This window comes from Actinorectispora metalli (genome assembly GCF_056323685.1).
In genome coordinates, this window is the sequence record NZ_JBREYE010000001.1 from 4,078,815 (window position 1) to 4,194,157 (window position 115,343).

The window sequence follows — 115,343 nt, forward strand, 5'->3', positions numbered from 1 at the left end:
CGCGGGCATAAGCCCGCGCCGACCACCGGTCAGAGCCGTCCGGCAAGCAGGTTCCCGGCCGCCGCCGGGTCTTCGCTGAAGTAGAAGTCGATCACTGCGTCGATCTCCTCCTCGCGCGAGAGGAACCCGTCGCCGTCGGTGTCCATCGCCCGGAACGCCTCGGTGGCCTCCTCTTCGGAGATGTTCATCAGCGCCGTGTACCAACGCAGGTGCTCACCGAGGTCGACACGGCCGTCGTCGTCGGCGTCCGCGATGTCCATCAGCGCCTCCGCGTACGGCTGGTACCGCTCACGGAAGGTGTCCCGGTCGGTGAGCATGTGCTCGGCGAACGAGGAGACGTACTCCTCGGGATCGATGCGCCCGTCCCGGTCGGTGTCCGCGATGTCGGACAACGTGTCCCACACCCCCAGCACCACCTCACGCAGTCTCGCCAGCTTGGGTGAGTCCTCGGCGAGGTCGAAGGCCGCGGCGACCCGCCGCAGTGTCGCCTCGAAGTCGCTCTTTTCGATGAAGCCGTTTCCGTTGGTGTCGTAGGTGCCGAACCGCCGCCGGAGCTTTCGCTCGATAAATGCCGATACCGCCATGATTCGACCCAACCGGACACGTTCCGAAGCGGTCAATCGGCCGCGTGCGCGAGCATCCTTTCGTGCGAACTTCCTTTGCGGAAGTAGGCCAAGGCGATCCCGGCGGTCACGCCGAGCACGCAGCCCGCCAACAGCAGGCTCGCCTTGAACGTGCCCGTCACGTCGGTGAGGTAGCCGGTCAGGTACAGCCCGACCAGCCCGCTGAGGTTGCCCGCCGCCGCGAGGAACCCGATGGCCGCGGCCAGCGTCCTGCCCCGGAACAACTGCGCCGGGATCTGCCAGGCCGGGGGCACCGCGCAGAACGCGCCCACCGCCGCCACGATCACGCCCACCGCGACCGACACGGGCGACTCGGCCACGTACAGCCAGGCCAGGCCCGCCGCGGCGACCAGCAGCGGGCCGCAGGTGTGCCGGAGGCGTTCCTGCCTGCGGTCCGAACGCCGCGACCACCACAGCATCGACGCCGACGCCAGCGCGTACGGCACCGCCACCAGCAGCCCGACCTCCACCAACGACAGGTCAGGACCAAGTCGCCGCACGAACTGCGGCAGGTAGAACGACAGGGTGTACACCCCGTAGGCGATGCCGAACAGCAGCCCCGACAGCACCAGGACGCGCACGGACAGCAGCGCCCGCGTCAGGCTCACCGGCCGCTCCGGTTCCGGCTCGCTCACCCGTGCCGTCAGCCAGTCCCGTTCCGCGGGGGTGAGCCAGGAGGCCTTCGCCGGGCGGTCGGTCAACAGGAAGAGCACCGCGATCCCGACCAGGATCGTCGGGATACCCTCCAGCAGGAACATGCTGCGCCAGCTTGCGATCCCGAACCACTCGCCGCCGTACTGGAGGATCACCGTGGAGATCGGCGCCCCGATCACCTGCGACAGCGGGACCGCGAAGTAGAACAACGCCATCGCCTTCGCGCGGGTCTCCGCGGGGAACCAGTACGTCAGGTACAGCACGATGCCGGGGAACAGGCCCGCCTCGGCGATGCCCAGCAGCACCCGCACCAGGTAGAAGCCGTAGACGTCGTCGATGGACGCCGTCGCCGCCGACACCGCGCCCCAGGTGATCATGATGCGCGCGATCCAGATCCGCGCGCCCACCCGATGCAGGATCAGGTTGCTCGGCACCTCGAACAGGCAGTACCCGACGAAGAACAGGCCCGCGCCGAGACCGTAGGCGGCGGTGCTCAGGCCGAGGTCGGCGTTCATGGTCAGCGCCGCGTAGCCGATGTTGACCCGGTCCAGGAAGTGCAGGAAGAAGATCAGCACCAGCAGCGGGATGATCCGGCGCGCCACCTTCCGCAGCGCCGCATCGGGGCGGACCGCCAGGTCAGTGCTCACGGCAGCGCACAAGCAGGATCATGTCCCCGTCCTGCACGATCTCGTCGCGTTGGTTGCGGATCTCGATGTGCCGGGTGAGGACGCCCCGGCTCGGGTCGGAGGTGGACAGCCGCTTGTCGGTGATCGTCATATGCGCCCGCAGCACGTCTCCCGGCACGACCGCTGTGCGGAACCGCCACTTCTCCACCCCGAGCAGCGCGATGCTGGTCTCGGCGTGGATTCCGGTCTCCTCGATCAGCCCCGCGCCGAGGCTCAGACCCAGCAGGCCGTGCGCGATGATCTGCCCGAACGGCATGGTCGCGGCGAACTCGGGATCGGTGTGCAACGGGTTGCGGTCGCGGGTGAGGTCGGCGAACCGCTGGATCTGCTCCGCGGTCACCTCGTGCGTTCCGCTGTCGAATGAGCTGCCGACCTCGAACTGCTCGAAGAAGTACCCCGTCACCGCGTTCCCCTCATGGTCAGGATGTGGCTGTCACCGCGTCGGAGCAGAACTGCCTGATCCGCTCCGTGAGCTCGCCCGCGGCGCCCCGCAGCGCGGAGGACTCCAGGTCGCGGTCGACCTGGCGCAGGCTGAGCACGATCATCCTCAGCCTATGCGAGGGGTCCACGTCGAAAACCGGCTCGATGCTCCGCATGGCGCCGTCCAGCTCGTTGTTGCGCAGATGGGCCCGTGCCGTATCGATGCGCCCGAGTACGCCCGCGCCGTAGAAGCGGTCCCGGATGTCCATGTCCCCGTGCAGGCTCAGCGACCGGCCCAGCAGCTCGATCGCCTCATCGGTGCGGCCAAGGGACAGCATCGCGTTGCCCGCCAGGTAGCACTGTCGGTCCTCGTGCAGCTCGAACATGCCGATGCCGGGCGGCGGTCCCACCCGCTGCCACCGGTCCAACTCCCGCATTGCGGCACCCGATTCGTTGGCGTTGGCCCAGGCCCGCGCCGCCAGCAGCGTCAGGAAGGCGTCCGGCTCGCGGGCATAGCGCTGGCCGTCCTCGGCAAGCTGCGCGGACTGCACGAAGTCGCCCGCCCAGAACGCCAGTCGCGACTGCATGGCCCGCGCCCAGCGCCGCGCCTCGTCGTGGTCGGCGTAGTCCGCCGACACCCACGCCGCCCTGGCATGCGTGCCCGCCGCCTCGTGGTGGCCGAGGTCCTCGGCCATCCAGGCCAGCAGCGAGCAGCTTTTGGAGTTCAGCACATGCAGCTCACGGGACTGCGTCGGCCGCTGGCGGCCGTCCAACAGCTGCCACACCTGGTTGCGCAGCTGCCTGGTCTGCACGAACAGCTGGAACGGGGAGGCGTGCAGGTAGGCATGCGACACCGCGGCCAGCTCGGCGCGCAGCGAGGCCAGCATCGCGTCGTCCACATTGGTCGTCAGCCCCGAGACGATGCGCAGCGACTCCTGGAAGCTCTCGGTGATCGTCGCCGCCTCCGGCGTCGGACCTTGGGCCGTACCCGACTCCCGGTGGTAGGCCTGCTGGTCCGCCTCCGGCAACTCGGCGAGATCGTCCACGTCGATCAACGCGTGCCAGGTCGTGCCGTACACCTCGGCGAGCACCTGCAGCACCTTGCGGGTGGGGCGCACCCCGCGGGCGGGCCACTGCTCGAAGTCCCACACCCGGCTGCCGCGCATCGGGGAGCGAGGGTCGTCGATGAACAGGTTGTACCGGGCCGCCGCGTCGTCCAGCGACAGCTCGCAGGCCAGCCGCCACGCCGCGCGGGGACGCAGCCCGCAGTTGCCGATCAGGTCGGTGACGACCATGTCGGTGAGCCGCCTGCCGGTGAAGCCCAGCGCGGTGAGCCGGTCCCGAAGCTGCCTGCGGTAGGCCTTGCTCCCCGACTGAGAACGAGCGGCCATGACCCCTTCCCCCGATGAGTCTGGTTGGCCGGGCCGATTATGCCGACCGACAACCGGCGGTGACAGGGCCGAACGGACTCCGACTTGTTGGGTTTACACGCATAACTCCACCGAGAAACGTCTCTCCCGCCGTGAGTAGTTTCTCCGTTTTGACGCCTATTTCCGCACGTCAGCCACTTTCTCCTACGGGTAATCAGCGGGCCGCCGCTGGGGATGTATCGGGGCGTCGAGTGCGGCAACGTTGTGCGGGCAAGACCCGGCCATCATGCCCGCGCCCCACCGGGTGCCGTGGTCGCGCAACCCCACCCCTGGATGGTCGGAGCCCGGACGGCGTTCCCTCGCGGAACACCCTCCGGGCTCCGACTTGAGGGGCCCTGGAGCCTGCGGCTGGGCCCCGCACCGGGTGCGGTGGTGCGGGGCCCAGCCTGTGAGGCGTCCCGCTCGACCGGCCTCGGATACCGGGAGCACGGACGCCCATCGGTGTGGTTGGGCGGCGATGCCGTCCTCTGTCTTACGAAGCACGGCGGCCCCGCTCGCGTCCCGAACGCGGAATGCACCCCTTTGCCGCCATCCGGCGGCGGTGATACCCGACTGGTGTCCCTCAGATCCGGCGGTTGGCCAGCACCGGGATCGCCGCCCGCGCCTTGTCGACCGTCTCGGTGTCGATATCGGCGATGAGGATGCCGGGGCCCGCGTCCAACTCCTCCACGGGATGGCCGAAGGGGTCCACGACGGTGGAGAAGCCGATGCCGGTGGGCACCGTGCCACCGGTCTCCACCCCGATGGTCCTGGGATTGGCCTGTCCGCAGGCGGCGATCCACGAGGTGCAGTCCAGCGCCCTGGCCCGGACCAGCACCTCCCACTGCTCGCGCTTGCCGGGCCCGGCGCCCCACGAGGCGGGCAGCAGCACCGCCGTCGCGCCCTGTTCGGCGAGCATGCAGAACAGGGCGGGAAAGCGCAGGTCGTAGCAGGTGGCCAGGCCAAGCGTGACACCGTCCACGGTGATGGTCACGGGCTTGTCGCCCGCGGCGACCGTGGCGGACTCGCGGAAGCCGAACGCGTCGAAGAGGTGGATCTTGTCGTAGGAGGCGTCCACGCCGCGTCCGGTGGCGAGCAGCGTGTTGAACACCCTGCCCTCAGGTGCCGGGGTGAACATGCCGACCACCACCAGCAGGCCCGCGGCGGCGGCGATCTCGCGGACCCGCTCGGCCCACGGCCCGCCCAGCGGCTCGGCCAGCGGTGCCAGCCTGGTGCCGAAGCGGGCCATGGTGGCCTCGGGGAACACCGCGACCGTGGCGCCCGCCGCCGCGCAGCGGGCCACGTGCTCGGCGATCAGCTCCAGGTTCGCTTCCGGGTCCGGAGTCGACACCAGCTGACACAAACCGATACGCATGCCACGGACTCTAGGGCGTGTCGGGTGTTGCCGCGGACCGCCAACCTTCCTACTGTCCTGACGTGCGCTGGACGCTGCCGCTCGTACTGTCCCTGATCTGCTCCGCGGTGGCCTGCACCTCGGGCGACGGGCCGCCGCCGCGCACCGAACCGGACACCGAGATCCGGCTGGCCGTCGGCGCCGAACCCGCCGACCTGCACCCGCTCGCGGGCTACGGCCCCCACGGCGCCGCGAAGGTCTTCGAAGGCCTGCTCGGCTACACCGCCAAGGGCGCCGTGACACCCGTGCTCGCGCAGCGCCCGCCGGAACCCAGCGCCGACGGTCTCACCTGGACCGTCCACCTGCGCGAGGACGTGACCTTTCACGACGGCAGCACCCTGGACGCCGCCGACGTGGTCGCCACCTACACCGCACTGCTCGACCCTGCCTACGCCTCGCCCATCCGCGCCGGCTACACCATGATCAGCAGCGTCCTCGCGGTGGACCCGCTGACCGTCCACTTCGGTCTCGGCGCGCCCTATCCCGCGCTGCCGCACCGGCTCACGCTGGGCATCGTGCCGAGCGAAGCGCTCACCCGCCCCGCACCCGTGGGGCAGGCGCCCGCCCCGCCGGGCACCGGGGCGTACAAGGTGGCCGAATGGCGGCGCGGGCAGCAGCTGGTGCTCGCCGCCTTCGACCGCCACCGCGGCGGCACGCCCAAGGTCGCGAAGGTGGTCTTCGACTTCCTGCCCGACGAACGGCAGCGCGTCGCCAGGCTGAAGGCCGAGGCGTTCGATGGCGCCGTGCTCACCCCCAAGGCGGCCAAGGAGTTCGAGGGGAGCGACCTCCGCCCACGGCACCACCGCGCCGCCGACTACCGGGCCATCTGGCTGCCGCGGAACAACCCGGTCACCGCGGACCCCGCGATCCGCTTGGCGCTCAACCACCTCGTGGACCGCGAGAAGCTGGTGTCCGAAGTGCTCGACGGGCGCGGCGCGGCACTGTCCACCCCGGTCTCCACCCGCCTGCCCGAGTTCCACGACCCGAGCGCGAAGTTCATCCACGACGAGCGCCGCGCGGCCGCGGTGCTCGACGCCGCGGGCTGGACCAGGGACACCGGGCTGCGCCGCAAGAACGGGCGCGAGGCCGCGCTGACCCTGCTGTGCGGTGCCGACGACCCGCTGGGCAGACCGCTCGCCGACAAGGTCAGCGAGCAGGCCGCCCGACTCGGCATCCAGCTCACCGTGCGGACCGTCCCGCCCGCCGAACTCGCCGCCGGGGCGGCGACGGAACCGGCGCTGGTCGGCGGGGGCGACCCCTACGACCCGGACCCGCAGGCACACCTGCTGACGCACACCGGCGGCGCGGCCAACCTCGGCGGCTACTCCGACTCCGGCGTGGACGCCAACCTCGACGCCGCCCGCCGCGATCCCGACCCGGCCGCCCGCATCGCCTACTACCGCCAGTTCCAGAAGGCATACCTCGCCGATCCCGGGCTGGTGTTCCTCGCCGACGTGGACCACGCTTACCTGCTCAGGGACCGTTGGGACGGTTACCAGGAGATCACTGAGCCGCACGACCACGGAACGACGTGGTCCCCTTGGTGGAACGTCGAATCCTGGACCCCGCGTTAGCCTGTAGCCGCAGCTCAACACTCACGTGCCGTGACCTGGGAGGATGCGAGCTTGATCGACCTGGATGCCGTCAGAGCCGACACCCCGGCCTGTCAGGAGCACATCTTTCTCGACAGCTGCGGATCCTCACTCCCACCGCGACAGGTGCTCGACGCCGTGATCGGCCACCTGAAGCGGGAGGCCGAGGTCGGTGGCTACCGCGCCCACGACGAGCGACTGGACGACCTGGAGGAGGGCTACCGGCTGGCAGCCGAACTGCTCGGCGCCGAACCCGAGGAGATCGCCTTCACCGACAGCGCGACCCGCTCCTGGCTCGCCGCGGTGGCCGCGCTGCCGCTCGGCAGGGGCGACCGCCTGCTGGTGACCGAGGCGGAGTACGCGAGCAATGCGATCGCGCTGCTGCGGCGGGCGGAGCCGGTCGGGGCGACGGTCGAGGCGATTCCCGTCGACGAGCACGGCGAGGTGTCCGTCGACGCGCTGCGGGACATGCTGGACGAGCGGGTCAAGCTGGTCTCGCTGGTGCACGTGCCCACCAACGGCGGACTGGTCAACCCGGTGCGCGAGGTGGCCGACGCCGCCCACGAGGTCGGCGCGCTGGTGCTGCTGGACGCCTGCCAGTCGGCAGGACAACTCGACCTGCGGGCCGACGAACTCGACATCGACCTGCTGTCGGCGACCGGGCGCAAATGGCTGCGCGGACCGCGGGGCACCGGCCTGCTCGTCGTCCGCGAGCGGGCCCGGCGGGCACTGCGCCCGGAACTGGTGGACCTGCACGGCGCCACCTGGGAAGGACCGCGGCAGGTCCGGCTCCGCGAGGACGCCAGGGTCTTCGAGCTGTGGGAGAACAGCGTCGCCAATCAACTCGGCCTCATCGAGGCGATGCGGTACGCACTCGACCTCGGCATGAAGGAGATCGAATCGGAGGTGACCGCCCGAGCGGCGCGACTGCGGGCCGGGCTGGCCGGAATTCCCGGCGTGACGATTCGGGACCAGGGGCGCAGGCAGTGCGGCATCGTGACCTTCACGGTGGACGGGCGGGGCGCCGACGAGATCAAGCAGGTACTCGGCCAACACGGTGTCACCGTCACCGTGAGCCGCACCTCGTCCACCCTTCTCGATATGATGCGCAGGAACCTCACCGAGCTGGTTCGAGCCGCACCGCACTATTTCGTGTCCCCTGCCCAACTAGACGGAACAATTTCAATACTGAGCAATAATGTTGCAGCTTGATCGCATATTGACCACTGTCGCATTCGCTTGGCGCACAAACCGTGAATAGCGTTAAGCTCAATCCCGAGGCTGGATTTAGTGATCTCTGGTCAGAAATTTGAGTTTTCACTCGCTTAGGGAATGGGCATAGTCACTCCTGGGGACGACCGTATGCACGGTCATGACTGGGCGGACCGACCCGACGGCCGCCCGGTCCATAACGGGGGAGAAGATGACCAGCAGGAAAGCGCCGTCAGGCAGGAGGGTGCGCGACGATGCCCTCCGGGGCCTCATCGGCCGCCACGATGCCATGTCCAGTCTCAACCGCGCGGTGGCCAAGACAGCCCGTGGAAGCTTTCAACTTGTCGAGGTGATCGGCGAGCCGGGAGTCGGAAAGACCCGGCTGCTGCGCGAGGCCGCCATCCTGGGCACGGAGCGGGAAATGCTCGTGCTCTCCGGCCGGGCCGCCGAATTCGAACAGGACCTTCCGCTGGCCGCCGTCGTCGACGCACTGGACGACCGGCTCGCCGCCGACTGGGAGCGTTTCCGGCCGCGGCTGAGCGCCCACGAGCGCAGCCAGCTTGCGGGCCTGTTCCCGTGGCTCGCCGACGACGAGCCCGCGGTGCCCAGCGACGGCACCGCGCGCTACGGGCTGTACCGCGCGCTGCGCAGAGTGCTGGACCTGCTCGCCGAACGCGACGGCCTGGTGCTGATCATCGACGACGTGCACTGGGCCGACGAGGCGACGGTCGAGCTGATCAGCCACCTGGTGCGGCGCCCGCTGGAGCACAAGGTGCTCATCGTGCTGGCCTACCGCCCTGCTCAGGTGCCCGCCCGGCTGCGCACCGCGTTGTCCCAGGACGCGGGCGGCAACCGTGTCGAGGTGGAACTCGGCCCGCTCAGCCTCGGCGAGGCCGAGGAGTTCCTCGGACCGGGCCTGTCCAAGGCCAGCAGGCGGCGGCTGTACGAGTCCAGCGGCGGCAACCCTTTCTACCTCGACGCACTGGCCCGCCTCGGCGAACAGTGGATCATGTCCAAGCCCGGCGTCGCCGACGAGACGGTGCCCGAGTCGGTGCGGGCGGTGCTGCTCACCGAGCTGGGCAGGCTCTCGCCGAACGCCCAGCTGGTGGCCAGGGCCGCCGCGGTCGCGGGCGATGAGTTCGAGCCCGATGTCATCTCGATCGCCGCCGAGGTCTCCGAATCCGATGTGCTCGGCGCGTTGGACGAACTGGTCCGCCGGGACGTGCTGCGCAGCGCGAGCACCCCTGGCCACTTCCTCTTCCGCCACCCGCTGGTGCGCGCCGCCGCCTACGCCTCGGCCGCCGCGGGCTGGCGCTGGGCCACCCACGGCCGGGTCGCCACCTACTTCGCCGAACGCGGCGCCCCACCGGCCAAGTTCGCCCACCACCTGGCCCGCTCCGCCACCTTCGGCGACCTGAGCACCGTCGCCGCCCTCGGCAAGGCCGCCCGGTCGGTCGCCGCCACCGCGCCCGCCACCGCGGCGCACTGGCTCTCGGCCGCGTTGAGCGTGTTGCCCGACACCCCGGTGGAGGCCGCGCTGCGGCTGGAGCTGCTCGCCGACCTCGGCCGCGCCCAACACGCCAGCGGGCAGCTGCACGCGGGCCTGGCCACCGCCGTGGAGGTGCTGCGCAGGCTGCCCGCCGACGACTACGAGCGGCGCGCGGTGGCCGCCCGCGGCGGACAGCTGATGGCGCGGATGCTGGGCCGCCGGGAAGAGGGCAGGCGGCTGCTGGTCACCGAGTTCGAGCGGATGCCCGACCCGAACATGATCGAGGCGGTGCCGCTGCGCCTGCGGCTGGCGTCGGAGGATGTGTGGCAGGGCAATTCCGCCGAGGCCAAGCGCACCCTGCACGAGTTGGCCGCCGCCCACCGCGACACCGACCCCACCGTGGTGCTGGCCGCCACCGCGATCCGCGCGATGGCCGAGTACATCGACGACGACTTGCCCGCCTCGCTGGCCGCCATCGAGGAGGCCGACCGGCTGATGGCAGCCGCGAGCGACACCGACATCGCCCGCTACCTCGACTCCATCACCTGGCTGTGCTGGGCCGAGCACTTCGCGGGCCGCTACACCAGCGCGTTGAACCGCTGCACGCGCACCATGGAGATCGCCAGGGCCACCGGCAACACCTTCATCCTGGCCTGGCTGCTCGGCAGCACCGCGCGTGCGTTGGCCTGCCTCGGCAGGCTGAGCGAGGCCATCGCGGTGGCCGAGGAGGCCGCGGAGCTCAGCGGTGTGCTGGACGAGATCCAGGGTCGGGTGCTGGGCGCCGGTCTGCAGTCCCACCTCCACCTGTGGGCAGGCAACCGGGAGCGTGCGCTGGAGTTGGGCAGGCGGGCCGTCGAACTGGCGGGTGACAGCCGCGAGTGGTACGGCGTCAACGCCAGGGCCGCCTACGCGTTCGCGCTGGCCGCGGACGGCGACCTGGTCCAGACCCGCAAGCTCATTGCCGAGGTGTGCGCGGACCTGGAGTCGGTCTCCCCGGACCGCATGCTGCTGCTGCACGCTTGTGAGGTGATGGCCTCGCTGGAGGCCGCGGCGGGCGAGGACTGCGCCGCGGTCGAATGGGCGGACCGCGCCGAGGCGGCCGCGTACTCGATCCTGCCCATGCAGATCGCGATGGCCAGGCTGGCCAGGGCCAACGCCACCAGCGGCAAGGACCCGGCGGGCGCGGCCGAACTGGCCATCCAGGCCGCCGACGTGCTGGAGGGGGAGGAGATGCGGCTGTTCGCGGGCCGCGCCCGGCTGGTGGCGGGCACGGCACTGGCGGCGGCGGGCGACCGGGCGGCCGCCCGGCTTCAGCTTGGCCGCGCCGCCGAACTGTTCACCGCCTGCGGCGCCGCCGGGTACCAGGACCAGGTCAGCCGCGAGCAGCGCAAGATCGGTGTGCACGTGCCGTCGCAGCGGGGGGCTCGCGGCGGACCATTCGGCCTGTCGGCCCGTGAGCTGGAGATCGGCGCCCTGGTCGTCGGCGGCTCCACCAACAAGAAGATCGCCGAGCAGCTTTTCCTGAGCATCCGTACGGTGGAGACCCATCTGGTGCACATCAAGACCAAGCTCGGCGTGCAGTCCAGGGCGGAAATAGCCCGCCTGCTCGGGCCCGTGCTCGATGCTGAGTAATTACGCTCATCCGATCTAGGGGGCCTGGGAGCAAAATCCGTGTAAACCACGATGGCGCGCGGATGAGGGGCAGCGCGATCGTGGGACCCGACCCAGGGGGGTGGATCAATGGATCGCCGAATTCCGGTCTTCAGCCTCGAAGGCGTGACCGATGCGGAGATCTCGACTCACTGGCTGAGCACCGAGGACGGTCTCGGTCTTTCCATGCTGCGCTATACGCGTAGCGAATCCGACGATGTCGTGCTGCTCGTGCACGGCCTCACCATGTCCAGCGACATGTACATCATGCCCGAGCACCACAATCTGGTGAACTTTCTGCTGGACAACGGGTACGGCGACGTGTGGTCGCTGGACACCCGAATGAGCAACCGATTCCCGTACAACACGCAGATGCACCGCTACACCCTGGACGATGTGGCGCTGTACGACTTCGCGCCCGCGTTGTCCGAAATGCGAAAGAAAATCGGCAACAAGCGCATCCATGTGATCACGCACTGCATCGGCTCGGTGACTTTTCTGATGAGCCTGTCCGCGGGGATCATCGACGGCATCAGCAGCGTGGTGGCCAACAGCGTCGGCCTCACCCCGCGGATCCCGCTGTGGTCGCTGGCGAAGGTGATGGTGATGCCGTTCGTCCAGGAGCGCCTGCTGACCATGCCGTACATGAACCCGCGCTGGTCGGACGACCCGCCGCTGACACCAGGCTGGCTGCTGGGCAAGGCGCTGGGGCTGGTGCACCGCGAGTGCTCCGACGACCACTGCAACATGCTCAGCTTCATGTGGGGCACCGGCTGGCCCGCCCTGTTCCGGCACGCCAACCTGCTGCCCGAAACGCACCGCCGGGTCGGGCAGCTGTGCGGACCCGCGCCCGCCCACTACGACCGGCACATCCGCAAGATGGTGCTGGCCGGGCGGGCGGTGAAGTACGACGAGAACAACGAGGCGCACGCCGCGCTGCCCAACGACTACCTGCACGACCTGAGCAGGCTGACCGCGCCGATGCTGTTGCTCTCCGGCGACCAGAACCAGGTCTTCGCCGACTCCAACAAGGCGTTCTACCAGCGCATGCAGCAGGCCGCGCCTGGCAGGCACGAGTACCGCGAACTGCCTGGCTACGGGCACATGGACCCGTTCGTCGGCTCGGAGTCCGCGATGGACGTGTTCCCGCACATCCTGGACTTCCTCAAGCGGCAGGTGACCTGACATGGCGACCGAACATGTCGACACCGTGGTCGTCGGTTCGGGGTTCGGCGGCTCCGTGACGGCCTACCGGCTGGCCAAGGCGGGCAAGCCCGTCGTGGTGCTCGAACGCGGCCGGGCGTATCCGCCCGGCAGCTTCGCCCGCACCCCGAACCAGATGAACGCGAACTTCTGGTGCCCGAGCGAGGGCAAGCTCGGGCTGTTCGACGTCTGGACCTTCGGCGGCTTCGACTCCGTGGTCTCCAGCGGACTCGGCGGCGGCTCGCTGATCTACGCCAGCGTGCTGCTGCGCAAGGACGAGAAGTGGTTCGTCCACAACGAGAAGCTGCCAGGCGGCGGCTACGAGCACTGGCCGGTGACCTACGCCGATCTGGAGCCGCACTACGACGAGGTGGAGAAGATGCTCCGCCCGCAGCGGTACCCCTTCGACAACCCGGTGTTCGCGACCTCGAAGACGGCCGCCATGCGGCAGGCGGCGAACACACTGGGCCTGGAATGGGACGTCGTGCCACTCGGGGTGCACTTCGCGGCTCGACCTGGAGGCGAGCCGGGAGTCAGCCTGCCGGTGGCGGAGCCGAAGTACGGCAACCTGCACGGGCTGCCGAGACGCACCTGCAGGCTGTGCGGCGAGTGCAACATCGGCTGCAACGACGGCGCCAAGAACACCCTCGACCACAACTACCTCTCCGCGGCCCGGCACCACGGCGCCGACCTGCGCACCTACTGCGACGTGCGCGCCTTCCGGCCGCTTCCGGGCGGCGGGTACGAGGTGTCCTACCGGCGCTACGAGCCGGGCGGGCACACCGTCTCCCGCATGATCCGCTGCGACCGGCTGGTGCTGGCGGCGGGCACCTACGGCACCACCCACCTGCTGCTGCGCAACAGGGGCAGGTTGCCCGGCCTGAGCCAGGCGCTGGGCAGCCGGTTCTCCGGCAACGGCGACCTGCTGACGTTCGCGTTCCGCGCGGGCGGCAAGCGGGCCCCACTGCCGATCGACGCCACCAAGGGCCCGGTCATCACCAGCACCATCCGGCTGCCCGACGCGGCGGACGGCGGCGAGGGCCGCGGCGCCTACATCCAGGACGCGGGTTATCCGGGGTTCGTGGACTGGGTGCTGGAGAACGCGATGCTGCCCAGCCACATGATGCGGCTGGTGGAGTTCGCGGGCGAGCGCATCCTGGCCCAGCTTTTCGGCAAGGACGCGGGCAACCTGTCCACCGACATCGCCGAACTGATCGGCGAAGGCGTCCTCACCTCCACCTCGCTGCCCATGCTCGGCATGGGCCGCGACGTGCCCGACGGGCGGATGACGCTCGACGAGGGCGGCAAGCTGCGGATCGACTGGTGCACCGAAAGCTCGATGCCGCACTACCGCGGGGTGCGCAAGGTGATGTCGCAGCTTGCCGACGCGCTGGGTGCGGACTACCGGGACAGTCCGGAGTGGACGTTCAGCAAGCGGATCATCACCAGCCACCCGCTCGGCGGGGCGCCGATGGGACGCCATGACGGCGAGGGCGTGGTGGACGCGAACGGGGAGGTGTTCGGCTTTCCCGATCTGTACGTCGTGGACGGCAGCGCGATGCCGGGCTCGGTCGGGCCCAACCCGTCGCTGACGATCGCCGCGTTCGCCGACCGCGCCGCCACCCGCATGCTGGAACCCCGGCGGCCGAAACCGCCGCGCCGCGACGGAACTCCGCTCGTCCGCCCGAAGCCCGTGCCGGGGCTGACCTTCAGCGAGGAGATGCGCGGCAAGCTCACCCTGGGCTCTCCCGTGGCCCACGGTGCCGTCGAGGCCGAGGCAGGCGAACTGGAGTTCCGACTGCGGATCAGCATCGACGACCTGGACCACTTCCTCGCCGAACCGGACCACCGCGCCGCCGCCGAGGGCTGGATCACCGGCCCCGACCTCGGCGGCAAGCGGCTGGTCCGAGAGGGCTGGTTCAACCTGCTCATCGGCGCCGACGACGCCCGCCACATGCTGTACCGGCTGTGGTTCACCGACGCGCGGGAGAAGTCGTACACGCTGGTGGGCTACAAGCTGCTGCGCGACGATCCGGGGGTCGACCTGTTCGCCGACACCACGACGCTGCGGGTGCGGCTGCTGGAGGGTCACATCCCCGAGGGCGGCGACGGCAAGGCCGCCGTCGCGGGGGTGGGTGTGCTCCGCCTCGGCAAGGCCGACCTCTTCCGGCTGGCATCCACCGTCGAGATCACCGGCCCCGACCAAGCGGAGACCCTCGCCCGCTTTGGCCGCTTCTTCCTTGGCAACCTCTGGGACCTCTACGGGCCCAACTGACCACAGCTGTCGCCACCAGCAGTTCCCGGCCATCGCCTGGGCGCTGCTGGTGGCGATGTGCTGTGCCTCCGCTTGGCGTTATTCGAGGCTTGCCGCCCTATATCCGTGTCGCGTCTGACCGCAGGGGCGGGCGGTGAATCAGGGTTTACCACGATGTGCGACCACTCCCGGCAAGGCCAAAGTCGTGGTTGTCCAACGTTGGACAGCCCGGGGGGTGCAGAGGGGGGATGGATCGGCCGAGCAAGAGCTCACCGCAGAGGGGGGAGCATCGCCACGACGCAGAGCACCGCAATTGCCTGCTCTGTAGTCGTCCAGGTGATACCTGTGCGGTTGCTCGGTCGGTTCATCTGCTGCAAGGGCTGATGGACACGAGTGGGGGAGCGCGACCGGTTCTGGGGGTCCGGTCGCGCACAGTCTGGGGGGAACTGATGTACGGCAAGGAAACGAGTACCGCGGAGGCCGACCATGTGGGGTCATGGTCGGCCACTCCGCTGGTCAGCCCGGCCGAGCTGAGTACCAGCCTGCCGGTCTCGCCCAAGTCGCGCAGCCTGGTGCTGCGCAGCAGGCGCGCGGTGGCCCGGGTGCTGGACGGCACCGACGACCGGCTCATGGTGGTCGTCGGACCGTGCTCGGTGCACGACCCGGCCGCCGTGACCGAGTACGCGCGGCGACTGCGCCGACTGGCCATCGAACTGGACGACGAACTGCTGCTGGTCATGCGGGCGTACGCGGAGAAGCCGCGCAGCGTCCTCGGCTGGCCGGGCATGCTCACCGATCCGGACCTCGACGGCCGCAACGACGTCGCCAAGGGCCTGATCGCCACCCGCAAGCTGATGCTCGGCGTGCTGGACGCGGGCGTGCCGATCGCGAGCGAGTGGCTCAACCCGGTCACAGCGGGCTACCTGTCCGACCTGGTCAGCTGGGGCTGCATCGGCGCCCGCACCGCGGAGAGCCAGCCGCACCGGCAACTCGCCAGCGGCCTGCCGATGCCGGTCGGCATCAAGAACGCCACCGACGGCGGCATCCAGGCCGCGGTGGACGCGGTAGCCGCCGCGGGCAGCGGGCACGCCTTCACCGGTGTCGCCGCCAACGGCTCGGTCGCCGTGCTGCGGACCAGCGGCAACCCGCACTGCCATGTGGTGCTGCGCGGTGGTCGCGGTGGTCCCAACTACACCGAGGACCACATCTCGTACACGGTCGGCAGGCTGCGCGCCGCCGCTCTTCCCGAGCGGGTCGTCGTCGACGCGAGCCACGGCAACAGCGGCAAGGACCAGGAACGGCAGCGGCTGGTGGCGGGCGAGATCGGCGCCCAGATCGCGGGCGGCAACGAGGCGCTGCGCGGTGTGCTGCTGGAGAGCTTCCTGGTGCCTGGCCGCCAGGACCTGAGGCCCGGGGTGCGGCCGGTTTTCGGCCAGAGCATCACCGACGCGTGCATGGGCTGGGACACCACGGCGCGCGTGCTGCGATCGCTGGCGTCCTCGGTGCGTTCGCGCCGCGAGCTTGGCCCGGCTCGGTCGGTCCGGTCCGTGACGGCGATCCAATGATGTCCGGCAGCGATTTCGCGCGCCGGGTTGCCCTGGTCACGGGAGCGGGCCAGGGCATAGGGGAGTCGGTCGCCCGTTGCCTGAGCGATCGCGGCGCCACGGTCGCCGCCGTCGACGTGCGGCGCGACCGACTCTCCGCCCTGGAGGACAGCGCGGGCGGCAAGATCGTCGCCTACCCGGCCGACGTCAGCGACCGGAACGCCGTGGAGTCGGTGGTGGACGCCGTCGAACGTGAGCTCGGGCCGATGGACATCCTGGTCAACGTGGCGGGCATCCTGCGCGCCGGACCGGTGGTGGACCTTCGCGACGAGGACTGGGCGCGGGTGTTCGCGGTCAACACGACCGGCGTCTTCCAGGTCTCGAGGGCGGTGGCCCGCCGCATGTCGGAACGCGGCCGCGGCTCGATCGTGACCGTGAGCTCCAACGCGGCGGGTGTGCCGCGCATGCAGTTGGCCGCGTACGCGGCGTCCAAGGCGGCGGCCACCATGTTCACCCGCTGCCTCGGGCTTGAGCTGGCGGGCAAGGGCATCCGCTGCAACGTGGTGTCACCGGGTTCCACCGACACCCCGATGCAGCGGGACCTCTGGCCGGACGAGCGGGCGGCGCGGCGGGCACTGGACGGAGATCCCGCAGGCTACCGCGTCGGCATCCCGCTGCGTCGGATCGCGGCACCGTCCGATGTGGCGGACGCGGTGCTGTTCCTGCTGTCCGACAACGCCAAGCACATCACGATGGCCGACCTCTACATCGACGGTGGGGCATCACTGCGCGGCTGACCTACCGGGAGGCCCGAAGGAGAAGGAGAACGACATGACCGCACACGCCATGCTGAGCGTGCACCCGCTCGAACACATCCTGGACAGCTACCAACCGGGCGCGTCGTTCTTCTTCTCCGCGCCCAAACGCACGCTGCTGACCACCGGTTCGCTGTCCACCGTGGACGCCGTCGCGGCGGATCTGCCCGCGGCCGCGGCCGAGCTGCTGTTCCAGCACCCGCTGGTGGTCGGCGCTCTGCCGTTCGATCCCGGTGTGCCGACCCGGCTCACCGTGCCTGCCACGGCGAACTGGAGCGGCCGTCAAGTGCGCAGCCGCCCGCCGGTACCCGACCAGCGCGCGGTGAACGACTGGCAGGTGCGTGCGGTGCCCGAGCCCGGCCAGTTCGTGGCGGGCATCCAGCGGCTGATGCCGCAGCTTCGGGACGGCACGTTGGAGAAGGTGGTGCTCTCCCGCACGCTGGAGCTCTGCTCGACGTCGCCGATCACGGTGCCGACGATGCTGCGCAACCTGATCGAAGCCGACCCGCAGGCCTACGCCTTCGCCGTCGACCTGCCGGAGCAGCGAACGCTGCTGGGCGTGAGCCCAGAGCTGCTGATCGCCAAGCGCGGCGACCAGGTGATCTCCAACCCGCTGGCGGGCTCGCGGCCGCGCAGCGGCGACGATTACGAGGACCGCAGGATCATCGATGAGCTGCTCACCAGCGAGAAGGACCGCCACGAGCATGCCATCGTGGTCGACGCGGTCGTCGAGTCGCTGCGTCCGTTCTGCGTAGACCTCGAGGTGCCCGCACGGCCCTCGGTGGTGGGCACCGGCACCATGTGGCACCTGTCCAGCAAGATCCACGGCACGCTGCGCAACCCGCTGACGACCTCGGTCGAGCTGGCCTGCGCGCTGCACCCGACACCCGCGGTCTGCGGGGCGCCGGTGGACGCGGCGCGCGAGGCCATCGCGCGGACCGAACCGTTCGACCGCGGGCACTACACCGGCACGGTCGGCTGGTGCGATGCGGCCGGGGACGGCGAGTGGATCGTCACGATCCGCTGCGCCATGGTCTCCGACCGCAGGCTCCGCCTGTTCGCGGGCGCCGGGGTCGTCGCCGACTCCAGCCCGGTCGCCGAACTCGCCGAGACCTCGGCCAAATTCCGCACCATGCTGCTCGCACTGGGCATCAACCAGGTGCCCTGATTCATCAACTGGGGGAGAGGAAGTGAGCTGTCGTGGCGATCCCGAACATCGGAGCCTACGACCTGCCGGGTGAGGACGAGATTCCCTTGTCCAAGGTGGACTGGACCGCGCACCCGCATCGGGCGGTGCTGCTGGTGCACGACATGCAGCGGTACTTCGTGTCGGCCTACGGTGCCGAGCAGCCGCGGACGGCGCTGGTCGCCAACATCAACGCGTTGCGTTCCCGCTGCGCCCAACTGGGCATCCCGGTCGTCTACAGCGCCCAGCCCGCGGGCCAGAACCCGTGGCAGCGCGGCCTGCTCCAGGAATTCTGGGGCGGCGGCATCGGCGCGGACCCGAGGCAGGCGGAGATCATCGAGGAACTCGCCCCGCGCCCTGGCGACGTCCAGCTCACCAAGTGGCGCTACAGCGCCTTCCAGCGGACCGACCTGGTGCGGGTGATGCGTCAGCTTGGCCGCGACCAGCTCATCATCACCGGCATCTACGCCCACATCGGCTGCCTGATGACGGCAGCGGAGGCCTTCATGCGGGACATCCAGCCCTTCTTCGTTGGCGATGCCGTCGCCGACTTCTCCGCGCAGCACCACCGCCAGGCCCTGGACTACGCCGCAGCGACCTGCGCGGTCACCACGTCCACCGGTGCGGTGCTGTCGGACCTGTTCACCTGGGCGCAGCGAGCGGGCGATCAGCCCTGGATCGGCGCCACCGCCTGACCTGCCCGGCTTTCGGCCATCGTCGCGCAGGATGGCCGAAACGGGTTGCCGCCGTTCCTCATCGAACGGCGGCAACCCCGGTGCTCTCCGAGCGTGTGTCAGCAGGTCTTGCCGATGACCCTCGGCACGCAGTCCGCGTAGGACAGCATCATCTCGACGGCCTTGTCGTTGCGCTTGGTCTCGCGGTCGATGACCTCGTCACCGGGGTAGAACCCGGGGCTCGCCGAGCGCGGGTACATCTCGAAGGTGTAGCTGTAGATCTTGTGGCGGCCCCACATCCAGTCGATGATCGAGCCGTCGGTGATGTACAGGTCGCTGGACTGCTCCGGCGTGTAGTTGTTGGTCTGCGCCATGTTGCGGCCCAGCGTGGAGAACACCCTCTGGTCCTCGGCGGTCAGCCCCGTGTCGGTGTCGCTGTGGGTGTAGCCGAACGGCCAGAGGATCAACTCCGAGTAGGAGTGCCAGTTGATGTGCGCGGTGATCTGCTGCTTGCCGCCCACCACCCGCGAGTTGGTGAAGTCGCGGATGCGCTGGTTCTCGGTGGCCTCGAAGGCCGACGCGCCGCGGTAGGTCTCGCTGCCGGTGTTCCCGCTGGAACCGCCGCAGCAGCCCCACTTGTAGTCGTAGTTCCGGTTCAGGTCGATGCCGGGACCCTGCCGGTTCTTGCGCCACATCTGGTAGCGGCCGGTGGCGATGTCGTACTCGATGCCGTCCGGGTTGACCATCGGGATGATCCAGATCTCCCGGCTGTCCACCAGGCCCTTGACCGTGGCGTTGCTCGCGTATTCTTTGACGTAGCGGTTGGCGATGCGCAGGCACATCTCCGCGGTGAGGTGCTCGCGGGCGTGCATGTTGCAGTCGAAGAGGACCTCGGGCTCGTTCTCGTCGGTGCCCGCGTTGTCACTGATCTTGAGCACCCAGATGTCCCGGTTCTGGTGGGACTTGCCGATGCTGGTGACCTTGGCGATGTTCGGGTTGCCGTCGGCGAGCGCCTTGATCTCGGCGCTCATCTCGTTGTAGTTGTGGAAACCCGAGTCGGCGGGCGGGAAGTCGAAGGCGGTGGCCTTGTCGGCGGCCTCCCGCTTCTTGGCGAAGCTCTCCGCGGTGGCCACGAACCGGGTCGGGTACCCGGCGGCGCGCACGCGCTTGATCTGTTCGGCGGTGGCGACGATGGTCATGCTGCCGTGTGCGGCGTCCAGCACGTCCACGTCGATCTGCGCGATCTTGGTGCGGGCCTGTGCGGAGCGGGCGTTGTCGACGATGTAGACGCCCTTGCCCGCCAGGTGTTCGGCCTGGGCCTGGGTCGCTGCTTCCTGGATCGCCGTCGCGTTGGGCATCTGGATGAGCAAGGCGAGGCTCGCCGCCGCGGCGAGCGTGCCGAGCAGCCATCTCCTCATGGACATGTGGATCCCCGATTCGTGAGCAGGGTTAGCCGGGGTAGTGCAGGGGTTAGGGCAAGCGTGGGTTCTTGGGCAACTCGTGACAACCCTCCGTTCGGCGGTAAGCGGTGCCACCGAACGGAGGTGTTTTCAACAGTTGTCAGTCACAGGTTTTACCGATGACGCGCGGAACGCAGTCGGCATAGGAGATGAACATTTCCACGGCCCGGTCGTTCCGCCTGGTCTCACGCTCGATGACCTCGTCCGGCGGATAGAACCCGCCGCCACCGCTGCGCGGATACATCTCGAAGGTATAGCTGTAAATCTTGTGCTGCCCCCACATCCAGTCGTCGATGGAACCGTCGGTGATGTAGAGATCGCTGGACTGCTCCGGTGTGTAGCCATTGGTCTGCGCCATCTGACGGCCCAGCGTCTGGAAAACGCGGGCGTCCTCGGCGGTCAACCCGGGCGCGGTGTCGTTCTTGGTGAACCCGTACGGCCACAGGATCAGTTCCGAATACGTATGAAAATCGATGTGCGCGGTGATCTGCTGTTTGCCGCCGACCACCCGGGAGTTGGTGAAGTCGCGGAGGCGCTGGGTCTCCGGCGCGGAGAACGCCGACGGCCCGCGGTAGGTCTCGCTGCCGGGTTTGCCGCTGGACCCGCCGCAGCAGCCCCACCGGTAGCCGAAGTTGCGGTTGATGTCGGTGCCCTGGCCCTGCCGGTTCTTCCGCCAGGACCGGTAGCTGCCGGTGGCGATGTCGTATTCCACGCCGTCCGGATTCACCATCGGCACCAGGAAGATCTCCCGCGAATCCACATACTGCCTCAGCGCCGGGTTGGTGAGGTAGGTGTTCGCGATCCGCAGGCACATTTCGACAGTGAGGTGTTCCCTGGCATGCATATTGCAGGTGAACAGAACCTCGGGCTCATTCTCGTCGGCGGCCACGTTGTCGCTGATCTTCAACAGCCAGAGTTCGCGGCCCTCATGGGATTTCCCGATGCTCGACACCTGCGCGAGCCCCGGATGCGCGCTCGCCAGGTTCCGCAACTCGGTGCCCGTCTCGTTGTAGTTGTGATAACGCGAATCGGCGGGCGGGAAATCGAACGGCCCCACCGGCGGTGCCGCTGTTGCGGTCGGTACCTGAATTGCCAGCGCAAGCCCGCAGGCCGCCGTCATCGCGGCCAACGCCATTCTTCGGGATCTTGACATGGGTGTTCCCCGATCTGCAGCAGGATTGATACGGGGTGGTTCGAGCAGAATGCGTCCGCCCCACTCGACCCGACAACCGCCTTTCGGGCACAGGTGCTTTTCGAAGATCCGGAAATACCGTCAAGACCTGTCAACCACGCCCTGCCGCCTGACCCACCCGACGCTCCCACCCGACCAAGGACCGACCACAACCCCCTCAACCGAAAGGAGTACCTGCTCCACGTCCTGCGCCGAGTCTGAAAACCAGCTGCTGTATCGCATCGACGGGCTGCTCGACAAGATCAAGAAGGACGGATGCTGACCAGGATGCGGGCCAAGTGCGTTCACGCCCGTCCGCAACGCCGGTGCCGCCTGGCTCGCGTCGGCGCCACAACCGCATCCGCGGGGCCAGGTCCACCGGGCTGCCAATCTTGGCGGTCCGCCCGCGGGATCACCCCGCTGCGCGGCCTTGACCGACGGGCGAGCCGCAACACCAGGCTTTCGGGGAGACCAGGATCTTGAGCAGAGCTCAGGCGCTGGTCAGGCCTTGGCGAAGGCGATCTGAAGGGTGGGCTGCGCGGACTCGGCGAAGAAGTCCTCGCCTTTGTCGTCCACGACGATGAAGGCCGGGAAGTCCGCCACCTCGATCTTCCACACCGCCTCCATGCCCAGTTCCGGGTATTCCAGCACCTCGACCTTGCGGATGCAGTCCTGGGCGAGCCGGGCCGCGGGTCCGCCGATCGAACCGAGGTAGAAGCCCCCGTGGGACTTGCACGCGTCGGTGACCTGCCGCGAACGGTTGCCCTTGGCGAGCATCACCAGCGAGCCGCCCGCCGCCTGGAACTGCTCGACGTAGGAGTCCATCCGACCGGCGGTGGTGGGGCCGAACGATCCGGAGGCGTAGCCCTCCGGGGTCTTCGCCGGGCCCGCGTAGTACACGGGGTGGTCCCGCAGGTACTGCGGCATCGGCTCACCCGCGTCCAGCCGCTCCTTGATCTTGGCGTGGGCGATATCGCGGGCCACCACCAGCGGACCGGTCAGCGACACCCGGGTCTTCACCGGCAGCTTGGCCAGCGTGCCGCGGATGGCGTCCATCGGCTGGTTGAGGTCGATCCGCACCACCTCATCCGAAAGCTGCTCGTCCTCGACCTCGGGCAGGAACCGCGCCGGGTCGCGTTCGAGCTGCTCCAACCAGATGCCCTCGGGAGTGATCTTGGCGCGGGCCTGCCGGTCCGCCGAACAGGACACCGCGACGCCCACCGGGCAGGAGGCGCCGTGCCGGGGCAGCCGGATCACCCGCACGTCGTGGCAGAAGTACTTGCCGCCGAACTGCGCCCCGATGCCGAACTGCCGTGTCATCTCCAGCACCTGCTGCTCGAGGTTCACATCGCGGAACGCGTGCCCCAGCGCGGAGCCCTCGGCGGGCAGGGTGTCCAGGTAGCGGGCCGAGGCCAGCTTGGCCACCTTCAGGTTGTACTCGGCCGACATGCCGCCCACCACGATCGCCAGGTGGTAGGGCGGACAGGCCGCGGTGCCAAGGCTGCGCAGCTTCTCGTCCAGGAACCGGGCCAGCCGCGTCGGGTTCAGCACCGCCTTCGTCTCCTGGTACAGGAACGTCTTGTTCGCGCTGCCCCCGCCCTTGGCCATGAACAGCAGCTCGTACTTGGGCTTGGTTCCCGGCGCCGAGTACAACTCGATCTGCGCGGGCAGGTTCGTGCCGGTGTTCTTCTCGTCCCAGAACGTCACCGGCGCCAACTGCGAATACCGCAGGTTCAGCTCCTGATAGGCATCGAAGATGCCCCGCGACAGCGCCTCCTCGTCGGTACCGCCGGTGAGCACCGACTCGCTGCGCTTGCCCATCACGATCGCGGTGCCGGTGTCCTGGCACATCGGCAGCACACCGCCAGCCGAGATGCACGCGTTGCGCAGCAGGTCCATGGCTACGAACCGGTCGTTGCCGCTGGCCTCCGGGTCATCCACGATCGCCCGAAGCTGGGCGAGGTGGGAGGAGCGCAGCAGGTGCTGGATGTCCTTGATCGCCTCGCGCGCCAACAGGGTCAGCGCCGACGGGTCCACCTGCAGGAACTGCCGTCCGGCCGCCTCGACCAGGCCCACCCCCTCGGTGCTGACCAGCCGGTACTCGGTGTCGTCCGGTCCGAGGGGCAGTACGTCGGTGTACTGGAACGTGGTGGTGGGCACGTCGGTGTACTCCTGCGATAGACGTTTCGCTGGGATAACGGAGAACCGTACCCGTCGTTGACCCACTTGCCGGGCCAAGGTGCTGCGAATCGCATTTCAGCGCCACGAAGAGGTGGTTCGACTCGCTGATCACGCCCCGGGCACCCACAATTGATCTACGCCAGTCGCGAGGTGGGATGTATGGAGCTGACGCTGCTGCTGTGGGTCGACCGCGAGGACGAGTGGGAGTCATGCGGTCAGTTCCCGGTCTCGATGATCGACCCGACCGACCGTTTCCTGCTGCTCAGAGTGGTCGAGCAGGTGCTCATCGAACAGGCGGGCCAAGACGGTGGCCCCAGCCGCTGGGCGGTCAACGTCAACGACGGCGCCGAACTCGTCGCGGCCTGCACCGTGTACTGGGAACACGGAACAGTGCGCCTGGAAACCATTTGGCCGGACACCATGAGCACCCCGGAGTTCGTGCACTAGCGTCCTGCTTTTCGCCAGGGGCGTCGCCGGATTCGTGATCCGGATGGTGGCAGCCAAGGCGGCGAAGAATCCACTTGCGGGTGTATCAGGGCTTTTCGCCAACCCGCTGTGACCATCCGGCTCGGAAGACCGATGACGAACCTCCGACTGTGGACGCTAGGTTCAGCCGCATGATCTTGCTGCGCCGTTTGGCTCTGCCCGCGCTGCTCGTGTTGGCGGTCGTCGCGGGCCTCGTCGGCTACTACGCCGAACACGACAGCCGCGAGGTGGACTACACCGTCGCGACGAGTGAGCCCGACCACGTGCACTTGGACGTCACACTCCAGCGCATGGACACCGCTTCCCGAGAACTGGTGCTGCGGGTGGTCCCCACCATGGCGGGCCGGTTGGCCGAGGATGACCAGGAGTTGATCCCGGCCCGCGACCTGGAGATCGAATCCTCCTCGATCACGACCGGAATGCTGACGTTCAAGGCGCATGAACGCATCGCGGCCCGCGAGATCCGCGTCGGAGCGAACGAAGGCGTGGTCTCCGACTACCCGATGGACGCCTACACCGCCCCCGTCGCCTTCTACGCCGCCGTCGACAACACCCCGGTCGCGGTCGGGATGACCCTGCGCGGCTTCGACTCCTTCGTCACCATGAAGCCCACCCGCAGCGGTACCGGGCCCGGCACCGTCACCGCCGAGGTGCGTGTGACCCGGTCGGTCAGCACGCTGGTGCTGGCCTGGTTCCAGATGATCGCCATGTGGGCGCTGGCCCTGTCGGTGGCCTTCGGCGCCCGCACGATCATCACCCGCAAGCTGGGCCTGCCCTGGCCCGCCCTCGGTTGGATGGCCGCGACCCTGTTCGCGCTCGTCGGCTTCCGCAACGCCGCCCCCGGTACCCCGCCCATCGGCTCCCTGATCGACTACGCCGCGTTCTTCTGGGCGGAGGCGGTCATCACCGTGTCCATCGTTGCCGTCACCTGGACCGGCATCAGAACCAAGCCGTGACCAGCCAAGAGAAGTGGATTCCGGTGACCCACGAACGGGCAGTGCGGCGCCGACATGCCGAAACCTCGTTCCCGCCTGTCGTGCCGCCCGTTGCCCATCGGATGCGCTGCCGCACAGGGATGGCCGCGCGGTTTGCCGTCGCTGACGTTCCCGCCGGTTCGTCCCCACCGCTCGCCTCGGCTTGCCTTGGTGCTGCGGGTCGGGGTGTCACCCAGCCGAGGCCGGTCACACGAAACCGTCGCGGCGGGCCTCGGTCCGGGCCGATGTGGTCCGGAGCGGGTGCGCTACGGCATTCGGGCGCGGATGAACAGAGGCGAAGGTCATCGGCCATATGGGGCGAATATGCAGAAGGCATGGATTCTGGACCGATCCCGGTTGCCCGGCCGGGGGATCTGTCACACACTCGAAAGGCCGGAAGGCCGGAGCGATATTGGTGAATCCATGCGGCCCCCGACCGCATGGACTCGCATCGCTCCGACCTCCCGTGGCAGGCAGCCGGGATCGGTTGGGTCGGTCCAGGCCGCGTAGCTTGTGTCGGTTGCGCCAAGCGGTGCCGCGCTCAAACCTACCGGTTTGCGCGGCCACCGCGCGTGCATCTAAGGCAGGAACCTGCCGTGACTGAGGTCACAAGTCAACGCTTCCATTAGTGTGGTCCCGCCATTCGGGAAGATTCATTTCCCGAACTGCCACTCAGCTGGCGTAAGCCCGAAGCCGCTCGGCCCGCTCACCCTGCCGCAGCTTCGACATCACCTCGCGCTCGATCTGACGCACCCGCTCCCGGGACAGACCGAACCTCTTGCCGATCTGGTCCAAGGTCTGCGGCTGGCCGCTGTCCAGGCCGTACCGCATACGGATCACCAACTGCTCCCGCTCCTCCAGGGTGGCCAGCACCCGGCGGAGGTCGTCCTGCAGCAGGCCGGAGATGACCGCGTTCTCCGCGTCGGTGGCCTCGGAGTCCTCGATGAAGTCACCCAGCGGGGCGTCCTCCTCGGTGCCCACCGGCATGTCCAGGCTTACCGGGTCGCGAGCGTGGTCCAGCAGGTCCAGCACCTTGTCCACGGTGAGCCCGGCCTCGGCGGCCAACTCGTCGTGGGTGGCCTCCCGGCCAAGCTGCTGGTGCATCTCACGCTTGAGCCTGGCCAGCTTGTTCACCTGTTCCACCAAGTGGACAGGGAGCCGGATGGTGCGGCCCTGGTCGGCCATGCCGCGCGTGATCGCCTGGCGGATCCACCAGGTCGCGTACGTCGAGAACTTGAAACCCTTGGTGTAGTCGAACTTCTCCACCGCGCGGATCAGACCCAGGTTCCCCTCCTGGATCAGGTCCAGCAGCGGCATCCCGCGACCCGTGTACCGCTTGGCGAGCGAGACGACCAGGCGGAGGTTGGCCTCCAGCAGGTGCTTCTTCGCCTCGAGGCCGTCCGCGACGAGGGCGCGCAGGTCGGACGCGCGCTCGGCGGACAGCCGGGCCGCGGTCTCCAGCATGTGCTGGGCGAACACGCCTGCCTCGATCCGCTTCGCCAATTCGACCTCCTGCTGGGCGGACAGCAGGGCGGTGCGACCTATACCATTGAGGTACACCCGCACGAGGTCGGCGGCGGGCCCCTGCGCGTCGAGATCATTCTCGATGCTCGGAAGGGTCTGCGGGCTGGTCATCGAGCTACCTCCCCTGGTGGGCTCTGTCATTGGGGAGAACGCTGGAGGCGGCGAATTCGTTCCCGGTCCCCGTTCGTTTTCCTCTACTTACCAAGACGAGCGACAGCCCGGGAAAGTTGCGGAAACCATCTGAGGATTGCCTGAGAAATGGACCTTGAACGCTCAGGTTTTTCTCACAACTCCACCAGCACGGTGAACGGCCCGTCGTTGACGCTGCTCACGGCCATCATCGCGCCGAAGCGCCCGGTCGCGACCGTGGCGCCGCGCCCGCGCAGGGCCTCCACCACGGCATCGACCAACGGCTCGGCCTGCTCCGGACGGGCCGCCGCGGTCCACGAGGGGCGCCGACCCTTACGGGTTTCCCCGTAGAGAGTGAATTGCGAGACGATCAACAACGGGGCGTTAGCTGCGGCACAGGACTGTTCGTCACGCAGGATTCTCAGCTCGTGGAGCTTTCTCGCCATTAGCTCCGCAAGTTCCCGAGTGTCTGAATGGGTGATTCCCAGTAGAACAAGCAACCCGGGCCGATCTATTTCCCCCACGACCTCCCCGTCAACAGTGACGGAGGCCCGCGCCACCCTGCTGACCACAGCTCTCACGACCCGATCTCCACCCTCCATCGCCTCCCACCGGCTGATTTCCATCCCTGGTGGGCTTCCACGATCAATCTTCGCCCACAGATGATCCTCGTCGACTCGGTTTCGCCCTCGGTCGCCCTTCACGACCGACCCGTCCCCGGCGGCTTCTGCCCCTTGGCTTCACGGCCGATTTACGTCTCCGACCGTCGATGCTGACCTTTATCTGCGGTCAGCCGTCGCGATCCGCCCTGAGCGCCTTCTACCTTCGGTGTCACGCCTTTGCGGTCGGGCTCGCGTCTTCGATATTCGTGGGGATGTCTTTTCGCTGCCTGGACGGAACGCCCGAGTCCTCCAGTGCGCCCCGCCTGCGACGACCTGGCCATGGGCGCGGGGCAGCGCAACACCGGAGTGCCCGCAAGCCGCCATCGACCGGCGTTGAGGTCGACGGCTCTCACAATCTCGATCAGCGCCACCCGCCGGGCCTGCCCTCCGACCCGGTTCCCGCCGGATCGGATACCGCCCCCGCCCGCAGCACCCGGGGACGCCCCGCGGCGTCGTCTGCGCCGGCGGCCGCGGCCACGCCCACACTGAGACGTCGGGGACCCGGCGATCCTCCCGTCGACAACCCTCGGCCGTCCTCCATCGGCTCGCCCCGACCGACACATGCCCCACCATTGACGCTCGTAACCGGCCCCTGACGTCGGCCTCGGCGCTCCCGGTTCTTCCCGGACGACGCGTGCCCTTCCGCCCGACACTCGTAACCGGCCACTGCCGTTCTTAAGGCGCGGGCTCCAGCATGCCGTGGCGGATCAGGCCGCGAACGGCAGGCAGTGCCGCCGCCGTGATCACGTCGGTGGGCAGGCCGTGGCCCGCGCCCAGCAGCGCGATCAACTCGCTCACCGGCAGGGCGCCTTGGCAGCCCGCCAACAGCGCCGCCGCCAACTCGTCCACCTCGTGCTGCCAGCCCGGCCCGTCGGTGCGGTGCAGCCGCCGCACGAACGTCTCCCAGCCCTCGTCGCCGGATCTGGCGATCTGCTCCAGCACCACGGACTCCGGCACCCGCAGCCTGCTGTCGAGCAGGGCGTCATCGTGCCCGTGGGCCCGCAGCCAGTCCACCCTGTCCAGGTACGCCGCGGCCTCCGGACCGAGCGGGTCGTCGAAGGCCTGCCGCAGGTCCTCGCACATCACCTCGCCCGCCCCGTCCCGCCTGCGCAGCGTGACGAATCCGAACCCGATGCCCTCCACGTCGGAGGCGTCGAAGAAGTCGAGCCAGGCCGCCGCCTTCGCGCTGCCCTCCGGCGACCGAGGGTCGATGCCCGCGTCCCGCAGCCAGGTGCCCACGTACAGCGCCGGGTCGGCGACATCCCGCTGAACCACCCACGCGTCGACGCCGTCGGGCACCCAGGAGGCGACCCGCTCCGCCCAGTTCTGTCCGCGCACATGCAGCCAGGACGCGAGCAGTTGCCCCACCCCGCCCTCGGCGAGGTGCGCGGGCAGCCTGCTGATCACCAGTTCGCTGGCGGCGTCACCCGCCAGGCCGGAGTCTCGGTAGACGTAGTCCACTCTGGCGGGACCCACCACGAACGGCGGGTTGCACACGATCTGGTCGAACTCGCGCCCCGCCACCGGGTCGAACCATCCGCCCGCGGCCAACTCGACGTCCATCTCGTTGAGCCGGAACGTCGCACCGGCCACGGCCAGCGCACGCGCCGAGATGTCGGTGGCGGTGATCCGCTCGGCGTGCCTGCCCGCGTGCAGCACCTGCACCCCGCAGCCGGTACCGAGGTCCAGCAGCGAGCCGACCGGGCGCCGCGAGGTGGCCCGCGCCAGGCTCAATGAGGCGTGGCCGATCCCGAGCACGTGCTCCGAGGGCAGCTCGCCGCCGCGCAGTTTGGTCACCTCCGGATCGAGGTCCGACAACACCCACCAACTGCCCTGATCATCGCCATAGGGCCGCAGGTCCAGCCCGGCGGCGATCCCGTCACCCGTGCGCCGCAGCAGGCAGGCCCGCGCCGCCTCGTCGAGGTCCACCGCCTTGAGTGCCGCCGCCACGGCGGTCTCGGACTCGGTATCACCGAGCAGGAACAATCGGATCAGGGTGCCCAGTGGCCCGGCGTCCCGGCTGGCACGGCGGGCGGGTTCGGGCTCGCCCCGCCCCAGTGCCGCATGGGCATGCCCGCCCAACGTGTCCAGCACACCGTCCGCGTCGTAATTCGCGGCCTGTAGCGCCTCGCGCAGCCGCGCACACAGGGAATCGGAGAATTCGGGAAGCACGCCCCAGATCCTCACACGCGTGGGTGCGAACTTCCGTGACCCCGCCCGGCCAGTCCCGCGAGTGCACTAGCCGGTGATGCCCGCCTGTCGGCTCGGCCCTGCTTCGGCGGGCCGATCGGGCCTGCCTTCCTGGAGAGTCGGCGGATCGCGGCGGACGGCATCCGGCCCGCGGGCGGCGGACCGGTGCGCCGCGCCCGCGGCGGCGACGCTGACCAGCGCGATACCGAGCACCTGGCTGACGGCGGGTGTCTGGTGCAGCATCACGAACCCGATCACGGCGGCGATGGCGGGTTCGAGGCTCATCAGGATGGAGAAAGTGCTCGCACGCACCCGTCGCAACGCGACCACGTCCAACGCGAAGGTGATCAACGGCAGCAGCGCGGCCGCCGCTGCCGTCCAGCCGAGGTGGCCCAGCACCGGCACGGCCTGCCCGGCACCGACGAAGGCGGTGAGGACGGCGGCGACGCTCATCGAGATCGCCAGGCCCTGCAAACCCGGAAAGGCGCCCGAGACGCGGCGGGTCAGCACGATGTAGGTCGCCCACAGCGCGGCGGATGCCAGCGCGTACGCCACCCCCACCGGGTCCGTCGTGCTGGTCCACGGGTTGGTCAGCGCGAACACCCCGACCGCGGCCGCCGCAGGCCACAGCAGGTCGAGCCGGGTGCGGATTCCCGCCAGCGCCACGACCAGCGGTCCGAGGAACTCCAGTGCGGTGGCGGTGCCCAGCGGGAGCCGGGCCACCGCCTCGAAGTAACACACCACCATCGCCCCGGAGACCGCCCCCAGCAGGACCACCCCGCCCACCTCGCCGCGGCTCCGCCCACGCAGCCGCGGCCGGGCGACGGCAAGCAGCACGAGTGCACCGGTGGTCAGCCGCAGCCACGCCATGCCGTGCACGCCCGCCACCGAGAACAACGCGGCCGACAGAGCTGAACTGGCCTGGATGCTCAGCATCGCGCCGAAGCACATCAACACAGCGGTCCGGGTGTCGGCACGAGAGGAGGCACGGGTGATCACCGCTCCATTCCATCGACCGAAACCTTCCAGGTCCATCGCAAATTTTGCCTGCTAATCTTCGAAATATATGGACGTTCATCGCCTGCGCCTGCTTACCGAGCTGTCCCGGCTCGGCACGATGAGCGCGGTCGCCGACGCCACCGGCTTCTCGGTCTCCGCCGTCTCCCACCAGCTGGCAGTGCTGGAGAAGGAGACCCGCGTGGTGTTGGTGGAGAAGGACGGCCGCCGCGTCCGGCTCACCCCGGCGGGCCATCGGCTGGTGGTCCACGCCGAGCGCATCCTGGCCGCGGTGGAGGCCGCCCGCGCCGAACTGGCGGCCGAGTCCAATCCCGTCGGCACCGTGCGCCTGGTCGCGTTCACCAGCTCGATCTCCTCGCTGGTCGTGACCGCCGCGCACCGGCTGCGGGACCGCGCGCCGCAGGTGCGGCTGAGCATCGCCGAGCGCGAGCCCGCCGAAACCATCGCGCTGCTCGGTTCGGACGATGCCGACCTCGGCCTCGTCTACGACTACAGCGCGCGGCCGCGTTTCACCGCCGACGGCCAGTCCACCGTGTTGATCGGCACCGAGCGCATGGTCCTCACCGTCCCCGACGACACGCCGCTGGCCGCCCCCGTCACGACCCTCGCCGACCTGCGTCGCTTCGCGACAGAGGACTGGATCACCAACTCCCGCGGCTCCGACGACGACGAACTGGCCCGGTGGCTGTGCGGCCTGGCCGGTTTCGCCCCGCATATCGTCCACCGCGCCGACAGCCTCCCGCTGGTGCAGGACCTGGTGGACGCGGGGCTCGGGGTCGCTCTGGTCCCCGCCCGCGCCCAGTCCCGCGCGGCGGGGCGCCTGGTCTACCGGGACATCGCCGACCTGGTGATCGAGCGCCGCATCTTCACCGTGATCCGCCCCGGCCGAGGTGACTGGCCGCCGCTGGCCGCGGTCCGCGCCGAACTGGCCGCCAGCGCCTCGGAGCACTACCTGGCACCCGGTTCCGACCGTTGACACCGCCGGTTCCGCAGCGCGGCGCCGGGGCGATCTCATGTGGATGGGTGCGCAGGGCGCCGCGCCACCGCGGTGTGGGCCGGAGCAGCGACACGACGTCCGGCCGGGCAGGCACGACCGGTCCGCGCGCCAATTCGGCGTAAGCGCTCGCGACTTCTACCGACCTACGGCGACAGCACGATCGGCCCGCGGCTCAGCGTAGGTCGATCCCGCGAAGCTCGGCGCGGCTGGTGATACCGAGCTTCGGGAACACCTTGTACAGGTGGTAGCCGACGGTGCGGGGGGAGAGGTAGAGCTGGGCGCCGATCTCCCGGTTGCTCAGGCCCTGCCCCGCCAGTTGCGCCACTTGGAGCTCTTGGGCGGTGAGCAGGCCTGCCTGCCTGCCGCCGCGCAACGTCGCCGATCCGCCCGCCGCCCGGAGCTGGGCGGCGGCCGTGGCCGACCACGCCGTGGCGCCAAGCGAATCGAACAGCTCGGTCGCCAGCCGAAGCCGTTCCCGCGCCTCGGACTGCTTCCGGTTGCGCCGCAACCACTCCCCGTGCAGCAGCGCGGTTCGGGCTTGCTCGAACGGATAGCCTCGGGTCAGCTCCAAGGCAGGCACGAACTGCCCACCGTCGCCGGAGATCACGCCCCGGCAGCGGTGCAGCGCCGCCCGCGCCCGCGCCGAGTGACCGTGTCCCGGCCAGTCCACGAAGTGCCGCAGCGCGGCCTCGGCGAGGTCGGGTCGATCGCAGCGCACCGCCGCCTCCACCAGGTCTGCGGCGGCCAGCCGGGCGAGGTGGCCGTGATGGTGCGCGCCGCCGGGCACGCCGAACATGGCGAGCGACTCCGCGGCCTTGACAGGCTCACCGGCGCCGAGCGCCAGCAGGCCGGTCGCCCACAGCGCGCGTGCGATGGCGGCCCGATTGTGCAGGCGGGGCGCCGCATCCATCACCTGTGCGGTGTAGCGGGCCGCCGTGGCCTCCTCGCCGCGAACCGCGGCGTACAGGGCCAGCATCGCGTGGAAGTCGGCGAGCTTGCCGAGTTGGCCGGTGTCGGCGGCCAGCCGCCCGCCTTCTTCGGCGTGCGCCACACCGTCCGGCCAGTGCCCGAGGCTGTACTCCACTTCGGACAGCCAGGGCAGCATGACCGTGAGCAGCGCCAGCTCACCGTTCCGGCGGAACCGGCCGCACAGTTCGAGCCCGTAGTTGTGCAGGCGTTCGTCGTGGTCCCCGAGCCACCCCACCACCATCGGCCACAGCGGACCGCTGGGCATCTTGAACCCCCGCGCGGCAACCTCGGCCAGCCGCTGCGGATCACGCTGCTCCTCGGTGGTGATGCCGTCGATCGAGGCCGCCATCGCCGCACCGAGCTCGCGGATCTCCCCGAGTTCATCGGGCGGGGCGGGCGGGTCCCAGGTGGACATTCGCCGCGCCAGCGCGCTGGCGGTGTCGATCTCTCCACTGTGGTAGGCCGAATCGGTCGCGGCGAACAGCCACCCCAGTGCGGCCATGGGGTCGATCGGCAGGGAACTCTCGGCAGCCTGCAGCAGGAGCCGGAACGCCGTCGCGTTGTTGCCGCTGTGCAACTCGATCAGCCCGCGCAGGCCCGTCAGCTGAGCGACGGTCGCCCGGTCGAGATCCTCCCCGCCTGCCGCCCTGATCAACTGCACTGAGCGCGCCGCCTGGCCGGAAGCCCACGCCGCCCAAGCCGCGCCGACCAGCCGCTGACCGCGCCCCGCGGAGGTGGTGCTCAGGCCGGCCGCCTGCTCCAGCGCCGCCGCCATCGCCGCGGTGCCCCCGTTCTTGGCGAACAGCGAGGCGTTGGCCTCCAACTCCTGCGCGAGGTCCTCGTCCGGCCCGGTCGCCGCCAGCGCCCGATGCCACAGCGCCCGCACGGGACTGCCCGACAGCTGCTCCGCCACCGCCAGGTGCACCGCGCGCCGCCGGGCGAAACCGGCCGCCGTGTAGACGGCGGAGCGCATCAGCGGATGCCGGAAGCGGATCCGGGTGGCATCGGCCTCGATCAGCTCGGAGCGTTCCGCCTCCGCCACCGCGTGATCGGGAATGCCGAGTCGCTCCGCGGCGCCCAGCACCACCTCGATGGCCCCGGTCTCCTCGGTTGCCAACACCAGCAGCAACTCCCGCCCGGCCTCACCCAGCGCGTTGGCCCGGCCCAGGAACGCATCCCGCAGCCGCGAGGTCAGCGGGACCGTGGCCCGCGACGGCTGCGGCTCACCCATCCCGGGAAGCTCCGCAAGCGCCAGCGGATTGCCGCCGGTCGCCGCCACGATGGACTCCGTCAGCCTGGCGGGCAGCCGCCACCCCCGGGCCGCGAGCAACTCCGCGGCGTCCTCGGCGGACAGTCCCCGCAGCCGGTGCTCGTCCAGCCCCGCGGTGTCGAAGCCGCGTTCGTCGGGATCGCGCACCGCGAACAACACCGCGATCCGCTCGGCCTGCAACCGCCGGGCCGCGAACGTCAGCGCGATGGCGGAGGGGCGGTCCAGCCAGTGCGCGTCGTCGACGAGAACCAGCAGCGGATCGGCCTCGGCGGCCTGAGCCAGCAACGCCAGCACCGCCGCGCACACCGCGAAGTCGGTGGTGGTGTCCCCGCTGATGCCGAACGCGCTGCGCAGCGCCGCCGCCTGCGCCTGCGGTAGCCCGTCGATGCGGTCCAGCACCGGCAGCAGGAGCTGGTGCAGGCCCGCGAACGGCAGTTCCACCTCGGATTCGACCCCGGAGCAGGCCAGCTGTCGGAACCCGGTGGCCTCCTCGGCGGCGAGGGCGAGGAGGGCGCTCTTGCCGATGCCCGCCTCGCCCCGCAGCACGAGTACCCGGCTGTCGCCCTCTCGGGCCTCAGCCAGTACCGCCCGTAGTAATCGGCGTTCCTCGCTCCGCCCGTGGATCACGGTCAGAGGGTAGCCGGACGGCTGCTCGCACCCCCAGGTAAACGAGCAGTCCCAGCGGGCCGAGCAGGATCGTCAGCAGCAGGATCGGCGCCACCAGCAGCGGATGCAGACCTCGCTCCCTGCTGTCCAGGTAGATCCACCGGCCGACGAACAGGTCGAACGCGATGAAATGCGCCCAGCCCGCCGCGGTGCCCGACGGCTCGCCGAGCAACTCCCGGATGCCGTCCAGCGTCGGCTGCGCCACGGCGGGCAGGAACGCGTCCAGCCGGGGGAGCACGAGCACCGCGTACACCAGCACCGGCCCGAGCACGATCAGCGGCGATGCGCTGATCCGCCGCGTCCAGCGCCAGGTCGGCGCCACGATCATCAGCGCCCAGAACGGCGCGGCCAACAGGAAACTGAGCTGGAACAGCACCTCGCTCATACCGACTCCTTCACCCTGCGCACGGTGATCGCCACCGCCGCGACGACCGCGGCGCCCAGCAGCCCGAATGCCAGCAGTGTCGGGCCATCCGGATCGGTGACCGGCTGTCCACGCAGAGCCTGCCAGGTCGAGAGCGCCACGACACCCAGATAACCCGCGCCGACGATGTAGACCAACCGGGTGCGTGCCGAATCGTCGCGGAGCGCGGAGTAGCGCCGGGTCAGCCGCCCGAGCAGCACCGCGGCCAGCGGCACGAGTTGCAACGCGTGCAGCCCGATGAAGTGCGCCACCCGCAGGTCGCCGCCGGTGGTGCTCCACATCGTGACCGGCGTGCCGGGTCCACCGTCGGGCGCGCCGACGGTGTGCGCGCCGCTCTGGGTCGGCGACAATCCGCCACCGAGGTCGTGGATGAACCGCGGCCCCGGCCCGACCATGAGGAAGCCCTCGGCCATACCGATCAGGGTGACGGCCATGCCCACCTTGATCGCGGTGGCCAGTGCCGGGTCCGCGAGCCTCGCCCGCAGCAACAGGATTCCGATGACCAGCGTGGCGATCCACAGCACCACGATCATCCCGCCCATGATGTCGGCCAGGGTCTGGTTGAGCGGTGTGGTCCCGTTGAAGTGGCTTTCCTGCCCGCGCACCACCTGCGTCGTCATGATCACCATCTCGATCACCAACGTGACCAGGATGACGCCGCCCATCCACGCGCCCAGCCGCCGCCCCCTCGGCAGCAGCGTGAGCATCCAGGCCAGCGTGAGGCTGAAGATCGCGATGGAGACGCCGAATTTGAACGGCTTCAACCAGATCGGCGCGCCGAGGAGAATCCGGTCGTCAAGCAGCAACCCCACCGCCGAGCCGACCGTCGCAACCCCCATCAGCGCCGCGAGTACCAATAGTGACCGGTCGAGCTTCGCGCCCGTCCCGGTCCGTGGCGAGAACAGCACCGTTGTCATGGTTCAAGGTTCGCGGCGCGCACTCCGCACGGCATCTGTCAACGTGACTGGTGCGGTGTGCGCAGCAATCGCTGGGTGACCGTCGCCGGGTTGCCGTTCATGGTCCTGACCCGCACCTCCCGTCGCGCCACCGGCTCAAGACCCGCCAGCAGACGGTCCAGGTGTTCCTCGCTGTGGTGCCGCACGACCGCCCCGTCCTTGGTGCGGAACACCCCGTCGGCGTCGTACCGCGCACGGTTGCGGGCGTCGTCCTGCAGGGGATAGTCGCTGACGTAGAGCAACCCGCCCGGTCTGAGCACCCGGGCTACCTCGCTGATCAGGGCCTGCTGCCCGCCATCGGTCGGAACGCAGGTCAACACCGCGAACAACAACACCACGTCGAAGCAGCCGTCCGGATAGGACAGCCGCGGCGGTTCCGCGAGATGCTCGAACCTCAACGCCGGGTGCTCCGCCCGCGCCCGCGCGATCATGGCCGACGAGCTGTCCACACCGGTCAGATCCCGGTACCCGCGCTCGGCCAGCGCACCCGACACACGACCGTATCCGCACCCGTAGTCCAGGATCGCGCATTCGCGCGGAATCCACTCGAACTCCACCGGGTGCCCGAACTCCTTGCCCACCCCCGCCGTGTCCCAGTACCAGGACTGGTTGTCCATGTCCCGATACCCACCGCAGGCGACCTCGTCCACGTAAACTTCCTCTCGGCGCACTGACCAGCCCAAACCCCGCTTCTCGGTGCGCTGTTGCGGGTGCCTCGCTGGGCGGCTGACAGCATCGGGGTGGCGGTGTAGGGCCGCGTGGAAGCATTCCTGTTGAGGGGACGTCGTGCGAGATATTGCCGTGTTCAGTGGCAGCGCCCACCCGGAACTGGCCAAGGAGATCTGTCTGCACCTGGGCACACCGCTGCTGCCGACCCGGCTGGAGCGGTTCGCCAACGACTGCCTACAGGTCCAGTTGCAGGCCAACTGCCGCGAGCGGGACGTGTTCATCGTGCAGCCGCTGGTGCCGCCGGTACAGGAGAACCTCGTCGAGTTGCTGCTGATGCTCGACGCCGCGCGTGGTGCGTCCGCGGCGCGGACCACCGTGGTGATGCCGCACTACGCCTACGCGCGGTCGGACAAGAAGGACGAGCCGCGCATCTCCATCGGCGCCAGGCTCGTCGCCGACCTCATGCACACCGCGGGCGCCAACCGGGTGCTGGCCATGACCCTGCACTCGCCGCAGGTGCACGGCTTCTTCAGCGTGCCCGTCGACCACCTGCACGCATTGCGCGAACTCGCCGCGCACTTCGCCCAGTACGACCTGAGCAACTCCATCGTCGTCTCACCCGACCTCGGCAACGCCAAGGAGGCCGCCGCCTTCGCCCGCATCCTCGGCGTGCCGGTCGCCGCGGGCGCCAAGCAGCGGTTCAGCGACGACCGGGTGCAGATCAGCTCGATCATCGGCTCCGTCGAGGGCAAGGACGTGATCGTGCTGGACGACGAGATCGCCAAGGGCAGCACCGTGATCGAACTGCTGGACAAGCTCCGTGAACGAGACGTCCGCTCGGTCCGGATCGCCTGCACGCACGGCTTGTTCTCCAGCGGCGCACTGGACCGGCTCTCCGCGCTGCCCGACGTCGTGGAGATCGTCTCCACCAACACCGTGCCGATCTCCGAGGCCAAGCGGGTCGACAAGCTGTGCGTCCTCTCGATCGCGCCCGCGCTCGCCGAGGCGATGCGCCGGATCCACAACGGAGAATCGGTGAGCACGTTGTTCGGCCAGTGATTGCCTACCCTGAGGCATATGGAACGAGTGACGTCGGGATCTCCGTGGGAGGCCAAGGTCGGGTTCTGCCGCGCCGTGCGCGTCGGCGACCGGATCATCGTCAGCGGCACCGCCCCGGTGTGGCCGGACGGCAGTTGCGACCCCGACCCCGAGGTGCAGACCCGCCGCTGCGCGGAGATCATCGAGGCCGCCCTGCGACAACTCGGCGCCACGCTATCCCAGGTGGTGAAGACCAGGACCTACCTCGTGGACCGGACCGACATCGACGCCGTCTGCCGTGCCCATGGCGCGGCCTTCGGCACCGTGCGGCCCGCGTCCACGATGATCCTGGTCGCCGGTCTGCTCGATGAGCGCTGGAAGGTCGAGATCGAGGCGGAGGCCTACTCGGACAGCCGGAACGGCGGATAGGCATCGGTCACCAGGACTGCCGCGTAGGCGAGTACCCGGACGTTCCACCGCAGCACGCCCACCACGAAGTCGAACAGCGCCCGCGGATAGCGGCCGGTGAACAGGATCGCGAACCAGGCGATCACCACGGCGACAAGCGCCCCGATGTTGAGGAAGAACAACACGATGTAGTGCGGGATCGCCAACAGCCACTTCACCAGCGGCAGGAACCGGTTGAGCGTGTTTCGCTCCGGGTAGGCGATGTTCAGGTGCACCGCCTGCTGCTCGTCGGTGGACGGGTACTCGTCCCGCAGTAGCGCGAGGTAGGCGTTGATGCGGTAGGTGAACCGCAGCAGCTCCTGGTTCCAGTCGAACCACCACCGCGGGTACTTGCGCCGGAACAGGATCATCAGCAGCGGCGCGATGATCAGGAACCCGCCCGCGGTCAAAAACGCATAGGCCCCGTCGGAGCCCTCCGACCAGTCCATCGACCAGCCCTCCGACGAGGACCACCTGTTGTGATCGCGCCGGTCGCCGTCCCAACCCCAACCGCCGCCACCTCCGCTGACGGTGGCCAGCACGATCGCGATCGGGATGATCAGGATCAGCCGGAAGAACGTGGTGAGCCTGTTCAGCCGCTCCGGATAGTCCACGGTGAGGCTCACCGGATAGCCGCTGCGGATCTCCGCCGGTGGTTGGCTCGTCGTCATGGCTTCCCTCGCTTCACTGGGAATCCCAGTGTCCTCACCGATGATCAACACCACGACCGCCTGCCCTGTTTTACACCCGGTCGGGTAAGTCGACGTCGCCACCGCCTGGACCGCGGCCGCCCGGGCTGTGCGAAGCTGCCAGACATGACCCGCACGCTGTGCCTCGCCCAGGACCCCGACGCGGACACGCTCCTCGCGGAGAGCCCGTTCGCGTTGCTCACCGGCATGTTGCTGGACCAGCAGATCCCGATGGAGAAGGCGTTCTCCGGACCGAAGGTGCTCGCCGACCGGCTCGGCGGGCTCGACGCCGCCCGAATCGCGGCGATGGACCCCGAGGAGTTCGGGAAGGTCTGCGCGACTCCGCCCGCCGTGCATCGGTTCCCTGGCTCGATGGCCAAGCGCATCCAGGCGCTGTGCGACTACCTCGTCGAGCACTGCGACGGCGACCCGACCGCGCTGTGGACCGAAGGATCGCCCGACGGCAAAGAGGTGCTCAAACGGCTCAAGGCGCTGCCGGGGTTCGGCGAGCAGAAGGCCAAGATCTTCCTGGCGCTGCTCGGCAAGCAGTACGGCGTCACCCCTGAGGGCTGGCGCGAAGCCGCGGGGGACTACGGCCACGCCGATGCGCGTCGTTCGGTCGCCGACGTGGTGGACGCCGCCACCCTGCAAGAGGTGCGGGCGTTCAAGAAGGCCATGAAGGCCGCCGCGAAGTAGCTACCAGACGTCGCCGGTGCGCCAGTCGCAGATCAGCGGCAGGTCGAGGTCCAACGGCGCAGTGAGCAGCACGTAGAGGCTGCCGTCCTCCTCGGGCGTCGGCTCCACCTCGCCGCCGGGCGTCCGCACGAAGCTCAGGCCGCGCCACCGCTGCCAGCCGAGGGTCGCGTAGAAGCCGTCGGTGGCGTCGCTGAGCGCGCCCACCTCGTACTCGGCGCGGATCACCGACGCGAGCTCACCCATCACCCGACGGGCCAGGCCCTGGCCACGGTGCGGTGCGGCGGTGGCGACCGCCTCCACATAGCCCGTGCGCAGCGCCCGCTCGCCCGCCCACAGGGTGCGGGGCACCACGCAGCCGTGCGCCGCGATCCCGCCGTCCCGGTACACGATCGCGTGCACGCCGCCGAGGGAGTGCTCGAAGTCCGTCTCGGCGATCTCGCCGTCGAAGGCCTCGACGAGGAACTTCCAGAGCTGGTCCAGCTCAGTCTCGGACAGCTCCGTGCTGGGACAGACGCGCATGAGGTGACTGTGCCGGCGGCGCGGGCGGGCGCGCGATCGAATTTCGCTCGCGTCCTATCGGCAGTTGGGATACCGAACCCGCAGCACAGGTGCTTACGCTCCCGCAAGCTGAAAGGGGAGACAGTGCACAGAACAGCCATGATCGTGCCGCTGGTCGTCGGGCTGCTGGCCGGACTGCCGCTGGCGGCGCAGGCCAAGCCCGTGGGAGCCGACTGTTACAAGCCGGGCGCCACGCTGACCGTGGAGGAGCAGCGGCTGGACCGCACGCTGCCCGGCGGCACCGAGAAGGTCGGCCCGAAGCTGGTCGAGCTGGCGGGCTTCGACAAGCTCGTCGCCGACACCCGGCGGTCGCTGTGCGCCGCCCCGACCGCGAAGTCCGCGGACACGCTGCTGCGCACCGGCGGCGAGAAGCTGTGGCGCACCGCCGTCGACCGGGCACAGGGCCGCCGCACACTCGGCAGCCTGGACGCCTATGACGACCGGCCGCTGTACTGGGCGCGGCTGCAACTCACCAAATCGGTCCGCGAGTACGCACCGCGGTTCGCGCTCACCGTTGAGCAGCGCCAACAGCTCGTCGACAGCATCGACCGCGCCTCCCGCGGCATCACCGGCATCGACTTCGCCCGCTCCGGCAAGCGTGTGCTGATCAGCGGTTTCGACCCGTTCACCCTCAACGGCAAGGGCCTGAACATCGCCAACCCCTCCGGCGCGGCAGCCTTGCAGTTGGACGGCCGAACCTTCGACACGCCGAGCGGCAGGGTGACCGTGCAGGCGGTGACGTTCCCGGTGCTGTGGGGCGAGTTCGACCGTGGCATCGTGGAGGCCGCCTACGGCCCGCAGCTTCGCGCGGGCAGGCTGGACCAGATCACCACCATCAGCCAGGGCAGGCCCAACCAGTTCGACATCGAGCGCTGGGCGGCGTCGTGGCGGGGCGGCTTCGGGGACAACAACGACATCGGCGTCACCGGCCAGGTGCCACCCGCGGCGGGCTGGCCGCAGCCCGCGTTGCAGTTCATCGAGACGACGCTGCCGCACCAGAAGATGATCGACGCGCAGACCGGCACGTACGTGGTGCGGCTCAACCGCCAGTTCTGCGAATGGGTCGGCACGCCGGGCACCAGCGAGCGGTCCTGCCGCACCGACGAGCCGACGCCGGGCAAGGTCGCGGCGAGCGGCGGTGGCGGCGACTACCTGTCCAACGAGAGCATGTACCGCTCCAACCGGGTGCGGCTCGGGCTGGGTGTCGACCTGCCGGGCGGGCACCTGCACGTGCCCGTGCTCGGCCAGCCCGCGGACCCGCTGGCGTTGACCGATGCCGCCTTCGAGGCGAGGCGGCGCGCGATCGCCGACCAGACCGTCGCCCTGATCCGGGCGGCCGCGGCCTGATGTGAACTGCCCCGGACGGCTTTGCCGCCTGCTCCGTCCGGGGCAGACTGTCTTCATGGTGGAGTACGTCGACGGTGCTTTACAGCGGACCCGCGGTCTGCTCGCGGCGGCCGCGGGCGAGCCCGATGCCGCCCAGGGCTATCTGGATGTGACCGGCAGGCGGGAGCCCGCGCACCGCACGCTCGTCCAGCGGTTGATGCGCAGCCGGGTGGTGCCCGTCATCTACGAACGGGCGTGGCGCCCCGCGCTGGGCTGGGTGGCGAAGGGGTTCGGCGGCCTGAGCATGGCGGGGGAGCGCGCCTACGTGCGGGAGCGGCTGGAACTGCGGCCCGGTTCGGTGGTGCTGGACCTCGCCTGCGGTCCCGGCAACTTCACCCGCGACCTCGGTGCGGCGGTGGCGCCCGACGGGCTGGTCGTCGGCCTCGACGCCTCGCCCACCATGCTGGCCACCGCCGTCGCCGAACCCGGCCCTGACACGGTGGCCTTCGTGCGCGGCGACGCGCAGGACCTGCCGTTCGAGGACGAGGTCTTCGACGGTGTGTGTTGCTTCGCGGCGCTGCACATGTTTCCCCAGCCCATGGAGGCGCTGAACCACCTGACCAGGGTGCTGCGACCCGGCGGCAGGCTCGCCCTGCTGGTCAGCTATCTGCCCACGCGGCCCATCGGCCGCACTGTCGGCAGCCTGATCGGCTGGGGCTCGGGAATGCGCATGTTCGAAAGGGGCGAGATCACCGGCGCCCTGGCCAACCGCGGCTACACCGACATCACCCAACGCATCACCGGCATGGCCCAATTCATCAGCGCCACCAAGCCGCCGACTCCCTGAAACCGCACCATGCGCCCCCAGGGCGACATCATGCGCCCGCGCGTCGACATCATGACGCCGCAGGGGGTTTTGGGGAGAAGCTGCCCCCGAATCGAGCCTAGCGGGAGGGGGCTGGGCGGGGAAACGTGTTTGTCGGCGGTGCGGGGTCGATCGAGCGGCGCCGACGAGGGCAGCCGCCTCGGGGCGCTGACTGACGCGGTCAGCCGGGCCAGGGCGCGCGAATAGCGTTCCTGCGGGCCGGACGCTGGAGACAAGGCGGGCGGTTGCTGGAGACAAGGCGGGCGGTTGCTGGGATAAGGCGGGCGGCGCACGGGAAGTGCGCGGTCTTGAGTGGCCGAACAACCGCGGAAGCCGGGGATCTCCGGTGATGTGGGTGGGCTCTCCGGTGATCTGCGGGCGCATTCTCCGGTGATGTGTGAGCGCGCGCCCACCGGATGAGCTCCGGTGAGGTGCCCGCGGCTTGGAACGCGGCACGTTCGGCCTTCAGCGCGGACCGCGAGCAGGGCCAGTCCCCTGCGGAGTGGCGGCGCGCTCGGGTAGGACCACCCGGTTGGGCCTAGCGGCGGGTGGGGGCTCGGTTTTGGATCTTTCGGTGACCTTTCCCGTGGGGCTGTTCGACGTGTTCACCTACACCATCCCCGGTGCGCTGCACCTGTCGTTCATCGCCTATGTTGCCGGGCGCCTGAACTGGGTCGACCTTGGCGCTGTCAGCCGGGGGCCGGTGTTGTTGGTGGTGATCGGCATCGTGCTGGTGAGCTACCTGCTCGGTCACCTGGCGTATCCGCTGGGTGCGCGGGCCAATCGGCTGGTTCCCCGGCGGCGTTCGCGAGACGCCCGGCGGGAGTTTCTCCGCAGGAACCCCGCCGCGCGGGACCGGGCCTTTGTCGAAGCGGATGCGGCGCTGCTGTTTTCGGCGTTGCAGTTGCACAACGCGGAGGTCGCCACCGAGGTGGCGCGGCTGCGCAGCGCGGGCCTGATGCTGCGCAACGCGGGCCCGCCGGTGGCGTTCGGATTCGCCGCTGCCGCGGTCGAACTCGCCCTCGGGCGGAACACGGTGTTCGCGGCGGGGTGCATGGTGCTGTTCGCCGCCGCCTTTCCCGCCTTGATCACGCAGGGCAGGATGCTCAGTCACTGGGCGAACCTGAAAACCCTGGAACTCGGTTTCTGGATTCCGGACATCGACGACAAGGTGGCGGTTGCCGCTTCCCGGCCGGGATGACCGGCCGCGCACGGGGTGGGGCTATGCACGGCGGTGGAATCGGGGCTGGTTAGGCTGCGGCGCGTGGCCACCGAGGTGTCAGTGTGGGTTCCCGTCGTGGTGGGATTGATCGGCTTCACCGGCGTGCTCAGCGCACAGTTCATCGCGGCGTGGCGGGATGCCCGCCGTTGGAAGCACGACCGTGATCGGGACCAGCTTCGCATGCTGCACCAGGCCCGCCAGGAGGCCTATGCGCAGCTTGTCGGGGTGATCGAATCCTGGGACTGGGTGCTGCACCCGGCGCGGGACGCCGCCGCCCAGCAGACCATCGAACCGCACCTGCAAGCCCATGTGCAGGACTCGTGGGAGCAGGCGCGCAACGCGTTGGGGCTGGTGAACCTGGTTGCGCCGGAGCGGGTTCGGACGCTGATCAGGGACACGATGATCAGCAGGGCCGACCTGTCGTCGGCGTTGCTGGTCAAATCTCCTGACGAGCTTCAGCCGCAGCGCATCGAGACGCTCTGGACCGACGCGCAGCGCTTCTACCGGACCATGCGGGCGGAGATGCGGGTCGATCTGGGCATGGACGCCGAGTCGGACTACCTGGTCACCAAGCGCTGAGGGTTCTTGCTCACCCTGGCTGCCCATTCCCGGGGTGGAGTGGGACGATGGAAGGCGGAGGTGGTGTCGTGAAAGGCACCGATCATCGGGACGACACCCCGGTACTGATCACCGAGGCCGAACCGTCCTACCAGGAGCAGCTTGCCTCGCGGCAGCGCAAGTACATGCTCATGATGGGCATGCGGTTCCCCTGCCTCATCGCGGCCGGTCTTTCGTACCAGATGCCGTGGCTCGCGGTGGCGTTCATCGTGCTGTCCATTCCGCTGCCGTGGATGGCCGTCCTCATCGCCAACGACCGGCCGCCGCGCAAGGCCAAGCAGGTCAGCCGGTACCGGCGCGAGGCGCACGCGCTCGAAGCGCGGGAGCACCGGGTCATCGAGAGCTGACACACCCTGCTGAACATTCACAAACTCGTGAAAGTTCTGTACGGTCTGTGGTGTGGAAAAAGCCAAGGTGAAGCTGACCGGTGCCCAGGAGACGATGCTCGCCACGCTCTGGGGCCGGGCGCTGGATGCCCGTTCCGCCGACCCGTTCCTGGGCGACACCCTCGCCGCCGAGCTTGTCGACCGCATCGACTACGACTTCCGCAAGTCGACGATCAACGAGAAGAACGCCGTCTCGGTCGCCATGCGCGCCCGGCAGCTTGACGACTGGACCCGCGACTACCTCGCCACCCACCCCGACGCCGTGGTGGTGCAGTTGGGCTGCGGACTGGACAGCCGGGTCCAGCGCATCGACCCACCCGCCACGGTGGACTGGTACGACGTCGACTTCCCCGATGTGATCGAGCTTCGCGAGCGGCTGTACGCGCCGCGCGAGCACTACCGCATGATCGCCTCCTCGGTGACCGACCCCGACTGGCTGGCGCAGGTGCCCGCCGACCGACCCGTGCTGGTGGTGGCCGAGGGCCTGGTCATGTACCTCACCGAGGAGGACGGCAACGCCTTGTTCCGCCGCATCGTGGACAAGTTCCCGCGCGGCCGGTTCGTCTTCGACGCCTTCAACAAGCTGGGCATCCGCGCGCAGAAGCTCAACGGCGCGGTCCGCAACGCGGGTGCCACGCTGTACTGGGCCATCGAGAACGGCGCCCAGCTGGAACGCGCCGTGCCCGGCTTGCGCACCGTCACCGAACTGGGCGCCTTCGACATCCCCGGCTACGACCGCGTTCCCTGGCACCTCCTCGCCATGGTCAAGGTCTTCAAGGCCATGCCCGCCACCCGCCGCATGGCCCAGTTCCTCCGCCTCGACTTCGGCTGAGCAGGCACCTCCGGTCACCGCCACCTGCAAAAGCGCAGGTCAGAATCACAGTCGACCCGTGCCAGGACTGGACGGCAGATTTCGACATTTGGCGGCTAGAAGACCGTGAGTCGTAACGCGAGTTCCAATTCGCCTTACCACTCACGGTCCTTGACCAGCGAAAACGCCGCGTCTGGCGGGCGCAGCCCGTGCCCGCGCAGCTACGCCCGCTGCCAGGCGGTCCGTTCAGCCGAGCAGCGACGGCTGCGGCGAGGGGCGCGGCGTGAGAAGGGCGGGCTGGGCGCCGATGCGCTCGACCGCCGCGCTGCCCGCGCGCACTCCGCCGCGCAGGGCGTCGGCCGGGGACGCGCCGCGCAGCCAGGCTCCGAGCAGTCCCGCGTTGAACGCATCCCCGGCCCCCGTGCTGTCCACGCAGCGCGCGGGCGGCGCGCCCACGTGCTCCACCCGCTCGGCATCGACCCAGTACGCCCCCTCCGCGCCATAGGTCACCGCCACCGCCCCCACCCCGGCGAGCAGGTCACGCGCCGACTCGGGCGCTGACGAGCCGGTGAGCGCCGCCAACTCGTCGGCATTCGGCAGCAGCAGGTCCACCCCCGACACATCCGCCAGGAAGTCCTCGACCCGCCCGTCCCGCAGCAGGGCCGCGGCCTGCGGGTCCACCGACGTGGTCATTCCCAGCGCCTTCGCACCCGCCAGCGCCGCGACCCCCGCCTCGCGAGACCCGGCGTCCAACAGCAGAAACCCCGACAGATGCAGATGGTCGGCGGCCACCCCCGTCAGCCGACGCTCCACATCGGACGGTCGCAGCCGTCCGCCTGCTCCTCGATCGGGCAGCATGGTGCGCTGACCGGTCTCGTCGACCAGCACCACCACACAGCAGGTCGGCGCCTCGGGGTCCACCGTGAACGCACAGCGCACCCCCGCGGCCGTGAGCTCGGCCTCGACCTGCCTGCCCGCCGCATCGTCACCGACCCTGGCCACCAGCACCGGGTCGACCTCGCCTGCCGTCAGCCAGATGGCGGTGTTCGCCCCCGACCCGCCCGAGGTCAACCGCACCGCCGCGCGGGTGTTGTCCCCAGGCACCACCGGATCGACGTGCCGCGCGACGACATCCACGCCGGTATCCCCGACCACGATCACCGTCGGTCTCATCCCCCCACAACCCCTCTCGCCAGTTCGACCGCCACCTCGGCGGCCAGCGCGACGTTCGCCGCCACCAGTTCCTCGTTGGCGCGCAGGCTCACGCCGCCGCTGCCCTCATGGAAGTGCGACAGCAGCACCGGCGTGACGTCCTTTCCGCGCACACCGCGCTCGGCGACCAGTGCCAGACCGCCCGCGAGCAACTCGTCGTGCTGCCGCCGGTCCATCTCGTACTCGGCGGGCACCGGGTTGGCCAGCACCACACCGGCCCCTCTACCGCGCCGCAGCACCTCCGCGGCCGCGGCGGCCGTGTCCACCCGCCACGGCACGTCCAGACCGCAGTCCCGCAGGTAGAAGCCGGGAAACCGGTCGGTCCGCCAGCCCAGCACCGGCACCGACTGGGTCTCCAGCACCTCCAGCGTCGCGGGGATGTCCAAAGCCGACTTCACGCCGGAGCAGACGACCATCACCGGGGTCCGGGCCAGCACCGCGAGGTCGGCCGAGACATCCCACGAAAGGTGGGCATCGCGGTGCACCCCGCCGAGACCGCCGGTGCCGAACACCGCGATCCCGGCGTCGGCGGCCAGTGCGGCGGTGGAGGCGATGGTCGTGGCGCCGCTGCGGCCCAGTGCCGCCGCGGGAGCGAGGTCGCGTTCGGACAGCTTCACCAGGTTCGCGTCCGGATCGCATACCCGGTCCAACTCGGCGCCGGTCAGGCCGACCACCGGCTCGCCGTCCAGCACGGCGATGGTCGCGGGCACCGCCCCACCCGCCCGCACCGCGTCCTCCAGCCGCGCGGCCACCACCCGGTTGCGCGGCGCGGGCAGCCCGTGCGCCAGCAGGGTGCTTTCCAGGGCCACCACCGCCCGTCCGGCGGTGATCGCCTCGGCCACCTCATCGGCCACCTGCATGCTCGACCCCTCCACGTTGTTCATGCCGATCTGTCCTGGGGCATCATGGATGACGTGAGTGCACCAACACAGACGCTTCCGGATACCGACACGCGGCCGGAAGGCACCGACCAGACCGGCGATGACACGCCGAAGATGTTCCACTACGTGCGCAAGTCCAAGATCGCGGAGAGCGCGGTGCTCGGCACGCAGGTGGTGGCGCTGTGCGGCGAGGTGTTTCCGGTCACGAAGTCGCCCAAGCCCGGCTCCCCGGTCTGCCCGGATTGCAAGAAGATCTACGAAACGATGCCCCGCGGCGGCGAGTGAGCCCGACCTCGGCCGGGAACGAGCGGCGTCGTTCGCTCGTTCCCAGCTCAGTCATGCCCACATAGTTCGGGGGAGAGAATGCAGACACCACCGGTAGCGGTCTTCCGCATGCGCCAGAAGATCACCCTGATGGTGAACCGCTATGCGATCACCGCGGTCCAGCCCGACGGTTCAGACGGACCGCTGGTGGCCTTCGCCCAGCAGAAGCGGGTCGCGTTCAAGGAGCAGGTGACCTTCTACGCCGACGAGGACCGGCGGGTGCCGCTGTTCTCCTTCAAGGCCCGCCAGCGCATCGACCTCGGCGCCACCTATGACGTGCTCGACCAGAACGGCGCCGCCGTCGGGGCGTTCCGCAAGGACTTCGGCCGCTCCCTGCTGCGCTCCACCTGGCACATCGAGCAGCCCGGCCTGCCGCCGGTCACCGGGTCCGAGCGCAGCATGCTGGTCGCCATCCTGCGCCGCCTGTGGGAGAACGTCCCGTTCCTGTTCCACTTCGACTTCAAGGCCGCCGACGGCCGTCCCGTGCTGTCGCTGACGAAGAAGTTCGCGCTGCGCGACTCCTACGTCCTCGAGGTCTTCGACCGCAACCTGGACTGGCGCGTCGCCGTCGCCCAGGCAGTCGCCCTGGACGCTCTGCAGTCGCGGTGACCGCCGCCTAGGGTCGGGTGCATGGAGTTGCTCGCGGAGGTCACCGAGGCATCGCGCGCACTGTTCCGCATGCTGGACCCCGAAGGCCCCGCGGCCCGCGAGATCACCGACGACGACCTGCGGCACCGCTGGGCCTACACCCCCGGCGAGCGGGCGGGCGTGGTGCTCGGCGAACTGCGCAGGGACCAGCGCAAGGCCGTGCACCGGATGCTGGCGAGCGTGCTGAGCGAGCACACCTACGCCCAGGCCTGCTCGATCATGGCGTTGGAGGACCCGCTGGACCACCGCGAGGGCGGCCGCCGCGGCAGGCACAGCGGGGACTACAGCACGGTTTTCTTCGGCACCCCCGGCGGCGACGGGCCGTGGGGCTGGCGGGTGGAGGGCCACCACCTTTCGGTGAACGTCACCGTCGCCGACGGGCGCCTCGCCGCGACCCCGTTCTTCCTCGGCGCCAACCCCGCGCGCGTCCGCTACCGCGGGCACACGGTGCTGGCGCCGCTGCGGCTGGAGGAGGAACTGGCCTGGCGCCTGCTGGGCGAACTGCGCCCCGCGGAGCGGGCCGACGCAGTGGTCGGCGACGAGTCGCCACCCGACATCCGCACCGGCAACACACCCCGGCTGGGGGGCACCATCGAGCCGGTCGGCGCCCGCGGCGACCGCATGAACGGCACCGCCCGCTGCACGCTGGCCGAGTTGGTACGCCTCTACACCGACCGGCTGGCGCCCGAACTCGCCGAGCGGGAGTTCGCCCAAGTCGATCCCGGTGCGCTGCACTTCGCCTGGGAGGGCTCCGCCGAGGAGGGACGCGGCCACTACTACCGCATTCAGGGCCCCGACCTGCTCATCGAGTACGACAACACCGCGAACCAGGCCAATCACGCCCACTCGGTGTGGCGTCGCCACACGGGCGACTTCGGCGACGACCTGCTCGCCGCCCACCACGCGACCGCGAATCACTAGCCCGCCATCGACGCCCCGCCCGCAGATCCTCGTGCGGGTGGACGCCGCCTTCACCCGAACCCGATTCGAGTGGCATTCGCCCGGCCTAGCGGGCCGATGCCGCGTTCACTCGGGCGAGGCCGTTCCGGGGAACGCTAGTGCCCGGTGGGGCGCCCCTTGCGGGTCGGCGTCTTCAACTCCTCGGTCGGCGGCACCAGCGGCGGGGTCGTCGGCGCCTCGCGCTCCAACTCGATCGTCGGCGCCACATCGGCCGGTGATGCAGCGGTGCCGATGTCCTTGCGCCGCCAGTCGTCGGCGCTTTCCGGCGTGGACCGCAGCCGCTCCGCGGTGCGCTCCATCTCCAGCCGCCGCCAACGCCGCCGCTCCCGCCGCGACATCCGCGCGGGCCACATTTCCTGAATGGCGTTGTTGAACTGCGCGCCCAGGATGATCGCCAGCCCGATGCAGAAGGTGAACAGCAGGAACGCGATCGGCGTCGCCAGCGCGCCGTAGGTATAGCCGGTGCTGGTGATCCAGCTGATGTAGAACCGCAGGCCCACACTGGACAGCAGGAACACCGCCATCGCCAGCACGGCGCCCGGCAGCAGCCGGTGGAAGGGCAGCTTGCGCGGCAGCGCCAGCTTGTACAGGGTGGTCAGCGCGATCACCAGCAACACCCCGGTGGCCGGGTAGTAGAACCGGTCGACCACGGCCTGCGCCGGGTCCTCCCAGGCGGTCGGCAGCAGCGCCGAGACCACCTCCGGCCCCAGCGCCACCAGCGGCAGCCCGATGATGCCCAGAACCAGCGCCACGATGTAGGTCAGCAACGCGACCATCCGCTGCCAGACGGTGTGCCGCACCGAGTACTGCCCGTGGGCCACGGTGATCGCGTCAATGAACGAGGCCATCGCCGAGGAACCCGCCCACAGCGAGATGACGAAACCCACCGAAACGATCTCGCTGCGACCCTTGGTCAGGATGTCGGCCACGGTGGGCGCGATGATCTGGTCGACCACGTTCCGGCTGAAGATCGAGTTGCAGAAGCCGATGACCTTGTCCTGCACGGCCTGCACGACCTCGGGGGTCGTCCAGTCGGCGACGAAGCCCATCGAGCCGAGCAGACCGAGCAGCAGCGGCGGCAGCGACAGCGTCTGCCAGAAGGCCGCCTCGGCCGACTCCGAGAAGATGTTGTCGTCCCACGACTTGGTCAACGTGCGCCCGACAAGACTTCGCCGCGGCACGGGTTTCCCACCCGCCCGCTGCTCGTTCCCCACCTGCGCATCCATTGCGGTCACAAGCATGCTGCATGCCGGAAAGCCATCGTGGATCACCCCCACGGAGTTCCCCCGTGTCCCGCGGCACACGCGTCATTCGGCCACTCGTCCTACGGCGAACGGGTAGGCTTGGCCACCGCGAAGCACCGGTGATCGAGAGAGGAGAGACCGGCTCAGTGGCCCTGCCGCAGGACTTTTCCACCGCGCTCGCACCACCGGTAGCTTCCGCTCAGCGACCGCTGCGTGCCTGGCAGCGCCGTGCGCTGACCGCCTACCTCGCCCGCCGCCCGATGGACTTCCTCGCGGTCGCCACGCCCGGCGCCGGTAAGACCACCTTCGGCCTGCGGGTCGCCGCCGAACTGCTGGCCGACCGCACCGTCGAATCGGTCACCGTGGTCACCCCCACCGAGCACCTCAAGCACCAGTGGTCGCAGGCCGCCGCCGCGGTGGGCATCCAACTCGACTCCGGCTTCCGCAACTCCGCGGGCGCCACCTCCCGCGACTTCGACGGCGTCGCCGTCACCTACGCCCAGGTCGCCGCACACCCCATGCTGCACCGGGTCCGCACCGAGAACCGCAAGACGCTGGTCATCCTGGACGAGATCCACCACGCAGGCGACGCCAAGTCCTGGGGCGACGCGGTGCGCGAGGCGTTCACCCCCGCGGTGCGCAGGCTGGCGCTGACCGGAACCCCGTTCCGCAGCGACGACACCCCGATCCCGTTCGTCAACTACGAGCCCGACGGCGACGGCTGCCTACGCAGCAAGTCCGACCACTCCTACAACTACTCCGACGCGCTGCGCGACGGCGTGGTCCGCCCGGTGGTGTTCCTGGCCTACTCGGGCGAGGCGCGCTGGCGGACCAGCGCGGGGGAGGAGTTCGCCGCGCGCCTCGGCGAGCCGCTGACCGCCGAGCAGACCGCGCGGGCTTGGCGCACCGCCCTGGACCCCGCGGGTGAGTGGATTCCCTCGGTGCTCGGCGCCGCCGACACCCGGCTCACCCAGCTTCGCAACAGCGGCGTGCCCGACGCGGGCGGCCTGGTGATCGCCTCCGACCACATCTCGGCGAAGGCCTACGCCAAGATCCTGCACCGGCTGACCGGCGTGGAGCCGGTGGTGGTGCTCTCCGACGACCCCAAGGCCTCCGGCCGTATCGCCGAGTTCGGTGAGTCAGGCGACCGCTGGCTGGTCGCGGTCCGGATGGTCAGCGAGGGCGTCGACGTGCCCCGGCTGGCCGTCGGCGTGTACGCCACCAGCGCGTCGACCCCGCTGTTCTTCGCCCAGGCCGTCGGCCGCTTCGTGCGGTCGCGGCGGCCGGGGGAGACCGCCAGCGTGTTTCTGCCCAGCGTGCCGGTGCTGCTGGACCTGGCCAGCCAGCTTGAGGCCGAGCGGGACCACGTGCTCGGCAAGCCGCACCGGACCAAGGAGGGCTGGGACGACGACCTCCTGGCCGACGCCAACCGTACCAAGGACCAGCCGGGCGAGGAGGAGAAGGCGTTCACCTCGCTGGGCGCCGAGGCCGAACTCGACCAGGTGATCTACGACGGCGCGTCGTTCGGCACCGCGGCGCTGGCGGGCACCGAGGAGGAACAGGACTACCTGGGCCTGCCCGGCCTGCTGGAGCCCGACCAGATGCGGGCCCTGCTGCGTCAGCGCCAGGAGAAGCAGCTGTCCGAAGCGGGCAAGCGCAAGGCGGCCAAGGACGCCGAACCCGCCGCCCCACCGGCCCCGAAGCGCCCACAGACCGTCGCCGAGCACCTCGGCGGCCTGCGCAAGGAGCTCAACACGCTGGTCGCTCTCCACCACCACCGCACCGGCAAAGCCCACGGCATGATCCACAACGAGCTGCGCAGGATCTGCGGCGGCCCACCCACCGCGATGGCCACCATCGAACAGCTCGAAGAACGCATCGCCACCCTGCGCTCCTGGTAGCCCACGCCCTCATCGACCACCAAACAGCCCCCGCCCGCCCGGGGGGCGACCCCGGGTCAACCCTATCCCCGTGATCATCTCCGCCAAAGTCGAGAAAGCCGAGTTGGGGATAACTGCGGCGGCTGTGGACAACACGCCGGGAAATCGGGCATTCGGTACGTCGGTGTCGGCGGTATGTGCTAAAGCGGCGGAAACGGTGAAAAGCCCGCCCTCAATCGAGGACGGGCTTTTCGAGGTGGGGATTAGCGGCGCGGTGCGACCGCGGGGGCCGCGCCACCGGTGATCTGGATGGTGGCGAGCACGTTGTTCTGGCCCTGCTCCTGCTTGCACGGCGACTCGAACGTGCCGAGACCGGTCTCCGCACCGTCGGCCGTGCGCGGGGTGAGGGTCAGCTTGAGGTCACCAATGGTGATCTTGGCTTCGCCTGCCTGCTTGGCCGTGATGGAGGGCGCCTTGCCGTCCGCGGGGACCGTGAACTCGCCCTCGGCGGGCACGTCGGTCTTCGGGATCACGGCGGGCACCACCAGCGGCAGGGTGGCCTCCGGCGCGGCGATCTCCACGTTCGCGTCGGCCTTGCCTTCGATGGTCTTGGCACCCACCAGGCCGAGGCCGGCGGTTGCCCCTGCCGGAACAACCGACTCCGTCTTGACCACGAACTCGGGCGAGGGCTTGCCGACCTCGACGGACTTCGGGATGTCGGTGTTGATCGTGACCTTGATCGGCTGCGCACCGATCAGGGGGAACTCACAGGAGTAGTTCAGGGTCAGCGAAACCGGATCGGCAGAACTGACACCGGCACCGGCCAGCAAACCAGTTGCGGCCAGGCCGAGTGCAATGCCGCCAGTGATTCCCCTGGACAGGAAATTCTTCAGGTTTCGGTGAGTCATACAGATTCCTCCGCATATCGACGGCAGGGAGTGATCCCGCGGCGGGGATAATTCACGCCGTCCGGGAACGGCGGCCACGGGACTTGCAGACATCGATCTGTTAACCGTCTGCAACCAGTTCGAAATCTAGTGCCGGTCGTGGCCTGTCAACAGGGGTGCTGAGGAACTTGGTGAAAAAGGCACAGAAGTTGTGGCCGAGTTTCGCAATTCGCCGTTCAAACCTGTTGTTTATGGCAGTCCGGTGACAAAGCCGAAGGGCCCGTCCTCGATCGAGGACGGGCCCTGCGACTGCCACGCGAACTTACTTCTTGGGGGTCAGAGTGGCCTCGACGGTGTTGCCGGGGCCCGCGGCGAACATGTTGATCCAGTCGTTGAAGTCACCGCAGCCCTGGAAGTTGGCCAGCGCGTACTCGCCGGTGATGGCGCCACCCTTGAGCGGGTCGAAGTTCGGGCCGGACTTCAGCGCGATCTCCGACGGCGAGCTGGTCTTGCACTCCTGCGAGTTGCTGATCGGGATGCCGAACGCGGTGACCTGCGTCAGCTTGACGGTCATCTTGCTGTTGGAGGTCAGCACACCGCCCTTGAGCGTGCCGGTGGTCTTGCCCTCCTGCACGAACTCGATGTTCGACTTGATCGGCAGCATGCCCAGGACGGTGGCCTCGATGGTGGTCGGCTCCAGCTTCAGGTCGGCGGTGTAGCTGCCGCTGGCCAGGTCGAAGTCCGCGTCGATGCCGCCGGTCAGCTTCGTGTCGGCGTTGAGCTTGGCCACGCGCGACTTGCCGTCAAGCGAGAGGCTGTACTTGATGCCACCGGGAGGCGTGGTCGGCTTCGAGGTGGTCGGCGCCGTGGTGCCGGTCGGCTGAGTGGGCTGCGTCGTGGTCGGCGCGGTGGTGCTCGTCGGCTGGGTCGGCTGAGTGCTGGTCGGCTGGGTGCCGCCGCCACCGCCGATGGTCACCGTGGTGAGCAGGTTGTTCTGGCCCTCGACCTGCTTGCACGGCGAGTCGAAGGTGCCAAGGCCGGTCTCGGCGCCGTCCGCGGTGCGCGGGGTCAGCGTGAGCAGCAGGTCACCGACGTTGATCTTGGCCTCGCCGGGCTTGCTGAACGTCAGCGACGGTGTCTTGCCGGTGGCCACGACCACGAACTCGCCCTCGGCGGGCACGTCGGTCTTGGGGATGGCGGTCGGCACGGTGACCGGCAGCGTCAGGTCGGGGGCGGCCACGGTCGCCTTGGCGGCGGCCTTGCCCTCGATGGTCTTGGCGCCGACCAGGGCCAGGCCCTGGGTCGCGGTGGCGGGCACCGTGGAGTCGGCCTTGATGTTGAACTCGCCGGTGGGCTTGCCCACCTCGACGGTCTTGGGGATGTCGGCGTTGATCACGACCTTGATCGGCTGGTCGCCGATCAGCGGGAATGTGCAGGAGTAGTTCAGCGTCAGGGAAACCGGGTCGGCCGAACCAACACCCGCCCCTACCAGCATTCCTGTCGTGGTGAGACCGAGTGCGATACCCCCGGCCAAACCTCTGGCCAGGTATTTCTTCAGATTACGGTGAACCATCGCGTTTCCTCCGCAGTGTGAACACAGGGCGAAATCCCACAGCGGAATAGCGCCGTCGGGACTCCGGCGGCCGCGGGATTCTGCGATACATCTCTGTTAGCCGTCTGCAACCGGTGCGTAAACTAGCGATTCCGCCATCCGGCCGGCCAGAGTCACACCGAAGACCGGTCCATTCGTCGCAGAACTTGTCTCGGTAGTCCGCAGTTCACGTTTGCGGTTTATCGCCCGTGCGCAACGTATTACGCCCCGGCCGCACACCGAGCAGACCATGCACCATGTCGATCAGCAGGCCGACCGTCTGCTCCCGGCCGATGGGGAAGAAGTCCGGGTAGCCGCCTGCCCCCTCGCGGACCCCGACCCCGGCCCGCAGCGCCTGCATCGCGCCGATCGTCATCGGGCAGAGCAGGCTGGTCACCAGGTCGGCGTCCTCGGCGGGCAGCGTGAACACGCCCTGCTCGCTGCCCGCCCGCAACGCCCTGGCGAACCGCGAGTTGGTGGCCGCGATGTCCGCACCCAGCCGCACCAGCACACCGGGCGAGACCCGTTGGCTGGTTTCCTCGAACGGGCGCCGCGACATTCCGGACACGCAGTCCAGATAGGCGGGGTAGCGCAGGCAGAACTCGTGGTAGCGCTCGGTCAGCCGATCCACCTGGGTCAGCGGGTCGAGGTCCTCGGCCACCGCCGCGAAGCTCTCCCGAAGCTCCTGCTGGTAGCTGCACAGCACGAGTAGGTAGAGCTCTTCCTTCGAGGCGACATGCCGGTAGATCAGCGCCTTGTTGATGCCGACCGCGCGGCTGATCTCCTCGATGGAGGGGTCCTGCAATCCGCGTTCGTCGAACAGCGCGCGGACCGCCTCCACAATGCGTCGTTCCTGCTCCGAACGGGCATGAAGGGGTTCCGACATGCCTGCTGGACTCATGAAGCCGATCTTAGGCCGGCCCCGCGTGCCATCGGGCGAACCGCTGTTGTAACCGCCGTTTAAGTTGTGATAGAAGTCCCCTGCGGCACGGTTTGTCAGGGAACGCTGAGCCGCGTGGCACAACGAGGACGGCTCGTCAGGTGCCAGATCCGGGGCTACGGGACAGCACCGGATGAAACGCCGGGCGAGTCGTCCCGCACCGAGGCACACCAAGCGCCAGGCGGCCGCGCCCCATTTCGCGGACCGCCCTTTTCGGCATTCTCGGCAAATTTCTTCCCGGCCCATTCGAACCCTGTTCCTGCCGTCGCGAAGCCTTTTCCTTGTCAATCGCAGACAAAATGTTTCCCACAGGAGAAGCGGTACGCCTGTTTTGGCCCAAGAACGCAATTTTTCAACACTTCGATCATGAGTGAAATGCATGCCTGGTCATCCGACGGGAACCGGCGCTACCTTCGGCCCATTCGCCAATTCCCTGTAAAGAAAGGGCTCTGACATGCGTCAGGTGTTACGGCCGCTGCTGGTTGCGGTGGCTCTCACGGCGACGTCGGTGCTGGCCGCACCGGTCACGGCGGGCGGTGGCGAACTGCTGCCGCAGGCCGGGACCGCGGCGGGTCAGCCGGTGTCCGCGCAGGTCGTCAAGCAGGAACGGCTGCCCGGTGGCGAGACCCGCACCACCTTGCGGTACGGCCCGATCCTGGTGCTGCCGCACCTCGGCGGCGGCCACGGAGATCACGGTGACCACGGCGAGGTCGCGCCGTACCACGGCCCGCACGAGCCGATGCACGGCACGCACACCCTCGCGTTGGGTCTGGGCCTGCCGCCCTGTACGGACTGCTACCTCACCTCGGTGGTGCCGGACCTGACCTACGCCGACGGCAAGCCCGCGAACATGCACACCGGGGTGATGCTGCACCACGCGGTAATGGTCGACCGGTCGAGGGAGGACGTCACCTGCGGTGGTGGCCAGTCGCTGTTCGGGCTGGTCGGCAGGCGGATCTTCGCCTCCGGCAACGAGCGCACCGCGGGCGCCCTGCCGCCGGGCTACGGCATGAAGCTCGGCCCGGTGCCGCTGGTGGGCGGCGCCATCGAGCTCATGAGCATGACCCCGCAGTTGCAGACGGTGTTCTTCGACATGACCCTCACCCACGTGCCCGCGAACACGCCCGGGATGAAGGAGGTCACCCCGGTCTGGCTGGACGTGGACAACTGCCGTTTCTCCACGCACAGCGCGCCCAAGGGCGAGTCGAACCACAGCTGGACCTGGAAGTCCACCATCGACGGCTCGGTCAAGACGGTCGGCGGCCACCTGCACGACGGCGGAGGCACGATCACCCTGTCCAACGCGACCAACGGCCGGACCTACTGCGCGTCCAAGGCCGTGTACGGGACCAAGCCCGAATACAAGGGCAGCATCGAGGCGATCACCCCGACCTGCTCCGGTGATCTCGGCACCGTGAAGAAGGGCGATTCCATTCGCCTGGACAGCGTTTATCACATGAACTACCCGGCCAACGACGTCATGACGATCGCATTGGCCTACATCGCCGAGAACTGATCACTCCTCGGATTGGCGCCCTGAACCGGGCACCGTTGTTTCCCGGTTCAGGGCGCCAAACCCGCGCAAGCTTCCCTGCTTCGGAGGTTCGTGATGAGCGTCCGGCCCGTTTCCCTTGCTGCCGCGCCGAAATCGACGTGGGCCTCGCTCCGGCCGATGGTGTTGCGAACGCACTTTCTCGCGGGTGTTTTCGTCGCGCCGTTTCTGGTGGTGCTGTGCCTCACCGGATTGGTGGTGGCCTTCGCCCCACAGATTGCCGATGTGGTGCACCGGCAGGAGCTTTTCGCCGCATCGGACGGACCGACCCGGCCATTCGCGGATCAACTCCTCGCGGCCCGCCGGGCCGAGCCCGCGGGGGAGGTGATCAGGGTCGAGACCCCGCCGGAACCCGGGCGCACCACCGCGGTCACGCTGGGGCTGCCCGACGGCGGGGAGCGGTCGGTGTACGTCGACCCGGTCACGGCACAGGTCCGCGGCACACTCGACACCGTCGGCGGCAGGCCGCCGGTCCACCAGTGGCTGCGCGATCTGCACGGCAACCTGCACCTGGGGTTCGCGGGCCGGTGCTACGCCGAGGCCGCGAGCAGTTGGCTGGTGGTGCTGCTCATCGGCGGCTTCGCGCTGTGGCTCGACCAACGGCGCCGCGAACGCGGCCGCGCCGCGGCGGGCAGGCCACGCCTGCGGCGCCTGCACACCAAGGCGGGCCTGTGGCTGGCACTGGGTCTGGCGCTGCTCGCGATCACCGGTCTGATCCGGTCGCCGCTCGCGGGCCCCCTGTTCGCGCTTACCCCGGAGCCGCCCGCGGCGACTTCCGGTCCTGTGGTCACCGCGGACCAGGGCCTCGGCGGTGCGGTGCAGGCTCGGGAGTCGGCTGCGCCGACCTCCGGTGCGGTGATCACCGCTGAACAAGCCCTCGCCGCCGCGGTGCGGGCCGGCCTGAGCGGACCACTGACCCTGACCGCGACCGCGGGTGGGCCGTTTACGGTCGTGGAGGACACCCGTCGCTGGCCGGTGCGCGCCGACCGGGTCACCGTCGACCCCGGCACCGGCCAGGTGACCGCACACGACCGCTGGGCTGACCGCCCGTGGGCCGACAGGCTCGCGCACCTGGGCGTGCTCGCCCACAGCGGAGCCCTGTTCGGGCTGCCGAACCGGCTGGTCAATGCCGCGTTGATGATCGGAACGCTGGGCCTGATCGGCTGGGGATACCGCATGTGGTGGGCCCGAACCAAGGGCAGGACCCGCCGGGTGCCCGAATCCACGCTGCGGGGCCTGGCGCCCCGCACGCGGCTGGCCGTGATCGCCTGCGGAGCGGCGGTGTCCGTCGCACTGCCCGCGCTGGGCCTGACCCTGCTCGCTTTTCTCACGCTGGACTGGATCCGCCGCGGCGAGCCCTAGGCCAAACGCCGCAGCCGTTGCCCGCCTTGTGACCTCAACGTGTCAGGTTCGTGTCCACTTTATCGATAAAGTATGCTTTCCGTCACCGCCTGTCCCGGCATACGTTGTGCGTCGCAACATTTTTTCGTGCGAAAGGGATGGCGGATGCGCAGCAAGATCCTGGCCCTGCTTGCCGTTGGCAGCGGTCTCATCATGTCCATGACGGCATGCGGGGGCTCCGAGGGAGGCGACTCCGCCAAGCCGAGGGTCGGCGTGATCCTCCCCGAGACCGCGACCTCGGCCCGCTGGGAGGGCTTCGACAAGCCGCTGCTGCGCAAGGCCCTGGATGCCGAGGGCCTCGACGCCGACATCCAGAACGCGCAGGGCGATGTGCAGAAATTCAGCGCGCTGGCCGACGGCATGATCAACAAAGGGGTGAAGGCGCTGGTGATCGCCGCGCCCAACAGCGAGGTCGGCGCCGCGGTCGCCCGCAAGGCCGAGCAGCAGGGCATCCCCACCGTCGACTACGACCGCCTCAACCTGGGCGGCGTGTCGAAGTACTACGTCTCCTTCGACAACGTCAAGGTCGGCGAGCTTCAGGGCGAGGGCCTGGCGCAGGCGCTGGGCGACAAGCGAGGCGCCGAGGTGATCGAGATCGAGGGCGCTCCGACCGACAACAACGCCACCCTGTTCGCCGAGGGCCAGCGGAAGGTGCTGGGCCCCAAGTACGACGCGGGCGAGTACAAGCTGGTGCGCAGCCAGGCCATCGACGCCTGGGACAACCAGAAGGGCGGCCAGGTCTTCGAGCAGATCCTGACCGGCAACGGCCAGCGCGTGGACGGTGTGGTCGCCGCCAACGACGGCCTCGCGGGCGCGGTGATCACGGTGCTGAAGAAGTTCGGCCTCAACGGCAAGGTGCCGGTCACCGGCCAGGACGCCACCCCCGCCGGGCTCCAGGCGATCCTGCGCGGCGACCAGTACATGACGGTCTTCAAGCCCATCAAGCAGGAGGCCGAGGCCACCGCCAAGCTGGTCGCGGCCCTGGTCAAGGGCGACACCGCGGCCGCCGACGCGCTGGCGACCGGCAGCGTCCGGGACGACAAGGGCGGTCGGGACGTCAAGGCAGTGCTGCTGGAGGCGCAGCTGATCACCAAGGACGGCGTCAAGTCGGTCATCGACGCCGAGGCGGTGCAGGCGGCCGAGGTGTGCGTGGCCGAACTCGCCGACACCTGCGCCCAGCTGGGCATCAAGTAACGACACGGACCGGCGGTGGGTGCCCGCAGGGGGCGCCCACCGTCACCATTGGGAGGGACGCCGATGAGCGAGCCGATTCTGCGGCTGTCGGGCGTGAACAAGAGCTTCGGCCCGGTGCACGTACTGCACGATGTGGACTTCACCGTGCGAGCGGGGGAGGTCACCGCGCTGGTGGGGGACAACGGGGCTGGCAAGTCGACGCTGGTCAAGTGCATCGCGGGCATCCACCCGACCGACTCCGGCGAAGTGCTGTTCGCCGGGCGCCCGGTGCAGATCAACAGCCCCAAACAGGCCGCCGAACTGGGCATCGAGGTTGTCTACCAGGACCTCGCGCTGTGCGACAACCTCGACGTCGTGCAGAACATGTTCCTCGGCCGCGAACCAGGCAGGCACGGGCTGCTGGACGAGTCGAGCATGGAGACCGCGGCCCGCCAGACGCTGTCCTCGCTGTCGGTGCGCACGGTGAAGTCGGTGCGCACCCAGGTCTCGGCGTTGTCCGGCGGCCAGCGTCAGACCGTGGCCATCGCCAAGGCGGTGCTGTGGGACTCCAAGGTCGTGCTGCTGGACGAGCCGACCGCCGCGCTCGGTGTCGCGCAGACCCGGCAGGTGCTGGACCTGGTCCGCAGACTCGCCGAACAGGGCCTGGGCGTGGTGCTGATCAGCCACAACATGAACGACGTCTTCGAGGTCTCCGACCGGGTCGCCTGCCTGTACCTGGGGCGGATGGCGGCCGAACTGCCGATCAAGGACGTGACGCACGGCCAAGTCGTGGAGCTGATCACCGCGGGCCGCTCCGGCGACCTCGGCATCGCCCGCCCCGAAACCGCCGCGATCTAAAGAGAGACACCGATGACTTCCGCCTCAACCAAGGTCGCGATCACCGACTTCGGCATCGACACCACCTCCAAGCAGACCGGCGAGGTGCTGCGGGACTACGCGGCCCGCCTGCGCGGCGGCGAACTCGGCGCGCTGCCCGCCCTGCTCGGCCTGCTGGTCCTGCTGATCACCTTCGCGACGCTGTCCGACTCGTTCCTCACCCTCGGCAACCTGTCCAACCTGCTCGCTCAGGGCGCGGGCCGCACCATCATCGCGATGGGCCTGGTCTTCGTGCTGCTGCTCGGCGAGATCGACCTGTCCGCGGGCACCGCGTCCGGCGTCGCCGCCGCCGTGATGGCCCTGCACCTCGTGCAGGGCGGCAACCTGCAGGCGGGCATGGGCACATCGGTGTTCTGGCTGTTCTGCGGCACGCTGCTGGTCGCCGTCGTGCTCGCCGTGCTGCTGCGCATCTGGGCCGGCGCGCTGTTGTCCGCGGTGCCGCTGGTGATCGCGCTGCTCGGCCTGCCCGCGAACCCGTGGATCGAGATGCTGCTCGCGCTGTGCGTCGGCACCGCCATCGGCTGCCTCACCGGCTACCTGGTGTCCAAGGTGGGCATTCCGTCCTTTGTGGTCACCCTGGGCCTGTTCATGGCCTGGGGCGGGGTGGTCCTGCAACTCATCGGTCAGGGCGGCACGCTGGGCCTGCAGAACGAGGTGCTGTTCAAGGTGGCCAACGGCAACCTGAGCACCCTCGCAAGCTGGGTGCTGTTCGGGGTGTCGGCAGGTGGTTACGCGGCGATCGTGATCGCCAGGCACTTCGGCAGGCTGCGCAAGGGTCTGGTGGCGCCGCCGACGCTGTTGGTCGCGGTGAAGGTCGGCGCGGTCGTGGTGGCGGGCGGCGTCGCGACATACCTGCTGACGCTGAACCGCTCGGTGAACAAGCTCGTGCAGATCTCCGGTGTGCCCTACGTGGTGCCGATCGTGTTGGGGCTGCTGGTGGTCGGCACGCTCGTGCTGGACCGCACCCGCTTCGGCAGGCACATCTACGCCGTCGGCGGCAACGTGGAGGCGGCGCGCCGCGCGGGCGTGAACGTGCCGAAACTGCGGATGAGCGCGTTCGTGATCTGCTCCTCCGTCGCCGCACTGGGTGCGATCGTCTACTCGTCTAAGATCGGCTCGGTGGATCCGAACTCCGGCGGTGGCTACACCCTGCTGTTCGCGGTGGGTGCCGCGGTCATCGGGGGCACCTCGCTGTTCGGCGGACGCGGCAGGCTGCGCGACGCGGTGATCGGCGGCGCGGTGCTGGCCGTCATCGAGAACGGCCTCGGCCTGATGGAGCAGTCCGCCGCCGTGATCGCCATCGTCACCGGTCTCGTGCTGCTGCTCGCCGCGACGGTCGACGCGTTGTCCCGCCGCCGCGCCGCCGCCCGGTAGACCAGGTGACCAGCGCTCCGCTCGCGGGTGCCCGGCCGGACGAGGCACGCAGGCACAACAGGACCGCCGTGCTCCGCAAGCTGCACGTGGACGGCCCGTGCACCCGCGCGGCGCTGGCGGGCGAACTCGGCCTGAACCGCAGCACGATCAAGGCCCTCGTCGACGGTTTGGCCGAGGCGGGCCTGGTCGCCGAACGGGTGCCCGCCCAGCGCAGCGGCGCGGGCCGCCCGTCGCTGCTGGTGGTGCCGCAGCCGCAGTCGGCGGTGGTGATGGCCGTGGACATCCGCGTGGAGCAGGTCTACATGGCCATGGTCGGCGTCGGCGGCCAGATCCTGGGGCGGCACAGCTGGAACCTGCACCACCGGGCCCGCGACCCTGGCGAGGTGATCACGCACATCGTGGAGTCGGGCAGGCTGCTGGCCGACGAACTCGACGTGGTCGCCGTGGGCGCGGGGGTGTCCGTGCCCGGCGTGGTCCGCCGCTCCGACGGCATGGTGCACGAGGCGCCGAACCTGCACTGGACCGATGTGGCGCTGGGTTCGCGGCTGGCCGCGGTGCTGAAGATCCCGGTGCAGGTGGCCAACGACGCCGAACTCGGAGCGCTGGCCGAACATCTCCGCGGCGCCGCCCGCGGCTGTGCCGACACGGTGTACGTCTCCGCCGATGTCGGTGTCGGCGGCGGCGTGATCTCCGGTGGTCTCCCGCTGCGCGGCACCGGCGGCTACGTCGGCGAACTGGGTCACATGGTGGTTCGCCCCGACGGGCGCCGGTGTTATTGCGGCAGTTACGGGTGCTGGGAAACCGAGGTGGGCGAGGCGGCCCTGTGCCGGGCGCTTGGCCTGCCGGAGGATACCCCGCGCGGCACGGTGGTGGCCGAACTCAAGGCGCTGTCCTCGGTGGAGCGCCTCGGCGGCTTCACCGAATGGCTGGCGCTGGGGTTGGTGAACGTGGTGAACCTGCTCGGCCCCGAGCTTGTGGTGCTCGGTGACCTGTTCACCGCGCTGCCGCCGGGAACCGTGGCCGATGTCAGTGCCGCGGTGCAAAAGCGGAGCCTGGTGAGCAGGGCGGTGGGCGGCACGCGGATCGTGATCTCGCCGCTGGGTCGGGACGCGAAACTGATCGGCGCCGCGGAGCTGGCCTTCGAGCCGGTCCTCAGCACGATCTGACTCAGCGTGACGGGGTACCCGCTTCCGGGACCGATATCACGTGTTTTCTCTCTTTGTCCATCTTCTGAAATCAGATGCCGTGTTCGCTAGCAGAGAAACCGGGCATGTATTGACAACGGGCGGGGATTCATCGCAGAATCCCCGCCCGTTTTCGGTAGCTGTTCGCTCTCCGCGAAAATACATCGCGTACAAGCTTGGCGTATGTCAGCCGCCCACAATCCTGGCCGCGATCTCCCGCAGCCGTGGCTCGTGCTCGCGGGCGTGGTGCCCGCAGAACAGCAGCTCGCCACCGGACGTCAACACGGCTCGTACCTGCGCAGCAGCTCCGCAGCGGTCGCAGCGGTCGGATGCTGTCAGCTCGGGGCGGGTGAGCATTCCAGTCATGTGATTCTCCCTCCGTCCCGGCGGCCCTATGCCGCCTCGATCCTGCTACGACCACCGGCTGCATGGCATTCGGTGCTCGTGGGTTCCACTCTATGCAGACGAATGGCCATTCGTCATTGTTCCCATCCAACTCTTCGCCAACTGTGATGTTCAAATACCCGGATGCAGCAGCCCCAACCCCGGTTGCCCTAGGCATGTATCTGATGTCATATCGAACCGTGTCCGCTGCGTTGCGTAGTTCACCGGCACGGTACGTGCCCGCTCCCCTGCTTTTCGTAGTGGGTGGCCTCGCCCAATACGCAGGGGCAGCATTGGCCGTCGCGCTGTTTGCCCGAATCGCCCCGTTTGGGGTGGCTTGGCTCCGAGTATTGGCCGCCGCGATCCTGTTGCTGCTGTGGCGAAGGCCACCCGCGACCGCCTGGCGCGGCCGAAATCTGGCGCTCGCCGCGGTCTTCGGCGTCGTCACTGCGTTGATGAACGTCACCTTCTACGAGTCCATCGCCCGCCTACCCCTGGGCACCGCGGTCGCCATCGAATTCGTCGGCCCCATCGCCGTCGCGGCCCTTGGCTCCAGAACCCTCCGCGACCTCGCCGCACTCCTGCTCGTGATCGCGGGCGTGGCCCTGATCGCCGATGTCCAATGGGCAGGCAGCCCGCTCGGGGTGTTGCTGGCCCTGTTGGCCGCCGCGTTGTGGGCGGCCTACATCCTGCTGGGCAAACGCGTCGCGGACCGGGGGAGCGGCTTGGACGGCTTGGCGGTCGGTTTCGCCGTGGCCGCGGTCCTGCTCTCGCCGATGGCACTGGTCACCGGTCCGGTGTGGACCTCCGGCACGCTGGCGCTGATGGTCCTGGCGATGGGCTTTCTGTGCACGGTCGTCCCTTATGGACTGGATCAGGTGGTTCTCCGTCGCCTGGGCGCCGCCCGCTTCTCCCTGTTGTTGGCCCTGCTCCCGGTCACCGCCACTGTCATCGGCTTCGCGCTCCTGAACCAGCGCCCCACCGCTCCGGAGCTGATCGGCATCGCCTGCGTCGCGCTCGCCGTCACCGTTCGCAGCCGCGACGACACCCCGCCCCCGACCCCACCGGCCGAACCGAGCTGACGCGGAATAGTTCGACGTTCGCCAAACTTTATGGGAGGGAGACCGCCCGTCGATGGGAGCGAAACGTGGAGATCGGGAAGATCGGCGTCTGGAGTCCGATCTGGCTGTGGGACAAGCCCGAAGCCGTCGAGCAGGCCGCCCTGCTGGACGACCTCGGCTACGGCGCCCTGTGGATCGGCGGCGCCCCACCCGGCGACCTGGTCCTGGAGGAACGCCTCCTCGACGCCACCGAGCGCTTGGCCCTGGCAACCGGCATCCTCAACATCTGGACCGACCCGGCCGACCAGGTCGCGGAGTCCTTCCACCGCATCGAGTCCCGCCACCCCGGCCGCTTTCTGCTCGGCATCGGCTCCAGCCACCGCCCCTTGGTGGAACCCGCCGGGCACTCCTACGTGAAGCCCTACAGCCGCCTGGCGAGCTACCTGGACGAGTTGTCCACCGTGCCCACCGACCGCGTCGTACTGGCCGCCCTTGGCCCACGCACCGTCCGCCTGTCGGGGGAGCGGGCCGGGGGAGCGCACCCGTACCTGACCCCGCCCGAGCACACGGCGGAGGCCCGCCAGATCCTCGGCGAGGGTCCGCTGCTGGCACCGGAGCAGAAGATCGTCCTGGAAACGGACCCCACCCGCGCCCGCACCATCGCCCGCGACTACCTGGCCCGGTACCTGGCGCTGCCCAACTACACCAACAACTTCCTCCGCCTCGGCTTCACCGAAGACGACTTCCGCGACGGTGGCAGCGACCGCCTCGTCGACGCCACCTTCGCCTGGGGCACCGAGGACGCGGCCGTCCGCCGCGTCACCGAGCACCTGGCCGCGGGCGCCGACCACGTCTGCATCCAGATCGTCACCGAAGATGGCACCTTCGCCCCCGATCAGTTCCGTCGTCTCGCGCACGCTCTGCTGTCACCACGCTGAGAACCGGCCGGTGGCCCCACGACGGGCGGGGCCACCGGCCCGCGGACCTCAGATCGTGATGCGGGTGCCGTCGAAACGGGTCAGGCCGAACGAGGTGTCCTCATTGGTCACCATCGTCTGCTCCCGCAGGATGCCGATGGCGATCGACTCACCGAGCCGGATGGCCTCGCTGTCGTCGGTCCGCCAGTGCACGCCCGCCTCGCCGTTGCCCGCGTGCTGCGGCCACGTTCCTTTCGTCGCCGCGTCGGCCAGATCCACCCTCAACCGACGCGCGTCGGCACGGCGATCACTCATGTCTCCCCCTGTATCCCGGGGCACCGGGCGCGCGTTGGCCCGGGCCGCGTACTAAGCGCAGACGCGCCGGATGGGGGAAGGGGTTGTCTCGCTTGGAGGTATTCCCAACAGCTCTGTCAGCCACCGAAAACACTCGCGGGGCGCCCGAAGTCCGGGCGCCCCGCGAGTGGTCTGTGCCTAGTCCAGGTAGTCGCGCAGGACCTGGGAGCGGGACGGGTGGCGCAGCTTCGACATCGTCTTCGACTCGATCTGGCGGATGCGCTCACGCGTGACGCCGTAGACCTGGCCGATCTCGTCCAGGGTGCGGGGCTGGCCGTCCGTCAGGCCGAAGCGGAGGCGGACGACGCCCGCTTCGCGCTCGGACAGGGTGGCCAGGACCGACTGGAGCTGGTCCTGGAGGAGGGTGAACGACACCGCGTCGACCGCGACGACGGCCTCGGAGTCCTCGATGAAGTCGCCTAGCTGGCTGTCGCCCTCGTCGCCGATGGTCTGGTCAAGGGAGATGGGCTCACGCGCGTACTGCTGGATCTCCAGCACCTTCTCGGGCGTGATGTCCATTTCCTTTGCGAGTTCCTCCGGGGTCGGCTCGCGGCCGAGGTCCTGGAGCAGTTCGCGCTGGATGCGGCCGAGCTTGTTGATGACCTCGACCATGTGCACCGGTATGCGGATGGTGCGGGCCTGGTCGGCCATCGCGCGGGTGATCGCCTGCCGAATCCACCAGGTGGCGTACGTGGAGAACTTGTAGCCCTTGGTGTAGTCGAACTTCTCCACCGCGCGGATCAGACCCAGGTTGCCCTCCTGGATCAGGTCCAGGAAAGCCATGCCGCGGCCGGTGTAGCGCTTGGCCAGCGAGACCACCAGTCGGAGGTTGGCTTCCAGGAGGTGGTTCTTGGCGCGCTCGCCGTCCCGCACGATCCAGCGCAGGTCGCGGCGAAGCTGGGGGGAGAGCTTCTCGTTCTCGTCTTCGGCCTTGCGCACCCGCTCGGCGGCGTAGAGGCCGGCCTCGATGCGCTTGGCGAGCTCAACCTCTTCCTCGGCGTTGAGCAGCGCCACCTTGCCGATCTGCTTGAGGTAGGCGCGGACCGAGTCGGCGGAGGCGGTGAGCTCGGCGTCCTTGCGCGCCTGACGCAGCGCCTCGGACTCCTCCTCGTCCCAGACGAAGTCGCCGTCGGGCTTCTCCTCCTCGGCGGCGGGCTCCGGCTCCTCGACGATGTCCTCGCCGAGGTCGACGTCCTCGAGGTCCTCGGCGCCCGGCGCGTCCTCAAGCTCGACGGGCTCTTCGCCGTCGGCGCCCTTGGTGGTGGCCTTCTTGGCGGGCGCGGCCTTGCCTCCCGCCGCAGGCTTCTTGGCTGCGGCGGCGGGCTTGGCCTTGGTCGTCCGGCCGGTCGTCTTGGCGGGCGCCTTGCGTCCGGTTGACGTCACGGCAGCCTCGTCTTCTCCTGCGGCAGGCTTGGCCTTGCTCGCGGCCTTGGACTTGGCGCCGCCCGCGGCGGTACCCGAGCGTTTGGTTGCGGTGTCTGCGGCTGACACGTACGCCCTTTCGCGACGATCTAGGTGCGACTGGTGCCGGCTAGAGACCCAACCTCTGCCAGCCAGCTGTGCTTTAGGGGCCCGGAGACCGTTGTGGGATGAACATTTTCGTTCACGGTTCGGCGGGCGCTGTTCCATTGTAACCGCGTCAATCACGGGCCGTTGCGGCATGCGTACTCGTCAGCGTTTCGCGGCCGGAAATTTCTGCTGGCCACCGGGCTCAACGGGCGGTGAAACCCGAGGTGGGCTCCTCGCCCGCGCCGGTCAGGGCGGCCCGGGCGACACCGACGATGCCCGCGTCATTGCGCAGCGTCGCGGCCACCACCTTGCTCCGCACGTCCAGCAGGGGCAGCCACTTCTCCGACTTCTTGCTGACCCCGCCGCCGACGATGATCAGATCCGGCCAAATGGCCTTCTCCAGGGTGCGCAGGTAGCGCGACACCCGCTCCGACCACTCCTCCCAGGACAGGCCTTCGTCCTCCTTCGCGGAGGCGGCGGCGCGGGTCTCCGCGTCCTGGCCGGCCACCTCGAGGTGGCCGAACTCGGTGTTGGGCACCAGCACCCCGTCGATGAACACCGCACTGCCGATGCCGGTGCCGAAGGTCAGCAGCACGACCATGCCCTGCTCACCGACACCCGCACCGAAGGCCATCTCGGCGAGGCCCGCGGCGTCGGCGTCGTTGAGGACGGTGATCTCCTCGCGCGGGCGGCCCAGCCGGTCGGCGAACAGCGACGCGGCGTCGGTGCCGATCCAGCTCTTGTCCACGTTGGCGGCGGTGTAGGCGGTGCCCTGCTTCATGACGCAGGGCAGGGTGACCCCGACCGGACCCTTCCAGTCGAACTGGTCCACGATGTCGGCGACCACATCGGCCACCGCGTCGGGTGTCGACGGATGCGGGGTGGGGATGCGCAGCCGGTCGGTCGCCAGGTGCCCGCCATCCACGTCCACGGTGCAGCCCTTGATGCCAGAGCCGCCAATATCTACCCCGAAGCCCAGGGTGCCGGCCATCGCCAAGCCTTTCTGTCCCGGTCGTTCACCGATCCGCACGATCGAGTCCTTCGGATTCGATTCAGTACAGAATGCGCAGACACTACAGGGTGCATCTACCCCCGTGCGGGTGGCGCAGCTAACGACTGGATTCTGACGCGACTTCCCAAGGCGTGTGGTCGGATTGTGTCGTGTCGACGACGACTGCGCCCACAGAACTGCTCGATGTCGCCGTGACGGTCGCCCGGGAGGCCGCCGACCTGGTGCGCCGGATGCGCGCCGAGGCCACCCGAGCCGACGCGGTGGGTACCAAGAGCACCGAGACCGATGTCGTCACCGCCGCCGACACCGCCGCCGAGCGCCTGATCCGCGACCGCCTCGCCGACCTCCGCCCCGGCGAACCCGTCCTGGGCGAGGAAGAGGGCGGCACCGCCGACCTGGACGGCCTGCACTGGGTGGTCGACCCCATCGACGGCACCGTCAACTACCTCTACGGCTACCCCTGGTACGGCGTCTCCGTGGCCGCCCAACTCGACGGCGTCTCCATCGCGGGCACCGTCGTAGAACCCGCCTCCGGCCGCGTCTGGACCGCCGCCGCAGGAGCGGGCGCCTACCTCGACGGCGAACGTCTCCACGGCTCCGCCGCCACCCGCCTGGACCTCAGCCTGCTCGCCACCGGCTTCAGCTATCGCGAGGAACGCCGCCTCCGCCAAGCCGACCTGATCTCCACCCTGCTCCCACGCGTCCGCGACATCCGCCGAGGCGGCGCCGCGTCCCTAGACCTCTGCGCCGTAGCCGCGGGCTGGGTAGACGCCTACGTAGAACACGGCCTCTCCCGCTGGGACTGGGCAGCAGGCGCCCTGATCGCCGCCGAAGCAGGCGCCACCGTCCGCCTCCCCGACACCGACGACGACTTCGGCCAAGCCATCATCGCCACCGCCCCCGGCATAGCCGACGCCCTCCTCACCCACCTCCGCACCACCCCAATAGCCCAAATCTGACACCTTTTCCAGGCCATCTCGCCGCAATGCCCGCTCACCCCGCAATCCGCGTGGTGCGCCCCCGCGAGGTCACGATGTCGCCCCAGGGGGTCACGATGTCGCCCCAGGCGCGCATGAAGTCGCCCTAGGGACGTACGCATTCAAAGCAGCCCCCGATCTCCAACCTAGTCGGAGCCACCGACAGAGATTTACATCCAAAAAATTCGATTCAAGCTGTGCCTGCCCCTCTCCACAGTCCAAGCTGACAGTCCACGTCTCGACCATCGCGGTCTCGTCCACGCCGTCGTGGTCGGAGTCGGTGTTGGCCTTGTGATGGTCGAGCGCGGCGAGGTGGTCAGCCAGGTCCACTTCGACGAGGCCGTCGGCGGATGGGCAGTCCAGGCCTGCCAGCCCATGCCCGCAGTCCAAGCTGGCTGGCCTCATGCCGCAGACAGGTCTGCCGCCCTATGCCCGCGGTCCAAGCTGGCTGGCCTCATGCTGCAGACAGGCTTGCCGCCCATGCCGTGATGATCGGGAGGAGCGGAGTGGCGTTGTTCCGGATCGGGAGCGAGCGCCCTCCGGCGCGGTCTCGGGTGGGGGCTGGGCTCTGGCCACCGCGGTACTTGCTGGAGTGGCTGGAGTCGCCGCCTTGACCGCCCACGCCTCCGGGAGTGCCGCCGCCCAAGCTGGCAGGCCCCATGCCCGCGGACCAGGCTTGCCGCCCTACGCCCGCGGTCCAAACTGGCCCCATGCCCGCAGCGCCGCTCCTGGGGCTCCGGGAAGTTGATCTTGCTCTTTGACCTGCCCCTTTTGTCAGACCTGGCCTCTAGGCTGGAAATCGGGGGCGCTTCTGCTCCGCTGGCTCCCTGGGGTGTCATGGTGTTCGCCTGGGGCGACATCATGACGACGCAGGGGCGCATGATGCGGGTCTGGGGAGATTGGGGCGGGGGAGGCGTTCGGCCGATCGGGTGGGGTCAGCAGCGGACTTCGCGGGCGGCGGCGACGGCTTCAGGGCTGAGGGCCGAGGTGTCGGGGGCCGCGGCGTCGCCCGCGCCCTGGCCGCTGGCGATTTCGGCGAGGGTGTCCAGGATGCGGCGGGCCTTGCTGTTGGGCTTGATGTCGTCGAACTTCGTGCCCAGCGCCAGGTCGACGTTGGGGTCCTCGCGGTCGTCGCGGACGAGTTCGGCGCAGGGGACCACCACGCTGAGGGTGCGGGCCGCCGGTGCGCCGCCCTGGCCGAAGCGGATCTGGGCGTGGCAGGCCATGTCCTGTTTGGTGTAGATCGGGTCGTTGGTGGGGTCGCCCGCCTTGTTGAAGCCCAGGCTCATGAGCTCCTCGGCCACCATGGTGGCCTGGCCGCGCTTGCCGTTGGCGTTGAAGACCGTCATCTTGATGCCCGACGGCGCGATCAGCTCGGTGCCGTCCAGGCCGTTGGGCGGCAGCGGCTGGCCGACCTGGCTCGTGCCGGCGGGCGGAGCGCAGCGGATGGCTTCCTCGCTGTTGCTGCCCGCGCTGAACACCCGCCCCCAGACGAAGATCACCAGCAGCGCCAATGTGCCGAGCAGAATCAGCGCCGGTAGTTGCTTGCGCCGGTGGTACAACGAGGGCCCCCGTCCAGACACCGCCCGCTCCTTCGCGAGAAGAACCATTCCGACCGAACGGTCGTCACAAACGGCGCCACTGACCTGGCCGGACGCCTTGTGGTGGTAAGCCTATTCGCTGGCGGCGGATTTGCAGCCGGATTGATCGTCCGTGTCGCGGAGATGTCCCGGCGGTATGGCCCGATTGCACCGATTTCAGCGACGTGACCGACACCGCATAGCCACAGTCGAGTGACCAAGTGCGCGTTCGGGCCTACGGTGGGCTACCCTCTCGGCGCTCCAGAGCAGTGCAGAGCGGCGAGGAAGCGAAGAAGAATCGATTCCGCCGACTCCGTGCTTCTTGAGACTGCCGTCACTGCGAAGCCGGGCACAAACCGGGGCGCTGAGACGTTAAGCACCGCACGAACAAAACCACTCTTAAACACCTTGGGGTGAAGCACACGATGGCGACCGACTACGACGCTCCGCGCCGCAGCCAGGAGGACGAACTGGCTGAGGACTCCCTCGAGGAGCTCAAGGCGCGGCGCAACGAAACGCAGTCCGGGGTGGTCGACGTCGACACCGACGCACCGGACGAGACCTTCGAGCTGCCCGGCGCCGACCTTTCCGGCGAGGAACTCCAGGTCAGGGTTGTGCCCAAGCAGGAGGACGAGTTCACCTGCTCGCGCTGTTTCCTGGTCTACCACCGCAGCAGGCTGGCCTCGGAACGCAACGGCCAGCCCATCTGCCAGGACTGCGACTGACAACCAGTCGTGGCGGCCTCGTCCGGGCTCTCCCCAGCCGAGAACGAAGCCGCCACCACTGGTTGTGAGCACGGCGACCCGGCCGTGTCAGCACGGCTGGGCTCGCGTTTCTTCAGTGGCCGCGCGCCCGATTCAGGGCGTCGACCAGCTCATCGGCGGACCGCACGCTGAACAGCCAGTACGGCGTCGGATCCGCCGGGTCGGTGAGTTCGACCCGCACCATGGGCCCCACCCACGGCCGGTGGTTGACGAACGCCGCCGGGTCAAGCTCGCGGCCCATCGCGTAGCGCTTGCGCTCCTTGGGCACCACGCTCACCTCGCCGAGAAACCGCAGCGGCACATGCGCCTCGCCGACCCACAGCTCCCCGCCTGCCAGTCGGACCCTCGTCCGCCCCAGCCACCACATGGTCAGCGCGGCCAGCGGCAGCAGGATCACGTAGGGCAGCCAGGACCGCACGCCCGGATATCCCATGTGCACCTCGGCGGCGAGCAGCCCGGCCGCGAGCAGCGGCAGCGGCCAGCCCCACCACGGCACGGACTGCCGCTGGTCGAAGAAGACGGTTTCCCCGGCGGAACCGGATTGCGCTGCGGTTGGGCCCTCGGTCACGAGTGCCAGCGTAATTCCGGGTAATCTCGCCGCCCGTGGCAGGCCTTGAGGTAGCTCTTGCCCGGCTCGACCCCGAAGTGCCGTTACCCGCCTATGCGCGCAGCGGTGACGCCGGAGTCGACCTGGTGACGACGACGGATGTGCGACTGGACCCCGGCGAACGCTCGGTGGTGGGCACGGGCATAGCGATCGCCCTGCCTGTTGGCTATGCGGGGTTCGTGCACCCGCGCTCCGGACTCGCGGCGCGGGCCGGGCTCAGCGTGGTGAACACCCCCGGCACCATCGATTCCGGCTACCGTGGCGAGATCCGCGTCTGCCTGATCAACCACGACCCACGTGAGCCGCTGGTGCTGCATCGCGGTGACCGCATCGCGCAACTGGTGGTGCAGCGGGTCGAGCAGGTGGTATTTCGTGAAGTAGAGCAACTTCCCGGGTCCGAACGCGGCGCGGGCGGGTATGGCTCAACGGGCGGGCACCACAGTTTGGCGAATCCGGTCGCCGTGGGCGCCGAGGGTACGGAGGACTAGGCGAAATGTTCGGCAAGCGTCGACAGCGGGGTCGGCATCGGGTCACCCGCAGCGCGGAGAGCTTCACGCCCCAGTGGGCGCAGCTCCGCTACGCCGATGAGGCCGACCAGGAGGAGTTCGACGAGACCTTCGGGCCCTTCGACGAGTCCGAGGTCCCCGACGACAACCTCGCGCGCCTGGACCTCGGTTCGGTGCGGGTACCGGTGCCCGACGGAGCTCAGCTTCAAGTTGAGGTTGACCCCGGCGGCCCGGTGCGGGCCGTGCACATCCTTACCCCGATCGGGCGGCTGACGGTGAGCGCGTTCGCCGCGCCCCGCACCTCGCAGCTGTGGCCCGAGGTATGCACCGAGTTGGTGCAGCAGCTTCGGGAGGACGGCGCCAGGGTCTTCACCGAGGGCGGCGACTGGGGCAGCGAGGTGGTGGCCTCGTCCCCGCAGGTCGCACTCCGTTTCGTCGGCGTCGACGGCCCCCGCTGGCTGCTCCGCGGCGTGGCCGCGGGCCCCGTCCAGCACGCCGCCGCACTCACCGACAAGCTCCGCGAGATCGTCCGCAACACGGTGGTCGCCCGCGGCGTCGAACCCCTCCCGGTTCGCACCCCGCTCCCGCTCCAGCTCCCCGAGCCCATCGCCTCCCACATCGCCCAGGGCCAGGAAGGCCCCGTCGACGCCTGAGGCCGTGGACGGGGTCACCGCAGGTGCCAAGTCGCTGGCGGGTGGTAACGAATTGTTGGCACCAAACGATAGTTGTGGCGGCTGCTACATATGGAGGGCTTACTCAGCCCGTGCGCGCGGTTAGTCTGGGAGGCGCACGGGCTGCTGGTGTGCGGCCCTCCGAGCGCACAGGAGTGCGTCATGGGTGGCACGGGCGGCTACTGGAGCCGGATGTTGCGCCGCTTGACCAGCGACGTTTCCGAGCTTGACGCCGACGACCTGTCGCGCCAGGCCGATGAGCTGGGCTGTCGCAGAGCCAGCGAGTGCCGGTCCGGCGAAGAGGTGACCGTGCTCGGGCGTCTGCGCACGGTGGATCTTTCCCCCCGCGACGCGGCCGCCACGCTCAAGGCCGAACTGTTCGACGGCACCGAGGGCGTGACCCTGGTGTGGTTGGGGCGACGCAGAATTCCGGGCATCGAGCCTGGGCGTACGATCAAGGCCCGCGGCAGGATGGCTGTCCGGGATGGGCGCAAAGTCCTTTACAACCCCTATTACGAGTTGCAGACCACATCGTGAGTGAATCCTTGGCTGAGAACCGACCTGTCGACAAGGTCAATCCGACCATGCTGGAGCAGATGGGGGGCGTCTCCGGCCTGGTCTACTCGTCGGTGCCGATCATCGTCTTCATCCTGGCCAACACCATCGCCGGGCTGACCTGGGCGATCTGGACCGCGATCGGCGTCGCGGTCGGCATCACGCTCTGGCGGCTGATCCGCAAAGAGCCGATCCAGCCCGCGATCTCCGGCCTCTTCGGTGTCGGCATCGCCGCGTTCATCGCCTACCGGACCGGCTCGGCCAAGGGGTTCTTCCTCTTCGGCATCTGGGTCAGCCTGGTCTACGGCGGCGCGTTCCTGCTGTCCACGCTGGTGCGCTGGCCGCTGGTCGGCGTGGCCTGGTCGGCGTTGAACGGCTCCGGCTTCGCCTGGCGCCGCAACCGCGCCGCGACGCTGCGCTACGACATCGCGACGCTGTGCTGGACGCTGGTGTTCGCCGCGCGCTACATCGTGCAGCGCTGGCTCTACGACGCGGGCGAGGTCGGCTGGCTGGGCATCGCCAAGATCGCGATGGGCACGCCGCTGACCATTCTCGCCGCCGCCGTCACGGTATGGGCCGTGGCCAGTGTCACCAAGATCATGAAGCGCGAGGACGAGGAGCGCGAGCGCACGCTCGCCGCCGAGGCCTCGCTGCGGCAGGCCGAGGACGAGATGCTCCAGGAACTGGCCGATCCGGCCAAGGCCAAGCAGCAGGAACACGGCAAGCTGTCCTGATCCCGACACCTTCCGCGGCCCCTGACCGGCGCTGACCCCGCTTCACTCGTTTGCGCCGGCAACCTCCAGGCCCCGTGTGACGTCTGTTACGCACAGACTGCTCATGGGGGTACGCAATGGTTTTTCGACGAACACTCACGCTTGTCCTGGCGTGCCTTGCCCTGCTCGCCCCGGTTGCCGCGTCCGGCGCGGCGCCGACCTCGGAACCCGGCGCCACCAAGCTGACAGCCCTGTTCCAGGGCTATACGTGTGCCGACCTGCCGGGCACCGGTCCCGGCAGGCTGGACGGCCCGGTGGTGCTCTCCAGCTGTACCACCGAGGCCGACAACCAGTACTGGCAGCTGATCTACCAACTCGACAACAGCTTCGCGTTGCGCAACGTCTCCGACGGCCTGTGCATGGACCTGCCGTTCTACGACCCGGTGCCGGAGGGCACCAAGGTCACCGAGTACCACTGCCGGATCGGCACGGGCGACAACCAGATGTTCGTCGCCCGCCGCGTGATGATGGGTGGCTACTACCTGATCCACGTCAAGACCGGCTTCTGCCTGTGGCACCGGTCCGATGGCAACGCCCGCCCGCTGGCGCTCGAACGCTGTGGTGAATACACCCGCTGGTACTAAAAGCTTCTTGGGGGAAGCCATGATCAATCACCGCGCCGCCGTCGCGGCGGTCCTGCTCACCGTTCCGCTGCTGCTCGCCGCCGCGAGCCCGACCGCCTCCATCGCCCAAGCTCCGGTCGCCTCGGCCGAGTTGCTGCTGAAGAACACCACGACCGGCCTGTGCGCCGACCTGCCCGGCTTCGGCCCGGGCACGGTGGACGGCCCGGTCAACCAGTACCACTGCACACCCGGAGCCGGGGACAACCAGCGCTGGCAGCTGCTGGGCAACCTGTGGGGCAAATTCCTGATCCGCAACACCGCCGACGGACTGTGCATGGACCTGCCGGAGTACGGCTCGGTCCCGGCGGGCACGCCGGTCAGCGAGTACCACTGCCGGGACACCCCCGAGGACAACCAGTTCTTCGTCTCCTGGGAGAACCCCTCGGGCGGCCGCTACCTGCGGCACGACGCGAGCGGGCTCTGCCTCGGCGTGGCCGCTCCGGGCGGGCCGGACGCCCGACTCGTCCTGGAGGAATGCGACCCGGCTGACGACCACGGCTGGACCTCGGCCTGAGAACTGGACTTCTGTTCTTGGCAACGGATTGTGAACAGCTCATTTCCGATCCGTTACCGGAGATTGTTTCAGGTGCTCTCGCCTGTACGTGCACCGCGACACCATGCTGGAAGCCTGCTTCCGGGGGAGGCAGTCAAGACGAGGGGAATCACGACGGGCGCCGAGCGATCCTGTGGCACTGCTCGACGCACGATGATCGGTAGTGTCCTGCCGAGGTTGGTGCGGCTCGTGCTCGGGCGAGCCGCACCAATCCGTATCAGGACAGCTCCACGCCCTCCAGGGCCTGCTTGATCTCGTCCTCCACATCGGCCGATGCCACGAACAGCAGTTCGTCGCCCGCCTCCAGCGGGTCGTCGGGCTGCGGCACGATCACCCGGCCGCCGCGCAGGATCGTGACCAGCGCGGAGTCCGCGGGCAGCCGCAGGTCCTGCACCGAACGCCCGGCCAGCGGGGTGTCCTCGGGCAGCGTCACCTCGACCAGGTTGGCCTGGCCCTGCCGCAGCGTCAGCAGCCGCACCAGGTCGCCGACGCTGACCGCCTCCTCGACCATGGCGGCCAGCATGCGCGGCGTCGACACCGCGACGTCCACGCCCCAGGCCTCGCTGAACAGCCACTCGTTGCGCGGGTCGTTCACCCGCGCGACGACGCGGCGCACCGCGAACTCCGTCTTGGCCAGCAGCGACACCACCAGGTTGACCTTGTCGTCGCCGGTGGCCGCGATGACCACATCGCACAGCTCGATTCCGGCTTCCTCCAGGGAGGACAGCTCGCAGGCGTCGGCGTGTACCCACTCGGCCTGCTCCACCGACTGCGGGTCGAAGTGCTCCTGGTCGCGCTCGATCAGCATGACCTGGTGCTTGTTGCCGATCAGCTCGCTGGCGATGGACCGGCCGACCGCGCCTGCCCCCGCGATGGCAACCCTCATTGCCCCTCCTCCGGCGCGACGCCCGCCGCGGCCGCGACGTCGGTGATCGTGCCGGACAGCGCCGCCACGTAGACCAGGTCGTCGGCCTGGATGACCGCCTTGGGCTCGGGCAGCACACCGGTGCCGAAGCGCATGATGAACGCCACCCGGCTGCCGGTGGCGGCCTCCAGTTCGGTGACGCGCCTGCCGATCCAGTCGTCGTGCACCGGAAGCTGCATCACCGCCACGGTGCCGGACGGGTCGCGCCATTCGGTGGCCACCCCGTCGGGCAGCAGCATCCGCAGGAACCGGTCGGTGGTCCACGGCACGGTCGCCACGGTGGGGATGCCCAGCCGCTCGTAGACCGCCGCTCTCTTCGCGTCGTAGATCCTGGCCACCACGTGGTGGATGCCGAAGGTCTCCCGCGCCACCCGCGCGGAGATGATGTTGGAGTTGTCACCGTTGGACACCGCCGCGAACGCACCCGCCCGCTCGATGCCCGCCTTGATCAGCACTTCCCGGTGATACCCCTGGCCGACGATCTGCTGACCGTGGAAATCGCTGCCCAGCCTGCGGAAGGACGTGGCGCTCTTGTCGATCACCGCCACCTGGTGCCCGAGCCGCTCCAACGCCTTGGCCAGCGATGCTCCCACGCGACCGCAGCCCATGATCACGACGTGCACGTCGCCTCCTTGCTCCCTTCGGGCGGGGAAACCGTACCTCTCGGTGGGGTGATCTGTCTCCGCAACGGTGGGGCTGCTCCGACCCGGTGACGGCAGCGCATAGTCTTTGCCCGTGTCCAAGCTCGCAACCGCTGCGAAGCGCATTCTGGTGGGGCGTCCGTTCCGCAGCGACCGGCTCGCGCACACCCTGCTTCCCAAACGCATCGCGCTGCCCGTGTTCGCCTCCGACGCGATGTCCTCGGTGGCCTACGCACCGGAGGAGATCTTCCTGGTGCTGTCGGTGGCGGGCCTGTCGGCGTTCGTGTTCGCGCCGTGGATCGGCCTGATCGTGGTGGTGGTGATGCTGGCGGTCGTCACCAGCTACCGCCAGAACGTGCACGCCTACCCCTCCGGCGGCGGCGACTACGAGGTCGCCACCGTCAACCTGGGCCGCCGGGCCGGCCTGACCGTGGCCAGCGCGCTGCTGGTGGACTACGTGCTGACGGTGGCGGTGTCGATCGCCTCGGCAGCGGCCAACATCGGCTCCGCGGTGCCGTTCATCGCGGGTCACAAGGTCGAGTTCGCGGTGCTGGCGATCGTGGTGCTGACCGCGATGAACCTGCGCGGCATCCGCGAGTCGGGGTCGGCGTTCGCCATCCCGACCTACGCCTTCATGGTCGGCATCCTCGGCATGATCGCCTTCGGCCTGTTCCGCGGGTTCGCCATGGACGAGCCGATGCGGGCGGAGAGCGCCAACTTCGATCTGCGCGCCGAGGACGACCACCTGATGGGCCTCGCGCTGGCGTTCTTGATGATGCGCGCGTTCTCCTCCGGCTGCGCCGCGCTGACCGGTGTGGAGGCGATCAGCAACGGGGTGCCCGCCTTCCGCAAGCCCAAGTCGCGCAACGCGGCGACCACGCTGCTGATGATGGGCCTCATCGCGGTGGTGATGCTGATGGGTCTGATCGTGCTGGCCCAGCTCACCGAGGTGAAGGTGGCCGAGCATCCGGAGACCCAGTTGGTCGGCGCCCCGGCAGGCTACGACCAGAAGACGATGGTCGCCCAGATCGCCGAGGCGGTGTTCTCCGGCTTCCCCGCGGGCTTCTACTTCGTCACGATCGTCACCGCGCTGATCCTGGTGCTGGCGGCGAACACCGCGTTCAACGGCTTCCCGGTGTTGGGCTCGATCCTCGCCCAGGACCGCTACCTGCCGCGCCAACTGCACACCCGCGGCGACCGGCTGGCCTTCTCCAACGGCATCCTGTTCCTGGCCGGTTTCGCGATCGTGCTGGTGATCGCCTTCGACGCCGAGGTCACCAGGCTCATTCAGCTCTACATCGTCGGCGTGTTCGTCTCGTTCACGATGAGCCAGACCGGCATGATCAAGCACTGGAACCGCCTGCTGCGCACCGAGACCGACCCGGCTTCCCGCCGCCGCATGCGCCGGAGCCAGGCCATCAACGCCTTCGGCCTGTTCATGACGGGTTCCGTGCTCGTGATCGTGCTGATCACGAAGTTCACCCACGGCGCGTGGATCGCCATCGCCGCGATGGCCGCGATCTATGTGTTGATGAGCGCAATCCGCAGGCACTACGACTCGGTGGCGCGCGAATTGGAGCTGTCCTCCCGCGAGGGTGCGGGCATGCTGCCGTCCCGCAACCACGCCATCGTGCTGGTGTCCACGCTGCACATGCCGACGCTGCGCGCCCTGGCCTACGCCAAGGCCACCCGCCCCGATGTGCTGGAGGCGGTCACCGTCAACGTGGACGACGCCGACACCCGCAAGCTGACCGCCGAGTGGGAGCGGCAGAACTTCTCGATCCCGCTGAAGGTCGTCGAATCGCCCTACCGCGAGATCACCAAACCGGTGCTGGACTACGTCAAGCGCATCCGCAAGACCAGCCCCCGCGATGTGGTCACGGTGTACATCCCGGAGTACGTGGTGGGCCGCTGGTGGGAGCAGTTCCTGCACAACCAGAGCGCGCTGCGGCTCAAGGGCAGGCTGCTGTTCGAGCCGGGCGTGATGGTGACCAGCGTGCCGTGGCAGCTGATGTCCTCGGAGAGGGTCTCCGACCGTGCCGTCTACGCGCCCGGCGCGATCCGCCGCGGGCTGGACGGCGCTGATCGGGACGATCGGAACGGCCGCCGGTGACCTGGTTGGGCAGGCGGTTGGAGGTCGAGGTCGGCCCGGTCGCCCACGGCGGACACTGCGTGGCGCGCGCCGAGGGGCGGGTGCTGTTCGTGCGGCACGCGCTGCCGGGGGAGCGGGTGGTCGTCGAGGTCACCGAGGACCGCCAGGAGTCGTTCTGCCGTGCCGACGCCGTCGAGGTGCTCTCGCCGTCCCCGGACCGCGTCGCTCCGCCGTGCCCGTTGGCGGTGCCCGGCGGCTGCGGCGGCTGCGACTGGCAACACGCCACCGGCCCCGCGCAGCGGGCGCTGAAGGCGGCGGTCGTCGCCGAGCAGCTGCGGCGCCTGGCGGGGCTGGACCTCGAGGTCGAGGTGGAGGCCCTGCCGTCGTTCCAGCCCGACGACCGGCTGGGCTGGCGCACCAGGCTGCAACTCGCGGTGGACGCCCAGGGCCGTCCCGGCCTGCGCCGACACCGCAGCCACGACGTGATCCCGCTGGCCGACTGCCCCATCACGCAGCCCGGCGTGGTGCCCGCGGTGGTGGCGCGGGACTGGCCCGCGGACACCGCCCTGGAGGTCTGCCAGGACTCCTTCGGTGAACTGCACGTCCGCGAGGGCGCGAAGTGGGCGGTGGGCGATGGCATCGCCGTGCAGCGCGCCGCGGGCCGGACCTGGCGCATCGCCGCTGACGGCTTCTGGCAGGTCCACCCGGCCGCCGCCGACACCTTCGCGTCAGTGGTCGCCGCCTTCGCCGACGCCCCCGCGGGCGGCACCGCCTGGGACCTCTACGGCGGCGCGGGCCTGTTCGCCTCGGTCCTTGCTGATCAGGTCGGCGCCGAGGGCGAGGTGGTCGTGGTGGAGTCCTCCCGCCGCGCCATCGCCGACGGCCAGACGGCGCTCGCCGACCTGCCGCAGGTCCGCTTCGTCGGCGGTCGGGTCGAACACGTCCTCGCCGAGGGCCTGCCGCGGCCGTCGGTCGTGGTGCTGGACCCGCCGCGCAAGGGCGCGGGCCGCGCGGTGGTCGACGCCATCGTCGGGGCAGGACCGTCCACGGTGGTGTACGTGGCCTGCGACCCGGCGGCACTGGCGCGCGATATCGCGTTGTTCGCGGGCCACGGCTACGGCCTGTCCAAGCTGCGTGCCTTCGACGCGTTCCCCATGACCCACCACATGGAGTGCATCGCCCTGCTCACCCGCTGACACGTCTCCGACCAGCGAAATCTCACCTCAGAGCACACGTGTCGCGGCACTGGGAGTCGATGGGCCTGCTCACCCCGTCCCACCAGGCCGGCGGGCACCGCCGCTACGGCTCCGAGGACGCCGAGCGTGTGATGTTCATCCTGAAAGGCAAGGACGTGGGCCTGAGCCTGGACGACATGCGCGAGTTCCTCACCGCCCCGAGCAAGCAGGATCGGGTCGCGCTGCTCAAGTCCCAGCAGGCCGCCCTGGAGGAGCGCATCCGGGCCGCGCAACACGCGCTGGACCTGCTCGGCCACATGGTGCGATGCGGCCACGAGGACATCCTGACCTGCCCGCGGTTCCGCGAAATGCTCCGCGAGGGAGTTACGGAACGTGCGTGATCCGGGACGGCAAGCTACACATCATCGACGGCTTGCGCCATCACCGCTTCGAGCAACGATTCGGTACGGACCGTGATCTTTCTTGGCAGCGGGGTGGTCCCTGGTTGTGGTCGGACGCGGTCGGGAAGGTCTCCGTAGACTGACCTGAAAGTCGCCCCCGGGTGACGAACGGGGGGCAGCGGTAGGGAGCGCCGCGGCCAGCAGACCCCAGCCGGCTATGAGCGAGGTGGATCGTGACGTTCCTTGAGTCCGTGCACAGCCCGGCGGACCTCAAACGCCTGACCTTCGACGAACTCGAGGCGCTGGCAGGGGAGATCCGGACGTTTCTGATCAACAAGGTGGCGGCGACCGGCGGGCATCTTGGCCCGAACCTGGGCGCCGTGGAGCTCACGCTGGCCCTGCACCGGGTGTTCGACTCGCCGCACGACGCGCTGCTGTTCGACACCGGTCACCAGTCGTATGTGCACAAGATCGTCACCGGCCGCGCAGGCGCGTTCGACACGCTGCGTCAGGCAGGCGGCCTCGCGGGCTACCCCGACCGGGCCGAGAGCGAGCACGACCTGGTGGAGAACAGCCACGCCTCCACCGCCCTGTCCTACGCCGACGGCCTGTCCAGGGCGTTCGCGTTGACCGGCGCCCGCCGCCACGTGGCGGCCGTGGTCGGTGACGGCGCGCTGACCGGCGGCATGTGCTGGGAGGCGCTGAACAACATCGCCGCGTGCAGCCGCCCCATCGTGATCGTGGTCAACGACAACGGCCGCTCCTACTCGCCGACCATCGGCGGCCTCGCCGAGCACCTCGCCGCGCTGCGCCTGCAACCCGGCTACGAGAAGGTGCTCCAGCGCGGCAAGGACACGCTCCAGAAGATGCCCGTGGTGGGCAAGCCGATCTATGCCGGTCTGCACGCCGCCAAGCGCGGCCTCAAGGACGCGATCTCGCCGCAGGTCATGTTCGAAGACCTTGGCCTGAAGTACTTCGGTCCTGTCGACGGCCACAGCCTGCGGGCCGTGGAGGACGCGCTGGCCAAGGCCAAGGCGTTCAACGCGCCGGTCATCGTGCACGCGGTGACCCGCAAGGGCAACGGCTACGCGCCCGCCGAGAACCACGAGGCCGACCAGATGCACGCCATCGGCGTCATCGACCCTGAGACCGGTGCCTCCGCAGGCTCCGGCGGCCGGTCATGGACCTCGGTGTTCTCCGAGGAACTGGTCAACATCGGCGCCCGCCGCAAGGACATCGTGGCGATCACCGCCGCCATGCTCGACCCCACCGGCCTCGGCAAGTTCGCCGCCGCCTACCCCGACCGCTGGATCGACGTCGGCATCGCCGAGCAGCACGCGATGACCTCGGCCGCGGGCATGGCCATGGGCGGCCTGCACCCGGTGGTGGCGATCTACTCCACCTTCCTCAACCGCGCCTTCGACCAGCTTCTGATGGACGTCGCGCTGCACAAGCAGGCCGTGACCGTGGTGCTGGACCGCTCCGGGGTCACCGGCCCCGACGGCCCCAGCCACCACGGCATGTGGGACATGTCCATCTGCGGCGTGATCCCCGGCATCCGCGTCGCCGCCCCGCGCGACGACGTGACCCTGCGCGAGGAGCTCAACGAGGCGGTCGCCGTCGACGACGGCCCAACCGTGCTGCGCTTCTCCAAGGGCACCGTCGCCGCGCCGGTCGCCGCCCTCCGTCGCGAGGGCACCGTCGACGTGCTGCACGAGTCGCCGGAAGGACGTGACGTCCTGCTCGTGACCGTCGGCGCCTTCGGCCAACTCGGCCTCGACGCCGCCAAGCGGCTGGCCGACCAGGGCATCGCCGTCACCGTGGTGGACCCGCGCTGGATCCACCCGGTCGCGCCGGAACTGGTCACCATGGCCGAGAACCACAGCCTGGTGGTCACCGTCGAGGACGGCGGCGAGCACGGCGGGTTCGGCTGGACGCTGGCCGCGGCGCTGCGCACCGCCGAGGTCGACGTGCCCATCCGCAACATCGCGCTGCCCCAGCAGTTCCTGCCGCACGGCACCCGCAACGAGGTGCTCGCCGCCGCGGGCATCACCGCACAGGACGTCGCCCGTCGCTGCACGGAATGGGTGGCCACCTACCAGGACGCACGCCAGCCGTCGTCCACTGTGGACGCCGAGGCGCGGGAGGTCTGATTCAGCCGAGCAGCTTCAGCATCTGCTGGATCTGCGCGGTCCGCGACCGGTCGATGCGGTCGGCCAGCGCCTTGGTGCGGCCCTCCGCGCCGTCCTTGGCCTCGATGCGAGCCAACTCGACGGCGTTGTGCTGGTGCCCGATCAGCAGGTTGAGGAACGTCCGGTCGAAGTCCGTCGCCTCGCGCAGCGCCGCGACGGCGTCCGGATCGGTCACGGTGATGTGGTGGTGCCCGTCGTGCGCATGCGGGTCGGGCGCGGTCAGCGGCTGCTTCCACTCCTGCAACCGTCCCACCATGTCGCCGACCTCGTCGGACTGAGTCACCTCGATCGCGGCGGCCAGCGTGCGCACCTCGGCCCGCGCCGCCCGCTCCTTCGCGATCCGCACCATCTCGATGCCCTGGTTGTGATGCGGCACCATCATTTGCAGAAACATCACGTCGGTGGAGTTGAACGCGGGCGGCTGCTGCTCCGCGGGCTCCGCGGTCGCGCAGCCCGCCACCAACAGCGCCAGCCCGATCACGAGCGCTCGCATGGCTCCCGCCCCTTTCGCTGGAAAGGTCAGAACCCGTGGGTGGCGACCAAGGCCTGGCCTCGGCTGCCACCCACGGTCTGATCAGGCCTGTTGCCAGAGGGATGGGGTGTTGGGTGGCTCCCAGCCGTCCAGTGCGGTGTGCGGCTGGACGCAGCGGTAGCTCACGCCGTTGTAGGTGACGGTGGTGCCGGAGGAGTAGTTGGTGCCCGCGGACCAGGTGGTGGCGCCGGGTGGCGGCGTCGAGGTCGGCGGGTTCGTCGGCTGCGGGTTGGTGCTGCTCGGCGGCGCGCCGCCACCCCCGCCGATCTGAAGGTCCACACAGGAGTAGAAGGCCATCGCCGTGTCGGCGATGTTCCAGATCGCCAGCAGGGTCTGCCTGCCGGTCTTGCCGCCGAGGTTGACGGTGTGCGAGACGGTGGAACCCGGCTGCTGGCCGTTGCTGACGAAGTGGCCGACGCGGGTGCCGCCGATGTAGTACTCCCAGTCCCGCGTCGAGTGGCGGGCGGTGATCACCCAGTTGAAGTTCACCGTGTTCCCGACCGTCGTCGCGGGCCAGGCCCGGGAGTTGTCGTCAAGTTCCTTGAATCGCGAACCGCCGGAACAGGTGCGCTGTCCCTTCGGCCCCTCCACGCTCTGCGGCTCCCAGATGATCGGACCGCAGGACTGGATCTTGTTCGCCGCGCAGTAGGCCTGGCGGCTCTGAGGTGAGGAGACGTAACCGTGTGCGCTGGCATTTCCGGCGGGCAGGATGACCACCAGCAGCGGCGCCACGAGCAATCCACCCGCCGCGGCGGCGAGCTTTTTCCGCAATGTCATGTCGACTCCTTGCAGGGTCGGCCACCCGGATCAGGGAGTCCGGGCGAATCCGAGGAATCACACATTCTGTGGTCTAGACCATAAATCGGGTTGTGCCCTATGGCAACCCGGTGTACCGCCGTCCAGTGGAAGCTGCGGTGGACGATCGGCGGTAATTCGTTTCCGCGAAAGCAGGCGCCTGATCTACCGTTTGTGCTGGTCGACGTCGTGGTCCCGGCAGGCGATGCCCGTTCGGGGTTCCACTGTTCGCGTCGATCTTGGCATGCGCTGCGAACGCATACGGGTTCAATTCCCTAAGGGGGTGGGGCCCGGCTCGTCCGGTCGGGTGGACCGGACGCGGCAGAGGCCCAGCGGGCAGGCGGGGGTCGTGAGACCCGGCGCCGAGCCCCCGCCCGCGCCGTGTGGAGCCGGGCCCTGCCTTCAACCAGAGACGGAGCGAGAGGAGGTCGAGGATGGGCTGGAAGACGGTGATGGAGTGGCAGCGCGTGGTGCGCTTCCGCCGGGGAAAGCTGCTGGATGTGCTGGCGGCGGGCCGCCACTGGGTGCGCTTCAGCGATGGACTGGTGAGCGTGGACACGCGCCCCTGCTCGACCAACATCGCAGGTCAGGATGTGCCCACCGCGGACGGCGTGTTGATCCGTGCCGGTGTGACGCTGCGCTGGGCGGTCACCGACCCGCTGCTGTTCGTGCGGGTGTCGGCGACGCCGGTCGAGGAGCTCTACCTCGCCACCCAGCTCGCGCTGCGCACCGCCGTGCTCGGCCGCACCCATGACGAGCTGGACGCTCTGCGGGCTGTGATCGCCGACGAGATCAAGGCGGCGATCACCGAGCGCGCGGCCGAGTTCGGCATCGGACTGCACGAGGTCGCGATCCGCGATGTGGTGCTCCCGGCCGAACTGCGCCGCGCTTTCGTCGCCGAACTGGTCGCCCGCAAGGAAGGCCTGGTCGCGCTGGAGAAGGCCCGCGCCGAGACCGCAGCGCTGCGATCGCTGCTCAACGTCGCCAAGCTCGCCGAGCAGCACCCGACGCTGCTCCAGCTCCGCACGCTCCAGGCCGCCAGCCAGTACGGCGCCACGGTGGTCCTGGACCGCCCGGGCACCGAGCGGCCCGCCAGATAAGTCGGTCGAGGTGTGGAGTGTGTGGTTGCTCTACGCACATTCCACACCGTCAACTTGCAAGGTTCGCCTTCAGCCGGACCTGTTGCCTGCTTCGGGCTTCTCGCAGACGACGCGCCAAGACTGTCGGAAGCGCTCACCGGTTCCGAAAAGCGAAGGCATTGGACGCTTCGGACGTAGGAAGGAGCCGTGAGTGCCGAGTCGGCCGGGGGCCACCGACGCGTGGCACTCACGGCTCCGGGTCAGGAGCTGATCTCGAACTTGGCGACCGTGTCGGGGTCCAGCTCGATCCCGATACCGGGCCGCTCAGGCACGAACACCTGGTTGTCGGCGTAGCGCAGCCGGGTCTCGGGTGTCAGCAGCGTTTCGAAGTTGTAGATGCCCTTCTCGGCCGCGAAGTACTCGACGACCAGCGTGTTCGCCACCGCGGCGCACAGGTGGACGTGCAGGTTGTGGTGCCAGTGCGGCGCCATCTGCAGGCCGAAGCTGTCGGCGGTGTGCGCCACCCGCATCCACTCGGTCACGCCGCCCACCACGCCCGCGTCGGTTTGCAGGATCGCCGCCGAACCGGACTCGATGAGGCTGCGGAACTCCCACCGCGTCTGGTGGATCTCGCCGGTCGCGACGGGCGTGCGGATCGACCGCGCCAACTCGCCGTGGCCGTGGATCGCCTCGGGGGACAGCGGCTCCTCGAACCACCACAGCTCATCCGCCGCCCGCTCGAAGGCCTCGATGGCCACCCGCGCCTCCCGCACCGAGCGGTAGGCGTTGTTGGCATCCAGCGACAGCCGACCCCGGCCCCCGATGGCCTCGGCCGCGGCGGCCACCCTGCGAGCATCGTCCGCAACGGACAGGCCGCCGACCTTGATCTTGTGGTCGGTGAAGCCCTGCGACTCGTTGAAGGCGATCTCCGCGACCACCGCCTCGGCCCAGTCGCCGTCGTCGGGCCGGTAGTAGCCGCCGGAGGCGTAGGCGGGCTGCGGAGTGGTGGACCCGCCGAGCAGCGAGGCCAGCGGCAACCCCGCCCGTCGTGCGCGCAGGTCCCACAGCGCGATGTCGATGGCGGACAACGCTCTGATCACCGCGCCGCGCCTGCCGGAGAGCAGGGTCTCCTGGTACGCGCGGCTCCACAGGCCCACCACGTCGTCGGCGTCGGCGCCGAGGTACACCGGCGCCAGCAGGTCGTCCACCGCCGTCTTGGTAAGGAACCCGCCCGCGGTGCCCGCGTAGGTGTAGCCGAGGCCGGTCGCGCCGTCGGAGTCGGTCACCTCGACCAGCACGTAATGCCGGTCGTTGAGGTCGCGGTTGGACATCCGCGTCGGCTTGTCCACCGGAATCCCCACCGCCCTGGTGCGAATCTGGGCGATCGTCATGCGTTCCTCCTGGAGACGGGGGCGGTCCGCACCGCCTGGACGTTGGCGAACTCCGCGGCGCCGTAGGAGCCGAGTTCACGGCCGAAGCCGCTGGCTTTCACGCCGCCGACGGGCAGGCGCGGGTCGGATTCGGAGATGCGGTTGACGAACACCGAACCGGCGGCGATGCGGCCCGCCAGGTGTTCGCCGCGGTCGAGGTCCCTGGTCCACACCGAGCAGCTCAGGCCGTAGACGGAGGAGTTGGCGGTCTCCACCGCCGCGTCCTCGTCCGCCACCGACAGCACCGCCCCGAACGGGCCGAAGGTCTCCTCGCGGAACGCGGGAACCGAGGTGTCGGGCACGGACACCAGCGTCGGCGCGAACCACGCCCCCGGCCTCGGGTTGGGTGTGCCGCCCGCGAGCAGCCGCGCACCACCCGCGAGCGTGGCGTCCAGCTGGCGCCGCAGCTCATCGCGCAGGTCGACCCGGGCCATCGGGCCGAGGTCCACCCCCGGTGTCAGCGGATCGCCCACCACCAGCGCCTCGACCTCCGCGGTCACGGCCGCCGTGAACTCTTCGTGCACCGACCGCTCCACGATCAGGCGTTTGGCGGCGATGCAGCTCTGGCCGGTGTTGAGGAACCTCGACCGCACCGCAGCCCGCGCGGCCGCGGACACATCGGCGTCGCCGAGCACGAGGAACGCGTCCGATCCGCCGAGTTCCAGCACCGCCTTCTTCACCGCGGCACCGGCGCGGGCGCCGACGATGGCGCCGACGCGGTTGCTGCCGGTGAACGCCACCGCCGCGATCCGCGGGTCGTCGATGAGCGGGCCGATGCGTTCCGGCGGCAGCACCGCCACGTTCAGCACGCCGGTCCCGAACACCTCGTCGAAGATGGCCTGTACGGCCAACGCGCTGCCGGTGACGTTGTCGGCGTGCTTGAGCACCACCGAGTCGCCGATGGCCACCGCGGGCAGCATCGAGCGGAACACCTGCCAGAACGGGTAGTTCCACGGCATGATCGCCAGCACAACGCCCAGCGGCAGCAGCCGGACGTAGCCGGTGTCGGGGGAGAGGTCCACGCGCACCGGCGCCAGCAACTCGTCGAGGTGTTCTGCGTAGTACTCGCAGGCCACCGCGCACTTCTCGATCTCGGCGCGCGCCTGGTCCAGCGGCTTGCCCATCTCGGTGGTGATCAGCAGCGCGTGTCTGTCCACATCGGAGCGCAAGGCGACGGCCAGCACCCGCAGCCGGGCGGTCCGCTCGGCGACGCGTTCGGTACGCCTGCGCCGCACGGCGGCGACCGCGCCGTCCAGCATCGCCGACAGTTCGGTCGTGTAGGGGTAGTCGGCCAGCCGCTCGCCGTTGGCCGGGTTGACGGTGCTGATCACGCGACGCCGCCCAGCCAGTCCTGGAACCGCCGTCCGATGATCACGGGGTCTTCCAGCAGCTTCGGCACGCCGGTCGCGTTGCCGACCTCGATCCGCACGTGCAGCAGCGTCGGCCCCTCATCAGCCAGTGCCACTACGAACGCGCTGCGCAGTTCCGACTCGGTGGCGGCGCGGCGCACCATCCAGCCGGATGCCTCGGCCATGGCGCCGAGGTCGACGCGGTCGGCGTAGGTCGGCAGGTTCGCGGTCGCGCCGTAGACGCCGTTGTCCAGCAGCACCATCAGCAGTTTCTTCGGCGCCAGATATCCGCCGGTGGGCAGCACGTTCGGGTTCATCAGCAGCGAGCCGTCGCCCTCCACGGCGACCACCCGGCGTACGGAGGAGTCCTTAAGCCCCAACGCGATCCCGGTCGCGACGGAACCCGCCAGCCCCATCGAGTCCAGCAGGTACAGGTGGTTGGGCCGGTCGGCGACGGCGGCCAGTTCGCGGCTGGAGGCCGCGCAGGTGACGACGACCGGCAGGTCCTCGGTCTGCTCGGCCACGATCTCCAGGGCATCAATGCGCTTCATGCTCACGCCCCCGTTCCGTCGGTCGCCCAGAAGTGCGTCAGCACGACCACGGGGCGAAACGTCATGCGGGCATGCGTGCCCGCCTCGGCGATGACCGCCTCCCAGTCCTCGGGCCCGCTGCGCCGGTCGAGTTCGAACACCCGGACACCCAGGCGGTCCAGCAGGGCAGGCACGTGCTGGCACAGCGAGTGGATCATCGAGTTGTACTCGCCGAGCCCGCCGCGGGTGTTCGCCACGACCAGCAGCGGCAGGTGGTAGGACAGGTTGAAGGTGGTCAGCGCGGTCAACGCGTTGCCGAAGCCGTTGTCCTGCATCACGACCGCCCCGAACCGCCCGGTCAGCGGCAGGGCGCCGAGCACGCCCATCGCCTCTTCCTCCCGGGACAGCGGGAACACCTTCTCCGACACGCCGCTGAGTCCGGCCAGGGCGGTGATCACCGGCGCGACGCTCACCGAGGGCACGTAGCCCACGAGGTCCGCCCCACCTGCCCACACACCCCGCGCGACGGAAGCCGCATAGGAAGCCAACCCAACTCCTCTCCGCCTACCAGTGGCAGGCCGCCAATAACTAGTAACGTACTACTTCAAGTGAGTAGCATGCAACCAGTGCTCAGTCGGTAAGGCATCGGGTTGGCGCTCTGAACCGATTTCCTGCCCAAGGGGGACAGGCTCAGGAAAGGACTTGTTCGTCCTTCGGAACGGCGATGTCGAGCCAGCGGCGCCATTCGGCGACCAGGTTGCGGTCGTTGTCGCTGCTGTGGGCGACGAGCAGGTCACCGGAGCGCACGATGTGCGTGCGCATGGCGCGTTCCGCGGCGATGCCGTCGCGCTTGCGCAAGGCCTCGATGATGTCCCAGTGGTCCTTCAGCGCGGTCTCCACCGGCTGATACCTGGGCACGCTGTACCGGCCGTCCAGCGCCAGCGTCTGCCGCAGTTCGGCGACGAACTTCGCCAGCCGCTGGTTGCCGCCGGCCTGCAAAATCAGGTCGTGCAGCCGTTCGTCGGCGGCGAAGTACTCCTGGCTGCCGTCCGCCAGCCGCTCCATGATCTGGTACTGCTCCAGCAGCGCCGCGTCGTCGCGGCTGGTCATGACTGCCGCCGCGTTCCGGCAGGCGGGCGGCTCCAACAGCACCCGCAGGCTGCACAACTCGACGATGCCGCGCCCGTCCTGCCCGACGACCCGTGCGCCGCGGTTGCGTTCGATCTTGACCAGCCCCAGGTCGGCGAGCTTGAGCAGCGCCTCACGCACCGGGGTGCGGGACGCGCCGAAGCGTTCGCCAAGCTCGCGGGAGGAGTACAGCGTCCCGCGCTTGAGCTCACCCGCGCGGATCGCGTCACGGATGTCCGCCGCGATCTGCTCGGACTTGCTGTCCAGGGCCTCTGCTGTCAACTGACCTCATCGCCGAAAATCCGCCCCCGGCCCAGGTGCCGCGGGCGGATTCCCAGCATAGTCGGCTAGGCCGCCGCGACCGGCTCTGGCGCGCCGCTCGGCCGCCGCGCCCGCACCGCGAGCCAGCCGATCACAACCAGCGCGAGCGCGTTCGCGGAAATCATCACCGCCATGGACAGCCCAGCGTTGCCGCCGGAGGCGTCCTGGATCCAGCCCACCGCGAACGGGCTGACGAACCCCGCGGCGTTGCCCAGCGAGTTGATCAACGCGATCCCGCTGGCCGCGCCGACCCCTGCCAGGTAGGCGGTGGGCAGCGACCAGAACAGCGGCTTCGCCGTCTGTGCCGCCATGGTCGCCATCGTGATCGCGGCGAAGGCCAACATCGGAATGTTCAGGCTGACCGCGGTCACGATGAACGTCACCACCGAGATCCCCAGCGCGATGAGCACCGGCCGCGCCGAGTTGTCCCGCACCAGCCGACCGGTCACGTACATGCAGATCGCGGCCATCAGGAACGGCACCGCGGACAGCCAGCCGATTTCGATGCTGCTCAGCGAGGACCCGACGTCGGAGATCACCGACGGCATCCAGTACGCCAGCGGGTACGCCCCGCACAGCAGCAGGAAGTACGCCACGCACAGCCAGATGACCTTCTTGTTCCGGAACACCGCCCGGTGCCCGGCGGGTGCGCTGACCGCCCGCTCGCTCTCCTCGGCGGCCAGCGTCGAGGCCAGCCACTCGCGTTGTTCGGCGCTCAGCCACCGCGCCTCCGAGGGCCGCTCGGTGACCAGGAAGAAGAACACGACACCCAGGATCACCGCGGGCACGCCGCCCACGATGAACACCCAGCGCCAGCCTTCCAGGCCCATCGCCCCGTCGAAGGCGGACAGGATCCACCCGTTGAGCGGGCCGCCGACCACGCCTGCGACCGGGATCGCCACCATGACCGTGGAGATCACCTTGGTGCGCTGAGCGTTCGGGTACCAGCGGGTCAGGTAGAGCAGGATGCCGGGGAAGAACCCGGCCTCCGCCACGCCGAGCAGGAAGCGCAGCACGTAGACCATCTCCACGTTCGGCGCCCACGCGGTGAGCGCCGCGATGATGCCCCAGGTCACCATGATCCGGCACAGCCAGATCCGCGCCCCCACCTTCGCCATGATGATGTTGCTGGGCACCTCGGCGATGATGTAGCCGAGGAAGAAGATGCCCGCGGCGAACCCGTACTGGGCGCCGCTCATGCCGAAGGTCTCCTCCATCCCGAACTTCGCGAAGCCGATGTTGATCCGGTCCACGTAGCTCACGATGTAGCCGATCACCAGCAGCGGAACGACCCGCCGGGTCACTTTCCGCATCGTGCTCGCTTCGAGCGAGTCGTCCCGTGCCCGGGCGATCTCACGCGCCATAAGTTCCTCCAGGCTACTTCATGAAAGGCCACCGTTACTTGGTGACATGCAGCTGAAACAGAGTGGCATGCTACATAGACGTGATGTGCTGCACAACAGCGCTCGGGCTAGGCCGTTAGGCCGCCGTGCGGGCCGAGGAACTTCCCGCATAGTGGAGGGCGTTGGATACTTCGGGCCCGACGAAGAGGAGTCGCGATGGCACGCTTGCTGGACGGGTTCTGGCGCCTGTTGCGCGGCTCCGCGGGACGCGACTATGCCCGGTCGGAAGCGCTTGTCGCCGCTCTGGCCGACCGCAGCGGCCTGACCGACGAGCGACTCGCCGCCGCGATCGAGACACTCGATCCGGAGAACGAGTCCGAGTACCTGTCGCTGGCCCGCGAGGCCGCCGACCGCGCCCTGGGCCTGCGTCCTTTCGATGTGCAGTTGTTATGCGCCTCCCGCCTGCTGGCAGGCGATGTGGTGGAACAGGCCACCGGCGAGGGCAAGACGCTCGCGGGCGCACTGGCCGCCGCCGCCTTCGCCCGCCGCGGCAGACACGTGCACGTCATGTCCGTCAACGACTACCTGGCCCGCCGCGACGCCGAGTGGATGGGCCCCTTCTACGCGGCCATGGGCGTCACGGTCGCCTGGATCGGCCAGGACTCCACCCCGGAGGAGCGTCGCCAGGCCTACGCCGCGGGCGTCACCTACGCCGCCGTGAGTGAGATCGGGTTCGACCTGCTCCGCGACCGCTTGGCCACCTCGGTGGACGAGCTCGTCAGCCCCGCCCCCGACGTGGTGCTGGTGGACGAGGCCGACTCGGTGCTGGTCGACGAGGCCCGCGTGCCGCTGGTGCTGGCAGGCGCCATCGTCGCTCCGCGCCCGGCCCGCAAGGTCACCGAGATCGTCCGCACCCTGAAGCCGAGCGTGCACTACCGAACCGACGCCGACCAGCGCAACATCTACCTCACCGACGCGGGCGCCCGCGCCGTCGAGCGCGCCCTGGGCGGCATCAACCTCTACGACGCCGAGCACGTCGGCAGCACCCTCACTCAGGTCAACGTCGCCCTGCATGCCCAGGCGCTGCTGCGCAAGGACGTGCACTACATCGTCCGCGACGACAAGGTGCACCTGATCAACGAGTCCCGCGGCCGCGTCGCCCGCCTCCAGCGCTGGCCCGACGGCCTCCAGGCCGCGGTCGAGGCCAAGGAGGACCTGCCGCACAGCGAGACCGGCGAGGTGCTGGACAGCATCACCGTGCAGGCCCTGGTCAGCCGCTACCCGCTGATGTGCGGCATGACCGGAACGGCGCTGGCAGCCGCCGACTCCTTCCGCGGCTTCTACTCCCGCGAGGTCTCCGAGATCCCGCCGCACCGCCCGTGCGTGCGTGTGGACGAGCCCGACCGCGTGTACGCCACCGCGGCGGCCAAGGAGACGGCGATCCTGGACTTCATCGCCGAGACCCACGCCACCGGCCAGCCCATCCTGATCGGCACCCACGACGTCGCCGAATCGGAGGCACTCGCCGAGAAGCTGGCCGCCAGGGGCATCGAGGCCACGGTCCTCAACGCGCGCAACGACGCCGAGGAAGCCGCGATCATCGCCGAGGCGGGCACCTACGGCGCGGTCACCGTGTCCACCCAGATGGCGGGCCGCGGCACCGACATCCGCCTTGGCGGCTCGGACGAATCGGACCGCGACCGCGTGGTCGCGACCGGCGGCCTCTGCGTGATCGGCACCGGCCGCCACGAGAACAGCCGCCTGGACAATCAGCTTCGCGGCAGGTCGGGCCGCCAGGGCGACCCCGGCCGCTCGGTGTTCTTCTCGAGCTTCGAGGACGAGTTGATCCGCCGCCACGCCCCCGACGAGCAAGTGCCGGAGGCGGATGAGGACGGCCGCATCACCAAGGGCAAGCCCACCTACGTCGTGGACCACGCCCAGCGGGTGTCCGAGGGCGTGCTGGCGGAGATCCACAAGAACACCTGGCGCTACACGAAGCTGATCGAGCACCAGCGCGCCCTGCTGGACAAGGAGCGCGAGGAACTGCTGCGCACCGACCTGGCCCTGGAGCGCCTGGAGCAGAACTGCCCCGACCGGTTCACCGAGCTGACCGAGGTCGACCGCGAGGTACTGGCCAAGGCGGCCCGCGTGATCACCCTGTACCACCTGGACGACTGCTGGGCCGAGCACCTTGCCTACCTGGCCGACCTCCGCGAAAGCATCCACCTGCACGCCCTGAGCAGGAACAACCCGCTGGACGAGTTCCACCGCGCCGCCATCCCGGCCTTCAAGCGCCTGCCGGAGTTGTTGGACGAGCGCGTCACCAAGACCTTCCAGACCGCGGTGATCACCCGCGAGGGCTTGGACGAGGACCTGGCGGGCCTCAAGCGCCCCACGTCGACATGGACGTACCTGGTGCACGACAACCCGTTCGGCAGCGACTTCGAACGCACCTGGAAGACGGTCTTCGGCAAGAAGCGCCGCCGCTAACGCAGAGGCCGGTCCTGGTCGAGGGCCGCGATGTAGTCGCGAATCAGCAGGTGCTGGAATTCGTAGCGCCGACCGACCTTGCGGATCAGCACCTTGTCCGCGGCGTGGTCGAGGAACCGCCGCAGCCGCCACGGCAGAAACCCGGTACACCCCAACGCGAGGCGGGTGAGCACGTCGGCGGGCCCGATGGGGGAACACTTCCCCCGCCTCTGTGGTCAGCGCGGCGCCGATCAGGAAGCCGGCGGCGGCGCCGAAGAACGCGCCCGCCAGGGCGAACGCGATCGTGGCCCAGGTCTGGCCGGGTGTGGAACCCACACTGTCGATCAGCACCGGTATCGAGGGCACGATAGCGAGCAGCCAGGCGGGGAGGAACGGTGCTCTCGCGGCCCAGCCATGCGTATCCAACAGTGTGATCACGGTGGACCCGCAGCTCAGCCCGCAGGCCAGCCCTGCCAGGACCGCGACCGCCAACGGACCGGCCGCTTCGCGATGGCTGCCGAGAGTGCCCAGGATCAGCGCGCTGCTCAACACCAGAACCAACGCCCCGCCAATGAGCTGAGTTATGAGGTCTTCGGCGCCGAGGTCGAGCGCAAGGAAATCCTCGTCGAGGATCGGCCCGCCGAGCGCGAGCGCGGCGACCACCGCCAGCGCCGCGCCCGATACCCACCACGGCAGGCCTGCCACGTCGCTCGCGACCGCGTCGACCAAAGCCCGCGCCGCCATGCCGAATGCCGTCCCGAGCAGCACACCGGCGACCACCCCGCCGAGCGCGACCAGCCCGTGCACCAGCCGCCCTCCGAACAGCGGCCCGCTCGTGTCGAGTTCGTCGCGGTGGAGCACGTACGCATAGCTGCCCAGCGTGATCAGGCCTGCTGGTATCGCGACGAGCAGGCCGTGACGCTGAGCCAGCGGAGACACGAGCCCGAGCGCGATGGTGCAGCCGAGGGCCGTGGGCAGCATCGTGTTCAGCAGCGGCCGGTAGATCCGCGATGGCAGTTCTTGCGCCCAGCCGGACCAGCCGCGCTGCACCTCGCTCGCATAACCGGTGGAGCGGGCCACCGTGACCAGCCAGCGCAGCGACCGGGCCTCGTCGTACCGTTCGCTGGCCCGGTATCGCAGCATCGTGTCCACGTAGCTGCCGATCAGCCGGGGTCGCTGCCCCGACGTCCAGCCCTTGCTGCGCCAATTGTCGTGGTCCACGGCGAGCCGGTTCCGCTCCGCGGCGCCGTCGTGTCGGGTGACCAGGGCGATGTTGAGCATCAGCGGGGAGTTGATCACCTCCGCCAGGCTCGAATCGGCGTCCATCTCCGCCCGCAGTTCATCCAGCCCCGCCTTCTCCAGGTAGCTCTCGACCTGTTCCCGGGTGATGGGCCGAATCCGCACCGCACCGCGCAGCCGCAGCTTGTCGCGAAGGGCGGCGTAGTCCGCGGTCCGGCAGGTGACGGCCATGGGCAGCAGGCCGTGGGCGCGGTGCAGGTTGTTGATCGCTCGGGCGCATTCGGCGCGGTCGTTCTCGGGGACTTCGTCCAGCCCGTCCAGGAGCAGCAGGAACTCCCGCCGATCCCACCAGTGCCGGACGACCACGCCCGCGATGTCGTACCGCTGCCCGATCTCACGTGTGATCCACTCCGCCAACGGGCCGCCCCGCCAATTTCCCAGGCTGAGCAGCACCGGAATCGGCTGCCCTGGCTCCGAGGCCCGGTCGAGCAGTCGCCTGCCTAGCTCCAGCAGCATGGTGGATTTGCCCGCGCCCGGATCGCCGAGCAGCAGCAGGTTCGAGTCGAACGCGTTGAACAGCTCGCCGATGTCGTCGGAGGAGGTCTGCGGGTCGCCGTCCACGACGATCAGATCCCGTGGCACCTCGACAGCCGTGGGATCGGCGGTGAGCCGCAGCCGTATCCGGAGCGCGTGATCGAGCCGCTGGTCCAAGGCCTGCCGGACCTGGCCGCCGATCAGCTTCAGAGCGCGTTCGCGGTTGGCCGTCTCGTACACCGGCGCCACACCCGGCTGGTGCCAGGACCGCCGCCGCAGCGCGAGGAACGTGAGCACCAGCGACACCGCGCCCAGCACCCCGAACGCGGGCCAGGCCAGCCATAGGTGCGGCGTGAGCCAGGCCGGAACCTGGCTTGTGGCGATGTTGGCCACGATCATCAGCGTCAGCGCGACCGCCCCCGACAGCAGCGCGAGTGTGAGCTGCCGTCCTCTCCCCTCGGTCATGGGCGGAGTATCGCGTAGCCCGCCGTGTCGGGGTGGCCACCGAGAGGCATCCGTTATCCAGGGTTGATAGTCCACTCTGGTCGGAGCTGTGGCACGGTGGTTGCGTGCGGATTCTGGTCGTTGAGGACGAGCAGCCCCTGGCCGAGGCCATCGCGCGGGGGCTGCGCAGGGAAGGTATGGCGGTGGATGTCGCCTTTGACGGTGACTCCGGCCATGAGAAGACCACGGTCACCCGGTACGACGTGGTGGTGCTCGACCGCGATCTGCCCGGCATGTCCGGTGACGACCTCTGCCAGGAGATCGTCAAGTCCGGCGCGCTGACCAGGGTGCTGATGCTCACCGCGAGTGGCACCGTGCACGACCGCGTGGAGGGTCTGTCCCTGGGCGCCGACGACTACCTGGCCAAGCCCTTCGCCTTCCCGGAACTGGTGGCCAGGGTGCGGGCGCTGGGCCGCCGCGCCACGCCCGCCGCGCCGCCGGTGCTGGTCGCCGAGGACGTGGTGCTCGACCCCGCCAAGCGCACCGTCAGCCGAGCGGGCCGCCCGGTGGACCTCACCCGCAAGGAGTTCGGCGTGCTGGAGGTGCTGTTGTCCGCAGGCGGCGCGGTGGTCTCCAGCGAGGAACTGCTGGAACGCGTGTGGGACGAGAACGCCGACCCCTTCACCACCACGGTCCGCGTCACCGTCATGACCTTGCGCAAGAAGCTGGGTGACCCCGGCATCATCGACACCGTGGTCGGTGCCGGTTACCGCGTGCCAGCGGCCCGCAGCGCGTGAATCGCGTCAACCGCCGCGGGCTGGGCCTGCGAACCCGACTGACGCTGCTGGCCACCGGCCTCGCCGCGGGGGTGAGCGCCGTGCTGCTGTGGCTGGGCTGGCTGCTGGCAGGGCAGGTGGTCGGCGCGGTGCCCCAACTCCCGGCGGGCACCCGCATCCGCGTGGGCAACGTCGAGGTCGACGCGTCCCAACTCGGCGCCGTCCTCCGCGACAACGCCCGCGAGGAAGTCCTGCGCACCGGCACCTTCGCCTTCCTCTGCGTGGTGCTCGCCGCGGGCATCCTGGCCTGGGTGCTCACCGGCCGCGTGCTCCGCCCCCTGCACGAGGTCACCACAACCGCCCGCAGACTGTCCGCGGAATCCATGGCCGAACGCATCAAGCTCTCGGGCCCCCGCGACGAGGTGGTCGAGCTGGCCGACACCTTCGACTCCATGCTGGACCGTCTCCAGTCCGCGTTCGAATCGCAGCGCCGCTTCGTCGCCAACGCCAGCCACGAACTCCGCACCCCGCTGTCGGTGGTCCTCACCGAACTCGACGTCACCCTCGCCGACCCGCAGGCCGACGAGGCGGAGTACCGCCGGATGGCCGCGGTCGTCCGCGACGCGACTCTGCGCGCCGAACGCCTGGTCGAGGCCCTGCTGGTACTGGCGAGGACCGACGGGGTCGGCCTGTCCAGCCGCGAGCCAACCGACTTGGCGGTCGTCGTCTGCAACGCCTGGCGCGACGTCTCCGCCGAAGCCGCCCGCCGCTCCCTGAGCGTCCAGTTCGACACCTCGGCCGCCCTGGTCGTCGGCGACCCGGCCCTACTCGAACGCGTCGCGGGTAACCTCCTGGAGAACGCGGTCCGCCACAACGTCGACAACGGCTGGGTCACCGTCAGCACGTCCGCTGGTCCACAGTGGACCGTACTGCGGGTGGCTTCCAGCGGCGGCGTGATCCCCCCGGAGCGAGTCGCCGAACTCTTCGAGCCTTTCCGTCGAGGCGCCGCCGACCGAACCAGCCGCACCGGCACCGGCCTGGGCCTCTCCATCGTCCGAGCAGCGGTGGCCGCCCACGTCGGCCGAGTCTGGGCCGAACCCGTCCCCGATGGCGGCCTTTCCGTCACGGTGGAGCTGCCCGCCGCTCCCTGATCCACCGTGCGACGTCGTGCCTGCGGGGTCAGTCCTTGGTTTGCTCGATGTTGCGCCGCTGGGCTTCCTGTAGCTGGTTCTCCAGGGTGACGATGCGGCATGCGGCGTTGAGACCCGCGCCCTCGTCGACGAGTTTCCTGACGCGGGCGGCCAGGCGCAGTTGGTAGCGGGAGTAGCGGCGGTGTCCACCGGGAGAGCGCTGCGGCTCGATCAGCTTCGCCTCGTCCAGGCTGCGCAGGAATCCCGCGGTGGTGCCGAGCATTTCGGCGGCCCGGCCCATGGTGTAGGCGGGGTAGTGCTCATCATCGAACTTGCCGACCGAGCCGACATCAGCCGCGGCCGTCTCACGGGGGTCAGGGATCATCGCGCCTCCACATCACGAGGGGCCCCGGCGCGGACACGCACCGGGGCCCCATGGGTTTGGGTTTCATCACTGTCAACCGGTCGCGAGACCGGCTTTCCGTACCCGCGTCCGCCTGAGAGGCAGACCCTGCGGGGATCGCTTATGCGTAACCGAGAACCACCTTCCAATCTGATGGGACTGCGGTACCCGCCCGGCGAAACACAGCCTCGGCGGGCGATCCAATGATGTGACCCTTCCCTTCTCTCCTGGGATTTCCACTTACCTTCTACCGCGACCATCAACTGCCGGAACCCCTTGTCCTGATCGGTCCCAGCACGCCTGATGTCGCCGGGCAGGGGGCCGACACGCTGTTCGGCTCGGCCGCCTGCCCGTCTTACTGGCGGAACTTCGTACTGCGACTGACTTCAACTTCTCACGGGTGCCACGACTCCACCCGCGTCTTGCGTTACCTCGTGGGGACCGTCGCGGCGTCGAACAGCGCGCGACACATCCCGGTACTGCCGGCCACCAGTCGAAGCCCCTTCTACCGATCGGCTCAGGACTGCCTGACCTCGTCTCAACTCGCGGGTAGTTCCATCATCTCCCGCGCCTGCTGGACTTTGTCTCTGTTGGTATGTGGAGAACAGTACACACATCGACGCCAGGATGTCTACTCCAGCCACCATAGATTTTCTGAGATCGCGGCGCCGGGTCTCCCTCTGGCGGGGGAGGACGCTGCTACCTGCAGCGGAGGTTTCGCCCGCGGCGCGGCGGCAGGCTTTCCCCATGGGGGCACAGGGTGCCCATGGGAGGAGTGGTCACTGTCATGTGGAACAAGGGATTCGTCGGGACCGCGGCGGCCGTCATGCTGGCCGCGGGTGTGGTTGTGGGGCTGCCGGTTGCGGCGCAGGCCTCGGAGGGGGTGACGGCTCAGTGGGTGCAGGCCACGTGTGGGTCTCCCTCGGGCGCAAATCTGCGTGACGGCAAGTCGCCTCAATCGGAGCTGATCGCACACTGTGATCCCGGTGAGGAGATGCTGCTCTCCTGCTGGGAGAGAGGCGCGCACGTCGGGGGGAGTGACCAGTGGTACTCGGCGCAGTACGGGTGGTTCTGGGGTTGGGCACACCGGTCGGGCTTTGACAACCCGCCGCACGTTCGGGAGTGCGGGACACGGGGTTGAGCGCAGTCGCGCTGAGGTGAGCCCCCTGTCCGTGTGCTGAGAGTTTCAGTGGCTCGGATCGAGCAACCCAGCGGAGCGCCGCCGGTTGCTCGATCCGACCTTGACCTGTACCCAGGTTGAGGTCGCAGGCCGTGTGCATGGACGACGAGACGTTAACGAGGTACCTGCACCGAATCGGGGCGCCTCGCTTCGCCGAATCGAGTCGAAGCCGAGTTGTGGTATGGGCTGCTGCGGGGTCGCGGAATTGGGTGAAAGGGCGGGGTGTAGCTGGCACCACCATGGGGGCTGGGCCAGGTATCCCGGTTCAGGTCAAGGGCTGTTTTCCCAGGTGATTCGGGGTAACTTCCACATGCGGCGGGGGTCGCCGTTACTGGGGATTCAACTGGGGTAGGGGACATGGTTGCTGTTGTGTCGGCTTCTGCTGTCGCGCGTCGGCCGCGGGTGGGGGAGATGGTGAGGTCGGTGTTTCGGGCCGAGCCGACGATGATCAGCCTGGGGTTGTTCGGGGTCGCGCTCGGCGTGGTGCTGCTGGGGTATTCGGCGGTGAACGGGGCGATGGTGCCGCCGGAGGGGAGCCTGTTCAAGGCGGGCACCTTCGACCTCGCGCTCGGCGTCTACCTGATCAACCTGGGGTTGTTCCTGATGGCCACCGGCTGGGGGCGGGTGTCGAAGGCGCTGTGGCGGTGGCCGATGGTTGTGATGGTCGCCTATTCGTACTTTGGCGAGACCGTCGAAGTGCTGCGGGGGTTCGATCCGCGGTTCAGCAAGAATCGGCCGGAGTTCGACAAGACGGTCGCGGCGTACTTCGGGTTGGTCGCGGTGTTGTTGATCGTGTTCTTCCTGATCATCGCGGTGCGACTGGTGTTCAGCAGGCGGCTGGCGGTGCGCGATCCCGCGATGCGGCTGGCGATTCGGTACGCGTGTCTGGCCACGCTGCTCGCGTTGGGTGTCGGCGTGTGGATGTCGATCGGGGGCGGGCCGCACATCGGTCCGGACGGCAACCTGTTGCCGCTGCACGCCTTCGGGTTCCACGGGTTGCAGACGGTGCCGGTGGTGGCGTTGCTGCTGGGCTTGGCGGGCGTGGCGACCTCGGTGTCGCGGCGTGCGGTGCACGTGGCGGGCGCGGCGTGGATCGGCGCGTGCCTGGCGATCGCCTGGCAGACCTACAACGGTGGTTCGGTGTTGGCGGCTACTCCGCAGATGCTGCTGGCCGCGGCGTTCGTGGTGTTGTGGCTGTCGATCGCGATCAGGGCTGCGCTGGCGTTCCGTCAAAGCATCCGAGGCGTTGAGCCAGCGAGATCGCGTCCACCGGTGCCATCACTTTAGCGTCGTTGTCGAAGTAGACGTAGACGTCGCGTTCGGTGCGCCAGCGGCGGATCTTCTCGGCCCAGCTGTCCAGGGCTTCGGGGGAGTAGCCGCTGGTGTACAGCTCCACGTCGCCGTGCAGTCTGATGTAGACGAAGTCGGCGGTGACGTCTTCGAGGTAGGGGAACGTCTTCGCGGTGTCGGCGATGACCAGCGCGATGTCGTGTTCGCGTAGTAGCTGGGTGAATTCGGGGACGCAGAAGCTCGGGTGCCGGAACTCCAGGCAGTGACGCAGTGGGCGTTCGGCGTCGGTGGTGGTGAAGGCGCGGCCGTCGAGGCGGTGGTCGTGGTGAAGGGCCAGTTCGGCGGCGGCGCTGGTCGTGCGGGGGAGCAGGTCGAAGAAGGCGGCGAGCTTGTCGGGGTCGAAGGCCAGGTTCGGTGGCAGTTGCCAGAGGAACGGGCCGAGCTTGTCGCCGAGTGCGAGCATTCCGGAGGCGAAGAAGTTCGCGAGCGGGGTCTCCACATCGCGAAGTTTTTTCATGTGGGTGATGAAGCGGCCGCCTTTGACGGCGAAGACGAAGTCGGGCGGGGTCTCCTCACGCCAGCGCTGGTAGGACTCGGGTCGCTGAAGGGAATAGAAGGAGCCGTTGATTTCGACGGTCCCCATGCGGGAGGCGAGGTAGTTGAGTTCGCGGCGGTGCGGGAGGCCCTTGGGGTAGAAGGTGCCTCGCCACGGCGGGTAGAGCCAGCCCGAGGTGCCGACCAGGACACGTCGCTCGGAACACACCTTCGATATCGTGCCGCAGCCGCGGGATTACGGCACCATGGAGCCATCGGCCACGCGGGGGGCGTGGCTGCTTCATATGGGGGATTCATCATGCTGTCTCAGCAATCGCCGATCAATTTGTCGGGGGCCGTCCACGCGCCGTTTCTGGCGGACACGCTGGAGATCGAGTGGAAGGACGCTCCGCAGCGGGTCGAGGTCGAGAACACGGGGGCAGGCCCGCACCTGGTGTTCACCGCGCCGCACCAGGGCTTGTGGCTTGGCGGCACGTTCTACCGGCTGGCGAACATCCATTTTCACCGCCCCAGCGAGCACTGGATCGACGGCCAGCAGCAGGGCATCGAGATGCACGCCGTGCACGTCGCGGCCACTGACGGCCTTCAGGCCTGCGTGGTGGGCGTGTTCCTGGACCTGGCGGACGGCCACGGTGAGAACGGGTTCGGGCGCGAGCGCATGACCCGGTCGAGTGAGCAGGAAGCGGTGATCAACCCAGTGAGCTTCCTGCCGTCGGGAACGAACGAGTTCTACCGCTACGAAGGCTCCCTGACCACGGGGGGATTCGAGGAGATCGTGAGCTGGGTGATCATGCGCAACCCGCTCCAGGTGGGCCGGGGCGAGTTGGCCAAGCTCATCGAGGAGTTGGCCAACCCCGCCCGCAACCCACAGCGCCGCAACCGGCGCTATCTGCTGGCCTCGTTTGACGAGCGGTAGCCAGCGGCGGCGGCCAGAAACGCGCGGAACGCGGAGCGCGAAACGCGGATCTGGTCGCCATCCGGATTCTTCGAATCCCGCACGCGAACAGCGTCGGATGCGAAGCCGACCTCAACGCAGAGGTTCTCTGCGCTGCGACTGCTTTTTCGCCAGACTGGCAGGTCGCCCATCGATCCGTACCCACTCTCGGTCGTGATCGCGTGCGACGGACTCCATGAGCTCGATGGAACGACTGCCGCCAGACGCGACCTCGGTTAGCTTCTCCGCGATCAGCCTATAGCGAGCGACTGTCTGATCGTCGTCGACAAACACCATGATCGAGCGGTTTTCCACAGCTACCATCGAGCGTTGGCGATCGAACTCCAGCAGAACGAAGCCACCATCCAGACCTGGATGGTCCACAACCTCATTGGGGATGACCTGAACCGTGACGTTCGGCTTGCGAGCGAGGGTCGCAAGGTGGCGAACCTGATCAGCCATTGTCTGGTGCCCGCCGAGTGGGCGCCGTAGCGCGTACTCTGGCGTGATCAGGTGAAGAATTGGTGGGCGCCGTCGCTTGAGGATGAGTTGCCGATTCATCCGTGCGGTGACCCTGTCATGGATTTCTTCGTCCGATGGGCTGATTAGATTTGCGGTGAAGGCCGCTTGAGCATAGCTCGCGGTCTGAGCCAGTCCGGCAACGAACACGGGCTCGACGTTGGTGATCTTTGCGGCCGAAGCCTCGAATTTCGAGTACAACGAGATGGAAAGCGGCCACTGCCGAGGTTCGAGAACACCATGCGAGACCTCCCCGCACGCCATCGCCACTACTAGATCATAGAGCTCACCTGTGACTCCGATGGTGGTCAGTATGGATCCCGTCTCAGCCACCGTGACCGGCCGTATTCCGTTCTCCATCCTGGAGACTGTCGCTCCAGAGACCCCGAGTTGCTTGCCCACCTGCTCCAAAGTGAGGCCCGCCTCGGTCCGTAGATGTTCGAGGATTAGACCGACACAGCGGTAGTTCACGCACGGCTTCACAGCGGGTGCTCCTTTTGCAGAGTCTGCAAAGCGGGCAGACAAACGCAATGCGTTCGGCTGCATGGTTGGTAATCCCGGCAATCCTCCCTAACTTACTGGTCAAGGAGCGAGAACGAGTGGAGGTGTCCGATGGATGTGTCAGCCGCAGCGTTGGATGGGCAACTGAGGCGTCACCTGACAATGGTGCTGCTGGGCATCCAAGAGTCCCCCGACGAGGAGACCGCCCGCCTCGCGCGATCGGAAACGCACCGTCTGATCGCCGCCATCAGGGCAAGTCTCCGACACCACCCACTTGACCCGATCGGGAATTGCGGAGTGTGCAAATCAAGCGACTGCTCGCTGCGTGGCGAGATCAGCTTGGCCGTTCTTCCCGTCCGGATGGCCCGCTCCCCAAACGCGGTCAGCACAATCCCGAGTAGCTGACCGCAGGCGGCTGCCGGTGGGGGCTTCTCCAAAGCACTCTCACCCACCGGCAGCCGCCGTTCCACTCCCACACAACAAGACAGGGCCGACCGCCAAACGAGGCGACCGGCCCTGCCAACAGCGCAAGTTACTCCGCAGCCGCCGCCTTGGTCTTGTAGCGGGGACTGGTGGAGTGCCATTCAAAGCCGCCGCCCATCCAGGCGCGCAGTCCCTTCATGAACCGTTGAAGCTCCAACGACGGCACCGCTTGTAGCTCGCGATGATCGGTTTGGAAGTCACGGACCAAACTGTTGTGCAGATTGACCGTGACCTCGGTGGCCTCCTGAACCGAACAGCCCCGGTCGGCGGCGATCTGAAGGACCATGTTGTGCGGCGGATTGTCGTCCGCCAGGTCCTTGGCCACCGAGTGCAGATCGTTCACCAAAACCGACGCCGTGCCCGCCCTGATCGCCGCGTGCCGGACGCGGCGCTCGTAGTAGACATTCGCCGGGACCTCATAGCCGCCGAGCACATCGATCAGCGTCATGGACGTATAGAAACTGTCGTGCTGCCGCGCGGCGAGGTATTCCCACGCGGGCGGTTCCACCTCGGTGTGCTTCCAGGCGGCGTAGGTGTTCCAGCTCACGAACATCGCGAACGTGGAGTAGCAGATCCGCTGCACCTGAGCGGGCGTCGCGTACTGCGACAAATACTCGACAGCGGTCTTCAACGCGACCTGGACGCGGTCGCTGTCGATCGCCTCATCGAGTTCCGGGGTGAACTCACCCGCGGGCGGCACCGGGTCCATCGCGACCATGGCCAGCATGAGACGAGCGGGCAGCAACTCCGGCACCGCCCCGAGCGCGGTGTCATCCGCATAGAGGTCGTCCGCGGCCCACCACGCGGCGTTCAACTTCGCCGAGATCAACAGCCGGTCCGGGTCGTCGCAGTCCGGGTGCGCCAGCATGACCAAGCGCCCGAACCTGGTCTTGCGGAGTTGCTCCTGTTCCTCCTCCTCGAACCCGCACTCCCCGGCCCACGCGGCCAACCGCTCGTCCACCTCGTCGGCCAGCGGGTCGTTGATCCGCTCGGTGATCGGGCAGTACAGCGGTGGGGCGCTGCCGTCGCCCCACGGCCGCTCCGCATACGCCGGGTCCTCCGCGACCTCAACCGGGTCGACAGGAGCCTGCGTCTCCTCTTGGGCTTGGACGAGCCGGGCAACGATGCGCGCCGCCGAGGTTCCCAGGCCGGTGGGCCCGGTCAGGAGAGTCGTCGCCGCGCCGTTCGATTCGATATCGGCAGTGTCGGTCATCGCTTCAGCCCCTGGATGTTCGTGGTCAGACGCGGTCCGCGGCGATCAACAGGTAATGGAAGCTGCCCTCTCGATACGCGGTGAGGAACGGCTCCTCGACCCCGGTGGCCACCGACGACTTGGCCCGCAGTTCCCAGTACGGGATCGTGTCCGCCGTCAGATCGACGACGCTGATCGGCACCAGGTTATTGGCCGCCATCGCCCGAAAATACTCGCTGCGCGGGTGGATGTTGCACGTGTAGTGCTGGTCGATCTGGCTGACGGCCTTGGACCTGCCGCCGGTCACATCGTTGTAGCAGCCCGTGATGGTGACGTAGCGGCCACCGACTTCCAGCTGGCGGGAATGCTCGGCGAACAGCTCGAACAGATCCACGTACATCGTGCTCTCGTTGTTCCAGATCCCCCGGAACGCACCCGTCTCGAAACCGGTGTCCAGCATATTCCGGAAGTGATAACGCACCTTGTCGGACACCCCGCGCAGCGCCGCCTGCTTATTGGCGAACTCCACCTGCTGCTCCGAGATCGACACCCCGTCCACCTGGCAGCCGAAACGCAGGTTGGCCATGATGCTGCTGCCGCCACGCCCGCACCCGGCGTCAAGCAGCCTGTCATCCGGCCCGACGTCGCCGAGGTGGTCGAGCAGCACCTCGGCCTGCGCCGTCTCCAAGCGGTGCATCTCGGCGATGATCCGCGCCTCACGCGTCTCCTCGGGGCCCTCCACCACGGACCAGTCGACCTCGCCGATCCCATAGTGGTGGTGGTACAGGCCGTCGACGTCGCCCAGGCGCAGGTTGACCGGATTCTTCTCGTTGTTCCAGTACGAGGCGACGGACCGCTGGTAGTCGCTGCGCAGGACCTTGCCGGGGGTGGAGACCTTGCCGGGGTTGGATGGAGCCATCGTCACGGGGGTGGTTCCTCTCTATCGTTCAGCCCCACCGCGGACATCTGCACGGACGCGCCATGTGCAGGAGCCACTGGGAACTGACCATTTCGAGGCAGCACCCTCCGCAGTGGGAACACGCTCAATTCGCCGGGAATTCGCATGCCGCGCTCGCCTACGGCGCGTGCACACGAATTGACAAAGACACGGTCTCGACTTTCGATCAACACCATCCGTGCCCGTTTCGCAACCGAGCGTCGCAGCTCCTGCCGGCGCTGACGATCCCCCGAACAGGGCGGGCTCCCGCACGAACGGGTGTTCCGACGAGTGACAGCGAGAAACCCCGGACGGGCGAACGATCAATCGAGAACCCGACGAGCCCACTGATTCAGGCTCTGATAAACATTCGCGGCAACCGTCGATACCAAATCCCCGCGGCAAATTAAAGATGCCTAGAGTGAATTCGGATCTTTCTGTCCGTCGGTCGATCGGCTTGTGGACCCGGAGCGCGTCAGTGCCGGGAGCGTGCTGACGAAAACGTACGCCGGTGGTCAGGCGCAGGGGGACTGGTTGGGCAGGCCCGGCAGGTGCCGGTCGTGTTCCTCGGCGGAGAGCTCGCCGTGCGTGGTGGCGCAGATTCGCTGGATGGCGTGATCAACGCTGAGATCGAGCAGACGCACCGCGCCTGCCCCATCGGCCGAGGCAAGGAAACCGCCGTCGGGGCTGAACGCCAGGGCATATCCGCCTCCACCGAAGGCGGAGATGGGCTGGCCGAGGGGGACGGGGCGACCGGGATCGGTGGTGTCCCACAGCCGAATGGTCTGATCCGTGCTCGCGCTGGCGAGGGTTCGGCCATCGGGGCCGAACACCACGCTGGAGACGGACTTGCTGTGTCCGACAAGCGGACCCGCCAGCGGACCCGGCCGGGCCGGATCGGTGGTGTCCCACAGCCGGACCGTCTGGTCGGCGCTCGCACTGGCCAGTATTCGGCCGTCGGAGCTGAAGGCCAGCGAATGCAACCCGGCGGTGTGCCCGTCCAGTTGACCCAGGGAACGGGGATTGCCGGGGTCCGCGGCATCCCACAGCCGGATGGTCAGATCACTGCTCGCGGTGGCGAGGATGCGGGAGGCAGGGCGGAAAGCCACGGAGTTGATGTACTTGCTGTGCCCGGCGAGTCGGGCCGCCTGCACCGGTCGCGCCGGGTCGGCGACGTTCCACAGCTGCGTGGTGTTGTCCTCGTGTCCGCTCGCGAGGAGGTTGCCGTCGAGGCTCATCGACATCGCCGAGCTGTGCCGGGTCTTGAGCGTCAGGGTGGGCGAGGACAGCGTGGGCCTGGCCGGATCGGCGATGTTCCACAGCTCGACCAGTTTGGCGTAGCGCAGCATCGCGATCGTGCGGCCGTCCGGACTGAACTGCACATAGGTCTTGCATGCGCTACAGGAGCTGAACTCATCGGGTGTTGCCGGGATCCGGCCCAGCGGCGCGGGACGTGCCCGATCGGCCACGTCCCACAGCCGCACGGTGTTGTCGTTGGCGGCGGTCGCCGCCAGGCGCCCGTCCCGGCTGAACGCCACCGAATTAACGGCCGAGCTGTGGCCTACCAGGACCGCGCTGGGCAGCGACCAGAGCCGGACCGTGTTGTCGGAGCTGCCGGTGGCCAGGGTGCGCCCGTCGGGGCTGAACCCCACGGCGAACAGGTCCCCGTGGCCGTGCATGGGCGGCTCGAGCGGCGCCGCCTTGGCGGGGTCGGACACATTCCAGAGCCGCGCCGTGCCGTCGACGGCGCCCGACGCGAGGATGTTGCCCTGCGGGTTGAACATCACCGACCAGACGGAGTCGGTGTGGGCGTCCAGCGGCAGGCCGATGGGGGCGCCGTCGGCGGCGTTCCACAGCCGGACCGTGGTGTCGTGGCTGCCGGTGGCCAGGGTGCGGCCGTCCGGGCTGAACGCCACCGAGTGCACCAGCAACCCGTGGCCTGCCAGTGTGAACAGCGGCTGCGGCCGCGCGGGCTCGCTGACGTTCCACAGCCGGGCGGTGCCGTCGTCGCTTCCCGATGCCATCCTGCGGCCGTCCGGACTGAAGGCCAGCGTCCGCACCGGGCCGGTGTGCCCGGCCAGCGGCGTCTTCAGCGGGGTGGGGCGCGCGGGGTCGGCGAAGTTCCACAGTCGGACGGTGTGATTGTCGTTGGCGGTGGCCAGGGTGCGGCCGTCCGGGCTGAACGCGACCAGGTAGATGGAGCCGTCGTGGGAGTTCAGCGGGGCGCCCAGGCTGACGGGCCGGGCCGGATCGGTCACATCCCACAGATGGACGGTGCCGTCCTGGCCGCCTGCGGCCAGCGTGCGTCCGTCGGGGCTGAACACCGCGGAGCTGGCCCAGCCGGTGTGTCCGGTGAGCGGCTCGCCGAGGGGCTGCGGCCGAGTCGGTTCGCGGACGTCCCACAGCCGAACGGTGTTGTCCTCACTGGCGGTCGCGAGCGTGCGGCCGTCGGGACTGAACGTGGTCAGGTACACGGCGCCGCGGTGCCCGGTCAGCGGCGTGGCAAGAGGCGAGTTCCGGGTCGACAGCAGCCGAGTGTGGATGTTCTTGTCATCCGGGCGTATTCGGTGTGCCACCAGCGTCAACACGGCCGACAGCGACGGATCGGTCTCGCGCAGGCGGTCGGCCTCGGCCACCACCTGTCGGAAGATCGCGTCGTCGCGCTGCCGCAGGGCGAAGGCCGCCGTGAACACGGCCAGCAGCGCGAACACCACGACCGCGGCGACCAGCTGGCGAAGCCGCCGGGTCCGCTTCCGGGTCCTGGTCTGCTCGTCGTCGCGAGCGCGCAGGCTCGCACCCAGGAACTCGCGTTCCCGTGCGGTCAGCGACACGTCTCGCGTGGTGGTCCACTCGTGGGCGCGGGCCAGCCGGGTTCCCCGGTACAGCGCTCCCGCGTCCCGGCTGAGCGCCTCCCAGGCCGCGGCGGCCTCGGTGAGATGGCGGTGGATGCGCAGCCCGTCGCGGTCCTCGGACAGCCAGCCGCGAAGCCGGGGCCAGGAGCGGATCAGGGCCTCGTGGATCATCTCGATGCCATCGCCGTCGGCCACCAGCAGCCGGGCCTGGGTGAGCCGGTCGAGCACCGTGGCGAAGTCCGGATCGTCATCGACCTCTCGGGTGCTGATCCGGCGTTTGGTGTCCTCGGTGCCCTCGCCGAGCGCGGTCAGCCGGATGAAGATCTGGCGGGCCAGCTTCTGCTGCCTGTCGTTGAGGGCGCCGAAGACCTGTTCCGCGGTCTGCGCCACCGCACGCTGAATACCGCCTGCCGCCTCGTAACCGGTCAGGGTGAGGGTGACGCCGTGCCTGCGCCGCCAGGTTTCCAACAGAGCATGGGAGATCAGCGGCAGGACCGCGGGCTCCCCCGCGGCGTCGGCCATCAGCCGGGCGACCAACGCCGTCTCCACGGTGTGACCGGTCTGGGTCGCCGGGCCGGTGATTGCTTCCCGCAGTTCGTCGGCTGTCATCGGACTGATGAGAACGTGACCGCCGCGCAGTGCCTGGACGAGTTCGGGGTGCTGCGCGCAGTGGCCGTAGAAGTCGGTGCGCACGCCGAGCACGATCCGCGCGCGGCTGTTGTCCGAGTGGGCCGCGGTGGCCAGCGCCTGGATGAACCTGACCCGTTCCTCCTCGGCGCACAGCGTGAAGACTTCCTCGAACTGGTCGACCACCACGAGCACGTCACCGTCCGCGCCGACCATGGCCTGCCTGATCCGCAGGTTCAGGTTGGCCGGGTCCGCGTCGAGGTCGGCCAACCAGGACGAGGCCGATCCATTGACGGTCGCGGCGAACTGGACCGCGGTTTCCTCGATGGGCCGCGATCCCGGTGTGAACACCACCGCCTGGTCGGTGGATCCGCCGACCAGGCCTGCCCGGAGCAGCGAGGACTTCCCGGAGCCCGACGCCCCGAACACGCCGACGAAACGCCGCTGCCGAACCTGGTCGCGCAACTCGGCGATCAGGGCGTCGCGGCCGAAGAACAGGTCGGCGTCACCGGTTTGGAACGCCGCCAGCCCGACATAGGGTGCCTCGGCGGGTTCCCAGGCCTGGGTGGCGTCCGTCGTCTGCGTCGCCTGCCGCCATCTCGCCTCCCACCATTCTTCGTCCCCGCCGCAGGCCTGCACGTAGGCCAATGTCACGGCCAGGCTCGGCAGCTTCCGGCCGCCTGCCGCCGCGGCGAGCGTCGCAGGGGAGTAGTGGGCGACCCGGGCCAACTGCCGATACCCCGGATTGCCTGCCCCCTTCCGCAGTTCGCGCAGGTCATGCGCAAACTGCTGCACCACATCAGCATCCGGGTCCAAACGACGCTCTGGCCGCGGCATTGCGACTACCCCCTTGCCCAACCCCGCCTCAGGTTGTCTGGCGGTTGGTTGTCTGGCAAGAGCGTCCGACACCAGACAACCCGCAAGGGACTACACGTCTTGTTGGGGCCGTATTTCCGCCCCGCAGGGAATGACAGGTCGCAGCCCGGCCCGGGCGTGGTCCGTGCACTATGAGGGGTGTGCACGGGCCACGCCCGACACGACGGGCTCAGGCGGGAATGGTGTCGGTGCGACGGGACCAGGCGCGGTGCTTGGCCAACTCGGTGGTGAACGCGTCGAAGAAGTCATCCGGCAGGGAGTTCTCCGCTGCCTTCGAGGAGACCACGCCGTCCGAGACCACGATTCCGGTGTCCTCCGCCAAATCCGCGGTGACGCCCGCCTTGCGCAGGACGTCCAGGCCCGAACCGAACGCGGCGACCGCCTTGTGGTGCTTGTAGGCCTCGGCGACGAAGTGCACCGCGTAGCCGTCCGCGGCCAGCGCGGCGGCGCTGTCCGGGCCGCAGGGCACCACGATCGCGTCGTAGAGCACCGACGACATCGTGTTGAGCTGGCGGTCCACCGCCAGTGGGTCGCCGTCGCCGCCGGGGCGCAGCGAGCCCTCGGTGGGTGCCAGCACCTCGACGATGGCGCCCTTGGCGGTCAGCGCCTCCCGCAGCCGTTCGATGCCGATGGTGTCCACTCCGTCGGCGGCGAGCACCGCGATCTGGCGGGTGCCGATATCGCCGCTGTCCGCCGAGCGCAGCACCTGCGACAACGCGGGTGAACCTCGGCCGTGGTTGGGCAGCACCTCGGCGGGTGCCTCCAGGCCGATCCCGGCGGCGACCTGCTGGGCGAGGCCGTGGTCGATCTGGTTGATCTGCTCGATCGCGCGGGCGCGGATCTCGGGCACCGTGCACTTGCCCAACTCGAAGCGGAACGCGGCGACGATGTGCTCCTGCTCCGGCGCCGTCATGCTGTTCCAGAACAGCGTGGCCTGGCTGTAGAAGTCCTTGAAGCTCTCGCTGCGGGTGCGGACCTTGTGGCCCTCCACCTTCTCCGTGTAATGCGCGAACACGCCCTCGGCGGCGATGGCCGGGCAGCCGCCCGCGACGGAGTTCGGGAAGTAGCTGCCGCGGCCCTTGAAGATCCGCTGCTGGCTGAAGCCGTCGCGCTGGTTGTGCGCCACGTCCGCGATGGGGCGGTTGACCGGGATCTGCGCGAAGTTCGGGCCGCCCAACCGGATCAGCTGGGTGTCCAGATAGGAGAAGTTGCGGGCTTGGAGCAGCGGGTCGTTGGTGAAGTCGATGCCGGGCACGACGTTGGCGGTGTGGAACGCGATCTGCTCGGTCTCGGCGAAGAAGTTGTCCGGGTTGCGGTCCAGCACCATCCGGCCCACCGGCCGCACCGGCACCTGCTCCTCGGGGATGATCTTGGTGGCGTCGAGCAGGTCGAAGTCGAAACTGTGCTCATCGGCCTCGTCCACCAACTGCACGCCCAGTTCCCACTCCGGGAACAGGCCCGCCTCGATGCAGTCCCACAGGTCGCGGCGGTTGAAGTCGGGGTCCTTGCCCGCGATCTTCTGGCACTCGTCCCACACCAGCGAGTGGATGCCCAGCTTCGGCGTCCAGTGGAACTTCACGAACGTGCCCTTGCCCGCCCCGTTGACCAGCCGGAACGTGTGCACGCCGAAGCCCTGCATCATCCGGTAGCTGCGCGGCAGCGCCCGGTCCGACATCAGCCACATCACCATGTGCATGGCTTCCGGCTGGAGCGAGACGAAGTCCCAGAACGTGTCGTGCGCCGACTGCGCCTGCGGGATCTCGTTGTGCGGCTCCGGTTTCACCGCGTGCACGAAGTCCGGGAACTTGATGCCGTCCTGGATGAAGAACACCGGCATGTTGTTGCCGACCAGGTCGTAGTTGCCCTGGCGGGTGTAGAACTTGGTCGCGAACCCCCGCACATCGCGCACGGTGTCCGCCGACCCGCGTGAGCCCGCCACCGTGGAGAACCGCACGAAGACCGGGATCTGCTCGCCGCTGGTCAGGAATTCCGCGACGGTGTAGTCGCTCAGCCAGTCGTCGTAGGCCTGGAAGAACCCGTAGGCGCCCGCCCCGCGGGCGTGCACCACCCGTTCGGGAATTCGCTCATGATCGAAATGCGTGATCTTTTCACGCATATGGAAGTCCTCGAGCAGCGTCGGCCCACGTTCCCCCGCGGTCAGCGAGTCGTTCGTGTGGTCGACCCGCACGCCCTGTTGGGTCGTCAGAAACGTCCCATCGGGATCGACGCGGTCCTGCTCAAGCTGCTGGTGCTTGTCGTCAGTTCGGTGCTCAGCCACGAGCGCCCCCTTGTCGCTGAATTCAGACCTCCAGCGACTACCCCGCACACTCCAGGGCAAACGCCAGTGAGTGGCAACCGAGGCCGCGGCCCTGGTTGCCACTCACTGGTTTGACCTGCGGGAACGTCAGGCGACGTTGGCGACTCCCGACTTCAGGAACCGCTTGCCGTTCACCAGCTCGGAGATGCCGGTGCGGTCCAGGTACGGCGTGATGCCGCCCAGCCAGAACGGCCAGCCCGCGCCGAGAATCATGCACAGGTCGATGTCGCGGGCGTCCGCGACCACGCCCTCGTCCAGCATGATGCCGATCTCCTGAGCCAGCGCCTGCAGCGCGCGCTCACGGACCTGCTCCTCGGTCAGCGGCTTGTCGCCCGGCGTCCACAGCGCGGCGACCTCCGGGTCCACCGTGGGCTTGCCGGTGGCGTCCCAGGTGTAGACGGCGGTCTTGCCCGCGGCCACGAACTTCTTCATGTTCTCGCTGACGCCGAAGCGGTCCGGGAACGTGCCGTGCATCGTCTCGGCGACGTGCAGCGCCACCGCGGGGCCGACCAGCTGGAGCAGCACCAGCGGGCTCATCGGCAGGCCGAGCGGCTCCAGGGCCTTGTCGGCGACCTCGAACGGGGTGCCGTCGTCGATGGAGCCGAGCACCTCGCCGAGGAAGCGCGTGAGCAGGCGGTTCACCACGAACGCGGGTGCGTCGGAGACGAGCACGCTGCTCTTCTTCAGCGCCTTGCCCACCGCGAACGCGGTCGCCAGCGAGGCGTCGTCGGTCGCGTCGCCGCGCACGATCTCCAGCAGTGGCAGCACCGCGACCGGGTTGAAGAAGTGGAAGCCCACCACCCGCTCGGGGTGTGCCAGCTTCGAGGCCATCTCGGTCACCGACAGCGAGGAGGTGTTGGTGGCCAGGATCGCGTCCGGGCGGACGTGCTCCTCGACCTGCGCGAACACCTGCTGCTTGACCGACATCTCCTCGAACACGGCCTCGATCACGAAGTCGGCGTCCGCGAACGCCGCCTTGTCCAGCGAGCCCGAGACCAGCGCCTTGAGCCGGTTCGCCTCATCGGGCGACACGCGCTTCTTGCCGAGCAGCTTGTCGATCTCGGTGTGGACGTAGCCGACGCCCTTGTCCACGCGGGCCTGGTCGATGTCGGTGAGCACCACCGGCACCTTCAGCCTGCGCACGAACAGCAGCGCGAGCTGGCTGGCCATCAGGCCCGCGCCCACGATGCCGACCTTGTTCACCGGCCGGGCCAGCGACTTGTCGGGCGCCCCCGCCGGCCGCTTGGCGCGCTTGTTGACCAGCTCGAACGAGTACAGACCCGCCCGCAGCTCATCGGTCATCAGCACCTCGGCCAGCGCGTCGGTCTCCGCGGCGTACCCGGCGTCGAGATCGTTGTTGCGGGCCAGGTCCAGCAGCTCCAGCGCCTTGTACACACCCGGCGACGCGCCCTTGGTCTTGCCGTCGGCGATGGCCTTGCCCCGCGCGATGGCCGCGTCCCAGCCCTCGCCGCGGTCGATCTCCTTGCGGGGCACCGTGATGTCACCGTTGAGGACCTTGGTGGCCCACAGCACCGACTGCTCGAGGTAGTCCGCGGAATCCAGCAGAACGTCGAAGATGCCCAGGTCGGTGGCCTGCTGCGGCCTGAGCATCTTGTTCTGGTTGAGGGCGTTCTCGATGATCACCGTGACGGCCGGGTCCGGCCCGATCAGGTTCGGCAGCAGCTGGGTGCCACCCCAGCCGGGGAACAGGCCGAGGAAGCACTCCGGGAACGACACCATCGCCACGTTCGCCGCGACGGTGCGGTAGTGGCAGGACAGCGCCAGCTCGAGGCCGCCGCCCAGCACCGCGCCGTTGACGAAGGCGAAGGTCGGCACCTCGGACTCGGTGAGCCTGCGGAACACGTCGTGCCCCGCCTGCGCGATCACGCGCGCCTCCTCCGGGCCGAGCTGCCCGCCGATGCCGGACAGGTC

General features: G+C 69.1%; 102 protein-coding genes and 1 pseudogene (1 of these 103 only partly in view). 52 read left to right on the forward strand and 51 right to left on the reverse strand.

The genetic code is table 11. The annotated features are described in order from the left end of the window. Positions 1-29: 29 nt before the first annotated feature. From ACU6XJ_RS19195 to ACU6XJ_RS19215, 5 genes are all read right to left on the reverse strand, one after another. Positions 30-596: an EF-hand domain-containing protein gene (locus ACU6XJ_RS19195; protein ID WP_476313299.1), complete on the reverse strand. Its 567-nt coding sequence runs from the start codon at positions 594-596 to the stop codon at positions 30-32. 20 nt (positions 597-616) lie between these two features. Then, positions 617-1,924: an MFS transporter gene (locus ACU6XJ_RS19200; RefSeq protein ID WP_476313301.1), complete on the reverse strand. Its 1,308-nt coding sequence runs from the start codon at positions 1,922-1,924 to the stop codon at positions 617-619. Continuing rightward, on the reverse strand, positions 1,914-2,366 hold the full coding sequence (locus ACU6XJ_RS19205; protein ID WP_476313304.1) for a MaoC family dehydratase: 453 nt from the start codon (positions 2,364-2,366) through the stop codon (positions 1,914-1,916). The genes ACU6XJ_RS19200 and ACU6XJ_RS19205 overlap by 11 nt, the downstream gene beginning before the upstream one ends. Positions 2,367-2,382: 16 nt before the next feature. Continuing rightward, positions 2,383-3,774, reverse strand: a complete 1,392-nt coding sequence (locus ACU6XJ_RS19210; RefSeq protein WP_476313306.1) for a hypothetical protein — start codon at positions 3,772-3,774, stop codon at positions 2,383-2,385. 601 nt (positions 3,775-4,375) lie between these two features. Further along, positions 4,376-5,167, reverse strand: a complete 792-nt coding sequence (locus tag ACU6XJ_RS19215; protein ID WP_476313308.1) for a carbon-nitrogen hydrolase family protein — start codon at positions 5,165-5,167, stop codon at positions 4,376-4,378. Between the two features lie 62 nt (positions 5,168-5,229). Here ACU6XJ_RS19215 and ACU6XJ_RS19220 point away from each other — a divergent pair, with 62 nt between their 5' ends. The 9 genes from ACU6XJ_RS19220 (at position 5,230) to ACU6XJ_RS19260 (ending at position 18,846) form a co-directional block, all read left to right on the forward strand. After that, positions 5,230-6,780 (forward strand): ABC transporter substrate-binding protein, encoded by a 1,551-nt coding sequence (locus ACU6XJ_RS19220; protein ID WP_476313310.1) that lies wholly within the window; start codon positions 5,230-5,232, stop codon positions 6,778-6,780. Between the two features lie 51 nt (positions 6,781-6,831). Beyond that, positions 6,832-8,010 carry an aminotransferase class V-fold PLP-dependent enzyme gene (locus ACU6XJ_RS19225; RefSeq protein ID WP_476313312.1) on the forward strand — a complete coding sequence of 393 codons (1,179 nt, stop codon included), beginning with the start codon at positions 6,832-6,834 and terminating at the stop codon, positions 8,008-8,010. 244 nt (positions 8,011-8,254) lie between these two features. Continuing rightward, positions 8,255-11,131 (forward strand): helix-turn-helix transcriptional regulator, encoded by a 2,877-nt coding sequence (locus tag ACU6XJ_RS19230; protein ID WP_476313315.1) that lies wholly within the window; start codon positions 8,255-8,257, stop codon positions 11,129-11,131. Between the two features lie 108 nt (positions 11,132-11,239). Further along, the gene (locus ACU6XJ_RS19235; protein WP_476313318.1) at positions 11,240-12,334 is read left to right on the forward strand and encodes an alpha/beta fold hydrolase; all 1,095 of its coding nucleotides are present in this window, start codon (positions 11,240-11,242) and stop codon (positions 12,332-12,334) included. A gap of 1 nt (position 12,335) precedes the next feature. Further along, a complete protein-coding gene (locus ACU6XJ_RS19240; RefSeq protein ID WP_476313321.1) occupies positions 12,336-14,627 on the forward strand; it encodes a GMC oxidoreductase in 2,292 nt (763 codons plus the stop codon). A 428-nt stretch (positions 14,628-15,055) separates the two neighbouring features. Then, on the forward strand, positions 15,056-16,171 hold the full coding sequence (locus ACU6XJ_RS19245; protein WP_476313324.1) for a 3-deoxy-7-phosphoheptulonate synthase: 1,116 nt from the start codon (positions 15,056-15,058) through the stop codon (positions 16,169-16,171). Then, the gene (locus tag ACU6XJ_RS19250) at positions 16,171-16,947 is read left to right on the forward strand and encodes a 2,3-dihydro-2,3-dihydroxybenzoate dehydrogenase (protein ID WP_476313326.1); all 777 of its coding nucleotides are present in this window, start codon (positions 16,171-16,173) and stop codon (positions 16,945-16,947) included. Before ACU6XJ_RS19245 ends, ACU6XJ_RS19250 begins: the two co-directional genes overlap by 1 nt. A gap of 34 nt (positions 16,948-16,981) precedes the next feature. Continuing rightward, entirely contained in the window at positions 16,982-18,133 is a 1,152-nt protein-coding gene (gene dhbC, locus ACU6XJ_RS19255; RefSeq protein WP_476313329.1) for an isochorismate synthase DhbC, read from the forward strand. Between the two features lie 32 nt (positions 18,134-18,165). Then, complete coding sequence (locus tag ACU6XJ_RS19260; protein WP_476313332.1) at positions 18,166-18,846, forward strand: isochorismatase family protein; 681 nt, start codon at positions 18,166-18,168, stop codon at positions 18,844-18,846. A 98-nt stretch (positions 18,847-18,944) separates the two neighbouring features. Here ACU6XJ_RS19260 and ACU6XJ_RS19265 read toward each other — a convergent pair whose 3' ends face one another. The 3 genes from ACU6XJ_RS19265 to ACU6XJ_RS19275 form a co-directional block, all read right to left on the reverse strand. Continuing rightward, entirely contained in the window at positions 18,945-20,249 is a 1,305-nt protein-coding gene (locus ACU6XJ_RS19265; protein WP_476313334.1) for a M14 family metallopeptidase, read from the reverse strand. Between the two features lie 136 nt (positions 20,250-20,385). After that, on the reverse strand, positions 20,386-21,438 hold the full coding sequence (locus ACU6XJ_RS19270) for a M14 family metallopeptidase (RefSeq protein WP_476313337.1): 1,053 nt from the start codon (positions 21,436-21,438) through the stop codon (positions 20,386-20,388). Positions 21,439-21,957: 519 nt separating this feature from the next. Continuing rightward, positions 21,958-23,616, reverse strand: a complete 1,659-nt coding sequence (locus ACU6XJ_RS19275) for a fumarate hydratase (protein ID WP_476313340.1) — start codon at positions 23,614-23,616, stop codon at positions 21,958-21,960. A gap of 180 nt (positions 23,617-23,796) precedes the next feature. Between ACU6XJ_RS19275 and ACU6XJ_RS19280 the strand changes: the two genes are divergently transcribed. After that, a complete protein-coding gene (locus ACU6XJ_RS19280; RefSeq protein WP_476313342.1) occupies positions 23,797-24,084 on the forward strand; it encodes a hypothetical protein in 288 nt (95 codons plus the stop codon). 170 nt (positions 24,085-24,254) lie between these two features. After that, entirely contained in the window at positions 24,255-25,079 is an 825-nt protein-coding gene (locus tag ACU6XJ_RS19285) for a DUF4436 family protein (protein ID WP_476313344.1), read from the forward strand. A gap of 690 nt (positions 25,080-25,769) precedes the next feature. Here ACU6XJ_RS19285 and ACU6XJ_RS19290 read toward each other — a convergent pair. From ACU6XJ_RS19290 to ACU6XJ_RS19305, 4 genes are all read right to left on the reverse strand, one after another. After that, positions 25,770-26,732, reverse strand: coding sequence for a sigma-70 family RNA polymerase sigma factor (locus ACU6XJ_RS19290; RefSeq protein WP_476313345.1), 963 nt, complete (start codon positions 26,730-26,732; stop codon positions 25,770-25,772). A 173-nt stretch (positions 26,733-26,905) separates the two neighbouring features. Continuing rightward, a complete protein-coding gene (gene dtd / locus ACU6XJ_RS19295; protein WP_476313347.1) occupies positions 26,906-27,331 on the reverse strand; it encodes a D-aminoacyl-tRNA deacylase in 426 nt (141 codons plus the stop codon). 756 nt (positions 27,332-28,087) lie between these two features. Then, on the reverse strand, positions 28,088-29,584 hold the full coding sequence (locus ACU6XJ_RS19300) for a DUF7782 domain-containing protein (RefSeq protein ID WP_476313350.1): 1,497 nt from the start codon (positions 29,582-29,584) through the stop codon (positions 28,088-28,090). A gap of 66 nt (positions 29,585-29,650) precedes the next feature. Then, positions 29,651-30,601 carry an EamA family transporter gene (locus ACU6XJ_RS19305; RefSeq protein ID WP_476313353.1) on the reverse strand — a complete coding sequence of 317 codons (951 nt, stop codon included), beginning with the start codon at positions 30,599-30,601 and terminating at the stop codon, positions 29,651-29,653. A gap of 67 nt (positions 30,602-30,668) precedes the next feature. On the opposite strand from ACU6XJ_RS19305, the gene ACU6XJ_RS19310 reads away from it, so the two are divergent. Next, a complete protein-coding gene (locus ACU6XJ_RS19310; protein ID WP_476313354.1) occupies positions 30,669-31,595 on the forward strand; it encodes a LysR family transcriptional regulator in 927 nt (308 codons plus the stop codon). Positions 31,596-31,788: 193 nt separating this feature from the next. On the opposite strand, the gene ACU6XJ_RS19315 is transcribed toward ACU6XJ_RS19310, so the two are convergent. From ACU6XJ_RS19315 to ACU6XJ_RS19330, 4 genes are read right to left on the reverse strand one after another with little or no spacing between them, the layout of a single operon-like run. After that, on the reverse strand, positions 31,789-34,482 hold the full coding sequence (locus ACU6XJ_RS19315; protein WP_476313357.1) for an AAA family ATPase: 2,694 nt from the start codon (positions 34,480-34,482) through the stop codon (positions 31,789-31,791). After that, positions 34,430-34,906: an ABA4-like family protein gene (locus ACU6XJ_RS19320; protein ID WP_476313360.1), complete on the reverse strand. Its 477-nt coding sequence runs from the start codon at positions 34,904-34,906 to the stop codon at positions 34,430-34,432. Before ACU6XJ_RS19320 ends, ACU6XJ_RS19315 begins: the two co-directional genes overlap by 53 nt. Continuing rightward, positions 34,903-35,862, reverse strand: a complete 960-nt coding sequence (locus ACU6XJ_RS19325; protein ID WP_476313363.1) for a hypothetical protein — start codon at positions 35,860-35,862, stop codon at positions 34,903-34,905. Before ACU6XJ_RS19325 ends, ACU6XJ_RS19320 begins: the two co-directional genes overlap by 4 nt. A gap of 38 nt (positions 35,863-35,900) precedes the next feature. Then, positions 35,901-36,551: a class I SAM-dependent methyltransferase gene (locus ACU6XJ_RS19330; protein WP_476313365.1), complete on the reverse strand. Its 651-nt coding sequence runs from the start codon at positions 36,549-36,551 to the stop codon at positions 35,901-35,903. A 136-nt stretch (positions 36,552-36,687) separates the two neighbouring features. Between ACU6XJ_RS19330 and ACU6XJ_RS19335 the strand changes: the two genes are divergently transcribed. Both ACU6XJ_RS19335 and ACU6XJ_RS19340 read left to right on the forward strand, forming a co-directional pair. Continuing rightward, positions 36,688-37,629, forward strand: coding sequence for a ribose-phosphate diphosphokinase (locus ACU6XJ_RS19335; RefSeq protein WP_476313367.1), 942 nt, complete (start codon positions 36,688-36,690; stop codon positions 37,627-37,629). 18 nt (positions 37,630-37,647) lie between these two features. Further along, complete coding sequence (locus ACU6XJ_RS19340) at positions 37,648-38,037, forward strand: RidA family protein (RefSeq protein WP_476313370.1); 390 nt, start codon at positions 37,648-37,650, stop codon at positions 38,035-38,037. Here the strand turns inward: ACU6XJ_RS19340 and ACU6XJ_RS19345 are convergent. Continuing rightward, positions 38,010-38,726 (reverse strand): DUF4389 domain-containing protein, encoded by a 717-nt coding sequence (locus tag ACU6XJ_RS19345; protein WP_476313373.1) that lies wholly within the window; start codon positions 38,724-38,726, stop codon positions 38,010-38,012. The genes ACU6XJ_RS19340 and ACU6XJ_RS19345 overlap by 28 nt on opposite strands. Before the next feature lie 144 nt (positions 38,727-38,870). Here ACU6XJ_RS19345 and ACU6XJ_RS19350 point away from each other — a divergent pair, with 144 nt between their 5' ends. Then, the gene (locus tag ACU6XJ_RS19350; RefSeq protein ID WP_476313375.1) at positions 38,871-39,440 is read left to right on the forward strand and encodes an HhH-GPD-type base excision DNA repair protein; all 570 of its coding nucleotides are present in this window, start codon (positions 38,871-38,873) and stop codon (positions 39,438-39,440) included. On the opposite strand, the gene ACU6XJ_RS19355 is transcribed toward ACU6XJ_RS19350, so the two are convergent. After that, the gene (locus ACU6XJ_RS19355; protein WP_476313378.1) at positions 39,441-39,959 is read right to left on the reverse strand and encodes a GNAT family N-acetyltransferase; all 519 of its coding nucleotides are present in this window, start codon (positions 39,957-39,959) and stop codon (positions 39,441-39,443) included. Positions 39,960-40,082: 123 nt separating this feature from the next. Here ACU6XJ_RS19355 and ACU6XJ_RS19360 point away from each other — a divergent pair, with 123 nt between their 5' ends. From ACU6XJ_RS19360 to ACU6XJ_RS19385, 6 genes are all read left to right on the forward strand, one after another. Next, a complete protein-coding gene (locus ACU6XJ_RS19360) occupies positions 40,083-41,345 on the forward strand; it encodes a pyroglutamyl-peptidase I (RefSeq protein WP_476313380.1) in 1,263 nt (420 codons plus the stop codon). A 55-nt stretch (positions 41,346-41,400) separates the two neighbouring features. Next, positions 41,401-42,171, forward strand: a complete 771-nt coding sequence (locus tag ACU6XJ_RS19365; RefSeq protein ID WP_476313383.1) for a class I SAM-dependent methyltransferase — start codon at positions 41,401-41,403, stop codon at positions 42,169-42,171. Positions 42,172-42,763: 592 nt separating this feature from the next. Next, positions 42,764-43,390: a hypothetical protein gene (locus ACU6XJ_RS19370; RefSeq protein WP_476313386.1), complete on the forward strand. Its 627-nt coding sequence runs from the start codon at positions 42,764-42,766 to the stop codon at positions 43,388-43,390. 63 nt (positions 43,391-43,453) lie between these two features. Beyond that, positions 43,454-43,990 carry a hypothetical protein gene (locus ACU6XJ_RS19375; protein WP_476313388.1) on the forward strand — a complete coding sequence of 179 codons (537 nt, stop codon included), beginning with the start codon at positions 43,454-43,456 and terminating at the stop codon, positions 43,988-43,990. A gap of 47 nt (positions 43,991-44,037) precedes the next feature. After that, positions 44,038-44,376, forward strand: coding sequence for a DUF3099 domain-containing protein (locus ACU6XJ_RS19380; protein ID WP_476313389.1), 339 nt, complete (start codon positions 44,038-44,040; stop codon positions 44,374-44,376). 52 nt (positions 44,377-44,428) lie between these two features. Further along, positions 44,429-45,247, forward strand: a complete 819-nt coding sequence (locus tag ACU6XJ_RS19385; protein ID WP_476313391.1) for a class I SAM-dependent methyltransferase — start codon at positions 44,429-44,431, stop codon at positions 45,245-45,247. A 225-nt stretch (positions 45,248-45,472) separates the two neighbouring features. On the opposite strand, the gene ACU6XJ_RS19390 is transcribed toward ACU6XJ_RS19385, so the two are convergent. Together ACU6XJ_RS19390 and ACU6XJ_RS19395 are read right to left on the reverse strand one after the other, a co-directional pair. Beyond that, positions 45,473-46,399, reverse strand: coding sequence for a carbohydrate kinase family protein (locus tag ACU6XJ_RS19390; protein ID WP_476313393.1), 927 nt, complete (start codon positions 46,397-46,399; stop codon positions 45,473-45,475). Beyond that, positions 46,396-47,322: a pseudouridine-5'-phosphate glycosidase gene (locus ACU6XJ_RS19395; protein WP_476313396.1), complete on the reverse strand. Its 927-nt coding sequence runs from the start codon at positions 47,320-47,322 to the stop codon at positions 46,396-46,398. Before ACU6XJ_RS19395 ends, ACU6XJ_RS19390 begins: the two co-directional genes overlap by 4 nt. Before the next feature lie 21 nt (positions 47,323-47,343). Between ACU6XJ_RS19395 and ACU6XJ_RS19400 the strand changes: the two genes are divergently transcribed. The 3 genes from ACU6XJ_RS19400 (at position 47,344) to ACU6XJ_RS19410 (ending at position 49,212) form a co-directional block, all read left to right on the forward strand. After that, entirely contained in the window at positions 47,344-47,604 is a 261-nt protein-coding gene (locus tag ACU6XJ_RS19400; protein WP_476313399.1) for a DUF3039 domain-containing protein, read from the forward strand. 78 nt (positions 47,605-47,682) lie between these two features. After that, positions 47,683-48,252 (forward strand): LURP-one-related family protein, encoded by a 570-nt coding sequence (locus tag ACU6XJ_RS19405; RefSeq protein ID WP_476313401.1) that lies wholly within the window; start codon positions 47,683-47,685, stop codon positions 48,250-48,252. A 21-nt stretch (positions 48,253-48,273) separates the two neighbouring features. Beyond that, positions 48,274-49,212: a DUF3500 domain-containing protein gene (locus ACU6XJ_RS19410; RefSeq protein ID WP_476313404.1), complete on the forward strand. Its 939-nt coding sequence runs from the start codon at positions 48,274-48,276 to the stop codon at positions 49,210-49,212. A 134-nt stretch (positions 49,213-49,346) separates the two neighbouring features. On the opposite strand, the gene ACU6XJ_RS19415 is transcribed toward ACU6XJ_RS19410, so the two are convergent. Further along, positions 49,347-50,492, reverse strand: coding sequence for a YihY/virulence factor BrkB family protein (locus ACU6XJ_RS19415; RefSeq protein ID WP_476313407.1), 1,146 nt, complete (start codon positions 50,490-50,492; stop codon positions 49,347-49,349). Positions 50,493-50,641: 149 nt separating this feature from the next. On the opposite strand from ACU6XJ_RS19415, the gene ACU6XJ_RS19420 reads away from it, so the two are divergent. Continuing rightward, entirely contained in the window at positions 50,642-52,396 is a 1,755-nt protein-coding gene (locus tag ACU6XJ_RS19420; protein ID WP_476313409.1) for a DEAD/DEAH box helicase, read from the forward strand. Between the two features lie 242 nt (positions 52,397-52,638). Here ACU6XJ_RS19420 and ACU6XJ_RS19425 read toward each other — a convergent pair whose 3' ends face one another. From ACU6XJ_RS19425 to ACU6XJ_RS19435, 3 genes are all read right to left on the reverse strand, one after another. Next, complete coding sequence (locus ACU6XJ_RS19425; protein ID WP_476313412.1) at positions 52,639-53,283, reverse strand: DUF6801 domain-containing protein; 645 nt, start codon at positions 53,281-53,283, stop codon at positions 52,639-52,641. 301 nt (positions 53,284-53,584) lie between these two features. Then, the gene (locus tag ACU6XJ_RS19430) at positions 53,585-54,835 is read right to left on the reverse strand and encodes a DUF6801 domain-containing protein (protein ID WP_476313415.1); all 1,251 of its coding nucleotides are present in this window, start codon (positions 54,833-54,835) and stop codon (positions 53,585-53,587) included. Positions 54,836-55,040: 205 nt separating this feature from the next. Next, positions 55,041-55,754, reverse strand: coding sequence for a TetR/AcrR family transcriptional regulator (locus ACU6XJ_RS19435; RefSeq protein WP_476313417.1), 714 nt, complete (start codon positions 55,752-55,754; stop codon positions 55,041-55,043). Between the two features lie 493 nt (positions 55,755-56,247). Between ACU6XJ_RS19435 and ACU6XJ_RS19440 the strand changes: the two genes are divergently transcribed. From ACU6XJ_RS19440 to ACU6XJ_RS19465, 6 genes are all read left to right on the forward strand, one after another. Next, positions 56,248-57,309, forward strand: coding sequence for a hypothetical protein (locus tag ACU6XJ_RS19440; RefSeq protein WP_476313419.1), 1,062 nt, complete (start codon positions 56,248-56,250; stop codon positions 57,307-57,309). 156 nt (positions 57,310-57,465) lie between these two features. Continuing rightward, complete coding sequence (locus ACU6XJ_RS19445; RefSeq protein WP_476313421.1) at positions 57,466-58,707, forward strand: PepSY-associated TM helix domain-containing protein; 1,242 nt, start codon at positions 57,466-57,468, stop codon at positions 58,705-58,707. A gap of 144 nt (positions 58,708-58,851) precedes the next feature. After that, a complete protein-coding gene (locus ACU6XJ_RS19450) occupies positions 58,852-59,940 on the forward strand; it encodes a sugar ABC transporter substrate-binding protein (protein WP_476313424.1) in 1,089 nt (362 codons plus the stop codon). 63 nt (positions 59,941-60,003) lie between these two features. Further along, positions 60,004-60,777, forward strand: a complete 774-nt coding sequence (locus tag ACU6XJ_RS19455) for an ATP-binding cassette domain-containing protein (protein ID WP_476313427.1) — start codon at positions 60,004-60,006, stop codon at positions 60,775-60,777. Between the two features lie 12 nt (positions 60,778-60,789). Continuing rightward, on the forward strand, positions 60,790-62,190 hold the full coding sequence (locus ACU6XJ_RS19460) for a sugar ABC transporter permease (protein ID WP_476313430.1): 1,401 nt from the start codon (positions 60,790-60,792) through the stop codon (positions 62,188-62,190). Between the two features lie 5 nt (positions 62,191-62,195). Continuing rightward, complete coding sequence (locus ACU6XJ_RS19465) at positions 62,196-63,356, forward strand: ROK family protein (protein ID WP_476313432.1); 1,161 nt, start codon at positions 62,196-62,198, stop codon at positions 63,354-63,356. 204 nt (positions 63,357-63,560) lie between these two features. On the opposite strand, the gene ACU6XJ_RS19470 is transcribed toward ACU6XJ_RS19465, so the two are convergent. Next, entirely contained in the window at positions 63,561-63,740 is a 180-nt protein-coding gene (locus ACU6XJ_RS19470) for a DUF7455 domain-containing protein (protein ID WP_476313434.1), read from the reverse strand. A gap of 203 nt (positions 63,741-63,943) precedes the next feature. Between ACU6XJ_RS19470 and ACU6XJ_RS19475 the strand changes: the two genes are divergently transcribed. Then, positions 63,944-64,840, forward strand: a complete 897-nt coding sequence (locus ACU6XJ_RS19475) for an EamA family transporter (RefSeq protein ID WP_476313437.1) — start codon at positions 63,944-63,946, stop codon at positions 64,838-64,840. A 65-nt stretch (positions 64,841-64,905) separates the two neighbouring features. After that, positions 64,906-65,757, forward strand: coding sequence for an LLM class F420-dependent oxidoreductase (locus tag ACU6XJ_RS19480; protein WP_476313440.1), 852 nt, complete (start codon positions 64,906-64,908; stop codon positions 65,755-65,757). Positions 65,758-65,805: 48 nt separating this feature from the next. Here the strand turns inward: ACU6XJ_RS19480 and ACU6XJ_RS19485 are convergent, their stop codons facing one another. The 3 genes from ACU6XJ_RS19485 to ppgK form a co-directional block, all read right to left on the reverse strand. Next, positions 65,806-66,051, reverse strand: coding sequence for a hypothetical protein (locus ACU6XJ_RS19485; protein ID WP_476313443.1), 246 nt, complete (start codon positions 66,049-66,051; stop codon positions 65,806-65,808). Between the two features lie 177 nt (positions 66,052-66,228). Beyond that, entirely contained in the window at positions 66,229-67,647 is a 1,419-nt protein-coding gene (locus ACU6XJ_RS19490) for an RNA polymerase sigma factor (protein WP_476314097.1), read from the reverse strand. 154 nt (positions 67,648-67,801) lie between these two features. Beyond that, positions 67,802-68,590, reverse strand: coding sequence for a polyphosphate--glucose phosphotransferase (gene ppgK, locus ACU6XJ_RS19495; protein ID WP_476313445.1), 789 nt, complete (start codon positions 68,588-68,590; stop codon positions 67,802-67,804). A 170-nt stretch (positions 68,591-68,760) separates the two neighbouring features. Between ppgK and ACU6XJ_RS19500 the strand changes: the two genes are divergently transcribed. Further along, on the forward strand, positions 68,761-69,570 hold the full coding sequence (locus ACU6XJ_RS19500; RefSeq protein WP_476313448.1) for an inositol monophosphatase family protein: 810 nt from the start codon (positions 68,761-68,763) through the stop codon (positions 69,568-69,570). 953 nt (positions 69,571-70,523) lie between these two features. On the opposite strand, the gene cei is transcribed toward ACU6XJ_RS19500, so the two are convergent. Next, complete coding sequence (gene cei, locus ACU6XJ_RS19505; RefSeq protein WP_476313450.1) at positions 70,524-71,171, reverse strand: envelope integrity protein Cei; 648 nt, start codon at positions 71,169-71,171, stop codon at positions 70,524-70,526. 422 nt (positions 71,172-71,593) lie between these two features. Between cei and ACU6XJ_RS19510 the strand changes: the two genes are divergently transcribed. After that, complete coding sequence (locus ACU6XJ_RS19510; RefSeq protein WP_476314099.1) at positions 71,594-71,893, forward strand: DUF4193 domain-containing protein; 300 nt, start codon at positions 71,594-71,596, stop codon at positions 71,891-71,893. 112 nt (positions 71,894-72,005) lie between these two features. Here the strand turns inward: ACU6XJ_RS19510 and ACU6XJ_RS19515 are convergent, their stop codons facing one another. Continuing rightward, positions 72,006-72,500 carry a DUF3093 domain-containing protein gene (locus ACU6XJ_RS19515; protein ID WP_476313453.1) on the reverse strand — a complete coding sequence of 165 codons (495 nt, stop codon included), beginning with the start codon at positions 72,498-72,500 and terminating at the stop codon, positions 72,006-72,008. Positions 72,501-72,535: 35 nt separating this feature from the next. Between ACU6XJ_RS19515 and dut the strand changes: the two genes are divergently transcribed. From dut to ACU6XJ_RS19545, 6 genes are all read left to right on the forward strand, one after another. After that, positions 72,536-73,027, forward strand: coding sequence for a dUTP diphosphatase (dut, locus tag ACU6XJ_RS19520; RefSeq protein ID WP_476313455.1), 492 nt, complete (start codon positions 72,536-72,538; stop codon positions 73,025-73,027). Positions 73,028-73,032: 5 nt separating this feature from the next. Beyond that, positions 73,033-73,698 carry a DUF3710 domain-containing protein gene (locus tag ACU6XJ_RS19525; protein ID WP_476313457.1) on the forward strand — a complete coding sequence of 222 codons (666 nt, stop codon included), beginning with the start codon at positions 73,033-73,035 and terminating at the stop codon, positions 73,696-73,698. Between the two features lie 180 nt (positions 73,699-73,878). Continuing rightward, entirely contained in the window at positions 73,879-74,253 is a 375-nt protein-coding gene (locus ACU6XJ_RS19530) for an OB-fold nucleic acid binding domain-containing protein (protein ID WP_476313459.1), read from the forward strand. Positions 74,254-74,300: 47 nt separating this feature from the next. Further along, complete coding sequence (locus ACU6XJ_RS19535) at positions 74,301-75,005, forward strand: DUF3159 domain-containing protein (protein WP_476314101.1); 705 nt, start codon at positions 74,301-74,303, stop codon at positions 75,003-75,005. Between the two features lie 116 nt (positions 75,006-75,121). Further along, positions 75,122-75,628, forward strand: a complete 507-nt coding sequence (locus tag ACU6XJ_RS19540; protein WP_476313461.1) for an RICIN domain-containing protein — start codon at positions 75,122-75,124, stop codon at positions 75,626-75,628. Between the two features lie 19 nt (positions 75,629-75,647). After that, positions 75,648-76,181: an RICIN domain-containing protein gene (locus ACU6XJ_RS19545; RefSeq protein ID WP_476313463.1), complete on the forward strand. Its 534-nt coding sequence runs from the start codon at positions 75,648-75,650 to the stop codon at positions 76,179-76,181. Positions 76,182-76,437: 256 nt separating this feature from the next. On the opposite strand, the gene ACU6XJ_RS19550 is transcribed toward ACU6XJ_RS19545, so the two are convergent. Both ACU6XJ_RS19550 and ACU6XJ_RS19555 read right to left on the reverse strand, forming a co-directional pair. Continuing rightward, positions 76,438-77,106, reverse strand: a complete 669-nt coding sequence (locus ACU6XJ_RS19550; RefSeq protein WP_476313464.1) for a potassium channel family protein — start codon at positions 77,104-77,106, stop codon at positions 76,438-76,440. After that, the gene (locus ACU6XJ_RS19555) at positions 77,103-77,768 is read right to left on the reverse strand and encodes a potassium channel family protein (protein WP_476313466.1); all 666 of its coding nucleotides are present in this window, start codon (positions 77,766-77,768) and stop codon (positions 77,103-77,105) included. The genes ACU6XJ_RS19550 and ACU6XJ_RS19555 overlap by 4 nt, the downstream gene beginning before the upstream one ends. 112 nt (positions 77,769-77,880) lie before the next feature. Between ACU6XJ_RS19555 and ACU6XJ_RS19560 the strand changes: the two genes are divergently transcribed. The 4 genes from ACU6XJ_RS19560 to dxs all read left to right on the forward strand — a co-directional run bounded on the left by ACU6XJ_RS19560 (position 77,881) and on the right by dxs (position 83,607). After that, a complete protein-coding gene (locus tag ACU6XJ_RS19560; protein ID WP_476313468.1) occupies positions 77,881-79,899 on the forward strand; it encodes an APC family permease in 2,019 nt (672 codons plus the stop codon). After that, on the forward strand, positions 79,896-81,074 hold the full coding sequence (locus ACU6XJ_RS19565) for a class I SAM-dependent RNA methyltransferase (RefSeq protein ID WP_476313470.1): 1,179 nt from the start codon (positions 79,896-79,898) through the stop codon (positions 81,072-81,074). Before ACU6XJ_RS19560 ends, ACU6XJ_RS19565 begins: the two co-directional genes overlap by 4 nt. After that, on the forward strand, positions 81,050-81,454 hold the full coding sequence (locus tag ACU6XJ_RS19570) for a MerR family transcriptional regulator (protein ID WP_476313472.1): 405 nt from the start codon (positions 81,050-81,052) through the stop codon (positions 81,452-81,454). Before ACU6XJ_RS19565 ends, ACU6XJ_RS19570 begins: the two co-directional genes overlap by 25 nt. 233 nt (positions 81,455-81,687) lie before the next feature. Then, entirely contained in the window at positions 81,688-83,607 is a 1,920-nt protein-coding gene (dxs, locus tag ACU6XJ_RS19575) for a 1-deoxy-D-xylulose-5-phosphate synthase (RefSeq protein WP_476313474.1), read from the forward strand. A gap of 1 nt (position 83,608) precedes the next feature. Here dxs and ACU6XJ_RS19580 read toward each other — a convergent pair whose 3' ends face one another. Both ACU6XJ_RS19580 and ACU6XJ_RS19585 read right to left on the reverse strand, forming a co-directional pair. Further along, entirely contained in the window at positions 83,609-84,139 is a 531-nt protein-coding gene (locus ACU6XJ_RS19580) for a DUF305 domain-containing protein (protein WP_476313476.1), read from the reverse strand. 81 nt (positions 84,140-84,220) lie between these two features. Continuing rightward, positions 84,221-84,955: a lytic polysaccharide monooxygenase gene (locus ACU6XJ_RS19585; RefSeq protein WP_476313477.1), complete on the reverse strand. Its 735-nt coding sequence runs from the start codon at positions 84,953-84,955 to the stop codon at positions 84,221-84,223. A gap of 452 nt (positions 84,956-85,407) precedes the next feature. Here ACU6XJ_RS19585 and ACU6XJ_RS19590 point away from each other — a divergent pair, with 452 nt between their 5' ends. Further along, positions 85,408-86,073, forward strand: coding sequence for a slipin family protein (locus ACU6XJ_RS19590; RefSeq protein ID WP_476313479.1), 666 nt, complete (start codon positions 85,408-85,410; stop codon positions 86,071-86,073). A 239-nt stretch (positions 86,074-86,312) separates the two neighbouring features. Here ACU6XJ_RS19590 and ACU6XJ_RS19595 read toward each other — a convergent pair whose 3' ends face one another. The 6 genes from ACU6XJ_RS19595 to ACU6XJ_RS19620 all read right to left on the reverse strand — a co-directional run bounded on the left by ACU6XJ_RS19595 (position 86,313) and on the right by ACU6XJ_RS19620 (position 92,123). Further along, the gene (locus tag ACU6XJ_RS19595) at positions 86,313-87,443 is read right to left on the reverse strand and encodes a mandelate racemase/muconate lactonizing enzyme family protein (RefSeq protein ID WP_476313481.1); all 1,131 of its coding nucleotides are present in this window, start codon (positions 87,441-87,443) and stop codon (positions 86,313-86,315) included. Next, a complete protein-coding gene (locus tag ACU6XJ_RS19600) occupies positions 87,440-88,813 on the reverse strand; it encodes an aldehyde dehydrogenase family protein (protein ID WP_476313482.1) in 1,374 nt (457 codons plus the stop codon). Before ACU6XJ_RS19600 ends, ACU6XJ_RS19595 begins: the two co-directional genes overlap by 4 nt. Then, positions 88,810-89,382: a thiamine pyrophosphate-dependent enzyme gene (locus tag ACU6XJ_RS19605; protein ID WP_476313484.1), complete on the reverse strand. Its 573-nt coding sequence runs from the start codon at positions 89,380-89,382 to the stop codon at positions 88,810-88,812. The genes ACU6XJ_RS19600 and ACU6XJ_RS19605 overlap by 4 nt, the downstream gene beginning before the upstream one ends. A gap of 2 nt (positions 89,383-89,384) precedes the next feature. Continuing rightward, positions 89,385-89,909 (reverse strand): thiamine pyrophosphate-binding protein, encoded by a 525-nt coding sequence (locus tag ACU6XJ_RS19610; RefSeq protein ID WP_476313486.1) that lies wholly within the window; start codon positions 89,907-89,909, stop codon positions 89,385-89,387. A 142-nt stretch (positions 89,910-90,051) separates the two neighbouring features. Next, a complete protein-coding gene (locus tag ACU6XJ_RS19615; protein WP_476313488.1) occupies positions 90,052-90,771 on the reverse strand; it encodes a GntR family transcriptional regulator in 720 nt (239 codons plus the stop codon). Between the two features lie 65 nt (positions 90,772-90,836). Next, the gene (locus ACU6XJ_RS19620; RefSeq protein WP_476314102.1) at positions 90,837-92,123 is read right to left on the reverse strand and encodes an MFS transporter; all 1,287 of its coding nucleotides are present in this window, start codon (positions 92,121-92,123) and stop codon (positions 90,837-90,839) included. A 246-nt stretch (positions 92,124-92,369) separates the two neighbouring features. On the opposite strand from ACU6XJ_RS19620, the gene secA2 reads away from it, so the two are divergent. Continuing rightward, on the forward strand, positions 92,370-94,643 hold the full coding sequence (gene secA2, locus ACU6XJ_RS19625; protein WP_476313490.1) for an accessory Sec system translocase SecA2: 2,274 nt from the start codon (positions 92,370-92,372) through the stop codon (positions 94,641-94,643). Here secA2 and ACU6XJ_RS19630 read toward each other — a convergent pair. Next, positions 94,640-94,816 carry a hypothetical protein gene (locus tag ACU6XJ_RS19630; protein ID WP_476313492.1) on the reverse strand — a complete coding sequence of 59 codons (177 nt, stop codon included), beginning with the start codon at positions 94,814-94,816 and terminating at the stop codon, positions 94,640-94,642. The genes secA2 and ACU6XJ_RS19630 overlap by 4 nt on opposite strands. A gap of 1,219 nt (positions 94,817-96,035) precedes the next feature. Then, positions 96,036-96,377, reverse strand: a pseudogene (locus ACU6XJ_RS19635) (hypothetical protein); the annotation flags it as partial. Positions 96,378-96,551: 174 nt separating this feature from the next. On the opposite strand from ACU6XJ_RS19635, the gene ACU6XJ_RS19640 reads away from it, so the two are divergent. From ACU6XJ_RS19640 to ACU6XJ_RS19650, 3 genes are all read left to right on the forward strand, one after another. Beyond that, entirely contained in the window at positions 96,552-96,740 is a 189-nt protein-coding gene (locus ACU6XJ_RS19640) for a hypothetical protein (protein WP_476313494.1), read from the forward strand. A gap of 224 nt (positions 96,741-96,964) precedes the next feature. Then, positions 96,965-97,636, forward strand: coding sequence for a response regulator transcription factor (locus ACU6XJ_RS19645; RefSeq protein WP_476313496.1), 672 nt, complete (start codon positions 96,965-96,967; stop codon positions 97,634-97,636). Continuing rightward, the gene (locus tag ACU6XJ_RS19650) at positions 97,633-98,766 is read left to right on the forward strand and encodes a HAMP domain-containing sensor histidine kinase (RefSeq protein ID WP_476313498.1); all 1,134 of its coding nucleotides are present in this window, start codon (positions 97,633-97,635) and stop codon (positions 98,764-98,766) included. Before ACU6XJ_RS19645 ends, ACU6XJ_RS19650 begins: the two co-directional genes overlap by 4 nt. Before the next feature lie 28 nt (positions 98,767-98,794). On the opposite strand, the gene ACU6XJ_RS19655 is transcribed toward ACU6XJ_RS19650, so the two are convergent. Further along, entirely contained in the window at positions 98,795-99,130 is a 336-nt protein-coding gene (locus tag ACU6XJ_RS19655; protein WP_476313500.1) for a MerR family transcriptional regulator, read from the reverse strand. Between the two features lie 1,621 nt (positions 99,131-100,751). Here ACU6XJ_RS19655 and ACU6XJ_RS19660 point away from each other — a divergent pair. Continuing rightward, a complete protein-coding gene (locus ACU6XJ_RS19660; protein ID WP_476313502.1) occupies positions 100,752-101,615 on the forward strand; it encodes a hypothetical protein in 864 nt (287 codons plus the stop codon). Here ACU6XJ_RS19660 and ACU6XJ_RS19665 read toward each other — a convergent pair. After that, positions 101,536-102,381 (reverse strand): DUF72 domain-containing protein, encoded by an 846-nt coding sequence (locus tag ACU6XJ_RS19665; protein WP_476313503.1) that lies wholly within the window; start codon positions 102,379-102,381, stop codon positions 101,536-101,538. The two genes, ACU6XJ_RS19660 and ACU6XJ_RS19665, sit on opposite strands and share 80 nt — an antisense overlap. A 90-nt stretch (positions 102,382-102,471) precedes the next feature. On the opposite strand from ACU6XJ_RS19665, the gene ACU6XJ_RS19670 reads away from it, so the two are divergent. Then, positions 102,472-103,089: a carbonic anhydrase family protein gene (locus ACU6XJ_RS19670; RefSeq protein ID WP_476313505.1), complete on the forward strand. Its 618-nt coding sequence runs from the start codon at positions 102,472-102,474 to the stop codon at positions 103,087-103,089. Here ACU6XJ_RS19670 and ACU6XJ_RS19675 read toward each other — a convergent pair. The 7 genes from ACU6XJ_RS19675 to ACU6XJ_RS19705 all read right to left on the reverse strand — a co-directional run. After that, entirely contained in the window at positions 103,059-103,259 is a 201-nt protein-coding gene (locus ACU6XJ_RS19675; RefSeq protein ID WP_476313507.1) for a DUF397 domain-containing protein, read from the reverse strand. The genes ACU6XJ_RS19670 and ACU6XJ_RS19675 overlap by 31 nt on opposite strands. Further along, a complete protein-coding gene (locus tag ACU6XJ_RS19680; RefSeq protein ID WP_476313509.1) occupies positions 103,201-104,172 on the reverse strand; it encodes a helix-turn-helix domain-containing protein in 972 nt (323 codons plus the stop codon). Before ACU6XJ_RS19680 ends, ACU6XJ_RS19675 begins: the two co-directional genes overlap by 59 nt. 487 nt (positions 104,173-104,659) lie before the next feature. Continuing rightward, complete coding sequence (locus ACU6XJ_RS19685; protein ID WP_476313511.1) at positions 104,660-105,823, reverse strand: family 2 encapsulin nanocompartment cargo protein terpene cyclase; 1,164 nt, start codon at positions 105,821-105,823, stop codon at positions 104,660-104,662. A 25-nt stretch (positions 105,824-105,848) separates the two neighbouring features. Further along, entirely contained in the window at positions 105,849-106,721 is an 873-nt protein-coding gene (locus ACU6XJ_RS19690) for a geranyl diphosphate 2-C-methyltransferase (RefSeq protein WP_476314104.1), read from the reverse strand. A gap of 533 nt (positions 106,722-107,254) precedes the next feature. Further along, positions 107,255-111,013: an nSTAND1 domain-containing NTPase gene (locus ACU6XJ_RS19695; RefSeq protein WP_476313513.1), complete on the reverse strand. Its 3,759-nt coding sequence runs from the start codon at positions 111,011-111,013 to the stop codon at positions 107,255-107,257. Between the two features lie 250 nt (positions 111,014-111,263). Continuing rightward, on the reverse strand, positions 111,264-113,372 hold the full coding sequence (locus tag ACU6XJ_RS19700) for a catalase (RefSeq protein WP_476313515.1): 2,109 nt from the start codon (positions 113,370-113,372) through the stop codon (positions 111,264-111,266). A 126-nt stretch (positions 113,373-113,498) separates the two neighbouring features. Further along, on the reverse strand, positions 113,499-115,343 hold the 3' portion of the coding sequence (locus ACU6XJ_RS19705) for a 3-hydroxyacyl-CoA dehydrogenase NAD-binding domain-containing protein (protein ID WP_476313516.1). 258 nt of this gene lie beyond the right edge of the window; 1,845 of the gene's 2,103 nt are visible here — the last part of the coding sequence; its start codon lies off the right edge, out of view; its stop codon occupies positions 113,499-113,501.

Coding starts and splice junctions, on each gene's coding strand:
- ACU6XJ_RS19210 (WP_476313306.1), bottom strand. CDS start 3,774: ATGGCCGCTCGTTCTCAGTCGGGGAGCAAGGCCTACCGCAGGCAGCTT.
- ACU6XJ_RS19215 (WP_476313308.1), bottom strand. CDS start 5,167: ATGCGTATCGGTTTGTGTCAGCTGGTGTCGACTCCGGACCCGGAAGCG.
- ACU6XJ_RS19235 (WP_476313318.1), top strand. CDS start 11,240: ATGGATCGCCGAATTCCGGTCTTCAGCCTCGAAGGCGTGACCGATGCG.
- ACU6XJ_RS19240 (WP_476313321.1), top strand. CDS start 12,336: ATGGCGACCGAACATGTCGACACCGTGGTCGTCGGTTCGGGGTTCGGC.
- ACU6XJ_RS19245 (WP_476313324.1), top strand. CDS start 15,056: ATGTACGGCAAGGAAACGAGTACCGCGGAGGCCGACCATGTGGGGTCA.
- ACU6XJ_RS19250 (WP_476313326.1), top strand. CDS start 16,171: ATGTCCGGCAGCGATTTCGCGCGCCGGGTTGCCCTGGTCACGGGAGCG.
- dhbC (WP_476313329.1), top strand. CDS start 16,982: ATGACCGCACACGCCATGCTGAGCGTGCACCCGCTCGAACACATCCTG.
- ACU6XJ_RS19265 (WP_476313334.1), bottom strand. CDS start 20,249: ATGTCCATGAGGAGATGGCTGCTCGGCACGCTCGCCGCGGCGGCGAGC.
- ACU6XJ_RS19270 (WP_476313337.1), bottom strand. CDS start 21,438: ATGTCAAGATCCCGAAGAATGGCGTTGGCCGCGATGACGGCGGCCTGC.
- ACU6XJ_RS19280 (WP_476313342.1), top strand. CDS start 23,797: ATGGAGCTGACGCTGCTGCTGTGGGTCGACCGCGAGGACGAGTGGGAG.
- ACU6XJ_RS19285 (WP_476313344.1), top strand. CDS start 24,255: ATGATCTTGCTGCGCCGTTTGGCTCTGCCCGCGCTGCTCGTGTTGGCG.
- ACU6XJ_RS19290 (WP_476313345.1), bottom strand. CDS start 26,732: ATGACCAGCCCGCAGACCCTTCCGAGCATCGAGAATGATCTCGACGCG.
- ACU6XJ_RS19310 (WP_476313354.1), top strand. CDS start 30,669: ATGGACGTTCATCGCCTGCGCCTGCTTACCGAGCTGTCCCGGCTCGGC.
- ACU6XJ_RS19320 (WP_476313360.1), bottom strand. CDS start 34,906: ATGAGCGAGGTGCTGTTCCAGCTCAGTTTCCTGTTGGCCGCGCCGTTC.
- ACU6XJ_RS19325 (WP_476313363.1), bottom strand. CDS start 35,862: ATGACAACGGTGCTGTTCTCGCCACGGACCGGGACGGGCGCGAAGCTC.
- ACU6XJ_RS19340 (WP_476313370.1), top strand. CDS start 37,648: ATGGAACGAGTGACGTCGGGATCTCCGTGGGAGGCCAAGGTCGGGTTC.
- ACU6XJ_RS19345 (WP_476313373.1), bottom strand. CDS start 38,726: ATGACGACGAGCCAACCACCGGCGGAGATCCGCAGCGGCTATCCGGTG.
- ACU6XJ_RS19350 (WP_476313375.1), top strand. CDS start 38,871: ATGACCCGCACGCTGTGCCTCGCCCAGGACCCCGACGCGGACACGCTC.
- ACU6XJ_RS19355 (WP_476313378.1), bottom strand. CDS start 39,959: ATGCGCGTCTGTCCCAGCACGGAGCTGTCCGAGACTGAGCTGGACCAG.
- ACU6XJ_RS19365 (WP_476313383.1), top strand. CDS start 41,401: ATGGTGGAGTACGTCGACGGTGCTTTACAGCGGACCCGCGGTCTGCTC.
- ACU6XJ_RS19380 (WP_476313389.1), top strand. CDS start 44,038: ATGGAAGGCGGAGGTGGTGTCGTGAAAGGCACCGATCATCGGGACGAC.
- ACU6XJ_RS19390 (WP_476313393.1), bottom strand. CDS start 46,399: ATGAGACCGACGGTGATCGTGGTCGGGGATACCGGCGTGGATGTCGTC.
- ACU6XJ_RS19395 (WP_476313396.1), bottom strand. CDS start 47,322: ATGAACAACGTGGAGGGGTCGAGCATGCAGGTGGCCGATGAGGTGGCC.
- ACU6XJ_RS19400 (WP_476313399.1), top strand. CDS start 47,344: ATGGATGACGTGAGTGCACCAACACAGACGCTTCCGGATACCGACACG.
- ACU6XJ_RS19405 (WP_476313401.1), top strand. CDS start 47,683: ATGCAGACACCACCGGTAGCGGTCTTCCGCATGCGCCAGAAGATCACC.
- ACU6XJ_RS19410 (WP_476313404.1), top strand. CDS start 48,274: ATGGAGTTGCTCGCGGAGGTCACCGAGGCATCGCGCGCACTGTTCCGC.
- ACU6XJ_RS19415 (WP_476313407.1), bottom strand. CDS start 50,492: ATGCTTGTGACCGCAATGGATGCGCAGGTGGGGAACGAGCAGCGGGCG.
- ACU6XJ_RS19425 (WP_476313412.1), bottom strand. CDS start 53,283: ATGACTCACCGAAACCTGAAGAATTTCCTGTCCAGGGGAATCACTGGC.
- ACU6XJ_RS19430 (WP_476313415.1), bottom strand. CDS start 54,835: ATGGTTCACCGTAATCTGAAGAAATACCTGGCCAGAGGTTTGGCCGGG.
- ACU6XJ_RS19435 (WP_476313417.1), bottom strand. CDS start 55,754: ATGAGTCCAGCAGGCATGTCGGAACCCCTTCATGCCCGTTCGGAGCAG.
- ACU6XJ_RS19440 (WP_476313419.1), top strand. CDS start 56,248: ATGCGTCAGGTGTTACGGCCGCTGCTGGTTGCGGTGGCTCTCACGGCG.
- ACU6XJ_RS19445 (WP_476313421.1), top strand. CDS start 57,466: ATGGTGTTGCGAACGCACTTTCTCGCGGGTGTTTTCGTCGCGCCGTTT.
- ACU6XJ_RS19450 (WP_476313424.1), top strand. CDS start 58,852: ATGCGCAGCAAGATCCTGGCCCTGCTTGCCGTTGGCAGCGGTCTCATC.
- ACU6XJ_RS19455 (WP_476313427.1), top strand. CDS start 60,004: ATGAGCGAGCCGATTCTGCGGCTGTCGGGCGTGAACAAGAGCTTCGGC.
- ACU6XJ_RS19460 (WP_476313430.1), top strand. CDS start 60,790: ATGACTTCCGCCTCAACCAAGGTCGCGATCACCGACTTCGGCATCGAC.
- ACU6XJ_RS19470 (WP_476313434.1), bottom strand. CDS start 63,740: ATGACTGGAATGCTCACCCGCCCCGAGCTGACAGCATCCGACCGCTGC.
- ACU6XJ_RS19475 (WP_476313437.1), top strand. CDS start 63,944: ATGTCATATCGAACCGTGTCCGCTGCGTTGCGTAGTTCACCGGCACGG.
- ACU6XJ_RS19485 (WP_476313443.1), bottom strand. CDS start 66,051: ATGAGTGATCGCCGTGCCGACGCGCGTCGGTTGAGGGTGGATCTGGCC.
- ppgK (WP_476313445.1), bottom strand. CDS start 68,590: ATGGCCGGCACCCTGGGCTTCGGGGTAGATATTGGCGGCTCTGGCATC.
- ACU6XJ_RS19510 (WP_476314099.1), top strand. CDS start 71,594: ATGGCGACCGACTACGACGCTCCGCGCCGCAGCCAGGAGGACGAACTG.
- ACU6XJ_RS19525 (WP_476313457.1), top strand. CDS start 73,033: ATGTTCGGCAAGCGTCGACAGCGGGGTCGGCATCGGGTCACCCGCAGC.
- ACU6XJ_RS19530 (WP_476313459.1), top strand. CDS start 73,879: ATGGGTGGCACGGGCGGCTACTGGAGCCGGATGTTGCGCCGCTTGACC.
- ACU6XJ_RS19535 (WP_476314101.1), top strand. CDS start 74,301: ATGCTGGAGCAGATGGGGGGCGTCTCCGGCCTGGTCTACTCGTCGGTG.
- ACU6XJ_RS19540 (WP_476313461.1), top strand. CDS start 75,122: ATGGTTTTTCGACGAACACTCACGCTTGTCCTGGCGTGCCTTGCCCTG.
- ACU6XJ_RS19545 (WP_476313463.1), top strand. CDS start 75,648: ATGATCAATCACCGCGCCGCCGTCGCGGCGGTCCTGCTCACCGTTCCG.
- ACU6XJ_RS19550 (WP_476313464.1), bottom strand. CDS start 77,106: ATGAGGGTTGCCATCGCGGGGGCAGGCGCGGTCGGCCGGTCCATCGCC.
- ACU6XJ_RS19580 (WP_476313476.1), bottom strand. CDS start 84,139: ATGCGAGCGCTCGTGATCGGGCTGGCGCTGTTGGTGGCGGGCTGCGCG.
- ACU6XJ_RS19585 (WP_476313477.1), bottom strand. CDS start 84,955: ATGACATTGCGGAAAAAGCTCGCCGCCGCGGCGGGTGGATTGCTCGTG.
- ACU6XJ_RS19590 (WP_476313479.1), top strand. CDS start 85,408: ATGGGCTGGAAGACGGTGATGGAGTGGCAGCGCGTGGTGCGCTTCCGC.
- ACU6XJ_RS19595 (WP_476313481.1), bottom strand. CDS start 87,443: ATGACGATCGCCCAGATTCGCACCAGGGCGGTGGGGATTCCGGTGGAC.
- ACU6XJ_RS19605 (WP_476313484.1), bottom strand. CDS start 89,382: ATGAAGCGCATTGATGCCCTGGAGATCGTGGCCGAGCAGACCGAGGAC.
- ACU6XJ_RS19620 (WP_476314102.1), bottom strand. CDS start 92,123: ATGCGGAAAGTGACCCGGCGGGTCGTTCCGCTGCTGGTGATCGGCTAC.
- secA2 (WP_476313490.1), top strand. CDS start 92,370: ATGGCACGCTTGCTGGACGGGTTCTGGCGCCTGTTGCGCGGCTCCGCG.
- ACU6XJ_RS19655 (WP_476313500.1), bottom strand. CDS start 99,130: ATGATCCCTGACCCCCGTGAGACGGCCGCGGCTGATGTCGGCTCGGTC.
- ACU6XJ_RS19670 (WP_476313505.1), top strand. CDS start 102,472: ATGCTGTCTCAGCAATCGCCGATCAATTTGTCGGGGGCCGTCCACGCG.
- ACU6XJ_RS19675 (WP_476313507.1), bottom strand. CDS start 103,259: ATGGGCGACCTGCCAGTCTGGCGAAAAAGCAGTCGCAGCGCAGAGAAC.
- ACU6XJ_RS19680 (WP_476313509.1), bottom strand. CDS start 104,172: ATGCAGCCGAACGCATTGCGTTTGTCTGCCCGCTTTGCAGACTCTGCA.
- ACU6XJ_RS19685 (WP_476313511.1), bottom strand. CDS start 105,823: ATGACCGACACTGCCGATATCGAATCGAACGGCGCGGCGACGACTCTC.
- ACU6XJ_RS19690 (WP_476314104.1), bottom strand. CDS start 106,721: ATGGCTCCATCCAACCCCGGCAAGGTCTCCACCCCCGGCAAGGTCCTG.